This is a genomic window from Agromyces ramosus, from assembly GCF_004216665.1.
GTDB lineage: Bacteria > Actinomycetota > Actinomycetes > Actinomycetales > Microbacteriaceae > Agromyces > Agromyces ramosus.
On sequence record NZ_SGWY01000003.1, the window covers coordinates 226128 to 338115 of the forward strand.

Here is a 111988-nt window from a genome sequence, read left to right on the forward strand (position 1 = left end):
GGCCTCGGTCACGACGGCCTCGGGCGTCTCCTCGACGACGGTCTCGTCGGCGGGGGCCTCGTCGGCGACGGGAGCGGCGGCCGGCTTGGCGGCGCGCTTCTTCGGGGTCACGGGCTCGAGCACGAGCTCGATGACCGCCATGGGCGCGTTGTCGCCCTTGCGGTTGCCGATCTTGGTGATGCGGGTGTAGCCGCCCTCACGGTCGGCGACCTGCGGCGCGATGATCGCGAACAGCTCGTGCACGACGGCCTTGTCGCCGATGACGGCGAGCACGCGGCGACGCGCGTGCAGGTCGCCCCGCTTCGCGAACGTCACGAGGCGCTCGGCGAGCGGACGGAGGCGCTTGGCCTTCGTCTCGGTGGTGGTGATCCGCTTGTGCGTGAAGAGCGCGGCGGCGAGGTTGGCGAGCAGGAGCCGCTCGTGCGCGGGTCCGCCTCCGAGGCGGGGGCCCTTGGTGGGCTTCGGCATGGTTCGTTATCTCCAGTGGTGGGGGGTCGGTACGGCGGGCGGTCGACTAGTTCTCGTCGTCGAAGCCCGTGTAGAAGTGGGCGCCATCGAATCCGGGCACGGAGTCCTTGAGGGAGAGGCCCATCTCGGTGAGCTTGTCCTTGACCTCATCCACCGACTTCTGGCCGAAGTTGCGGATGTTCATGAGCTGCGACTCCGACAGGGCGACCAGTTCGGAGACCGTGTTGATGCCCTCGCGCTTGAGGCAGTTGTAGCTGCGCACCGACAGGTCGAGGTCCTCGATCGGGATCGAGAGCTCGCTCGAGAGCACGGCGTCGACCGGCGCGGGGCCGATCTCGATGCCCTCGGCTGCGACGTTCAGCTCGCGGGCGAGGCCGAACAGCTCGGTGAGCGTGCGACCCGCCGAGGCGATCGCGTCGCGCGGCGTGATGGCGGGCTTCGACTCGACGTCGACCACGAGGCGGTCGAAGTCGGTGCGCTCGCCGGCACGGGTGGCCTCGACGCGGTAGGTGACCTTGAGCACCGGCGAGTAGATCGAGTCGACCGGGATCTGGCCCGCCTCGGAGTACTCGTTGCGGTTCTGGCTGGCCGAGACGTAGCCGCGGCCGCGCTCGATCGTGAGCTCGAGCTCGAACTTCGCCGAGTCGTTGAGCGTGGCGATCACGAGCTCGGGGTTGTGCACCTCGACACCGGCCGGAGCGGAGATGTCGGCGGCCGTGACCTCACCGGCGCCCTGCTTGCGGAGGTACGCGGTGATGGGCTCGTCGTGCTCGCTCGAGACGACGAGGTTCTTGATGTTGAGAATGATCTCGGTCACGTCCTCCTTCACGCCCGGGACGGTCGAGAACTCGTGGAGCACGCCGTCGATGCGGATGCTCGTCACGGCGGCGCCGGGGATCGAGGAGAGGAGGGTGCGACGGAGCGAGTTGCCCAGGGTGTAACCGAAGCCCGGCTCGAGGGGCTCGATCACGAAACGCGAACGGAACTCCGAGATGTTCTCTTCGGTGAGCGTCGGGCGCTGTGCGATCAGCACTGTGGATTCCTTTCGGCAGGGTGTCCGCTATATGACACCTGCGAGTACGAGGATCTTGAGTTGTTGAGAGAACGGATGCCGCGGGCCGGGAGCACCCGGCGGGCCCGGCGCGTCAGGGGATCCCGTGGGGATCCCGTGACGACCTGGCTCCCGGCCAGCGGGACGGGATGACTAGACGCGACGACGCTTGGGCGGGCGGCATCCGTTGTGCGCCTGCGGCGTCACGTCGTTGATGCTGCCGACCTCGAGGCCGGCGGCCTGGAGCGAGCGGATCGCGGTCTCACGGCCCGAGCCGGGGCCCTTGACGAAGACGTCGACCTTCTTCATGCCGTGCTCCTGCGCCTGGCGGGCGGCCGACTCCGCGGCCAGCTGCGCGGCGAACGGGGTGGACTTGCGCGAGCCCTTGAAGCCGACGCCGCCCGAGGACGCCCAGCTGATCACGGCACCGTTCGTGTCGGTGATCGACACGATGGTGTTGTTGAACGTCGACTTGATGTGGGCCTGGCCCACTGCGACGTTCTTCTTCTCCTTGCGGCGCGGCTTGCGAGTAGCCGCCTTGGGTGCTGCCATGTGTGAAATCTCCTGAATCTGGCGAACGAGCGGTTACTTGCGGCCGGGCTTCTTCTTGCCGGCGACGGTGCGCTTCGGGCCCTTGCGGGTGCGAGCGTTGGTCTTGGTGCGCTGGCCGCGGACCGGAAGGCCGCGACGGTGGCGGATGCCCTCGTAGGAGCCGATCTCGACCTTGCGGCGGATGTCGGCGGCGACTTCGCGTCGGAGGTCACCCTCGACCTTGAAGTTGCCCTCGATGTAATCGCGGAGGGCGACGAGCTGCTCGTCGCTGAGGTCCTTCACGCGGATGTTCCCGTCGATGCCGGTCTCGGCGAGCGTGGTGAGCGCTCGCGTGCGGCCGACGCCGTAGATGTAGGTCAGTGCGATCTCCACGCGCTTCTCGCGCGGGATGTCGACTCCTGCCAGACGTGCCATGTTGGCTTCTCCTGTTTCGAAGTGGAGGTGTGGAGCAACGCCGGTGCCCGGGCCTCCAACCCGAGGTGTCCCCGCGACATCCGTGATGCCGTGGTTCTGGCGCTGCCGATGCGGTGTTCAGTTGTGGGAATGGGGCGCACGCGTGGTGCGCCCCGAAGCCTCGCGACTAGCCCTGGCGCTGCTTGTGGCGCGGGTTCTCGCAGATCACCATGACGCGGCCGTGGCGGCGGATGACCTTGCACTTGTCGCAGATGCGCTTGACGGAGGGGTTGACCTTCACAGTTGTTTCCTTGGTTTCGCTGTCCTCGTGCCCGCGGGGTGCCGCGGGCCGTTACTTTCCAGCGGTCCTTACTTGTAGCGGTAGACGATGCGGCCGCGCGTCAGGTCGTATGGGCTCAGCTCCACGATCACGCGGTCCTCGGGGAGGATGCGGATGTAGTGCTGGCGCATCTTTCCTGAGATGTGCGCGAGGACCTTGTGCCCGTTCGTGAGCTCCACCCGGAACATCGCGTTCGGGAGAGCCTCGACGACCGAACCTTCGATCTCGATGACGCCGTCTTTCTTGGCCATAGCCTCACTATCGCTTGGAGTTTGGGATGCTGGTCGTGCGATGTGCTCAACCGACGATCGCTCGTCGGGCATGCCGAAGCAGGCGTGCAGAACACCAAGGGTCAACTATAGGCGATCCCGGGTGGTTTCGCCAGTCGAGGCAGCGGACGGCGCGGGGCGCGGGGTCAGTCGCCCCGCTGTGCGGCCGCGACCACCGAGACGAGGCCCGGCTCGAGCGGATGTCCCGCGCCGATGCCCGTGACCTCGTGCACGAGCACGGCGGGCTCCCGGCTGTCGAGCAGCTCGCGCAGCTCCACGCTCTCGGGGTCGGCGGGGACGTCGAATCGCAGCGCCGCGCCGACCGCCGCGAGGAGCCCGTCGACGGGCAGCCCCCTCGTCGCGAGCTCGGCCGCCGGCCCGATGAAGCGCTCGTGCCTGCCGAGCTTCCTGAGCGGTTGGCGCCCCACGCGCTCGACCGTGTCGGGCAGCTCGGGGTTGCGGAAGCGCTCGAGGATGGCGGCCCGGTACCGGGCCTGCTCCTCCTCCGAGAAGTCGTGCTTGGCGACGATGAGCGCCGACGTCTCGCCCAGCACGCGTTCCACTGCCGCCGCGACGGCGGGGTCGGCGAGGGCGTCGCTGATGCGCGCGTGGCCGGCGAGGATGCCGAAGTAGGCCGTCGACGCATGCCCCGTGTTCACGGTGAAGAGCTTGCGCTCGATGTAGGGCGCGAGGTCGTCGACGAAGTGCGCGCCCGGGATCGCGGGGGCGTCGTCGCCGAACGGCGAACGCTCGATGGCCCATTCGAAGAACGTCTCGACGGTCACGTCGAGGCCGGCGTCGGCGGCCTGGCCCGGCACGATCCGGTCGACGGCGGTGTTCGCGAAGATCGCCTTCGCCGCCAGCGAGGGCCACTCCTCGGGGCTCGAGAGGGACGCGATCTCATCGCGCAGCAGGTCGGTGGCGTTGATCGCGTTCTCGCACGCCATGATCGCGAGCGGCGGGGCATCCGCCGGCCGTTCACGCAGGGCCATGACGAGGTGCGGTGCGATGAACCGCAGGATCGTGGGGCCGACCGCGGTGGTGGCGAGGTCGGCGGTGCGCAGCTCGTCGAGGAGCGTCGCGGCGTGCGTCTGGCTGTTCACGGCGCGGTAGCCGTCGACGACGCGATCTCGTGCGCCGGCGCCCACCTCGTGCACGGTGTACTGGTCGGATGCCGCGAGCGCGTCGATGAGCTCGGCGTTCACGTCGGCGAACACGAGCTCGTAGTCCGCGTCGTGCAGGAGGAGGCCGACGAAGCCGCGCCCGATGTTCCCGGCGCCGAAGTGCACGGCCTTCACGACTCGTTGACCTCCGAGAGCAGGGCGTGCAGTTCGCCGGCGGTCGCCGCGTCGACGAGCCGCTGCACGGCGTCGTCGTCGGAGAAGATGACGGCGATCTTGGAGAGGATGTCGAGGTGCTCGTTCTCGATGCCGGCGATGCCGACCACGAAGCGGGCCTCCTCGCCGTTCCAGTCGACGGGCTCGTCGTAGCGCACGACCGAGAGCGCCGATCGGCGGATCTGGTCCTTCGCCTCGTTGGTGCCGTGCGGGATCGCGAGGAAGTTGCCCATGTACGTCGACACGGATCCCTCGCGTTCGAGCATCGAGTCGACGTAGGCGGGGTCGACCGCGCCGGCCTCGACGAGGATCGCGCCGGCCTCGCGGATCGCATCGTCCCGGCTCGCGGCGCGGACGGCGAGGCGCACGTTGCCCGGGGGCAGGATCTCTTCGGTCATGGGATGCTCCTTCTTCCTCAACCCGGCGGGCCGACGCCGCGGCGACCTCCGAAATGGAGACCGCCGCGGCATCGGGCTGCCGCTCTTCGTTCGACGTGACGCGTCAGCGCACGCCTTCGCTCTCGAGCAGGTTCACGATCTCGTCGTACTTCGGCGAGTTCATGAAGTTGTCCACCGAGATGTGCAGGGCGCTGGGCGACTGCAGCTTCGCGCGGTCGGTGAGGTCCTGGTGGGTGATCACCAGGTCCACGTCGTCGGTGAGGTTGGCGATCGACTTGTTCGTCACCGTCACGCTGTCGATGCCCGCCTTCTTGATCTTGTTGCGGAGCACCGTCGCGCCCATCGCGCTCGATCCCATGCCGGCGTCGCAAGCGAAGATGATCGTGTGAATCGGCTTGTGCTCGAACGCGGCCTGCTCGCCCTCGGCGATGAGCCCGCCGCCGGCCTCGACGCCCTCGGTCTGCAGGCCCGAGAGCACGTCGCTCTTCCTGCCCTTGGCCGCCTCGGTCTTCGCGACCGCGGCCGAGAGGTCGCCGCCGCCGGTCGCGAGGTCGCGCTTGCGGCCCGCTCGGAGGATGATCGAGGCGATGACGAACGAGACCGTCGCCGCGAACACCACCGAGAGGATGACGCCCACGTAGCTGTCGGACGCGGTCTGCAGCAGCACCGCGATGATGCTGCCCGGGGCGGCCGGCGCACGGAGGCCGCTGGCGAAGATGACGTTCGTCGCGACGCCGGTCATACCGCCCGCGATCGCTGCGATGATCGTCAGCGGCTTCATGAGCACGTACGGGAAGTAGATCTCGTGGATGCCGCCGAGGAACTGGATGATGATCGCGCCGGGTGCGCTCGCCTTGGCCATGCCCACACCGAAGATCGCGAACGCGAGGAGGATGCCCAGGCCGGGGCCGGGGTTCGCCTCGATGAGGAACAGGATCGACTTGCCGGACTCCTCCGACTGCTGGATGCCCAGCGGGGTGAACACGCCGTGGTTGATGGCGTTGTTCAGGAAGAGGACCTTGCCGGGCTCGACGAGGATGGACACGAGCGGCAGCAGGCCGGCCAGCACCAGCCAGTTGACCGCCGCCTCGAGCCCGTTGCTGACGAACTCCACGGCGGGAGCGAAGGCGTAGAAGCCGATCAGGGCGAGCAGCATGCCGAGGATGCCGGCGGAGAAGTTGTTGACCAGCATCTCGAAGCCGGCCTTGATCTTGCCCTCCCAGAGCCGGTCGAGCTGCTTCATGATCCAGGCCGCGAGGGGACCCATGATCATCGCGCCGATGAACATCGGGATACCCGCGCCGACGATCACGCCGACGGTGGCGATCGTGCCCACGACGCCGCCACGGGTGTCGTAGACCATCCGACCGCCCTGGTTCGCGATGAGCAGCGGCAGCAGGTAGGTGATCATCGGGCCGACGAGCCCGACGTTCTCGGTGCCGTCGGGGCTCGGGAACCCGCCGAGCTCGGGGACGGGGAACGGCCCGGCCTCGATGAACAGCGCGGTGATGAACCCCCAGGCGATGAACGCCGCGATGTTCGGCATGATCATGCCGCTGAGGAAGGTACCGAACCTCTGGACCGCGACGCGAGCTCCCCCCGGCCGCTTCGTCTCGGGTGACGTCGTTGTCATCGTCTTGCCTCTCTCGTGGTCACGACGCGGATGTGCGCGCCGTGGTGATGTCGGACGCGGCGGCCTGGGCCGCCTGCTTGGCTTCGGCCGCTCCCTCAGCGGCCAGGGCTGCCCGGGCGAGCGCCTTGGCGTCATCCGGGCTGTACCGCGCGAGGGAGGCGCGGACATCTGCGAGTGCCGATGGCGACATCGACAGGCTCGTGGCGCCGAGGCCCACGAGCACGACGGCGAGCAGGGGGTCGGCTGCGGCCTCGCCGCAGATCCCGACGGGCTTGCCGAGTTCGGCACCGGCCGCGCCGACGTCCGCGATGAGGCGGAGCACGGCGGGGTGCCAGGGGCTCTGGAGGTTCGCCACGGTGCCGAGGAGCCGGTCGGCGGCCATGGTGTACTGGGTGAGGTCGTTCGTGCCGATTGAGGCGAAGTCGCAGGCGGCGAGCACGCGGTCGGCGACGAGTGCGGCCGACGGCGTCTCCACCATGACCCCGGCCACCCGGATCCCGAGCTCCTTCGCGAGCCGCTCGAAGTACCGGGTCTCCTCGACCGTGGCGATCATCGGGGCCATCACCCACAGCTCGGCGTCGGTCGCGGCATCCGCTGCGGCCAGGGCGGTGAGCTGCTCGCGGAGGATGACCTCGGAATGGCGCAGGGCACGGATGCCGCGCAGCCCGAGTGCCGGGTTCTCCTCATGCGCGTCGTTGAGGAACGCCAGCGGCTTGTCGGCGCCCGCATCGAGCACGCGCACGACGACCTTGCGGCCCGCGAACGCCGTGAGGAGCCGCGTGTAGTGCTCCTGCTGCTCGCGCACGCTGGGCGCGGCGTCGGCGTCGAGGAAGAGGAACTCGGTGCGGAACAGGCCGACGCCCTCGGCACCGAGCTTCAGCGCCTCCGCGGCGCCGTCGGCCGAGCCGAGGTTCGCGAGCAGCGGCACGGGCGTGCCATCGGACAGCGCGCCCGGCGTGACGGGCGCCGCCTCGAGGGCGGCGCGCTCGGCGATGCGCTCGTTGGCGTGCGCCACCTGCTCGGTGGTCGGATCCGAAACGACGAGGTCGTCGGCCGCGTCGACCACGACCATGTCGCCGTCGGCGAGGGTCGCGGCATCCGCGGCTCCCACCACCGCCACGATGTTCTTCTCACGGGCCAGGATCGCGGTGTGCGAGGTCGGGCCGCCGTCGGACGTCACGAGGCCGAGCACCTGGTCGAGGTCGAGCATGGCGGTGTCGGCCGGCGCGAGGTCGCGCGCCACGAGCACGAACGGATGCCCCGGGTTGGGCACGCCGGGCGGCGGCAGCTTGAGCAGGTGCGCGATCACGCGCTGCGAGATGTCGTCGAGGTCGGCGGCGCGTTCGGCCATGTACCCGCCCATGCCGGCGAGCAGGTCGCGGTACGCGGCGAACGCCTCGTACACGGCGCGCTCGGCGGTCTTGCCGGTGGCGAGCAGCTTCGTGACCTCGTCGATCAGGCTCGGGTCCTCGGCCATCATCGACTGGGCCTCGAGCACGTCCTTCGCCGCGCCGCCGGCCTTCGCGCCGCGGTTCGCGAGCTCGGCCGCGACGACCGAGAGCGAGGCCCTGGCTCGCTCGCCCTCGCGTTCGGGATCGAGGTGGCTGGGTCGGTCCACCGGTTCGGGCAGCGCATCCGCCATCCGCACGACCGGCCCCACCGCGACACCCTGTCCGATGCCCGTGCCCCTGATCTCCATCACTCGCCCTCCCGGTTCGGTTGAATGGGCGACGGATGCCGCGCGCTATTCGTCGTGGTCGGTGCTGAGCAACTCCACGAGCTGGTCGAGCACGGCCTGCTCGTCGCCGCCGTCGACGACGATCGTGACCTCGTCACCGTGGTCGATGCCCTGCGCGATGACGGCGAGGATGCTCGCCGCGTTGACGGGCGTGCCACCGGATTTCTGGATCGTGACCGAAGCCCCCGAGGCGGCAGCGGCCTGGGTGAAGAGCTTGGCAGGCCGAGCGTGCAGGCCGTGGGTCGATCCGATTCGAACTGTGCGTTCCACCATGATTCCGGTCTCCGTCGCTGGCTTCCGTTCCCTCGCCCACCATAGCCCGGGGGCCGTCGGGTGGGAACCGCGGCGCGCGGGGCGCGCGGGCTCATGACGTGGCTCCAGCGAACTCGAGGGCCACGTCGAGGGCTTCCTCGCCGTCGGACGCGGTGGCCGCGTCCTCGGTCAGGATCGCGATCGGCACGGATGCCGCCGCCGCGCGTTCACGCAGCCGGTCGAGCCGATCGCCGAGGTGGGCGCCGACGAGGAGCACGTCCGCGTCGGCGAGCGCCTGCTCGAGCTGGGACTCGCTCGTGGCCTTCGCGCGCACCTCGATGCCCCGGGCCGCAGCGGCCCGGCGGATCCGGTGGGCGACGAAGGTGCTCGAGGCGCCGGCGCCGCAGACCACGATGATGCGCACCACCAAGCCTCCTCGCCCGGCCATCGCCCGGTCTCCGTCGATCGTTCGGCCGCGGCGTAGTGCCGCGATCGACTCGATTCTGCCCGCGGCAGGGTCGGCGGCTCCACCCGATCTCTTTCCGCACCCCCGGAAAAGCACCGCCGATCCGCCCACTCGTCGTCGGGTCGATGGTTGACTGGGCTGCACCGCACGGCGTCGCGTGGCGCCGGCGAGAGCGGGAGCTGCAGTGGCCGAGAAATGGGAGCGCCTCGTCGACGCGCTCGGCCATGCCGACGGGTGGACCACGGCGGCCGAGCTCGCCGACCGGCTGGGCGTCACCACGCGCACCATCCGCAACTACGCGGCGCAGGCGAACTCCGGTGGCGTCATCGTCGAGTCCGGGCCGGCGGGATACCGCCTCGACCGGGCCGCGTGGGCGACCCGGCGGACGATGCCGCGCCGGGGCTCGTCGCCCGCGGTGCGCACCTCCCGCGTCATCCGCTCGCTCATCGACGCCACCGACGGCCTCGACGTCCACGAGACGGCGGCCGCGAACCACGTGAGCGACTCGACGTTCGAGTCCGACCTCGGGCGCGTGCGCGCCCGGCTCGACGGCTCCGGCCTCTCCCTCGACCGGCACGGCTCGCGCATCACCCTCGTGGGGCCCGAGACGGCACGGCGGCGCCTGCTCGGCACGCTGTTCCGCGAGGAGTCGTCGCGCGGGATGCTCGAGCTCGATGCGCTGCGCGCGGCGTTCCCCGAGGTCGGCGACTTCCGCACCGCACTCGTCGCGGGGCTCGCCGACGCCGGCTACGCGCCGAACGAGTACGGGCTCAACGACGTGCTGCTGCACACGGCCATCGCGCTCGATCGCGTTGCCGCGAACCATCCGCTCGAGGAACCCGGGGAGGCGCCGGCGGCGGGCACGGAGCGCACCGACGGGGACCCGACCTCCGGGCCGTTGGCCGAGCTGCTCTCGCGCCTCCTGACGGAGACCTTCGGCACGACGGTCGGCCCCGCCGACCTGGCCCACCTCACGCGGCTGCTCGAGACGCGTGCCGCCACCCGCACGACCGAGACGGCGCAGGCGGATGCCGCGGGGCGGCCGGTCTCGCCACGCCTGCCGCTCGTTCGCCGCATCGTCGGCAGCGCCTCATCCGCCTACCTCATCGACCTCGACGACGAGGACTTCATCGAGCGGCTCGCGCTGCACGTGGACAACCTCGTGGCGCGCGCGAGCGAGTCCAGCTTCTCGCGCAACCCCCTCACGGCGTCGATCAAGGCGGCCTACCCGCTCATCTACGAGCTCGCCGTGTACATCGCGAGCGAGCTGGCGCGCACCGAGGGCATCTCCGTGAACGACGACGAGATCGCGTACATCGCGATGCACGTCGGGGCGTACCTCGACCGTCGGCGGTCGCGCGGCGAGGCCGTGCGGGTGGCCGTCTCGGCGCCCGCCTACCACGACGTGCACACCGCACTCGCCGAACGCATCCGGAGCGCCGTCGACGACGACGTCGAGGTGGTCGGACCGGGCGACGACGGGGCCGACTCCGCCGACCTGGTCGTCGCCGTGCTCGAACCCGCCGAGCCCGTGGAGCGCCTCGTGGTGGTGGCGCCGTTCCCGTCGGAGGGCGACCTCGAGCGCGTGCGCGCCGAGATCACGCGCGTGCGCCGCGCACGGCGGCGGGCCCGGCTCGCGGCCGCGCTGTCGAGCTACATCGCCCCCGAGCTGTTCGTGCGCGGGCTGCGCGGGCTCGACCGCGACGGGGCGATCCGCATGCTCGGCGACCGCATGATCGCCGTCGGCGTCATCGACCGGGCCTACGTCGAGGGCGCGCTCGAGCGCGAGCGCCTCTCCTCCACCGCGTTCACCGAGCACCTCGCCGTACCCCACGCCATGACCATGACGGCACGGCGCACCGCGATCGCGATCGCCGTCGACGACGTGCCGATCGACTGGGCCGGCGCGAACGTCAACGTGGTCGCGCTCATCGCGTTCGCCGAGAGCGGACGGGCGGAGTTCCAGGAGGTGTTCGACCAGTTCGTCGAGGCCTTCTCGGAGCGCGAGAACGTGCAGCGCCTGGTGCACGGCGCCGAGGACTACCCCGGGCTGCTCGCGGAGCTCGCCCGGCTCATGGAACCCCACGGCGCCTAGCCGCGACGCTCCTACGGAATGGGTACGGGGACGACGCCGAACGGCGCCAGTCCGGCGACGCCGCCGTCCTCGGCGGTGAGCACCCAGAGGCCGTCCGCGTGCACCGCGACGGAATGCTCCCAGTGCGCGGCGTCCGCGCCGTCGGCCGTGGTGACCGTCCACTCGTCGTCGCGGATGAACGTCTCGACCGCGCCGGCGACCACCATCGGCTCGATGGCCACGACGAGTCCCGGCTTGACCGCCGGACCCCGCCGGTCGACCCGGTAGTTGAAGACGGGCGGCTCCTCGTGCATGGTGCGCCCGATGCCGTGGCCCACGTAGTCGGTGAGGATGCCGTATTGCCCCTCGGCACGGATGCGGTCCTCGATGGCCGCGCCGACCTCGTTGAGGTGCCTCGCGCTCGCGAGGGCGGCGATGCCCTGCCAGAGGGCCGCCTCGGTCACCGCCGAGAGCGCCTCGCGGGCCGCGACCACCTCGGGCCGCGCCGGGTCGGGGATCACGACGGTGAACGCGGCGTCGCCGTTCCACCCGTCGACCTCGGCGCCGCCGTCGACGGAGACGATGTCACCCGCACGGAACGGACGTTCACCCGGGATGCCGTGCACCACGTCGTCGTCGACCGAGACGCAGAGCGTGTGCCGGTAGTCGGGCACGAGCTGGAAGTTCGGTCGCCCGCCGAGCCCGCGGATCACCCGCTCCGCGGCCGCGTCGAGCTCGAGCGGGGTCGCGCCGGGCCGCAGCAGGCGACGCGCCTCGGCGAGGGCGGCGGCGGTCGCCGCGCCCGCCGCGCGCATCGAGCGCAGCTCGGCCGGCGACTTGTAGATCGAGCGACGGAACACGCCGGCGGAGCTCAGGCGGCGCCGTGGACGGGGTGGGCGGGCACGAGCCCACGCGTGGCGAGCGCCTCGAAGATGCGAGCCGTCACGTCGGCGAGCGACCCGACGCCGTCGATGCGCAGCACGAGCCCACGGCCGCGGTACACGTCGAGGATCGGCGCCGTCTCGCGCTCGTAGATCGCGAGGCGGTTCGCGATCACCTCTTCGGTGTCGTCGGTGCGGCCCTGGTCGATCGCGCGCTGGCGGAGCCGCGCGATGCTCTCCTCGCGCGGCACGACCAGCTCGATCACGGCGTCGAGCGCCTCGCCCCGCGAGGCCAGGAAGTCCTCGAGGTCGTCGACCTGGACGCGGTTGCGCGGGAACCCGTCGAGCAGGAAGCCGCGCGCGGCATCCGGCTGCTCGAGGCGGTCGCGCACGAGTTCGCAGGTGAGCTCGTCGGGCACGAGGTCGCCCGCCTCGACGATCGCCTGGACGCGCCCGCCGAGCTCGGTGGCGCCGGAGATGTTCTCGCGGAACACGTCGCCGGTCGAGATCGACGGCACCTCGAAGGCCTCCGCGACCAGCACGCCCTGCGTCCCCTTGCCGGAGCCCTGCGGGCCGACGATCAGGAAGCGGGCCGAACTGCTTGCGGGAGCCGTCATCGGAGGAGCCCTTCGTAGTGGCGCTGCTGGAGCTGGGCGTCGATCTGCTTCACGGTCTCGAGGCCGACGCCGACGATGATCAGGATCGAGGCGCCGCCGAACGGGAAGTTCGCGTTCGCACCCACGAGGCTGAAGGCGATCAGCGGCAGCAGCGCGATGAGGCCGAGGTAGAACGAGCCGGGCAGCGTGATGCGGGTGAGCACGTAGTCGAGGTACTCGGCCGTCGGGCGGCCCGCACGGATGCCGGGGATGAACCCGCCGTACTTCTTCATGTTCTCGGCGACCTCGTCGGGGTTGAAGGTGATCGCCACGTAGAAGTACGTGAACCCGACGATGAGCAGGAAGTACAGGAGCATGTAGAGCGGGTGGTCGCCCTGGGTGAGGTAGTTCGTGATCCACACGACCCACGGCTGCGGCTCCTCGCCGGCCGCCGGCTGGTTGAACTGCGCGATCAGCGCCGGCAGGTACAGCAGCGACGAGGCGAAGATGACGGGCACGACGCCGGCCATGTTCACCTTGATCGGGATGTAGGTGTTGTTGCCGCCGTAGGTGCGCCGCCCGACCATGCGCTTGGCGTACTGCACGGGGATCCGTCGCTGCGACTGTTCGACGAACACGACGGCGACGACCACGAGCAGGCCGACCAGGAGCACGATCGTGAAGACGTCCCATCCGCGGGAGATGCCGATCGCCCAGAGCGAGACCGGGAACTGCGCCGCGATCGACGTGAAGATGAGCAGCGACATGCCGTTGCCGATGCCGCGCTCGGTGATGAGCTCGCCCATCCACATGATGAGGCCGGTGCCGGCGGTCATCGTGATGACCATGAGCAGGATCGCGTACCAGGCGTCGTTCGTGATGAGCTGCGAGCACTCGGGGGCGCCCGACGGGAACAGCGCGCCGGAGCGGGCGACGGTGATGAGGGTCGTCGACTGCAGGACGCCGAGGGCGATGGTGAGGTAGCGCGTGTACTGCGTGAGACGCGCCTGGCCCGCCTGGCCCTCCTTGTAGAGGGTCTCGAAGTGGGGGATCACCACGCGCAGCAGCTGCACGATGATCGACGCGGTGATGTACGGCATGATGCCGAGCGCGAAGATCGACAGCTGCAGCAGGGCGCCGCCCGAGAAGAGGTTGACGAGCTCGTAGAGGCCGGATGCCCCCTGGCTCGCCGCGAGACACGCCTGCACGTTCCCGAAGTCCACGAACGGAGCCGGGATGAAGGAGCCGAGCCGGAACAGGGCGACGATGCCCAGCGTGAATCCGATCTTGCGGCGAAGATCCGGCGTGCGGAAGATCCGCCCGATGGCGTTGAACACTCGTCCTCCTGGTAGCTCCGTCGTGGAGCGGGTAGCGCTGTTTCGGACTCAGTCCGTATGCGGCTCGAGCCTGTCGAGACCCCCGTGAATCATACGCGAGGTCCCGACAGGCTCGAACAAGCGGGTGATGCTTCGGCCTACTTGACCGAGCCGCCCGCGGCGACGATCTTCTGCTCGGCGGAGCCGGAGACCTTGTCGACCGCGACGTTGAGCTTCACCTGGATGTCGCCGTTGCCGAGCACCTTGACGCGCTCGTTCTTGCGGACGGCACCCTTCTCGACGAGGTCGTCGACGGTGACGTCGCCGCCCTTCGGGTAGAGCTCGGCGAGCTTCTCCAGGTTGACCACCTGGTACTCGACGCGGAACGGGTTCTTGAAGCCGCGCAGCTTCGGCGCACGCATGTGGTACGGAAGCTGGCCACCCTCGAACCCGGGGCGGATGTTGTTGCGGGCCTTGGAGCCCTTGGTGCCGCGACCGGCCGTCTTGCCCTTCGAACCCTCACCGCGTCCGACGCGGGTCTTGTCCTTCTTGGCTCCCGGCGCGGGGCGGAGGTGGTGCACCTTCAGGACCGGCTCGCGCTTGGCGTCGACGGCGTCCTTCGGAGTGGCCTTCTTCGCCGGGGCCTTCTTGGCGGGGGCCTTCTCGGCCTTCGCGTCGTCGGCCTTCGCTGCGGCGGCCTTGGCGGGCGCCTTCGCGGCGGCGGCCTTGGCCGGCGCCTTCTTCTCGGCGGCGGGCTTGTCGGCCGCCTTCTTCGCCGGAGCCTTCTTGGGCGCGGCGGCGGCGTCCTTCGTCTCGTCAGCCATTAGTCAATCTCCTCAACCTTCACGAGGTGGGCGACGGTCTTGACGTATCCGCGGTTCTGCGGGGTGTCGTCACGAACGACCGAGTCGCCGATGCGCTTCAGTCCGAGGCTGCGGAGCGTGTCGCGCTGGTACTGCTTCTCGCTCACCTTGGACTTGATCTGGGTCACCTTGAGCTGCTTGGCCATCAGGCACCTGCCTTCGCTGCTGCGGCGGCCTCGGCCGCCTGGGCCTCGGCACGCAGCAGGCGGGCGGGGGCGACCTGGTCGTAGTCGAGGCCACGACGCGCGGCGACCGCACGGGGCTCCTCGAGCTGCTTGAGGGCCTCCACCGTGGCGTGCACGATGTTGATGGTGTTCGACGAGCCGAGCGACTTGCTCAGCACGTCGTGGATGCCGGCGCACTCGAGGACGGCGCGAACGGGGCCGCCCGCGATGACACCGGTACCGGCGGACGCCGGACGCAGCAGGACGACGCCGGCCGCGGCCTCACCCTGCACGGGGTGCGGGATGGTCGCTCCGACGCGAGGGACGCGGAAGAAGTTCTTCTTCGCCTCCTCGACGCCCTTCGAGATCGCGGTCGGGACCTCGCGCGCCTTGCCGTAGCCGACGCCGACGAGTCCGTTGCCGTCGCCCACAACGACGAGCGCCGTGAAGCTGAAGCGACGGCCGCCCTTGACGACCTTCGACACGCGGTTGATGGTCACGACGCGCTCGAGGAACTGGCTCTTCTCGGCGTCACGGCCACCGCGGTCGCGGCTCGGGCCACGGTCGCGGCTGCCACGACGGGCCTCCCGCGGCTCGTTCTGGGGAGCCTCGCTCGCGGCGGCGGTCTCCACGGGTGCCTCTGCCACTGCAGCCACCTCGGTCTCCTTCTTGTTGTCGGTCACAGGCTCAGCCCCGCCTCTCGCGCACCATCGGCGATGGCGGCGACGCGACCGGCGTACTTGTTCCCACCGCGGTCGAAGACGACCGACTCGATGCCGGCCTGCTTCGCACGCTCCGCGACGAGCTCGCCGACCTTCTTGGCCTTGGCGGTCTTGTCACCGTCGAACGCACGGAGGTCGGCCTCCATGGTGGATGCGGACGCAAGCGTGCGGCCGGCGGCGTCGTCGACGACCTGCACGAAGACGTGGCGGGCCGAACGGGTGACGACGAGGCGCGGACGCAGCTCCGTGCCGACGATCTTCTTGCGAAGGCGGGTGTGGCGGCGCGAGCGCGCAGCCGTCTTGGTCTTCACGGCCATGATTACTTACCTGACTTTCCGGCCTTGCGACGCACGACCTCGCCGGCGTAGCGGATGCCCTTGCCCTTGTAGGGCTCGGGCTTCTTGATCTTGCGGATGTTTGCGGCGGTCTCGCCGACGGCCTGCTTGTCGATGCCGGCGACCGTGATCTTGTTGTTGCCCTCGACGGTCAGCGTGATGCCGGCCGGGGGCTCGACGGTCACGGGGTGCGAGAAGCCGAGCGCGAACTCGACCGCGGAACCCTTCTGGGCCACGCGGTACCCGGTGCCGACGATCTCGAGGCCCTTGGAGTAGCCCTGCGTGACGCCGATGATCTGGTTCGCGATGAGCGAGCGGGTGAGGCCGTGCAGCGAGCGCGACTCGCGCTCGTCGTCGGGGCGGGTGACGAGGACCTGGTTGTCCTCGACCTTCACCTCGATCGGCGAGGCGACGTTGAGCGCCAGCTCGCCCTTGGGGCCCTTGACGGTGACGGCTGCGCCGTCGACCTTCACGTCGACACCGGCGGGGATGTCGATGGGGAGTCGTCCGATTCGTGACATGGAACTACCACACGTAGGCGAGGACTTCCCCACCCACGCCCTTCTTCTCGGCCTGGCGGTCGGTGAGCAGACCGCTGGAGGTGGACAGGATCGCGACGCCGAGGCCGCCGAGCACCTTGGGGAGCTCCGTCGACTTCGCGTACACGCGGAGGCCGGGCTTGGAGACGCGCTTGATGCCCGCGATCGAACGCTCGCGGTTCGGGCCGAACTTGAGCTGCAGCGTGAGGGTCTTGCCGACGCGGGCGTCGGTGACCTCGAAGCCGGCGATGTAGCCCTCGTTCTTCAGGATCTCGGCGATGTGGGCCTTGAGCTTCGAGTTCGGCATCGACACGGAGTCGTGGTGCGCCGAGTTCGCGTTGCGCAGGCGGGTCAGCATGTCAGCGACCGGGTCGGTCATCGTCATGACGGGTGTTTCCTAACGTTCACCAGGTTTCAGCACCCGTTACACGAGTGATGACCTGTGGTGGGGCCCGAGCGGATGCCCGGACCGGATCGGATGCCGCGAACTCGCGCTCGCGGCATCCGCGGGGTTCAGTTGGCGGTCGTGCTCGACCGGAACGGGAAGCCGAGCTGCTTGAGCAGCGCGCGGCCCTCGTCGTCGTTCCTGGCAGTGGTCACCACGGTGATGTCCATGCCGCGGACGCGGTCGATCTTGTCCTGGTCGATCTCGTGGAACACGGACTGCTCCGTGAGACCGAAGGTGTAGTTGCCGTTGCCGTCGAACTGCGCGTCCGACAGGCCGCGGAAGTCGCGGATGCGGGGCAGCGCGAGCGACAGCAGGCGGTCGAGGAACTCCCACATGCGGTCGCCGCGGAGCGTCACGTGGGCACCGATCGGCTGGCCCTCGCGCAGCTTGAACTGCGCGATGGACTTGCGGGCCTTGGTGACCAGCGGCTTCTGCCCGGTGATCTTGGTGAGGTCCGCGATCGCGCCGTCGATGATCTTGCCATCGCGGGCCGCCTCGCCGACGCCCATGTTGACCACGATCTTCACGAGGGTGGGCACCTGGTGCACGTTGGTGTAGCCGTGCTCCTCGGTGAGGGCCTTCGCGATCTCGGTCCGGTACTTGGTCTTCAGTCGCGGCTGGATTTTGCCAGCCTGCGTCGCCGTATCGGTCATTACAGGTCCTTACCTGACTTCTTTGCGTAGCGGACGCGGACGGTCTTGGAGACGCCGTCCTTCGTCACGGTCTCGTTGCGGAAGCCGACGCGGGTCGGCTTCTTCGTCTCGGGGTCGACGAGCGCCACGTTCGACACGTGGATCGGCGCCTCGTGCGTCTCGATGCCGCCGGTCTTGGTGCCGCGCTGGGTCTGGCCGACTCGCACGTGCTTCGTGACGAAGTTCACGCCCTGCACGACGACCCGGTTCTCGGCGACGAGCACCTCGATGACCTTGCCCTGCTTGCCGCGGTCTCCGCCGCGGGCCTGGCTGCGGCCCGAGATGACCTGCACGAGGTCACCCTTCTTGATGTTTGCCATGACTTAGATAACCTCCGGTGCCAGCGAGATGATCTTCATGAACTTCTTGTCGCGGAGCTCGCGACCGACCGGTCCGAAGATGCGGGTGCCGCGGGGGTCACCGTCGTTCTTGAGGATCACCGCGGCGTTCTCGTCGAACTTGATGTACGAGCCGTCGGGACGACGGGTCTCCTTGACGGTGCGGACGATGACGGCCTTGACCACGTCGCCCTTCTTGACGTTGCCGCCGGGGATGGCGTCCTTGACGGTCGCGACGATGGTGTCACCGAGGCCGGCGTACCGGCGCTTCGAACCACCGAGGACACGGATCGTGAGCAGCTCCTTGGCGCCGGTGTTGTCGGCGACCTTGAGTCGTGATTCCTGCTGAAGCACTGTGAACTCCTTCTCTCAAGCAAGCCGGGGCTTACTTGGCCTTCTCGACGATCTCGACCAGGCGCCAGCGCTTGGTGGCGCTGAGGGGACGGGTCTCGCTGATCACGACGAGGTCGCCGATGCCGGCGGTGTTCAGCTCGTCGTGAGCCTTGACCTTGGACGTGCGGCGCAGGACCTTGCCGTACAGCGGGTGCTTCACGCGGTCCTCGACCTCGACGACGATGGTCTTGTCCATCTTGTCGCTGACCACGTAGCCGCGGCGCACCTTGCGGTATCCACGGACGAGCTCGGCCGTCTCGGCGACCTCGGCCTCGTGAGCCTTCTTGGTCTCAGCCATGATCAGGCCTCCTTCGTCTCGGCCTGGGCCGCGTCATCCGCGGGCTTGGCCTTCTTCGTCTTCTTCTCAGCCTTGGCCGGAGCCTCGACCGGTGCGGGAGTGGCACGGATGCCGAGCTCGCGCTCACGGATGACCGTGTAGATGCGGGCGATGTCGCGCTTGACCGCACGGAGGCGGCCGTGGCTCTCGAGCTGTCCGGTGGCCGACTGGAAGCGCAGGTTGAACAGCTCCTCCTTGGCCTTCTTCAGCTCGTCGACGAGTCGCTCGTCTTCAAACGTGTCGAGCTCTGCGGGGCTGAGCTCCTTGGTTCCGACGGCCATTATGCGTCGCCCTCCTCGCGCTTGATGATGCGTGCCTTGAGGGGCAGCTTGTGGATGGCACGGGTCATGGCCTCGCGAGCGAGTTCCTCGGAGACGCCCGAGACCTCGAAGAGGACGCGACCCGGCTTGACGTTGGCGACCCACCACTCGGGCGAACCCTTACCGGAACCCATGCGGGTCTCGGCCGGCTTCTTCGTGAGCGGACGGTCGGGGTAGATGTTGATCCACACCTTGCCGCCGCGCTTGATGTGACGGGTCATCGCGATACGAGCGGACTCGATCTGACGGTTGGTCACGTAGGCGGGAGTCAGGGCCTGGATGCCGAACTCGCCGAAGGTGACCTTCGTGCCGCCGGTGGCGTGGCCCGAACGGCCGGGGTGGTGCTGCTTGCGGTACTTGACTCGACGGGGAATCAACATGGTTATGCCTCAACTCCTGCTGCCACCGGCTCCTGCGCCTTGGGCGCACGGCGGGGGCGGTCATTGCGGTCACCGCGCGAGGGCTTCTGCGAAGCCTGCTCGCGGGCGAGCTCCTTGTTGGTGATGTCGCCCTTGTAGATCCAGACCTTCACGCCGATGCGGCCGAAGGTGGTCTTCGCCTCGTAGAAGCCGTAGTCGATGTTCGCGCGGAGCGTGTGCAGGGGCACCCGGCCTTCGCGGTAGAACTCCGAACGGCTCATCTCGGCGCCGCCGAGGCGGCCCGACACCTGGATCCGGACGCCCTTGGCGCCGGCGCGCTGTGCACCCTGCAGGCCCTTGCGCATCGCGCGGCGGAAGGCCACGCGGGCGGAGAGCTGCTCGGCGATGCCCTGGGCGACGAGCTGGGCGTCGGCCTCGGGGTTCTTCACCTCGAGGATGTTGAGCTGGATCTGCTTGCCGGTGAGCTTCTCGAGGTCGGCGCGGATGCGCTCGGCCTCGGCGCCGCGGCGGCCGATCACGATGCCGGGACGCGCCGTGTGGATGTCCACGCGGACGCGGTCGCGGGTGCGCTCGATCTCGATGCGCGAGACTCCCGCGCGGTCGAGCGACGTCTGGAGCAGGCGACGGATCTTGACATCCTCGGCGAGGTAGTCGGCGTAGCGCTGTCCGGGCTTCGTCGAGTCGGAGAACCACCGCGACACGTGGTCGGTGGTGATGCCGAGACGGAAGCCGTACGGGTTGACCTTCTGACCCATTACTTCGTACCCTCCTCGGGCGTGGCGAGCACGACGGTGATGTGGCTCGTTCGCTTGTTGATGCGGAAGGCACGACCCTGCGCGCGCGGCTGGAATCGCTTGAGGGTGGTGCCCTCGTCGACGAATGCGCGGCTGATGTAGAGGTCCTGCTCGTCCAGGTAGGTGTTCGAGGCGTCGGCCTTGACGCGAGCGTTCGCGATGGCCGAGGCGACGAGCTTGTACACCGGCTCGCTCGCACCCTGGGGTGCGAACTTCAGGATGGCGAGCGCCTCCTGTGCCTGCTTGCCGCGGATCATGTTGACGACGCGGCGGGCCTTCATGGGGGTGACGCGGATGTGTCGCACGCGTGCGATCGACTCCACCATTTCTTCTCCTCCTTCACGTCACCGCGTCAGCGGCGACGGCCCTTCTTGTCGTCCTTCACGTGTCCACGGAAGGTGCGGGTGGGGGCGAACTCACCGAGCTTGTGGCCCACCATGGTCTCGGTGACGAACACCGGGATGTGCTTGCGGCCGTCGTGCACGGCGATCGTGTGACCCAGCATCGCCGGGATGATCATCGAACGACGCGACCAGGTCTTGATGACGTTCTTGGAACCGGCCTCGTTCTGCGTGACGACCTTGCGAAGCAGGTGGTCGTCGACGAAGGGGCCCTTCTTGAGACTGCGCGGCATCTTCTTCTACTCCTACTTGCGCTTCTTGCCGACGGTGCGACGACGGACGATGAGCTTGTCGCTCTCCTTGTTGGGGCGACGGGTGCGTCCCTCGGACTGGCCCCACGGGCTGACCGGGTGGCGACCACCGGAGGTCTTGCCCTCACCACCACCGTGCGGGTGGTCGATCGGGTTCATGGCGACACCGCGGACGGTCGGGCGGACGCCCTTCCAGCGCTTGCGGCCGGCCTTGCCCCAGTTGATGTTCGACTGCTCGGCGTTGCCGACCTCGCCGATCGTGGCGCGGCAGCGCGCGTCGACGTTGCGGATCTCGCCCGAGGGCAGGCGCAGCTGGGCGTAGGGGCCGTCCTTCGCCACGAGGCGAACCGAGGCTCCGGCCGAGCGGGCCATCTTCGCGCCGCCGCCGGGGCGGAGCTCGATGGCGTGCACCACGGTACCCGTGGGGATGTTGCGCAGCGGCAGGTTGTTGCCCGGCTTGATGTCGGCGTTGGGGCCCGACTCGATGGGGTCGCCCTGCGACAGCTTGTTCGGCGCCAGGATGTAGCGCTTGGTGCCGTCGGCGAAGTGGAGGAGTGCGATGCGAGCCGTGCGGTTCGGGTCGTACTCGATGTGCGCGACCTTGGCGGGCACGCCGTCCTTGTCGTTGCGACGGAAGTCGATCACGCGGTACTGGCGCTTGTGGCCACCACCGATGTGACGGGTCGTGATGCGACCCTGGTTGTTGCGACCACCGGTCTTCGACAGCGGGCGGAGCAGCGACTTCTCGGGCGTCGAGCGCGTGATCTCCGCGAAGTCGGCGACCGACGAACCGCGACGACCCGGGGTCGTGGGCTTGTACTTACGAATAGCCATTCTTATTCCTCTGCTCCCTAGCCGACAGCCGTGAAGATGTCGATCGAGCCGGACTTGAGGGTGACGATCGCGCGCTTGGTGTCCTTGCGCTTGCCGATGCCGAACCGGGTGCGGCGGGTCTTGCCCTGGCGGTTCAGGGTGTTGATCGACGCCACCTGGACGTTGAAGATCTTCTCGATCGCGAACTTGATCTCGGTCTTGTTCGCGCGGGGGTCCACGGTGAACGTGTACTTGCCCTCGTCGATCAGGCCGTAGCTCTTCTCCGAGACGACGGGCGCGATGATGATGTCGCGCGGGTCCTTGTTGTGTGCGGCGCTCATGCGGAGACCTCTTCCTTCTTCGCCGTCTTCGCGGCGATGAACGCCTCGAGCGCGGCGGTGCTGAAGACGATGTCGTCGGAGACGAGCACGTCGTAGGCGTTCAGCTGGTCGACCCGCAGCACGTGCACGGTCGGGATGTTGCGCACGGCGCGCTCCGACAGCTCCTCGTCCCGCGTGAGCACGACGAGGTAGTGCTTGGCGGGCGCGATGCCCTCGAGCAGCGCGACGGCCTCGCGGGTCTTCGCGGTGTCTCCCGCGAAGGCCTCGACGGCGTGGATGCGGCCGCCGCGGGCGCGGTCGGAGAGGGCGCCGAGCAGGGCTGCGGCGATCATCTTCTTGGGGGTGCGCTGCGAGTAGTCACGCGGCTGCGGGCCGTGGACGATGCCACCGCCGGTCATCTGCGGCGCGCGGATCGAGCCCTGGCGGGCGCGGCCCGTGCCCTTCTGCTTGAAGGGCTTGCGGCCGGCGCCGGACACCTCGCCGCGGGTCTTGGTCTTGTGGGTGCCCTGACGCGCGGCGGCGAGCTGGGCGACGACGACCTGGTGGATCAGCGGCACGTTGGTCTGCACGTCGAAGAGCTCCGCGGGGAGCTCGATCGTGCCGGACTTCTTGCCGGTGACGTCGAGGGTGTCGATGGTGTTGGTCGCGGTAGCCATGGACTACGCCCCCTTCACTGCGTTGCGGACGAAAACGAGACGGCCGCGTGCGCCGGGGACGGCGCCCTTGACGAGGAGGAGGCCCTTCTCGGCGTCGACGGCGTGCACGCGGAGGTTCAGCACGGTCACGCGCTCGCCACCCATGCGACCGGCCATGCGCATGCCCTTGAAGACACGGCTGGGGGTCGACGAAGCACCGATCGAGCCGGGCTTGCGGTGGTTGCGGTGCGAACCGTGCGAGGCGGAGACGCCCTTGAAGTTGTGGCGCTTCATGACACCGGCGAAGCCCTTGCCCTTGCTCGTGCCGACGACGTCGACGAGCTGGCCGGCCTCGAAGGTGCCGTCGGCGGTGAGCTCCTGGCCGAGCTCGTAGCTCGACGCGTCGGCGGTGCGCACCTCGGCGAGGTGACGACGCGGGGTGACGCCGGCGGCCTTGAAGTGGCCGGACGCGGGCTGGTTCACCTTGCGCGGGTCGATGGCGCCTGCGGCGATCTGCACGGCCTCGTAGCCGTCCTTCTCCGCCGTGCGGAGCTGGGTGACGACGTTCGGAGCGATCTCGATGACGGTGACGGGAACCAGCTTGTTGTTCTCGTCCCACACCTGGGTCATGCCGAGCTTGGTGCCGAGCAGACCCTTCACGTTCTTGGTAGCGGAAGACATCTGTTACCTCAGAGCTTGATCTCGATGTTGACGTCGGCCGGGAGGTCGAGTCGCATGAGCGAGTCGACGGCCTTGGGCGTCGGGTCCACGATGTCGATGAGGCGCTTGTGGGTGCGCATCTCGAAGTGCTCGCGGCTGTCCTTGTACTTGTGGGGCGAGCGGATGACGCACACCACGTTCTTCTCCGTCGGAAGCGGCACGGGGCCGACGACCGTGGCACCCGCGCGGGTCACCGTGTCGACGATCTTGCGCGCCGAGGTGTCGATGACCTCGTGGTCATACGACTTCAGTCGAATGCGGATCTTCTGTCCCGCCATTGCTGACTCTCTCTCTGTCAAGGCGTCATACCCCTTCCGAGGGCATCGGACGCCGCGTAGCTACTCCGTGTGAAGCACCACTGTTCTTCTGTCAAAGGCCGTGATCGAGCCTGTCGAAACCACCCCGCTCGCGCGGTGGTCTCGGCACGCTCGACCCTTGAGCCCCAACCGGCCCCCGCGCTCGGGCGTGTCGCCCTCGCGAAACGGGCATGGAGGACCCATGCTCGAATTGGTTGTCGGTTGTGTGTTCTGCTGCCTGCGGCCTAGCCTGACCCGTGGGGCTCCGTGAGCTTTCGGTGGCTATGCACTGCCTGGCAGTGATTCGAACGGCACGCAGCGAGGCACGCCGTTCGAAATGTTGAACTCATCGAGTTTGCCACAGTCGGGGCATCCGTGCAACCCGGGCGTGTCGCGCGCCTCCCGGTTCACAGGCAGGTCGCAGCGAACGGGCTCTCCCGGGGCGAAACGTGGTGGAATCGATGACGTGACGACGACAGACGAGCCCACCGCAGAGCACGCCCACCAGGTCAGCGGGCGCATCGCGCCCGGAAGCGTCTCGGTGACGCGCGTGGGGCCACGGATGTACCAGGGGCTCAACGAACGCGGAGCCACGCTGCTCGTGGGCGGGCCCGAGCTCGAGGGCGAGCACTTCTCGCCGGGCGAGCTCCTCAAGCTCGCGCTGATCGCCTGCTCCGGCCTCAGCGCCGACCGTGTCACGGCGCGACGGCTCGGCGAGGACTTCGCACTGACGGTGTGGGCGCACGGCAAGTCCGACCACGACACGAACCGCTACACCCGGATCGAGGAGGAGTTCCTGCTCGACCTGTCGAGGCTCGAGCCCGACGAGCGCGAGCAGCTCCTCGTCGTGATGACCAAGGCCATCGAACGCGGATGCACGGTGGCCCGCACGATCGAGGAGGTCGTCGAGCTGCCGACCACGATCGACGGCACCCAGGTCTGACCCGCGCCGCCCTCACTCGCCGTCGCCGGCGTGCCGGCAGAGCGCGTACGGCTGCTCGACGGTGTAGCCGGCCACACCCGAGCTGAGCAGCACGACGGCGGCGACCGCCGCGGCGGAGGCGACCGCGATGCGTCGCGCCCGGGGCATCCGGAGCCGCTCGCGCGGGACGACGCGCCGGAACGGGTCCTCGATCCAGCGCTTGGAGGCGTCGGCGACGACGATCGACAGCACGAGCAGGAGCACCATGACCGGGGCCTGGCTCGGCTGCCCCACGATGTACGGCGTGAACATGATGATCGGCCAGTGCCAGAGGTAGAGCGAGTAGGAGATGCCGCCGAACCACTGCATGGGTCGGAGGCCGGCGACCGGCGCGAGCGACAGGGCCGCGCGCGGCATCCCCGCCCAGATCACGACCGCGGTGCCGAGCACCGGCACCAGGGCGATCGCACCGGGGAACACCTCGGGGTCGGTGAACGTGCGTGCCGCGACCGCGATCGCGGCGAGGCCGAGCCACCCGGCCAGCGCGCGCGTGCGCCGCAGCCGCTCCCCCACGACCGCGGGCACGATGGCCAGCAGGCCGCCCACGCCGAACTCCCAGGCCCGAGAGAGCGTCGAGAAGTACGCCAGGTTGTGGTCCTGCCCGGTCAGGATCACGCCGTGCACGAACGAGGCCACCGTCGCCACGGCGAGCACGGCCGCGACGAGCGCCAGGCGGCGACGTCCGAGCCGCACCGCCAGCCAGAGCGCGAGGATGATGAGCAGCGGCCACACGAGGTAGAACTGCTCCTCCACCGACAGCGACCAGAAGTGCTGGACCGGCGTCGACTCGAGGTCGGCCCGGTTCGGGATCTGCGAGTCGCGCGCCAGGTGCCAGTTCTGCACGTACAGCGAGCTCGAGAGGATCTGCTGCAGGAACGGCCGCCACTCGACCTGCGGCACGAACAGGAGGGTCGCCACCGCGCAGGCGCTCAGCACCGCGAGGGCGGCCGGCAGGATGCGCCGAGCCCGGCGCACGTAGAACTCCTTGAGCCGCACGCGCCCGTGCCGCTCGGCATCGCGGAGCAGGAGTCCCGTGATCAGGAAGCCGGAGACGACGAAGAAGACGTCCACGCCGACGAAGCCGGCCGGGAGGACCGCGGGCCAGAAGTGGTAGAGCACGACGCAGCCGATCGCCACGGCACGCAGTGCCTGGATCTCGGGCCGGACGGGTGCTCGCACCGCGGTCGCAGAAGATGAGGACATCCGTTCGAGGGTAGGCAGGCCCCCGGACGAGGTACAAAACGAGCGTGGGGGTTGACAGGAGATTGCCGGGTCCCCGAAACGTGCCGTCATCAGGGAGCGACCCCTGTCGGTTCCGCACCGTCGCGGGGACGACGAAGGGGCCGGGCCCGACGCACCGGCGCTGTCCCGACCCCTGTCGGTTCCGCACCGCCGCGGGGACGACGAAAGGGGCCGGGCCCGAAGGCCCGACCCCTGTCGGTTCCGCACCCGCGCGGGGTGCGAAGGGTGTTACTTGATGATCTTCGTGACCGTGCCGGCGCCGACGGTGCGACCACCCTCACGGATGGCGAAGCCGAGGCCCTCCTCCATGGCGATCGGCTGGATGAGCTCGACCGTCATGTCGGTGGTGTCGCCGGGCATGACCATCTCGGTGCCCTCGGGCAGCGTGATGACGCCGGTGACGTCGGTGGTGCGGAAGTAGAACTGCGGACGGTAGTTCGCGTAGAACGGGTTGTGACGCCCGCCCTCCTCCTTGGAGAGGATGTACGCGGTGCCCTCGAAGTTCGTGTGCGGGGTGACCGAACCGGGTGCGACGACGACCTGGCCGCGCTCCACGTCCTCGCGCTTGGTGCCGCGGAGGAGGAGACCGCAGTTCTCGCCGGCCCACGCCTCGTCGAGCTGCTTGTGGAACATCTCGATGCCGGTGACCGTGGTCTTCTGCGTCGGGCGGATGCCGACGATCTCGACCTCGGAGTTGATCTTCAGCGTGCCGCGCTCGGCGCGACCCGTGACGACCGTGCCACGACCGGTGATCGTGAAGACGTCCTCGATCGGCATGAGGAACGGCTTGTCCTTGTCACGCACGGGGTCGGGGATGGAGTCGTCGACGGCCTCCATGAGCTCGAGAACGGACTGCGTCCACTTCTCGTCGCCCTCGAGGGCCTTCAGGCCCGAGACGCGCACGACCGGAGCGTCGTCGCCCGGGAAGCCCTGGCTCGAGAGCAGCTCGCGGACCTCGAGCTCGACGAGCTCCAGGATCTCCTCGTCGTCGACCATGTCGGCCTTGTTCAGCGCGACCAGCAGGTACGGCACGCCGACCTGCTTGGCGAGCAGCACGTGCTCGCGGGTCTGGGCCATCGGGCCGTCGGTCGCCGCGACCACGAGGATCGCGCCGTCCATCTGCGCCGCACCGGTGATCATGTTCTTGATGTAGTCGGCGTGACCCGGGGCGTCGACGTGCGCGTAGTGGCGCTTCGGCGTCTCGTACTCGACGTGCGAGATGTTGATCGTGATGCCGCGCTGACGCTCCTCGGGAGCCGAGTCGATCGATGCGAAGTCACGCTGCACGTTGGTTGCCGACGGGTACTTGTCGGCGAGCACCTTCGAGATCGCTGCGGTGAGCGTGGTCTTGCCGTGGTCGACGTGACCGATCGTACCGATGTTGACGTGCGGCTTGGTCCGCTCGAACTTGGCCTTAGCCACTGTGGGTCCTCCTCAGGACTCGTGTAGGAACCCCGGGCGCTGGATTGCGACCGGTGTGCTACGGGATTTGTTGATATGTTACGCGAACCGGCTGGCTCGTGCGTCGGAGGGCTATTCGCCCTTGTTCTTCTGGACGATCTCGTCGGCGACAGCCTTCGGGACCTCCGCGTAGCTCTCGAACTCCATCGAGTACACCGCGCGGCCCGAGGTCTTCGACCGCAGGTCGCCGATGTATCCGAACATCTCCGAGAGCGGGACGTGCGCACGCACGACCTTCACGCCTGCGGCATCCTCCATCGACTGGATCTGACCGCGACGCGAGTTCAGGTCGCCGATGACGTCACCCATGTACTCCTCAGGGGTGCGGACCTCGACGGACATGAGCGGCTCGAGCAGAACCGGGTTCGCCTTCCGAGCGGCTTCCTTGAAGCCCATCGAGCCGGCGATCTTGAACGCCATCTCCGAGGAGTCGACGTCGTGGGCTGCGCCGTCGAGCAGGATGCCCTTGACGCCGACCATCGGGTAGCCGGCCAGGATGCCGTACTGCATGGCGTCCTGGAACCCGGCGTCGACCGAGGGGATGTACTCGCGCGGAACGCGGCCACCCGTGACCTTGTTCTCGAACTCGTACGTCTTGTCGGCCGTGATCTCGAGGGGCTCGAGCGCGAACTGGATCTTCGCGAACTGGCCCGAACCACCCGTCTGCTTCTTGTGGGTGTAGTCGTGCTTCTCGACCGCGCGCTTGATGGTCTCGCGGTACGCGACCTGGGGCTTGCCCACGTTCGCCTCGACCTTGAACTCCCGCTTCATGCGGTCGACGAGGATGTCGAGGTGCAGCTCGCCCATGCCCTTGATGACGGTCTGGCCGGTCTCCTGGTTGAGCTCGGTGCGGAAGGTGGGGTCCTCCTCGGCGAGCTTCTGGATCGCGGTGCCGAGCTTCTCCTGGTCGGCCTTCGTCTTCGGCTCGATCGCGACCTCGATGACCGGGGCCGGGAACGTCATCGACTCGAGGACGACCTGGTTGTCGGGGTCGCACAGGGTGTCACCGGTGGTGGTGTCCTTCAGGCCGATGACCGCGTAGATGTTGCCCGCGGTGACCGAGTCGACCGGGTTCTCCTTGTTGGCGTGCATCTGGAAGATCTTCCCGATGCGCTCCTTCTTGGACTTGGTCGAGTTGATGACCTGGCCGCCCGAGTCGAGGTGACCCGAGTAGACGCGGATGTAGGTGAGGCGACCGAAGAACGGGTGCACCGCGACCTTGAACGCGAGCGCCGCGAAGGGGTCGTTCGCGTCGGGGTGACGCTCGATGACCTCGTCCTCGTTGCGCGGGTTGCGACCCTCGACCGCCGGCACGTCGAGCGGCGACGGCAGGAAGTCGATGACCGCGTCGAGCATGGGCTGCACGCCGCGGTTCTTGAACGCGGAGCCGCAGAGCACGGGGTAGATCTCGGAGTTGACGGTGAGCTTGCGGATCGCGCCCTTGATCTCGGCGACCGTGAGCTCCTCGCCGCCGAAGTACTTCTCGAGCAGCGCGTCGTCGGTCTCGGCGACGGTCTCGAGCAGCGCGGCCCGGTACTCCTCGGCCTTCTCCTTGAGGTCGGCGGGGATCTCCTGCACCTCGTACTTGGCGCCCATCGTCACGTCGCCCTTCGAGTCGCCGGGCCACACGAGCGCCCGCATCTCGATGAGGTCGACGACGCCGACGAAGTCGCTCTCGGAGCCGATCGGGAGCTGGAGCACCAGCGGCTTCGCGCCGAGGCGCTTGACGATCGTGTCGACCGTGAAGTAGAAGTCGGCCCCGAGCTTGTCCATCTTGTTGACGAAGCAGATGCGCGGCACGTCGTACTTGTCGGCCTGGCGCCAGACCGTCTCGGACTGGGGCTCCACGCCCTCCTTGCCGTCGAAGACGGCGACGGCACCGTCGAGCACGCGCAGCGAACGCTCGACCTCGACCGTGAAGTCGACGTGGCCCGGAGTGTCGATGATGTTGATCTGGTTCTTGTTCCAGAAGCAGGTCACGGCGGCAGACGTGATCGTGATGCCGCGCTCCTTCTCCTGCTCCATCCAGTCGGTCGTCGAGGCGCCGTCGTGGGTCTCGCCGATCTTGTGGTTGACGCCCGTGTAGAACAGGATGCGCTCGGTGGTGGTGGTCTTGCCGGCATCGATGTGCGCCATGATGCCGATGTTGCGGACCTTGCTCAGGTCGGTGAGCACGTCTTGTGCCACGGGGGTTCCTCCGGGGAAGTCAGGAGTGGAAAAGGTGGGGTGAGCGGATGCCGCGAAGCGCCGCCTCGCGGCATCCGCCCATCGACTACCAGCGGTAGTGGGCGAAGGCGCGGTTCGACTCGGCCATCTTGTGGGTGTCCTCGCGGCGCTTGACCGCGGCACCGAGGCCGTTCGACGCGTCGAGGATCTCGTTGGTGAGACGCTCGGTCATCGTCTTCTCGCGACGGGCCTTCGCGTAGCTCGTGAGCCAGCGCAGGGCGAGGGTGTTGGCGCGGTGCGGCTTGACCTCGACGGGGACCTGGTAGGTCGAGCCACCGACGCGGCGCGAACGCACCTCGAGGGTGGGGCGCACGTTGTCGAGCGCCTTCTTGAGGGTGGCGACGGCGTCCTGGCCGGACTTGGTCGCGACGTTCTCGAGCGCCTCGTAGACGATGCGCTGCGCGAGGTCCTTCTTGCCGTCGATCAGGATCTTGTTGACGAGCTGGCTGACGACCGGCGAGCCGTAGACGGGGTCGGCGACGACGGGGCGCTTCGGAGCGGGTCCCTTGCGAGGCATTACTTCTTCTCCATCTTCGCGCCGTAGCGGCTACGAGCCTGCTTGCGGTTCTTCACGGCCTGCGTGTCGAGCGCGCCGCGGATGATCTTGTAGCGCACGCCGGGGAGGTCCTTCACACGACCGCCGCGCACGAGCACCATCGAGTGCTCCTGCAGGTTGTGGCCCTCACCGGGGATGTAGGCCGTGACCTCGGTGCCGTTCGAGAGCTTCACGCGGGCGACCTTGCGGAGCGCCGAGTTCGGCTTCTTCGGGGTGGTGGTGTACACGCGCGTGCACACGCCGCGCTGCTGGGGGTTGGCCTTCAGGGCGGGAGCCTTGGTCTTGGTGACCTTCGGCGAGCGACCCTTGCGGACCAACTGCTGAATGGTTGGCACTGCTTCTCCTTGTTATTGCTGCACGGTGACAGCGTTGATGGATTTCACATCACGACCCACCGGCACCGCAGAACTGCGGGGCCTTGGAGTGGTGGGTATGCCGTGGGGGCGACCATCGAGGTGCCCTTGGAGTGTGCGTCTGCTGCGAACCGGAGGTGTGACATGCTGGAGGCGATCTGGGATCGTTTCGGCAGGCACGGTTCAAGCGCGCGTCAACGCGCACACCCGATCAATGGTAATGCCGCGTAACCTTGCGGTCAAATGAGGGCGGATGCCGCGGGGCGCATGTTCTCCGCAGGCGGAATGCGCGGGCCTGTCAGGGGCCGCCCGGCCACCCCGGCGCGTCGAGCTCGCGGTCGAGGTCGGCGAGGAGCTCCTCGACCTGCGGCTCCACGTAGGCGACCAGGGCGAACCCGATCCGCTCGCGGTGCTGTGCCAGCTCCACGCAGATGCGGCGGCCGAGCTGCTTCGCGAACTCGTCGGCGAGTCGGACCTCCTCGCGCAGGGCCTCCTTCTCCTCGCGCGTGAACGGGCGCGGCGCCGGCTCGTTCGCCTCCGCCGCGGTGTCCGCCTCGAGTCCGGTCAGCGTGAAGAGGAAGGGTTGGTCGGGCACGGGTTCGGGGTCGAGGTCGAGGCCGAGGAACTCGGGGTCGAGCCCCTCCCCCGCGCGATACGGGCGACGCGCCTTGCGCTCCTCGGCGAGGCGGATCTCGCGGTGCAGCATCGGCAGGTTCCGCGCCGTGTAGTCGTCGACGGCGGCGTCGATGATGCCCTTCATCCGCATCGAGAACGCGTGCTGCACGGGATGCGGCACGTCGACGTCGAGGCCGGCGGCGGCGAGGATCGGCGAGCCGAAGCAGCGGGTGCAGAGCCGGACCCGGGCGCGGTGGGTGCCCGGACGCCACCGGGGCAGCCAGGCCAGCCACCGGTCGACCTCGTGGCTCACGCGCGCCTCGATCGATCCCTCCACGCGTTCACGATACTGCGCGGCCGTGCCCGCGCCGCCGACTTGCGCATCGGCTGGCGCGCCGCGCGCGGCATCCGTCACTCCTCGTCGTCGCGCTCCCAGGGCCAGCGCGGTCGCTCCATGCCCATCGACCGGCCACGCGCGACGAGCGCCGCGAGCGAACCGACGACCGCCGCGAGCGCCGGGATGAGCAGGCCGAACCAGCCGATGCCGAAGCCGACGCCGAAGAACGCGGAAGGGGTCACGAGCCCGGTGGCAAGGGCGTAGCCGACGGTGGCGACGACCACGGCCGCGAGCCAGCTCCAGAGCGCGGAGAACACCACGCTCGGCCACTGGCGGTCGGGACGGCGGAGCGTGTGCGCGAGGGTCAGCAGCACGGCCGCGACGGACGCCCCGATCGCCGCGGGACCCACGAGGAGCCCGGCGGCGGGGTCCACGATCACGTCGGCGTCGGTGAGGAGGCTCACGAAGCCGTACGCGCACACGACGAGCGCGAGGTCGAGGGCGGCGGCGAACGCGGCCACGACCCACGCGTTGCGACGTGCGGCATCCATCATCCGAGCGTACGCCGGGGGCCGGGCCGGCGTCCGGTGCGCGGCGGGGGCCGTACACGACGGAGGGGGACGAGCGGTTCGCTCGTCCCCCTCCGTCGTGTACGGCTCAGCCGCCGGCGAGCTCCTGGTCGAGGTCCTGGATCGCCTGCATCATGCCGCGGAGCGCTTCGCCCATCTCGCCGATGCCGTCGACGGCCGACTTCAGGCCGGTCGTGAGCTCGTCGTAGCCCTGGCCGAACTTGCCCGACGCGTGCTGCGTCTTGAAGTCGTTGCCGAGCAGGTTGTCGACCGCGCTCTTCAACTGGTCGAGTTGACCCTGGATGTCGTCGCGGGCGTCCGACAGCTTGTTGGACATCGCCTCCATCTCGCCGTACGAGGCGCCGAAGTCTGCCATGGTGAAACCTTCCTGGTTCGAGTGTCGAGCAACGCGCTCGGGATCGTTCGTTCCCTCACGCTATCCAGCCGCCGGGGACCGGCCAATGGGCAGCGGTCCCCATGCCCGGCGAGCCCGGGGTCAGCGAGTCGCGGCGGGCAGCGCCACCAGCACCGGCGCGCCCTTCGCCCCGATCGACGCGGCGGCGGCGGTCGCCGTGCGATCGAGGATGAGCAGTCCGGGCACGTGGGGCGCAGTGCCGGGCGCGACCATGCCCCGGCGTTCGAGCTCGCGGTACGCCGCGGCGACCTCGCCGTCGGCCCGCGCCCGGTCGGCGGCGGGGAGCTCGGCGAACAGGTCGCGCACCCGATCTGCGGCACGGTCGATGACGGCGGATGCCTCGCGCCCGAGTTCCGACCCGAACGTGCCGAGACGCTCGTCCTGCCTGCTGCGGTCGGCACCGGACATGCGCCGTCGCACGGCGAGGGACCCGACCGCGAGCGCGGCCTGCACGACCGATGCGACCGCGCCGGCGACGAACCACGGCGCGGTGCCGGGCTCCCCGCCGACGACGTTCCAGGCGCCGACGAGGCTCGCGACGCCGAGGACCACCGGCACCCACGCGACCGCGACGGCACCCGACGTGGGCGGCACGTCGGCGCGGAGCGGCAGGAGCGACCCCGCCATGCCGGCGACGGCCACCGCGAGCGCGACCACGATCCACGGGAGCGCGGTCTCGAGGTCGAACGCGGCGCGGCTGAAGACGGCGGCGAACGCGCCCGCGGCCGCGATGAGCGAGGCGAGCAGCGACACCGTGCGCCACCCGGAGCGCTGGAGCCCCGCCGCGGCGCCCGGGTCCACCCCGCGCAACTCGGCGATGCGGCGCGTGCGGATGGCCCGGATCTCCTCGACCGCGTCGGAGGCGAGCGCCTCGACGCGGCGCAGGTAGGCGGGCGTCGACGCCAGGGCGCGACGATCGAGCTCCGCCGTGCGCACCCGGACGTCGGTCGCCGAAGCCGATGCGGCCCACGCGGCGGCCGAGCGGGCGCTCACCCGACGACCCGGAGCGACCCGACGACCGGGTCGGCGTAGAGCTGCATCGCGCCGGCGACATCCGTGCGGGCGAGCTCCGAGTAGACGATGCCCAGCAGCCCGTCGACGAGGAGGCCGTACGCGATGCCCGCGAGGTGCTCGCCGTCGCGATCGGTCTCCGCCGCGACGTAGGCGATGCGGTAGCCGTGCGGCACGGTGTCCGTCTCGAACTCCGAGATGGTCGGCTCGAGGAGCAGTTCGACGCCCGGCAGCATCCAGGTGAGCGGATCGGCCTCGACGCCGGGCGGGGCGGGCTGGAGCAGCACGTGCATCACGCCCGTCATCGGCAGCTCGACCGGGCGGAAGAACAGCGAGGTGTCCACGCCGGTCCGCCGACGCCGCAGCGCCTCGCGGGCCGCGCCCTCGATCACCTCGCCGTACGGCGCCAACGAGGATCCGGCGTAAGCCGTGCGTTGCTCGGCCACCCAGAGCTCATCGGCCTGCGCCGCCGGGTCGGGCATGACCGACCAGACGTCCGCCGGGTAGGACACCTCGAACCTCACTCGCCGCTCCATCTGAAGGTCGACATGATCGCGTCGACGAGCACGCCGTACGCGCCGATCGACGACTCGTCGAGCGCCTCGCCCGCCGACGTCGGCAGCACCGCGCTGAAGAGCAGGGCCTCACGTCGACCCGTGCCGGGGACCGGTATCAGGTAGTTGAACGAGCGCGTCGTCACCCGGCCGCCCGACAGCTCCTGGCTGCCGTCGGCGACCCAGCGCATCACCACGCCGGCATCGTCGAGGGGGCGGGCGCCGTGGTCGCGGACGAGGGCGCGCACGCGACCGTCGAGCGAGGCCCCGTGCGGCTCGGTCGCCCGCACCGCGGTGATGGCGAGCGGCAGCATGAGCTCAGCAGGCACGCGCTCCTGGTAGATGAGGCGCACCGGGTCGCGGCGGAGGAACTCGTCGGCGGCGCGCTCGGTCATCGAGCGCACCTGCGCGTCGAGGTCGGGGCGGTGGACCGACCGGAACACGGCCGACGCGCGCGCCGCGAGCTCGGCGAAGGCCTCGCGGGTGGGCTCGACCGAGACCCACCCGGCCGGCAGCAGGAGCACGAACGGCGGCACCCGCCTGCGATCCGCGGCACCGAGCAGTTGATCGCGAAGGCTGGCAGTCATCGCCACGAGTCTATGGCCCGCTCCCGGCCGTGGTCCTCGACCTTGCCGTTCAGGAAGTCGAGCTGGGTGATGCCCGTCGCGTAGACCTGGAGGCCGGGCAGCAGCCGGTCCACGCCCTGTACGGCGCCCCAGGAATCGCCGACGCCGTAGAGGCGTCCGAGGAACATGTCCATCGAGTTCGTGAGCTGGGTGTTCTGCCACACGTACGGCGTGCCCGAGCCGATGCGCTGGATGAGCCGGGAGCCCGACGTGGCCAGGTCGTACGGGATCATGGTCGACACGCGGCTCCAGTCGGCTCGCGCCAGGTCGTCGATCCGGCCGAGGTGGGTGCGCACCGCCGCGAAGTCCTCACCGGCGAGCATCAGGTTGCGGAAGCCCGAGAGCTTCGGGAACCGGCTCCCGGCGCTCGCCACCGACCCGAGGTCGGCGAGCTTGCCGAGCTTGCCGAACGGGATGACGCCCACGATGGCGAGTGCCAGGTCCTTCCCGTCCTTCCTGCCCTTGGCGAACAGCACGATCGTGCCGAGCAGCGCCACGATCGCGACGATCGTCGCGAGCGCCGCGATCAGCGGCCCGCCGACCACGAGCGCGAGCACGAGCAGCGCGAGACCCGCCCACTCCATCACCTTGACGAGCGCCTCGAAGAACGGGAGCGCGTCGTCCCAGAAGCCGTCCTTCACCCCGTCCTCATTGACGTCGCGGAGGCCGTCGACCGCATCGTCGTAGGCGTCCTCCCAGGTGTCGTAGTGGCCGTCGAAGCGGCGCGCGGCCGCCTCCCACTCGGACTTGGCCGAACCCAGGTCGCCCTCCGCGCCGGCCGTCGCGTCGTCGCGAGCGGTCGTCGAGCCGTCGTCGCCCGCGGGCACGTCGGCCGCGTCGTCGACGCTCGCCGCCCGCGTCCTCACCGTCTCCCACAGCGATTCGCAGTCGCCCACGGCGGCGTTCAGCGACGCCGAGACGTCGACGAGCGCCTCGCCGTAGGCCCGCAGCACCTCCCCGCTCGGCAGGTAGCGCTCCCCCGCCTTCTTGAGGTCGGCGTGCACGTCGGCCGACTGGTCCTTGATGGCGTCGAGCGAGTCGCCCCGGCCCACCTGGCCGTCGGCGATGAGCTTCAACGTGTTGGCCGCCCGCTGCATCCGCTCGCCCAGGCTCTCGATCGCCGAGCCGCGCGCGACGATCGCGCCGCCGTCGCCCTGCAGGCGCTCGATCTCGCGCCCCTTCGGCGACTCGGGCATGAAGCGGTGGTGGTAGGCGGTGCTCCCCATGTGCGTTCTCCGTCAGCCCTTCTGCTCGAGTTCCTTCGCGAGGTCCTCGTCGAACTGCTGCCAGCTCGTCTTGACCCCCTGCACCTGCTCCTGCAGCTCGTGCAGGTGGCCCTTCAGCGTCTCGCGCTTGTCGTCCCACGCCCCCTCGAACTCGTCGGCGGCATCGCGGAGCTCGCGGCGGCCGAATGGTCGCCCGATCGCCTCGACCAGCGCACTCGTCGAACCCCCGGCATCCTCGAACTCGACGATGATGTCCTTGAGGGCCGCGTTCAGCTCCTCCATCGACGAGAGCGGGATCTCCACGCCGTCGCTCATCAGGGCCTCCTCGGTGGTGTCTGGCGGTGCTCGTTCACGATATCCACGGGGTCGCGCGGCCCGGTATGGGCAGCGGTCCCCATGCGCGGCGCGCGCCGGTGCGCGCTTCCCGGCGTGTCAGCCCGCCGCGGATGCCGCGGCGCGGGGCAGCTGCACCGTGGTGATGCGCCCGTTCTGCACGAAGATCGCCCGCCCCTCGGGCGCATCGGTGCGCTTGACCTTCGGGAACGGCGTCTTGAAGACGGAGTCGCCGTCGAACGCGTCGGGCTTCAGCGCGACGCCCTGGCGTCCGGCCTTGAAGTCGCCGATGAAGCCGAACCCGCTGGACAGCAGCGAGACGTCGGCGTCGCCGACCAGGAAGTGGTCGCTGCGGTTGATCGCCTGGAACAGCTCCTTCATCGGCCGCTCGGCGTCGGTGTCGGCGAACTGCGTGACGCCCTCGACGACGACCATGATGCGCCCGGGCACCGCGTCGTCGGCCACCACGTCGACGAGCTCCTTCGCGAGGGCCTTCACCGACTCCACCGTCGTGGCACTGCGCATCCACGGCGCGGCGTCGCCGAGGGCGGCGCGGCGACCGGCGAGGTGGAAGAGGCGCACCTCGGGGTCGAAGCGCCGGACCGACTCGGTGAGCGCGCGCAGCGCGGTGGTCTTGCCGCTCTGCGGGGGTCCGGTCACGACGAACGTGCCGACGGGTTCGAATCCGAGCGGCGCGAGCGTGTCGTCGGCGAGGCCGAGCACGGGCAGGCCCGCCGCCTCGTCGGGGAGGGCGTCCGCGACGTACGACGTCGGCAGCGCGCCGATCGCCGGCGCCTCCACGGCACCCGCCGCCCGCAGCCGGCCGGCGAGCTCGGACAGCGCCGCGGACTGCGCCGCCACGTTCGAGGTGCCGCCGAGCACCGCGAGCTGCGTCTCGAACCCCTCGACGAGCGCGCGCCCGGGCACCGAGCGCTCGCCCAGCACGTCCTTCGGCACGCCGAGCACCTGGTAGGCGGATTCCTCGGACAGCCGCAGCACGATGCGCTTCGTCACGTTGGCGCTCACCGCCGTCGGCACGGCGCCGGCGCGATCGGCCGTGGCGACGACGTGCACACCGAGCGGGCGGCCCTCGGCGAGGATCCGCATGAAGACGTTGTAGAGGGGCATCCGCACCGTCGTGGTGTCCCACTCCGCCTTGAACTGGCCGAAGCCGTCGAGCAGGAGGACGACTCGGGGCTCGCGGAGGCCGGTTATCCGGCGGTACTCGGTGAGGCTCGCCGCATTCGCCTCGCTGAACGCCCGACCTCGCCGGTCGAGAAGGTCGCCGAGGGTGCGCAGGAGCCGCTGCACGCGCTCAGCGTCGTCGCCGGCGATGACCGCGCCGACATGCGGGAGCGACTCGAGCGAACGGAGCGCCCCGGCCCCGAAGTCGAGCCCGTACACCTGCACCTCCCCGAGGTCGGGCCGCAGTCCCGCCGCGATGCCGATGGTGCGCAGCAGCGTGGACTTGCCCGACCCGCTCGTGCCGTAGACCAGCATCGCGCCGTCGCGATCGGGCGTGAACGACATGGGCTCCTGGAGCTGGCGCTCGGGGATGTCCGCGAGCCCGAACACGATCTCGCCGTCGCCCGCTGCCGGAAGCCCGGCGATGTCGACCGTGGTCGGCAGCTCGTCGAGCCACGGGCGCCGTGGCGCCGGGATCCGCGCGTCGATGGCCGCGGCCACGAACGTGCCGACCATCCGCTTCTGGTCGTTGGGGCCGGGGTCCTCGTCGTGCGAGTCCGATTCGGGGGCCGCGTCGCGCTCCCAGACCACCGGGGAGCCGAACCGCAGCTCCGCGATCCTGACCTCGGCCGGCACGACCTCGTCGGTCGTCCATCCGCCCGCGTACGCCGATTGGAATCCGACCAGCCGCCCTGGTCCCGTCTTCGCGATGCCGCGGCCGGGGATGGACGGGTCGAACGACGCCGCCACGGGATCGCCGACGACGTCGCGGGAGTCGGACTCATCCGCCATCCGCAGCGCCACCCGGAGGTTCGTGTTGGCCCGGAGGTTGTCCTTGATGACGCCGGCGGGACGCTGCGTGGCCATGATCAGGTGGATGCCCAGGGATCGGCCGCGCTGGGCGATGTCGACGACGCCGTCGACGAACTCCGGCACCTCGCTCGCCAGCGCCGCGAACTCGTCGATCACGAGCACGAGGGCGGGCGGGGTCTCCGGGTCGCGGCGCTTCTCCAGCTCGAGGAGGTCCTTCGCCTTCTTGCGGTTGAAGAGGTGCTCGCGATGGTGGAGCTCGGCGCGAAGGCTCGTCAGCGCCCGACGCACGAGGTGCGGGCTGAGATCCGTCACGAGGCCGACGCAGTGCGGGAGCTCGACGCAGTCGGCGAATGCGGACCCGCCCTTGTAGTCGACGAAGAGGAACGTGACCCGATCGGGGCTGTACTCCGCCGCCATTCCGAGCACCCAGGCCTGCAGGAACTCCGACTTGCCGGCGCCGGTCGTGCCGCCGACGAGGGCGTGCGGGCCCTGCGTGCGCAGGTCGAGCGACATCGCGTCGGGGCTGCCCTGGCCGATGAACGCCTTGAGCGTGCCGGCGCGCTTCAGCCGGGGCAGCGCCGTGCCGGAGCGGTCGAGGATGGAGTTGTTCTGGTGCCAGCGCTCGACGACGCCCGACGGGTCGGCCGCCACGTCCGGCCCGAGGAGTCCCACCATCGATACGCTGCGCGGGAGGTCGCTCGAGTCCTCCACGACGGTGCTCGCGTCGACGACCGGTGCGATCCTGCGGGCGAAGACCTCGGCATAGTTGTTCGACACCCCCTCGACGCGCACCCGCGTGTACTCGCGGCCGGCGCGGACGTAGCCGATGCGCGCGGCGTCGAGCCCGTCGGTCACGTCGACGAACGTGCGGCAGGCCGCGGGCAGCGACTCGACCGTGGGCCCCACGAAGATCGTGTGGATGCCGACGTCGGGCCCCCGCTCGATGAGCTGCGTGAGGCGAGGGCGGTCGACCGGCGCGTCGGCGGAGACGATCAGCACGAGCGCCATCTCCCCGTCGGCCGTTCGAGGCGTGCTGTCGATCGCGTCGCCCACCTGGGCGCCCAGCGCCATCGACGTGTCGGACTCCTTGAGCGGCCCTCGTCGGGTCGGGGATCCCGACAGGCGCTCGAGGATCGCCTCCTCGAGGGCGTTGAGGAGTGCCGTGCCGGCCGACTGGCTGTCGGCCAGTGCGAACTCGGCGAAGGGATTGCGCGTGCTGGTGGTGTGCGGGAGCCACTTCAGCCAATCGAGCTGCCTCGACCAGGCCGGATCCACGATCGCGGTGGCGATGAGCTCGTTGGGGGCGTGGAGTCCGAACAGCTGCACGCCGACGCCGCGGAGGACGTCGGCGGCGAGATGCACGGGACCTGCGATGCCGAGCGCGCCCGAGCTCGGCAGCAGCTCGACGATGGGCACCTCGTCGACCTGCTCGAACCGGCTGCGGAGCTTCGCGACCTGGCGGTGGTAGCGGGCGATCCCGGTCTCGACCGCCGACGACTCCTGGATCGAGTTGCGGCTCGCGGCGCGGCCGACCCCGAGCCGGAGCGCGAGGAAGTTCCAGTGCTCGGGGCGTCGCGTCCACAGCAGCGGCCCGAGCCGCATCGCCTGCTCGTAGACCTCCGCCACGGCCGGCGCCTCGGCGAGGCGCCGTTCCCGCTCGATCGTGGTCTGCTCGACGAGCGTCTCCTCGAGGTCCTCCAGCTGCGACTCGAAGGTCTCGATCTCCTGCTGGAGCTTCTTGCCCTGCTGCGTCCGCTGCCCGATGAAGTTGCCGAGCATCATGAGCGGCGACATGAACACGATCAGCAGCGCGAGCGGTCGCAGCGTGATTGCGTAGATCGCCACGCCCATGAGGACGGGCGACACGATCATCGGCCACGGGAACAGCCGTGGGTTCGCCTCGCTCGGCACCGACGGCTGCGGGTACTGCGTGCCGGGGTAGCGCACCTCGACGCGCGGCGACCGGTTGAACATCAGCGCACCGCCGCGTTCCAGCACCGGGTCGTCGGCCGGTCGCTCGGAGGCGAGGGGCGCCAGCACCACCTCGGTGTCGCCGAGGACGATCGCCTGGCCGGGCACCGTGCGCACCCGCTGCACCTGTCCGCCGTCGACGAGGACGCCATTGGCCGAGTTGAGGTCGACGACCTCGATGCCACCCGCGCCCACCTCGATGCGGGCGTGGCGCTTCGACACGAGCGGGTCGGCGAGCACGAGGTCGACGCCGGGTCCCCCGCGTCCGACGATCGTGTGACCTCGCCGGAGCTCGACGCGTCGCCCCGCCCCGGGGCCCGAGCGCACCTCGAGCAGCGCGGCGGGTGCCGTCGAGGCCGACGAGCGCGCGCGGGCGGTGTCGGCGACGACGGCGGCGTTGAAGCCGGACCCGATCGGCGCGTCCGCGATGAGGGCGTCGGCGGGCAGCACCACCGGCTCGTTGGACGTCGGCGGCGCGACCGCGAGCGTCAGCCCGCCGGTCGGCACGGGCAGCCCGGATGCCGCGGGGTCGTTCTGTGCGATGGCGGCCGCGACGTCGCCGACCGTGGCGGTGGCATCCGCCGTGATCACGATGTCGACCGGTCCGCCGCTGGCGCGGCGGAGGCCGAGCTTGAGCCTCATGCCTGCGTGCTCCGTTCCACGGTGAATCGTCGGCCGCCGAGCCGGACGGCACTGCCGACGGGGAGTTCGATGCGCTCGCCCGCGCCGAGCGATCGCTCGGCGCCACCGGGCAGCTCCACGACGGTCCCGTTCTTCGAGGCGCGATCGGCGACCCAGAACCGGCCGTCGGTCACGCCGAACTCGGCGTGCGTCTTGGAGATCCGCATGCTGTCGTCGTCGAGCGGCACGAGCACGGCGGGCGGACGTCCGGTTGCCTCGGCGGGCGGGCGGGCCGCGACATCGGCGGGCGCCCGGCCGAGGAGTCCTCTCGGCGCCGCCGCGACGGCGGTGCCGTCGTCGAAGCGGAGCACGAACGCACCGGCGGTCGCCGGTGGCGATGACGTGCCGCGATTCAGCGTCGCCGCATCGGAGGACGCAGGTGCGGCGGTCGACGGCGCCGGTGCCGCGCCGGGCGCGGCGAGCGCGGGAGGCTGCCACTCCCCGAGCCCGGACGCCACGACGGCGGAACTCGACCTCGAGGCGGGGATGAAGGTGTGCTCGTCGGGAGCGCGGTCGCTGGCGAGCGAGGGCAGCGCCCGCGTGGCCGCGGCGGGCGGGCGGGCCGCCTCCCGGCGCGCGTGCCGGAGCGCGCGTGCATCGAACGGGTCGAGGCCGACCCGCACGTCGAGCGCGTAGCATCCGCCGATCCGGTCGAGCCAGCTGCGCCCGCGGTGCTCTGGATCCCAGCCGGACGACGCGAACAGCAGTGCGGGGCCGATGAAGGGGAGCACCACCTGCGCGCCCCACAGCACCAGTGCGCGCAGCGTGATCCGCCAGAAGCCCGCCGGGCCGAACCCGGCGACGCCGACCGAGCGGATTCCGAACGCCGCCTTGCCGAGGGTGCGCCCGGTGCGGCCGTGCAGCACCAGCTGCGTGAGGCCGAACGCCGCCAGGAGCACCTGGCTGACGGCGATGAGCACGAGTGGGAGCGCGGAAGCCCCCGAGGCCGCGATGCCGATCGCGTCGCGGCCACCGCCGACCGCGGTCAGGAGCAGCACGGCGCCGATGATGCCCGGGAGCGCGAGCGCGACCCAGACGGCGGCGTCGAGCGCGAAGGCCGCGGACCGTCGGCCGGCAGGCGCCGGGACGAGACCGAGCGCAGCGGCGTACGCCGGGTCGGGTCGACCGTCGGCGTCGACGCCCGGGGTCGGCTCGTCGTCGACGTCGAGAGTGACGCTCACTACCGCTCCTCGCGTGGAAGGGACTGTCTCGCCACCCAATCCGATCGGGAGCGCGCTGTCGATGGGGAGTGGTCACCATCCCCGACACAGCAGCGTACCCGGCGCCCGATGGTCGGTCGCGCCGGGTACGTGCGACAGCTCAGGCGACGCGCTGGGGCTGCGGGCCGGCCGCGAGCTCGCGATCGTAGGCCTCGCGGGCGAGGCGGTTGCGGTCGGTCACGGTGCGTCCGCGTGCCGCGATCCACCCGCCGAACCAGATCGGGATCTCGCGCGCGATGACGCCGGCGACGATCGCGAACGGATCGAGCCAGCGCTGCTGGATGAACGCGCCCGCCTGGTCGACGTTCAGCGTCCACGCCTCGACGGTGAGCAGCGCCGCGCCGATGTACGCGAAGTACACCAGCACGCCGACGAGCAGGCCGAACACCGCGTAGTACCACCACGCGCCGCGGTTCACGATCGCGGCGAGCAGGGCGAAGCCGAGGAAGCAGGCGACGACCGGCACCCAGAACACCGGCTGCACGATGAACTGCGCGAAGACCGTGCCGGCCTCGACCGGATCGCGCTGCACCAGGAGCACCAGGTACGAGGCGCCCGCATACAGCAGGGCGAACGCGACGGCGCCGATGAGCGCGACGAGCACGCCGAAGCCGCGGTTGCCGCGGGTCTTCGGCGGCGTGGGCGCCTGCACGTAGATGGTCTGGGGCGCCGCTGGCACGGTGGGCACGACGTCGGGTTCGGGCGCGAGCGTCGCGGCGCCGGCCGCCGTTCCGGCTGCCACGGTCGCCGCGGGCACGTAGGTGTCGCGGCGCACCGAGTCGGCGGCGACGGGTGCGGGCACGTCGGCGTCGCCGACGTCATCGCGGTCGGATGCCACGGGCGCGGCGTTCGCGCGCTCCACCGCGGCGTCGAGGCGGGCGGTCGCATCGAGCTGCTCCACCGGCTCCGGCCCCGTGACCGGCGCAGCGGCGACGACGGGCTCGTACGCCGGCTCGACGGGCTCGGGCTCGTACGCCGGCTCGACGTGCTCCGGCTCGTCCATCGGCGCGGCCGTCGCCTCGGGCTCGGGGGCGGGGGGGTCGGCGGCGACCGGGTCGGGCGCGACGAACTCGGGCTCGGCCGGCACGTCGCGCTCGGATGCCGCGGGGGCCTCCGACGTCGAGGAGCCGGAAGCCTCGTCGGGCGACACGGCCTCGGTGTCGTGGGGCAGGTCGCCGTCGACGGCCTCGGCGTCGTGCGGGCGATCCGGGTCGGATCCGGGAGTCGTGCTGCTCATGATCGCGCTCCTTCCGGGCGCCCTCGCACCCGCGATGGGCTCACTGTAGCAACGTGCGTCCGCCGTTCCGCGGCGCCGCGCGGGACGACGACGGGCCCCGGATCGCTCCGGGGCCCGTCGTGCGTTCGGCGACTAGCTGTAGTTGCCGGGGGTGAAGTCGTCGCTCGAGAACGCGTCGAAATCGACGAAGCTGAGGTCGCCCTCGGCGAAGGCCGCGTCGTCGGCGAAGATGCGGTTCGGGTAACGCTCCGCCTTCGCCTCCTCGGTGGCCTCGACCGCGACGCTCCGGTACTTGTTCAGACCGGTGCCCGCGGGGATCAGCTTTCCGATGATCACGTTCTCCTTGAGGCCGACGAGCGGGTCCGACTTGCCCTCCATGGCGGCCTGCGTGAGCACGCGGGTCGTCTCCTGGAAGGACGCGGCCGACAGCCACGACTCGGTCGCGAGCGAGGCCTTGGTGATGCCCATGACCTCCTGGCGGGCCGAGGCCGTCTTCTTGCCCTCGGTGAGCGCAGCACGGTTGATCTCGTTGTACTTCGAGCGGTCGACGAGCTCACCGGGCAGCAGGTCGGTGTCGCCGTGGTCGACGACGGTGACCTTGCGCAGCATCTGGCGCACGATGACCTCGATGTGCTTGTCGTGGATCGGCACGCCCTGCGAGCGGTACACGTCCTGCACGCCGTCGACGAGGTGCTTCTGCACCTCGCGCACGCCCTTGACCCGGAGGACCTCCTTCGGGTCGACCGTGCCGACGATCAGCTGCTGGCCGAGCTCGACGTGCTGGCCGTCCTCGACGAGCAGCGTCGAACGCTTGAGCACGTTGTACGCGATCGGCTCGTCGCCGTTGTCGGGCGTGAGGATGACCTTGCGCTGACGCTCGGTCTCGTCGATGGTGATCCGGCCGGGGGCCTCGACGATGGGCGACGCACCCTTGGGGGTGCGGGCCTCGAAGAGCTCCTGCACGCGGGGAAGACCCTGCGTGATGTCGTCGGCCGAAGCCGAGCCACCGGTGTGGAACGTGCGCATCGTGAGCTGGGTGCCCGGCTCGCCGATCGACTGGGCCGCGATGATGCCGACGGCCTCGCCGATGTCCACGAGCTTGCCGGTCGCGAGCGAACGGCCGTAGCACTTCGCGCAGACGCCGACGGCCGACTCGCAGGTCAGCACGGAGCGGACCTTGATCGTCTCGACGCCGGCACCGAGGAGCTTGTCGATGAGCACGTCGCCGACGTCCTCACCGGCCTCCGCCACGACCTCGCCCTTGGCGTTCACCGCGTCGGCGGCGAGGCTGCGGGCGTAGACCGCGTTCTCGACGTTCGGGTCGCGGACGAGGCTGCCCGAGGCATCCGTCGTCGCGATCGACAGGTCGAGGCCCCTGGTCGTGCCGCAGTCGTCCTCGCGGATGATGACATCCTGCGAGACGTCCACGAGACGACGCGTGAGGTAGCCCGAGTCGGCCGTGCGGAGGGCCGTGTCGGCCAGGCCCTTGCGGGCACCGTGGGTCGCGATGAAGTACTCCGCCACCGACAGCCCCTCGCGGTACGAGGAGATGATCGGACGGGGGATGATCTCGCCCTTCGGGTTGTTCACGAGGCCTCGCATGCCGGCGATGTTGCGCACCTGCAGCCAGTTGCCACGAGCACCCGACGTCACCATGCGGTTGATGGTGTTGTCGGTCGGGAAGTTCTCCTGCATGGCCTTGGCGACCTCGTCGGTGGCCTTGGTCCAGATCTGGATGAGCTCCTGGCGACGCTCGAGGTCGGTCGTGAGGCCCTTCTCGAACTGCGACTGCACCTTGGCGGCCTGCTTCTCGTACCGCGACACGATCTCGCCCTTGGTGGGGGGCGTGATGATGTCCGAGAGCGCGACGGTCACGCCGGAGCGGGTCGCCCAGCGGAAGCCGGCGTCCTTGATGCGGTCGAGGGTCGCGGCGACCTCCGTCTTCGGGTAGCGCTCGGCGAGGTCGTTGACGATCGCCGAGATCTGGCCCTTGCCGGCCTGCTGGTTGAAGAAGGGGTAGTCGACCGGCAGCGCCTCGTTGAAGAGCGCCCGGCCGAGCGTGGTCTCCATGAGGAACGGCTTGCCCGGCACGAAGCCCTCGGGCTCGTCGCCCTCGGCGAAGTGCAGCCCCTCGAGGCGGATCCGCACCTTGGCGTTGAGGTCGAGGGCGATCTCACCCGGGCGGTTCTGGTCGAACGCGAGGATGGCCTCGGCGATCGACGAGAACGCGCGACCCTCACCCGCGGCGCCGTCCTTCTGCGTCGTCAGGTGGTGCAGGCCGATGATCATGTCCTGCGAGGGCAGGGTCACCGGACGGCCGTCCGACGGCTTCAGGATGTTGTTCGACGCCAGCATCAGGATGCGGGCCTCGGCCTGGGCCTCGACCGACAGCGGCAGGTGCACGGCCATCTGGTCGCCGTCGAAGTCCGCGTTGAACGCGGCGCAGACGAGCGGGTGCAGCTGGATGGCCTTGCCCTCGACGAGCTGGGGCTCGAAGGCCTGGATGCCGAGGCGGTGCAGCGTGGGCGCACGGTTCAGCAGCACGGGGCGCTCGCGGATGATCTCCTCGAGCACGTCCCACACCTGCGGGCGCGAACGCTCGACCATGCGCTTGGCGGCCTTGATGTTCTGCGCGTGGCTCAGGTCGATCAGGCGCTTGATGACGAACGGCTTGAAGAGCTCGAGCGCCATCTGCTTGGGCAGGCCGCACTGGTGCAGCTTCAGCTGCGGACCGACCACGATGACCGAACGGCCCGAGTAGTCGACGCGCTTGCCGAGCAGGTTCTGGCGGAAGCGACCCTGCTTTCCCTTGAGCATGTCGCTCAGGGACTTCAGGGCGCGGTTGCCCGTGCCCGTGACCGGGCGGCCACGACGACCGTTGTCGAACAGCGCGTCGACGGCCTCCTGCAGCATCCGCTTCTCGTTGTTCACGATGATCTCGGGAGCACCGAGGTCGAGCAGGCGACGCAGGCGGTTGTTGCGGTTGATCACACGACGGTAGAGGTCGTTGAGGTCGGAGGTCGCGAAGCGGCCGCCGTCGAGCTGCACCATCGGACGGAGCTCCGGCGGGATCACCGGCACGACGTCGAGCACCATCGCAGCCGGCGAGTTGCCGGTCTGCAGGAAGGAGCTGACGACGCGCAGGCGCTTGATCGCGCGGATCTTCTTCTGGCCCTTGCCCTCGGCGATCTGCAGGCGCAGGTCGTCGGCCTCGGCGGCCAGGTCGACGGCCTCGAGGCGCTTCTTGATGGCCTCGGCGCCCATGTAGGCGTCGAAGTACATGCCGAAGCGGTCCTGGAGCTCGTGGAAGTCCGCGTCCTCGGGCTTGAGGTCGCCGACCTTGAGGGTGCGGAAGGCCTCCCACACGCGCTCGAGGTGCGCGATCTGCTCGTCGCCGCTCTTGCGGACGCCGGCCATCTCCTTGTCGGCGGCGGCCTCGGCCCGCTTCTTCTGGTCGCTCTTGGCGCCCTCGGCCTCGAGCTCGGCGAGCTCGGCCTCCTTGCGCGCCATCAGCTCGGCGATGCGCGCGTCGCGCTGGTCGCCGATCGTCTTGATCTCGAGGCGGAGCTCGTTCTCGAGGCCGGGCATGTCGGCGTGACGACCCTCCTCGTCGACGTCGATCACCATGTAGGCCGCGAAGTAGATGACCTTCTCGAGGTCCTTCGGCGCCATGTCGAGCAGGTAGCCGAGGCGCGAGGGCACGCCCTTGAAGTACCAGATGTGCGTGACGGGGGCGGCGAGCTCGATGTGGCCCATCCGCTCACGGCGCACCGAGGACTTCGTGACCTCGACACCGCAGCGCTCGCAGACGATGCCCTTGAAGCGCACGCGCTTGTACTTGCCGCAGGCGCACTCCCAGTCGCGGGACGGTCCGAAGATCTGCTCGCCGAAGAGGCCGTCCTTCTCGGGCTTGAGCGTGCGGTAGTTGATGGTCTCGGGCTTCTTGACCTCGCCGTAGGACCAACGACGGATGTCGTCGGCGGTGGCCAGACCGATGCGAAGCTCGTCAAAAGTGGTTGCGTCGAGCAATTTCTCTCCTAGAAAAGTCTCTGTCGTCGTTCTGGCCGGGTTCAGATCTCGTCGATGTTCGACGACTCGAAGCGCGCGGAGATGTTGATGCCGAGCTCTTCCGCAGCGCGGAAGGCCTCGTCATCGGTGTCCCGCAGCGAGACCGCGGTGCCGTCGGCCGAGAGGACCTCGACGTTCAGGCAGAGGGACTGCATCTCCTTCATGAGCACCTTGAAGGACTCGGGGATGCCGGGCTCCTGGATGTTCTCGCCCTTGACGATCGCCTCGTACACCTTGACGCGGCCGAGGATGTCGTCGGACTTGATCGTGAGGAGCTCCTGGAGCGCGTATGCGGCGCCGTAGGCCTCGAGGGCCCACACCTCCATCTCGCCGAATCGCTGGCCGCCGAACTGCGCCTTACCACCGAGCGGCTGCTGGGTGATCATCGAGTACGGGCCCGTCGAGCGCGCGTGGATCTTGTCGTCGACGAGGTGGTGTAGCTTCAGGATGTACATGTAGCCGACCGAGACCGGGTACGGGAAGGGCTCGCCGGAGCGGCCGTCGAAGAGCTGCGTCTTGCCGCTCGAGTCGATCAGTCGCTCGCCGTCGCGGTTGGGGAGCGTCGAGTCGAGCAGACCCGCGATCTCCTCCTCGAGGGCGCCGTCGAACACCGGGGTCGCGACCTTGGTGCCGGGGGCGGCCTCGTGCGCGGCCTTCGGGAGCTTCTTGGCCCACGCCGGGTTGCCGTCGACCTTCCAGCCCTGCTTGGCGACCCACCCGAGGTGGGTCTCCAGCACCTGGCCGAAGTTCATGCGGCCCGGGATGCCGAGCGGGTTGAGGATCACGTCGACCGGAGTGCCGTCGGCGAGGAACGGCATGTCCTCGACCGGCAGGATCTTCGAGATGACGCCCTTGTTGCCGTGGCGGCCGGCGAGCTTGTCGCCCTCGGTGATCTTGCGCTTCTGGGCGATGTAGACGACCACGCGCTGGTTGACGCCCGAGCCGAGCTCGTCGTCGCCGTCCTGCGCGTCGAACACCTTGACGCCGATGATCGTGCCCTGCTCGCCGTGGGGCACCTTCAGCGACGTGTCGCGAACCTCGCGGCTCTTCTCGTTGAAGATCGCACGGAGCAGGCGCTCCTCGGCCGAGAGCTCGGTCTCGCCCTTCGGCGTGACCTTTCCGACGAGGATGTCGCCGGGGCGCACCTCGGCGCCGATGCGGATGATGCCGCGCTCGTCGAGGTCGGCGAGCAGGTCGGGGCTGACGTTGGGGAGGTCACGGGTGATCTCCTCCTTGCCGAGCTTCGTGTCGCGCGCGTCCACCTCGTACTCCTCGATGTGGATCGACGAGAGCACGTCGTCCTTCACGAGGTTCTGGCTGAGGATGATCGCGTCCTCGAAGTTGTGGCCCTCCCACGGCATGAACGCCACGAGGAGGTTCTTGCCGAGCGCGAGCTCGCCGTTGTCGGTCGCGGGACCGTCGGCGACGACCTCGCCGGCCTCGATGCGGTCGCCCGCCGAGACCACGACGCGGTTGTTGTACGACGTGCCCTGGTTCGAGCGGTCGAACTTGCGCAGGTAGTAGGTCTGCGTGCCGCCCTCGTCGAGCTGCACGGTGACCGAGTCGGCGGAGACCTCGGTGACGACGCCCGCCTTGTCGGCGGTGACCACGTCACCCGCGTCGACCGCGGCGTAGCCCTCCATGCCGGTTCCGACGAACGGCGAGTCGCTGCGCAGCAGCGGCACCGCCTGGCGCTGCATGTTCGCACCCATGAGGGCGCGGTTCGCGTCGTCGTGCTCGAGGAACGGGATGAGCGAGGTCGCGACCGACACCATCTGGCGCGGCGAGACGTCCATGTAGCCGATCTCTTCGGCGGGGAACAGGTCGACCTCGCCGCCCTTCTTGCGGGCGAGGACGCGCTCCTCCTGGAAGTGGCCGTCGGACTTCAGCGGCGCGTTGGCCTGGGCGACGATGTAGTCGTCCTCCTCCATCGCCGTGAGGTAGTCGATCTGCTCGGTGACCTTGCCCTTGACGACCTTGCGGTACGGGGTCTCGATGAAGCCGAACGAGTTGATGCGTGCGAACGACGCGAGCGAGCCGATGAGGCCGATGTTCGGGCCCTCCGGCGTCTCGATCGGGCACATGCGGCCGTAGTGCGAGGGGTGCACGTCGCGGACCTCGACGCCCGCGCGGTCGCGCGAGAGGCCGCCGGGGCCGAGCGCCGAGAGGCGACGCTTGTGCGTGAGCCCCGCGAGCGGGTTGTTCTGGTCCATGAACTGCGACAGCTGCGAGGTGCCGAAGAACTCCTTGATCGCCGCGACGACGGGTCGCACGTTGATCAGGGTCTGCGGGGTGATCGCCTCGATGTCCTGCGTCGTCATGCGCTCGCGGACGACGCGCTCCATGCGGCTGAGGCCGGTGCGCACCTGGTTCTGGATGAGCTCGCCCACCGCGCGGATGCGACGGTTGCCGAAGTTGTCGATGTCGTCGACGTCGAGGCGGATGTCGACCGCCTTGCCGCCGCGGCGACCGGCGATCGTCGTGCGCTCGTCGTGGAGGGCGACGAGGTACTTGATCGTGGCGACGATGTCCTGCACCGTGAGCACCGAGTCGGTGAGCGGCGCCTCGAGGCCGAGCTTGTTGTTGATCTTGTAGCGGCCGACCTTGGCGAGGTCGTAACGCTTCGGGTTGAAGTAGAAGTTGTCGAGGAGCGCACGCGCGGCCTCGGCGGCGACCTGCTCGCCCGGACGCAGCTTGCGGTAGATGTCCTTGAGGGCCTCTTCCTTCGTGAGGATGTTGTCCTTCTCGAGGGTGAGCGCGATCGACTCGTAGCCGGCGAACTCCTCGAGGATCTCCTCGCTCGTGAGGCCGAGGGCCTTCAGGAAGACGGTGACGGACTGCTTGCGCTTGCGGTCGATGCGGACGCCGACCTGGTCGCGCTTGTCGATCTCGAACTCGAGCCAGGCACCGCGGCTCGGGATGACGCGAGCCGAGTAGATGTCCTTGTCGGAGGTCTTCTCGGGGGTGCGCTCGAAGTAGACGCCCGGCGAGCGGACGAGCTGCGACACGACGACACGCTCGGTGCCGTTGATGACGAAGGTGCCCTTGGGGGTCATGAGCGGGAAGTCGCCCATGAAGACCGTCTGCGTCTTGATCTCACCGGTGAGGTGGTTCATGAACTCGGCGTTCACGTAGAGCGGGGCGGAGTAGGTCTTGCCCTTCTCCTTGCACTCGTCGATCGTGTACTTCGGCGGCTCGAGCTCGGGGTTCGTGAACGAGAGCTGCATGGTCTCGCCGAGGTCCTCGATCGGGGAGATCTCCTCGAAGATCTCCTCGAGGCCGGTGGTCTCGGGCAGGTCCTGTCGTCCGGCCTCCTGCGCCTCGGCGACGCGTGCCTTCCACGCGTCGTTGCCGACCAGCCAGTCGAAGCTCTCCGTCTGGAGGGCGAGGAGGTCGGGTACGGTGAGGGTGTCGGTGACCTTGGCGAACGAGAGGCGGCTTGCACCGCGTCCGTTCTTGGGGGTGGGCGTGGTTGCGTTGCGCGCAGCAGCCAAGTGAATAACCTCCATCGGCCCCGTCGGGCCGGTTCACTGTCGGTAGCGGAGAGTGGTACCCCTCAGACGTGTGCGGATGCTCGGGGTCAAGAACCCCGGCACGCGAAGCCGACCGCAATATGAAGGCATGGTGGGTCTGGGAGCGCAAAGGTTAACTATATGTCGAACGACGCGCCATGTCCAGTCGATTCTTGATTTGTTCGCGGAACTCGGGTATAACCCGCGGAGCCGTCACCGATTCGGGTTCGGCGAGGGCCCCGCGGGCGGCCTCGAGAGCGGTTCGCCGGCGTCAGGCGCCCCACTCGATGCGCACCGATTCCGGCCGTCCGGGCACGATGCTCACGTCGAGCGACGAGCCGGGAGCGACCCGGAACAGCTGCAGCGGCGCCAGCTGCTCGGTGCGGGTGACGGGCAGCGGGAACCCGCTCGGCATCGCCACGACGAGGTCCAGTTCGACGACGACGTTCATCCCGATCGCCATCGGCAGCTGGCGGGCGTCGACGACCGCGGCGGTGGTGCGCAGTCGCATCGCCTCCAGCCACTCCTCGTCGGGCCTGGGCGTGGTGGCGGCCAGCACGCGTCCCGCCTGCTCCATCGAGCGGCTCGCGGCTTCGAGGCTCGCACCGACGTCCATGCGCGCGTAGGCGGCGTTGCCCCGAGCGGTGAGCGTGGCGAGGTCCTTCAGGAAGCCCATCTCACACCGCCGAGTAGATCTCGTTGAACCGGCGGCCCACGCCGCGGTCGGCCTGGATGCGCGCGCCCCAGCCGGCCTGCGCCTCGGCCCACTCGGATGCGCCGACGCCGAACATCCCGGCCACGACGGGCAGCTTCGCCTCGTCGTACTGGTAGGCCGCGATGCCCTTCATGATCCGGGCGTACCGGTCGAGGTCGACGCCGGCGATCGGGTCGAGGTTGCCGGGCGCGGGCTGCGCCGTCATCGCGTGCACCGCCTGGGCGTCCATCCGGGCGCGATACGCCTCGGACTGGACGGCGAGGGCATCGGCCTGGTCGATGAGGCCGGGGGCGGCCTTCACCATCTTGGCCATGTCGCCGAACTGCTTGAACATGCTCATCATCTGCTCCTGAACTCCGTATGGTTTCTCCCGCGCTGCCGCGGGTCGCTGTGATCAGCATCGGGCCGACCGCTCGGGACCGGATGGGCACCACCTGCTCATTCTCCGCCGGCGGTTGCTCACGCCGGGGCATCCGTTGCTCACCGGGTCGCCGTGATTGCTCAGTGTGCCCACCCGTTCGGGGGGCATCCGGCGCCCTGCGCCGACGCCGAGCGAAGCCCTACAGTGAATCCACCGGCCTCGCCGGAGACCGGAAGGCCGAGGGGGTGGGCTTGGGACCTGGGGAACCGGCGGAGGCGCCGCGCGGACTCGACGAGGCATGGCCGCTGGTCGGACGCGACGCCGTGCTCGATCGGGCCGCGGCCGCGTTCGGCGGCCAGTCCCGGACGGTGCTGGCGTACGGCCCCTCGGGCATCGGCAAGAGCCGGGTCATGCACGCCGTCACCGAACGGCTCGCCGACGACGGCTGGCGCGTGCTCTCGGCGAGCGGCAACACCGCGCTCAGCGCGGTCCCACTCGGCGCCCTGGCGCCCGTGCTCGCCGCCGACCCCGTGGCGATGGTGACCGCGACGGGCGACCCGGTGGCGCTCTACGCCGCTGCGGCAGCCGCCGTCCGCGCCGTCTCCGGCGGCCGGCGCACGATCCTCGCGGTCGACGACGTGTCCGCGGTCGACTCGGTGTCGGTCGGCCTCATCGCCCAGCTCGTCGAGACCGGAATGCTCCGCCTCCTCGCCACGGTGCGCGAGTCGGACCCCGTGCCCGACGCCCTGCTCTCGCTGGTCTCGGCGGGCGACTCCGTGCGACTCGACATCGCACCCCTCGACGTCGAGGAGGTCGGCGAACTGCTCTCGCGCGTGCTCGGCGGACCGATCGCGCACCGCGACGCGGTCGAGTTGCACGCGGTCTCGCACGGCAATCCCCTGTTCCTTCGCGAGCTCGCGATCGGCGCCGCCGAGGCCGGCTCGTTGGTGTCGGCCGACGGGCTGTGGCAGCTGGTGGGCGAGCCCGTGGGCACGCCGGCGCTGCGCGACCTCATCCGCGCCCGCCTCCGCGTGCTCGGCGACGACGAGCGCGACACGGTCGAGCGCCTCGCGCTCTGCGAGCCGCTCGCGTTCGACGAGTTCGCGCGGCCGGGCGCTCCCGAGGCGCTCGCGAAGCTCGAGATGCGCGGCCTGATCACGGTCGACGAGACGGGTGCGCGGATGCAGGTCGGGCTCGCGCATCCGCACTACGCGTCGGCCGTCCGCGACAGCATCCCGCGGATCCGAGCCGTGTCGCTGCTACTGGAGCAGGCCGACGTCGTCGCGTCCCGGCAAATGACGCCCGGGGACGAGCTCCGGGTGGCGATCTGGCGGCTCGACGCGGGCCGGCCGTCCGACGCCGGCATCCTCGCACGATCCGCCGCCCTCGCCCGGATGGCGCACGACCGCCGCACGGCCGAGCGGCTCGCCGCGGCGGCGGTCGCCGCCGGCGCCGACGACGCCGCCTCCCACCTGCTGCACGGCGAGCTGCTGTGGTCGCTCGGCCGGGCGGAGGAGGCGCTCGCCGCGCTGGCGCGCGCCGACGAGCGGGCCCGCGCCGACGGCGCACCGGAGGAGCTCCTCGCGGCGATCGGGGCGGCACGCGCCGAGGTGTTCGGCGGCGACCCCCTCGGCAGCGCCCGCGGCCTCGAGCTGCTCGAATCCCTCGAGGACGCGCTCCCGGGCCAGTCCGCCACCATCGCGCTGAGCAAGGCCGTGCTGCTCGTCAACCTCGAGTACGCGCACGACGCGCTCGCCCACGTCGAGTCGGCCGCGGCCGTCGCCGGTGACAGCGGGTTCGAGCAGGCGGTGCTCGACCTCTCACGCGCGATGCCGCTTGCCGCGCTCGCGCGCAGCGACGAGGCCGTCGCCGCGGCCCAGCACGCCGTCGGATTCGCGACCCGCGACGACGCCGTCATCCCGCCGCGCCGTGCCGAGCTGGTGCTGGCGAACGTGCTCATCGCGGCCGACCGGCTCGAGGACGCCCGCTCGACCGTGATCGAGTCGTTGCACGACGCGATCCGGCACGACGACGAGCTCACCGCCCGCCTCGACGAGTTCCTGATGGGCCGCGTCTTCTGGCAGCTCGGCCGACTCGACACCGCGGCCCGATGGTTCCGCGACACCCACGGCGGCGCCGAGCTGCACGGGCCGAAGTCGCTCAGGGAGCTCGCGCTGTGCTTCCTCGCGATCGTGGCGGCGGAGCAGGGCGACCTCGATCGGGCCCGGCGCCACCGCGCCCGGGTGATCGACGGATTCGACGCCGACAGCTCCGTGACCGCACTCGCCGACGCCTGGATCGCGGTGCTCGAGGGCCGCCCAGATGCAGCGGCCGCGACCCTCCTCGCCCGCGTGGACGTCATCGAGCCACGCGGCGCGGTCAGCGTCGCCGCCGGGCTCCTCCACCACCTCGTGCGGTTCGGCGCACGCACGCACGCGCGCACCGCCGCCGGGCGCCTCGCGCGGCTCGCCGAGGCGACCCGGTCCCCGGCCGTCCGGCGCCGGCTCGCGCACGCCCGCGCCGAGGCCGACGGCGACGCATCCGCCCTGCGCGCGGTCGGCGCCGAGTGGGAGTCGATCGGCCACCTGCTCTACGCCGCGGAGGCCTTCGCGTCGGCGGGGCAGGCGGCGCGCGCCGACGGACGCGGACGCGAGGCCACCGCCGACCTGCAGCGGGCCGCGACCCTCGCCGCCGCCTGCGAGGGCGCGCGCACACCGCTGCTCAGGTTCTCGCAGGGAGCGGAAGCGCTCACGCCGCGCGAGCGCGAGATCGCCTCGCTCGCCGCGCAGGGCCTCAGTTCCAACGAGATCGCCGCGCGACTGTTCCTCTCGCCGCGCACCGTGAACAACCACCTGCAGTCGACGTACGCGAAGCTGGGCATCCGAGGCCGGCACGAGCTGCGGGCCTGAGCGGGGCCGACGCGCGCCGCCACGCGGAGGCCCCCGCACACCGCACGCAGGCTGCGGGCTCAGGCCGTGACGATGTCGCGGCGCGCCCCCTCGAGCCGCTCGCCCACCGCGCCGACGGCGTCCTTCGGCACGCCGAGGTCGGCGAGGCTCGTGAGCAGCGTCGCCACGATGCGGTCGAACGCGGCATCCGTGATCTCGAGGCCGGCGTGCGCGTCGCGCAGGCCGCGGCCGGAGAACAGCTGCGGGCCGCCGAACGCGGCCGCGAGGAACGCCCGCTGGTGCGCCTTGAGGCGGTCGAGGTCGACGCCGTCGAACCAGCGTCCCAGCTCCTCGTCGGCGGTGACCCGGTTGTAGAACACCGTGACGGCCGTGCGCATGCCGTCGGGCCCGCCGATCTGCTCGTAGATCTCGGTCACGTCGCCTCCTCGTCGTCGTCCTGATCCGAGGGTCGCGGATGCCGCCGGCGGCCCGCCTGAGCAACGATTGCTCACCCGGCGCGCCGACCAGGCGATCGTGGCACGATGCAGGCATGGCGCATCCCCGCATCGAGTTCGAGGCCGACGTCTTCTCGCCGTCGGGCCTCACGCTGCTGGTCGACGGGTCCGCGCAGTCGCACGTCGACCCCGTCGACCCGACCCACCTCTTCTTCGAGTACGTGCGGCGCATCGGACACGTGCTCGATTCCGTGCGCGAGGCGGGCCGCCCGATCCGGGCGCTGCACCTCGGCGGGGGCGCGATGACGCTGCCGCGGTACGTGGCCGCCACGCGGCCCGGCTCCTCGCAGGTCGTGGTCGAGGTGGACGCCGAGGTCGTCGCCACGGTGCTCGAGCGCCTGCCGGTGCCGACGGGCGCCGACCTCGCGCTCGTGCTCGCCGACGCCCGCGACGCGATCGCGGCGGACGGCGCCCTCGCCGGCGTCGCGCCGTTCGACGTGGTCGTCGTCGACCTCTACACACGGCTCGAGGCGCCGGCCTTCGTCGACGACCCGACGTTCATGGGCGGATGCCTCGCGGCCCTCGCCCCGGGCGGCCTCGTCGTGGTCAACGTGGCGGACGCGCCCGGGCTCACCCGCCTCCGCGCCCAGGCGCGCGCACTCGCCCGCGCCGACCCGGGCGCCGAGCTGCTCGTGGCCGGGGACCCGGCCACGCTCGCCGGCACGGAGGAGGGCAACGCGATCCTCGTCGCGGCGCCCGACGGCCTGCCGGGAGGCCTCGCCGACCGGATCGCCGCCGCCGGCCCGTTCCCGGCCGCCGTGCTCACCGGACACCGACTCGACGCGGCGCTCTGGGGCGCCTGCTGACCCGCACTCCAGACCGGCGGCGAGCGGGCAGCGGGTAGCGTGGCATCCGTGCCAGACCTCGAACGCCGACTCGCCGTGAGCGGCCACCTCGCCCGGCTCGAGGAGTCGCGGCACGTGCCGGGGTCGTGGACGCTCTACGTCGACGGCACGCCCCAGTCGCACGTCGAACTCGATCGTCCCGAGTGGCTGGGCTTCGAATACGTGCGCCGCATCGGCCACGCGATCGACCTCGTGCGACCCGAGGGCGAGCCCATCACGGCGGTGCACCTCGGCGGCGGTGCGCTCACGCTCCCCCGCTACGTCGCGGCGACCAGGCCCGGCTCGCGCCAGCAGGTCGTCGAGCTCGAGAGCGAGCTCGTCGACCTCGTGCGCGAGCACCTGCCGCTCCCGCGCAACGCGCAGGTGCGCGTGCGCCACGGCGACGCGCGCGAGGTGCTCGGGAAGCTGCCCGCGGGGCTCGACGGCGCCGTGGACATCGCGGTCGTCGACATCTTCTCGGGCTCGCGCACCCCCGCCCACGTGACGAGCGCCGAGTTCTACGGGCTCGTCGCCCCACGCCTCGCCCCCGGCGGCATCGTCGCGGTGAACGTCGCCGACGGCGCCGGACTCGCCTTCGCCCGTTCGCAGGCGGCGACGCTCGCGCACGTCTTCCCGCACCTCGCCATCGCGGCCGACACGTCGATGCTGAAGGGGCGGCGGTTCGGCAACGTGGTCATGTACGCCTCGCACGACGAGCTGCCCTTCGCGGGGCTGCCTCGACGCCTGGCCAGCGATCCCGCCCCGGCGAAGCTGGTCGACGGCGCCGAGCTGCGGCGCTTCATCGCGGGCGCGCCGGTCGTGACGGATGCCACGGCGGTGCCGTCGCCGCCGCCGGCACGTTCCGTCTTCCTCTCCCGCTGACCCGCGACGGCGGGCGATTCCCCCCACGGCCGATGCGCTGCGGGGTCGCCGATCGAGCCCCCGTCACGCGTGGCGGAAGCGGACCTCCTGGCCCGGCCGCAGCTGCGCCACGGCGTCGAGCGAGCCGGGCGCCACGATCGCGATCACGGGATATCCGCCCGTGACGGGGCGGTCGGCGAGCAGGATGGTGGGCTGTCCGTCGCCGGCGACCTGCATCGACCCGGGCACCGTGGCCTCGCTCGCGAGCTCACCCGTGCGTCGCCGCTCGAGCACCGGGCCGACGAGGCGCGCGCCGATCCGGTCGGCCTGCTCCGAGAGCCGCCACGGCGACTCGAACAGCGCGGCCCCCGCGGCATCCGTGAACCAGTCGGCGCGCGGGCCGGCCAGCAACGCGAGGGTCACCGCCCCGGCCGGCGGCGGGAACGCGACATCCTGGTCGACGACGGGCACGGATGCCGCGGGCTCGGCGCCGATCGCGAGGTCCTGGCCGGCGACCACGGGCTCGGGGCCGAGGCCCGCGAGCGTGTCCCGCGACCGCGAGCCGAGCACCGCGGTCGCCGCGATGCCGCCGCGGACCGCGAGGACATAGCGGATGCCGCGCACCGCCGTGCCGATCTCGAGCACGGCGCCGTCGCGTGCCCGCGCCGACGCGTAGGGCGGCACGGGATGTCCGTCGAGGCTCACCGGGCCCCACGCGCCCGTGACGGCGAACCACGCCTCGCCCTCGAACCGGGCCCGGAACCCGCCGAGGACGAGCTCGAGTCCGGCGGCGCCGTCGGGATTGCCGACGAGCCGGTTCGCCAGCGCGAGCGCGCCGCGGTCGAGCGCTCCCGACGTCGCGACGCCGAGGTGCGCGAGGCCCGGTCGACCGAGGTCCTCGACGAGCGCGGCTGCGCCCGGCTGCTCGACGTGGAGGCGGGTCATCCCGCGCCGATCGCCTCGAAGCGCACCCGCCGGCCCGGCGCGAGGAGGGCCGGCTCGGCGGAGTCGGGGTCCCACAATGCGACATCCGTGCGGCCGATCAGCCGCCACCCGCCCGGACTCTGGCGGGGGTAGACCCCGCCGAACGCCCCGGCGAGCGCCACCGCGCCCGCCGGCACCCGGGTACGCGGTGCGTCGAGGCGCGGCACCTCGAACGGCCAGTCGTCGCTGACGAGGTAGCCGAACCCGGGGGCGAAGCCGATGAACGCGACCCGCCACTCGACCGACGAGTGCCGCGCGATGAGCGCCTCGGTCGAGACGGCGAGCAGCGTCGCCGTCGCGGCGAGGTCCTCGCCGTCGTAGGCGACGGGGATCACGACCCCCTCGGCCGCGGCCCCCGCGACCCGCGAGCCCGCCTCGGCGGGGACGCGGCGCACCCACGTCGCCGCCGACTCGAGCGGGATGCGCGCCGGATCGATCGACACGAGGATCGTGCGTGCGGCCGGCACGAGCTCGACGACCCCGCGCGGCGGATCGGCGGCGAGCGCGTCGTGCAGCGCCAGCACCTCCTCGAGCGAGTCGCACTCGACGAGCAGTGCCGCGTCGCCGCTCGGCAGCAGTCGGCGGCTCATGCGAAGGCCCGGATCTCGACGCCCGCGGCCTCGAGCGCATCGCGCACGGCCCGTGCCATGGCGACCGCGCCGGGGGTGTCGCCGTGCAGGCAGAGCGAATCGGGGGCCAGCTCGACACGGCTGCCGTCGTCGGCCGCGATCCCGCCGGTCTCGGCCAACTCGAGCGCGCGCTCGGCGGCCGCGGCGGGGTCGTCGACGATCGCGCCGGGCTCGCCGCGCGGCACGAGCGAGCCGTCGGCGACGTAGCCCCGGTCGACGAAGGCCTCACGCGCGAACCGGAGGCCCGCGGCATCCGCCGCCCGCTCGAGCGCGCTCGACGGCGGGCCGAGCAGCGGGAGCGTCGGGTCGTAGCGGGCGACCGCCTCGGCGAACGCGTGCGCCGCCGCGTCGTCGGACGCGAGGCGGTGGTACAGAGCGCCGTGCGCCTTCACGTAACGCACGCGCAGGCCCGAACCGCGGGCGATCCCGTCGAGCGCCCCGAGCTGCGCGAGGAGCTCGGCGGCGACCTCGGCGGGGCTCGTGTCGAGCGCGCGGCGCCCGAAGCCCACCAGGTCGCGGTAGCCCGGATGCGCACCCAGGGCCACGCCGTGACGAGCGGCGCGGCCGACGCTCTCGGCCATCGTGAGGGGGTCGCCGGCGTGGAACCCGCAGGCGACGTTCGCGCTCGACACGACGGCGAACATCGCCTCGTCGTCGCCCACCCGCCACGCCCCGAAGGACTCGCCGAGGTCGCTGTTGAGGTCGATCACCGGCTGCATCCTCCCATTCTGCCGAAGCAACGCGCACACTGGGATGGGGAGGTCGTATGCGGGAGGCGGCACACGTCGGGAACGACGCCGCGCGCGCCCGCTGCGGCGGGGCGGCCCGCCCGGCCGTGCCGCACGCGCGACGCGACTCCTCCCGCGCGTCGGCCGTCGCGACGGCCGTCGCGCTCTGCCTCGCACTGGCTGGCTGCGTCGCCGCCCCGCCGGAGCGCAGCCCGCTCCCGTCGACCCCGCCCGGCTCGCCGTCATCGACGCCCACGCCGGCGCCGGCGGCACCGACTCCGACCGGTCCGCCGCCGGTGCTCCAGCCGAACGGGGGCGTCGGGGTGGTGGCCCAGGGGCTCCAGGCTCCGTGGTCGATCCTGCGCCTGCCGGCGGGCGGGGTCCTCGTCAGCGAGCGCGACACCGCCAACATCGTCGAGGTGCTGGGCGACGGGTCCCTGCGGGTCGCGGCGACCGTCGCGGAGGTGGCGCCCGGCGGCGAGGGCGGCCTGCTCGGCCTGGCGTTCCGCCCGACCGACGGCGACGACCCGGCATTCGTCTACGCGTACTTCACCGCGGCATCCGACAACCGGATCGTTCGGATGCCGCTCACGGGCGCTCCCGGCTCGCTCGGGCTCGGGGCACCCGAGGACGTGCTCACCGGCATCCCCAAGGCCGGCAACCACAACGGTGGTCGCATCGCGTTCGGCCCCGACGGATTCCTGTACGCCACCGCCGGCGACGCCGGCAACCGCGACGCCGCCCAGGACCCGAACTCGCTGTCGGGCAAGATCCTGCGGATGACGGCCGAGGGGCGGCCGGCGCCCGGCAACCCGTACGGCAACTTCACGTGGTCGTTCGGCCACCGCAACCCGCAGGGGCTGGCGTGGGACGCCGCGGGCGACCTCTGGGCCGCGGAGTTCGGGCAGAACACGTGGGACGAGCTCAACCGGATCACGCGCGGCGCGAACTACGGGTGGCCGGTCGTCGAGGGTCAGGCCGGCGACGCCCGCTTCGTCGACCCGGCGATGCAGTGGTCCACCGCGGAGGCGAGCCCGAGCGGGCTCGCGATCGTCGGCGACACCCTCTTCCTCGCCGCACTCCGCGGCGAGCGGTTGTGGGCGATCGCGCCGGCCACGACGGGCGCCGCGCTGGCGTCGACGCCGTGGTTCACCGGCGAGCTCGGCCGGATCCGGGATGTCACGGAAGGGCCCGACGGCGAGCTCTGGTTCATCGGCAACAACACCGACGGGCGTGGCGCGCCATCGCCCGGCGACGACCGGCTGTTCCGCGTGCGCCTCGCGCCGGCCTGACGGAGCGGCGCCTGGCGGCGCGGATCCGCGCCGCGGAACGATCCCCGTTCGGGGGCCAGCGCCTCCTCCCCCCGGCGCGTCGGCGGGTCTATTCTCATCCCATGGCGGATCTCGATCGGGTGCGGCGGTGGGCCGAGGCGCTCATCGTGCTGCACCTGGATCCCGAGACGTGGAGCTTCGGCTTCGACAACGCGAAGAAGCGCGCGGGCCTCTGCAACTACACGGCGAGGCACATCTCGGTGTCCCGCTACCTCGCCGCCCGCTACGACGACGACGAGATCCACCAGATCCTGCTGCACGAGGTCGCCCATGCCGTGGCGGGCCCCCGAGCGGGCCACGGACCCAAGTGGGCGACGATCGCGGCCGACCTCGGCTACGTCGGTCGCCGCACCCACGACGGCGAGGTCGCGCACGAGCTGGCACCCTGGGTCGGACGATGCCCCGCGGGCCACGAGCATTTCCGCTACCGTGAACCCCAGCGCCCACTGAGCTGCGGACTCTGCCGTCGCGGATTCGATCGGGCGAACCTCATCGTCTGGCGTCATCGCGAGATCACGACGGCGGTGCGGCGGCGGGCCGCGAGCGCGTCCGCCGGCTGATCCGCCGCGAGCGGCCGGGCGGCCGAGCGCATGCCGTCCGACGCATGCGCCGAACGGGTCGTGCGGAGGCGGCATCCGTAACCGCCTAGGATGGTGTCATGCCCGTCTCCACCGTGTCCATCCCCGTCGGGCAGTGGCTCGTCTCAGCCGAGGGCACGCGCTGGTGGTTCGACTCGGGCTCGTTCGCCCTCGACTTCGCCTACACCGGCACGCTCGGCGGCGACGCCGCCCGCGAGGGGTTCCACGCCCCCGACGACCTCACCGCATGGCTCCACGAGCGGTTCCCCGTCGCGGTCGGCGCCGCCCGCTCGCGCGACCTCTTCGACGCGATCGCCCTGCGCGACGCGATCTGGCGCATGGCCGTGGCCTCGGCCCACGGTGAGCCCGCGCGCTCGGCCGACATCGACCTCGTCAACCTCTATGCCGCCACGCCCGACATCCCCCCGGCGCTCATCGGCGGTTCGCGGCAGGCCGGCCGCTCGGTGCAGACCGTCGGACAGGCACTGTCGACGATCGCGCGAGACGCCGTCGACCTCTTCGATCCGGCGAACACCGGCCGCATCCGCGAATGCAACGGCGCCGACTGCGCCATGGTCTACCTCGACACCTCGCGCGCGGCCACGCGCCGGTGGTGCTCGATGCAGCGCTGCGGCAACCGCGCCAAGGTGCGTGCGCACCGCGCCCGGAAGGCGGAGCGGGCGGCCTGACCGACCGCAGCCCCCGCGCCCCCGCGGGTCAGGCCCGGAAGACGCCGTCGCGCAGCTCCGGCACCACGCGCGACGCGTCGCGCTCGCTCGCGAACCGCACGTCGCCGCGGAAGCCTCCCTCGACGAGCTCGACCGCGCTGCCCGAGGCCCCGATGAGGTGCGTGGTCGCGTGGCGCAGCCCCTCGAAGGCGGCGCACGCGACGGCAGCCTCGGGCGACGTGTGGTCGATGCCGAGTCCGACCAGGGCATCGACGATCGCACCGGCGGCCAGCTGGTCCTCGATCGCGAACCGGATCGCCTCCGAGGCGGATGTCACGCGCTCGCCCGCCGCGACGATCGCCACGATGGTGCGCTCGCCGCGCTCCGACTGCAGGGCGAGGATCCACTCCGCGACCGCGGTGCGGTTGCGCAGCGCTCCCGCGAGCACGACGAGGCCGCGCTCGGCCAGTCCCGCGGCGATCGCGCCGCCGTTCGGCGACGGGATCACCACCGGCCCGTCGAGCTCATCGAACGCCTCCGCGCCGGCGAAGCTCGTCGGTGACAGCGAGGGCCCCGGTTCGCCCCGGCGTCCGGCCACGACACCGCCGAGCCGTCGGGCGAGGGCCGCCGCGCCGGCCGCATCGCCGGCCGGCCACGGCGCCACGGGCACGCCTCGCTCGGCCGCGGCCACGACCGCGGTGGTGAACGACAGCACGTCGACGACCACCGCCACGTGGGCGCCCGGCAGGATGCGCTCTGCGCCGGCGGCACCCCAGTCGAACCGGACCTGGTACTTCGCCTGGCCGAAGGGCGCACTCGAATCGCTCACCGCGACAGGCTAACGCCGGCGGCCGGCACCGTGGATCGCGGGCCCGGGAACATGACGAAGCGCGACGACTACCGTGGTCCGCCCATCGTGTCGAACGCGGCGAGGGCCTCGGCATCGCTGGCGCGGGACGTCGCGCGCCGTGCGGCGTCGAGCGCCGCCACCGGGTCGGGCTCCTGCCGCGCGATCACGAGCTGCCGTTCCGCCTCGGCCAGGCGCGTGCGCGCGTCGGCGCCGACCCTGGGTCCGCCGCGCTCGATCGCCGCGCGGGCGACCCGCGCCTGTCTCTCGGCGATCGCGATGGCGCCGCCCAGCGCCCCGCGTGCTCCGTCGAGCCGTCCCTGCGCGTTGCGGGCGGCCGCCCGCGCCACCTCCAGGCGGTCGCGCGCGGCCCTCAGGCGGTCGCGCTCGGCGAACGGGTCGCCGGCGACCTCCGCCCTGGCGGCGATCACGGCCGACGCGGCGCCGATCGCGGCGCCGAGGGCCGCCGCCGAGTCGGCGTCGTCCTGCTCATCCCGCTCGGCGCGGGCGGCGGCGAGCTCGGCGTCGAGCGAGGCGGCCTCCCCGACGGCATCCGACTGCGCCGCGGCGAGCTCGAGCTCCACGCCCTCGAGGTCGGCGAGGTCGCGCGAGGCCCGGTCGAGGCGGTCGGCGACGACCGCGACCACGTCGGCCGCGGGCTCCGAACGCGCCAGTCGGCGCTCGGCGTCGTCGAGGGCGGCGGTCGCCTCGGCCAGTGCCGAGTCCACCCGTGCGGATGCCGCGTGCGCGGTGCCGAGTGCCGAGGTCGCGAACCGCGTGCCGAGCCGGTCGAGGGCCGCCGAGGCGCCGGCACGCCGGCTGGCGAGTCGCTCGGCGTCCTCCCGGAGCGCGGGGAGGTCGGCCCCGGCACCGCGTTCGGCCCGTCGGCGGGCGGCGAGCGCGGCATCCGCTTCGCCGATCGCGTGCAGCGCGGACTCGCAGAGGTCCACGATGCGCGAGCTCCAGTTGCGTCGCTCCGCCGCGGTGGCGACGTGCGCGTCGTCGAGCCGCTGCTGCAGGAGGAACGCCTCCCGCAGCCGGGCCCGCGCGGTCGCGAGCGCATCGCGCACGTCACGGGCCGTGGCCGCGCCGAACTGCGCCTCGGCGAACGCCACCTCGCGGTCGGCCTCGCGCACGGCGGTGTCGGCCTGCACGATCAGGCCCTTGGCCCGCACCTCGAGCGCCCGTCCGTCGTCGAGGGCGGCGCGTTCGCGCTTGGTGCCGAGCCGGCGGAACCCGAGCACTCCGCCGACGAGGGCCGCGGCCGCGGCGCCGAAGACGAGGAGGGAGGGCAACCACCAGAGTCCGTCGGGCATGAGCGGAGTCTAGGACCTGCCGGTGCGACCCGGCTGGGGGTGTCCTCGGCTCCCGGCGGGCGTCCCGGGCGGCGCCGCGGGCGCCGTGCCGTCCCCGTGAATCCGCCGGGGTTCGTTGGCAAGCGGCATCCGTGCGTCCTACTCTCGGCTCATGCGAGTGCTGCTGAAACTCACGCTCGAGTGCACGCCGGATGCCGCGTGGCGCGCGCTGCGCAGCCCCGCCGTGCTGCGCGAGGTGGTGGCGCCGTGGCTCGACTTCTCCTCCCTGGAGGACGGGGGCCTGCCCACCACGTGGCCCGAGGGACGCCACCGCGTGCGGGCACTGGCGTTCCGGCGGTTCCCCGCGGGCGAGGAGCTCGTCGACGTGAGCTATCCGGGCGGCCTGCCCACGGGCGTTCGCATGCTCCGCGACGGCGGCGGCGCGCTCACCGGGCCGCTCGCCGTCTTCGATCGCTGGGACCATCGCATGGCGGTCTCGGCGCTGCCCGACGGGCGCACGCTCTACCGCGACCAGCTGATCGCGAGCGCCGGGGCGCTCGACCTCGTGGCGTGGTACCCGACGTGGGCCTTCTGGCAGTGGCGCGGCATGCGACTGCGCCAGCTCGCGCCGGGGTGGTCGTACGACCCGCCCGGCACCGCGGACGCGGACGCGACCGCCGGAATCGCGGGCGCCGGAGCCGCCGCATGAGCGACTCCATCGGCTCCCTTCAGCTCGCGGACTGGCGCCGTCGCGTGTTCGGGCTCTACGCGGGCGTCCGCCAGCTGAGCGTGCGGGACCCCGCGTCGGGCCACGAGCTGTGGAAGTCGGGGCGCGACGAGCTCTTCGCGGGGCATCCGCAGTCGCCGCTGCTGCCCGACGACCGGGCCGGCTTCACGGGGCTCACGGTGCCGCGGTACGACCCCGACTGGCGATTCGAGCTCGAGGTCCGACGTGCCGAGGAGCCGCATCGGATCGTCGTCGACAGCGCCACCGACGGGGCCATCCCGTTCTCGCTCGTCGGCTCGGTGCGCGTCCCCTACCTCGGCACGCTCGACGTGTGGCGGCTCACGTCCTACGGCGGCGGGCTGTTCGTGCCCGTGAAGGACGGGCTCGCGGGAGTGCCCGGCGGCACGTACGGCGGCGGGCGCTACCTGCTCGACACCGTGAAGGGCGCCGACCTCGGTCCAGGGTCCGACGGCGACAGCCTCGTCATCGACTTCAACTTCGCCTACAACCCCTCGTGCGCCTACGACCCGTCGTGGTCGTGCCCGCTCGCGCAGCCGGGGAACACCCTGCCCGAGGAGATCCCCGTCGGCGAGCGCATGCCGCGCTGAGCGGGTGCGTACAGGGTGCACGCAGCGGCATCCGCTAGAGTGGCACACGGCGAGCGCGATGAACGCGCCGCCTGCGTCGTAGAAACGCTTCCGGGCAGGGCCTCTTCCAGAGGGCGCCCGATGAATCTCATACGGCGAACGGATGCGCCGACCGGCGCCTTCGCCATTCCCATCGCCGGGTCCCGATCCCCGCCGCTCAGCGGCGCCTCGACCAGCGGTGGTCCTCTGCCCGAAAGGCACCAGTGACCGACACCACCTTCAGCACGCTCGGCGTGCCCGCCCCGCTCGTCGCGGCCCTCGCCGCCGACGGCAAGACCTCCCCGTTCCCGATCCAGGTCGACACCCTCCCCGACACGCTCGCGGGCCGCGACGTGCTCGGCCGCGGCAAGACCGGCTCGGGCAAGACCCTCGCCTTCTCGATCCCCATGGCCGCGCGCCTCGGCGGGTCGCTCGCCGGCGGCACGCGTCGCCCCGGCCGTCCGCTCGGACTCGTGCTCGCGCCGACGCGCGAACTCGCCACCCAGATCGACGCGGTGCTCGCACCGCTCGCCGCCGCCTACGGCATGACGACCACCACGATCTTCGGCGGCATCAACCAGAAGCGCCAGGTCGACGCGCTCCGCGCCGGCGTCGACATCGTCGTCGCCTGCCCCGGCCGCCTCGAGGACCTCATGAAGCAGGGCCACGTGACCCTCGACGCGATCGAGATCACCGTGCTCGACGAGGCCGACCACATGGCCGACCTCGGGTTCCTCCCCGTCGTCACGCGCATCATGGACAAGACCCCGCAGGGCGGCCAGCGCCTCCTGTTCTCCGCCACGCTCGACAACGGCGTGGACAAGCTCGTCCGGCGCTTCCTGCAGAACGAGGTGCTGCACTCGGTCGACGAGGCCACCTCGCACGTCGCCGCGATGACCCACCACGTGTTCGAGGTCGACGACGTCGACGCGAAGAACGACCTGGTGAAGGCGCTCGCGTCGGGCACCGGCCGCCGCATCCTCTTCATGCGCACCAAGCACCACGCGAAGAAGCTTGCGAAGAAGCTCACCGAGCAGGGCATCCCCTCGGTCGACCTGCACGGCAACCTGTCGCAGCCGCAGCGCGACCGCAACCTCGCTGCGTTCGGCGACGGCTCGGTCAAGGTCCTCGTCGCCACGGATGTCGCGGCGCGCGGCGTGCACGTCGACGACGTCGAGCTCGTGATCCACGTCGATCCGCCCATGGAGCACAAGGCGTACCTGCACCGCTCGGGCCGCACCGCCCGCGCCGGCAGCGAGGGCGACGTCGTCACCGTGTGCCTGCCCGCCCAGAAGCAGGACCTGAAGACGCTCCTGCGCAAGGCCGCGATCACGGTGACGCCGCAGCGCGTGACGGCCTCGTCGCCCGCCGTGACCACGCTCGTCGGCGATGTCGCGCCGTTCGTCAGGCCCGCCCCGCGCGAGCAGCAGGCGCAGGGCGGCGGCCGCTCGCAGGGCGCGAACGCACAGCGCAAGCGCGCGGCCCGCGACGGCCAGCAGGTCGGCGGCCGCGGCGGCGAGGCCCGCCAGGGTCAGGGTCGTGGCCGCGGCCGCAGCGCCGGCCAGGCGGATGTCGCCCCCGCGACGCCGCGCCGCGACCGGTCGGGCCGCGCCGCCGAGACGAAGGCGCACGCCCCGAAGCAGGGCGCGGGCCACAGCCGCGGCGCCCAGACGACGGGCGCGCAGCGCGGGGCATCCGCCCACGGCGCGAAGCAGCCGCTCCGCGTCGGGAGCCTCGTGTCCCCGTCGCGCAGCAACCGCACGAACCGGCGCGCCCAGGGCTGACGCCCGCGCCGCATCCCGAAGGCCCCGCCGACCGATGGTCGACGGGGCCTTCGGCCTCCCCGTGGCGTGTTCGACGGCGGCCGGGCCCGATGCCGGCGGGCGCCGACGCCGGGTGTCCCCCGATTTCGCGTCGCGTCGCGGCTGGCTTAGTCTCTGGGCATGAGCACCGATGTTGTTGCCGAGGTCGTCGTCCGTCCCATCCGTGATTCCGACGTGGAGGCGCTGGGCCGTGTCCACGCCACCTGCTGGCACGAGACCTACGACCACCTGATCAGCGCAGCCGCATTCGAGCACCTCTCCCCGCGCCGCATGGCCGAGCTGTGGAACCACTACGCCGAACGGGGCGAGGAGTACCAGCAGTTCGCCGCACTCGTCGACGGCGAGATCGTCGGCTTCGTCGGCTCGGGCCCCGCGCGCGACGAGAACCCGCCCCGCGAGCGCGAGCTCTACTTCATCTACCTCCTCGACGCGTACCACGGCACCGGCATCGGGCAGAAGCTCTTCGACGCCGCGGTCGGCGAGGAGCCCGTGTACCTCTGGGTCGCGTCCGACAACCCGCGCGCGCACCGCTTCTACGCCCGCAACGGCTTCATCGCCGACGGCGCCGACCAGCACGTGCCGTTCCTCGGCGAGGAGATCCACGAGGTCCGCCTGGTGCGCTGAGTCGCGGTCGGGCACGGGGGTTCCGGTCGTCGGACGTCGTCGCTAGCGTGATGCGGGTCGGCGAGCTTCGCCGACGGATGCCACGGGAGGACCTCCGATGACCGACGCCGCCGCGCACCCCGCCCTCGAGGCGCTCGCCACCGACTTCGGCGAGCGGCTCGTGCTTCCGGGCGACCCCCGCTGGGACGAGGTGCGGTCGCCGTGGAACCTCGCGATCGACCAGCATCCGGCGGCCGTCGCGGCGCCGGCCGACGTGGAGGAGCTGCGGGCGCTGCTCCTCGCGGCACGCGCCGACGGGCTGCAGCTCGCCGTGCAGCCGAGCGGCCACGGGGCATCCGGCAACGTCGACGGCACGGTGCTCGTGCGCACGGCGGCCTTCGACACGGTGGAGATCGACGAGGGGGCCCGGGTCGCGCGCGTCGGCGCGGGTGTGCGGTGGGGTCGGGTGCTCGACGCGCTCGCGGGCACCGGGCTCGTGGCGATGCCCGGATCGAGCGTGGTCGTGAACGCCACGGCGTTCACGCTCGGCGGCGGCAACTCCTGGTTCTCGCGAGCGCACGGCCTCGCGTCGAGCTCGCTGCGGGCGGTCGAGCTCCTCACGGCCGACGGACGCCACCGCTGGCTCCGCGATGCCGACGAACCCGAGCTGCTGTGGGCGTCGCGCGGCGCGGGCGGCGCGTTCGGCGTCGTCACGGCGATCGAGATCGACCTGCATCCTGCTCCGGTGATCACGGGTGGTCGCCTCGTCTTCGCGCCGACGGATGCCGCGGCGGTCTTCCGTGCGGTCATCGACGCGGGTCGCGACGCCCCCGAGGCGCTCGCCCTGCACGCGGGCGCCCTGCGCATCCCCGACGTGCCGCAGGCGCCACCCGAGCTGCGCGGGCAGACCATCGTGACCGCCGAGTTCGCCGAGCTCGGCGCCTCCGACGAGGCACGCGCCGCGATCGATCGGGTGCGGGCGGCCGGTACGGTGCTCGCCGACACGATCGGACCGGTGCGGGTCGAGGATCTCGGCGCCATCGCGGAGGAACCCACCGATCCCTCTCCGGGCTTCGGCTGGTCGGTGCTCGCCGACCTCGACGGCGATGCCGTCGACCGGCTGGTCGCCGCCTGGCAGTCGCCCGAGGGGCAGCCGGTGATGGGATTCGGGTTCCGCGTGCTCGGCGGCGCGCTCGCCGCACCGCCCGCCCGCCCGGGCATCGCGGGCGCCGTCCGCGAGGCGCACGTGGTGAGCGGGCACGCGATGGGGGTCGCCGGCGGCGAGGAGGCGGCGCGGCAGGGGTTCGCCGCACTGCAGGCCGCGCTCGGCATCCGCGCATCGGATCGCACGTTCTGCACCTTCCTCGCGCCCGGGGCGGGCTACAGCGGCGCGTACGCCGAGTCCGACGTGGCTCGCGCCGCGAACGTGAAGGCCACCGTCGACCCCGAGGGCCGGTTCCGCGGCAATCGCGACTTCTCGTGAAGCGCCTGAGCGCTCGCGCTACGGTGATCCGATGAGCGTTCCCGTCATCCTCGACGTCGACACGGGTGTCGACGACGCCCTCGCCATCCTGTTCGCGGTGCGGCATCCCGGGATCGACGTGCTCGGCATCTCGTGCGTGGCGGGCAATGCCGCGCTCGCCCAGGTCGTCGAGAACACGCTGCGCATCCTCGACGTCGCCGATGCCCCGGGGATCCCCGTCGCCGCAGGCGCCGTGCGACCCCTGCTCGAGCCGGCACGCGCGGCCCGGCACGTGCACGGCGCCGACGGGCTCGGCGGGATCGCCCTCCCGCCGACGTCACGACGCCCCGAGCCGGTCGGGGCCGTGGAGCTGATGCGCCGCCTGATCCTCGAGCACGAGACGCCGGTGACGCTGGTCGCCCTCGCGCCCCAGACGAACCTCGCACTGCTGCTGCGCACCTACCCCGAGGTCGCCGGCCGCCTCGAGCGCATCGTGTTCATGGGCGGTTCGGCGAGCGTGGGCAATGCCACCGCCGTCGCCGAGTTCAACGTCTGGCACGACCCCGAGGCCGCGGCGATCGTGCTCGACGCGAACGTGCCGACCTACATGTACGGCCTCGACGTGTTCAACCGCGTCGCCGTCCCGCATGACGTCGCGGTGGCGCTCGGGCGCGGCGACAATCCGGTCGGGCGCGTCGTCGGGGCCCTCCTCGGTCATCGCGTCGCGCTCTCCGAGGACGAGCGAGCCGAGTACACCGGCCTGATCGGCGATGCCGGTGCGGTCTGCTCGATCGTGGACCCGAACGCGCTCCGCGCCGAGGTGCGGCCGGTGCGCGTCGAGCTCGCGGGCTACGGCCGCGGGCAGACGCTCGTCGACCTGCGCACGTTCGCCGGGGAGGACATGGTGCACGGCATCGCCGACGAGTGGGCGAACGTCGAGGTCGCCCTCGAGGTCGACGCCGAGCGCCTCGCGCGACTGTTCCTCGACACGCTCGGGCTCGGGGACGTGGTCGAGCTGCCGCCCGCGACGAGCGACTAGCGGAGCGCGCCCACCGACGCCAGCGCCTGCCGCAGCAGCACGCCGCGTCCGCCCTCCATCTCGGCGGCGACCCCCTCGGAGACCGCCTCGACGGGGGTCATCCACGTCACCTCGAGGGCGTCCTGACGAGGCTCGCACGTTCCGGTGACCGGCACGACGTAGGCGAGCGAGACCGCGTGCTGACGTTCGTCGCTGAACGGCGAGATGCCCGGCATGGGGAAGTACTCGGCCACCGTGAACGGCACCGGGCTGGCGGGCAGCAGCGGGAACGCCATCGGGCCGAGGTCCTTCTCGAGGTGCCGGAACAGTGCGTCGCGGAGGGTCTCGCCGTACATCACCCGACCCGAGACGAGCGTGCGGGTCATCTCGCCGACGGCGTTCGCGCGCAGGAGCACGCCGACCTCGGTGACCTGGCCCAGCCCGTCGACGCGCACGGGCACGGCCTCCACGTAGAGCAGCGGCAGGCGGCCGCGCACCTCGGCGAGCTCGAGATCGGTGAGCCAGCCCGGGTTCGCCGGAGGTCGCACGGCGGGCTCGTCGTCGGGATTCCAGTCCGGGTCCGGGGTTCGCACGCTCATGCCTCGATTCTGCCCCACCGGCTCCCGTGCGCCCATGGCCGGGCGGGAACCGGCGCGGACCCGGCGGGTACGCTCGAACACGGGCGTGCGGCATCCGGCCGACCTGCGGCATCCATCGCCCGGAGCGGAGGACCCATGCCCGAGGTGCACGTCGACGACGAGGCGGTGCTCTGGTCGGCCTCAGCCGCCGACCGCGAGGGGCGACCGCTGCTGCTGCTCCTGCACGGGTACAACTCGAACGAGGGCGACCTGTTCGGACTGGCGCCGTACCTCCCGCTGGAGCCGGCGATCGCGTCGCTGCGCGCGCCGCTCGACACCGGCTACGGCCATGCATGGTTCCCGCTGCTCGCAGAGGGTGCCGACCTGTCGGTCGCGGCGGCGGATGCGGCCACCGACGCCATCCTCGCCTGGCTCGACCGCGCGGCCCCCGACGCGGGGCCGATCGGTCTCCTCGGATTCTCGCAGGGCGGGGCGATGGCCCTGGAGCTGCTGCGCCGGGCCCCCGACCGGTTCGCCTTCGCCGTGAGCCTCGCCGGGTTCGCACTGCCCGGCGAACGAGCGGGCGACGATCGGATGTCGCAGCTCGCGCCGCATGTGTTCTGGGGCCGTGGCACCGCCGACGGCGTCATCCCCACGTCATCCGTCGCCCGCACCCAGGCGTGGCTCCCCGCGCACGCCACCCTGGACGAGCGGATCTACGAGGGCGTCGGGCACTCGGTGTCCGACCGGGAGCTCGCCGACGTCGCCGCGTACATCCGCGCCAGGTTCGCTCCGGCGGCCTGACCGCGCCGGGCGAACGTCGCGCCGGTCGTGGCCCTGCGCGGTGTCGCGTCGTGTCGCCTGTCGATCCGCGCCGCGGTGCTAGACGCCCGCGCCGCCCCCGCCGCCGCCGGCCTGGCGCGCGGTCCGTTCCGCATCGCGCTCCGCGACCCGGATCTTCTCGGCGCGCACGGCCGCCTGGGTGGCCCGCTCCTGCACGAGCCACTGGGGCGGCGCCACGAGCAGGGCCTTGATCTCGGCGGTGGTGAGGGGCTCGGTGATCCCGCCGCGCGCGAGGCCGGAGTTCGAGATGCCGAGCTTCGCGGCCACGACGGTGCGCGGGTGCGGGCCCTCGCGGCGCAGCACCTGCAGCCACTCGGGCGGGTCGGCCAGCAGCGCGTTCAGCTCGTCGCGCGTGACGACGCCCTCGCGAAAGTCCTCGGGCGCGGACTCGAGCAGGATCCCGAGCTTCTTCGCGGCGGTCTCGGGTTTCATCGACTGGGACTGGCTCACCCTCACACCGTAGCCCGTCGCGCGACATCCGCCCACCGGTCGCGGCGGTGCTCGTCGCTAGGCTGTGGGAAGGCCGGGAGCGGCCGCACATGGAACGGGGGCGCTGTGACGCTGAGGCTCCGCTATGTCGCCGGGGTGAGCCCCGCGAAGTGGCTGCGCGTCTGGGCGGACCGCAGGCCCGACCTGCCCCTCGAGTCGAGCCGCGTCGAGCAGGACGACCAGCTCGTCGACCTGCTCGCCGGCGACGCGGATGTCGCGTTCGTGCGCCTTCCGGTGGAGGCGGAGGGGCTGCACGCGATCGAGCTCTGGGAGGAAGCCGCGGTGGCCGTGCTCTCGAAGGACCATCCGTTCGCCGACGCGGAGGCGCTGACGCTCGACGACCTCGCGGCGGACCCGCTCGCGCCGCCGCAGCACGACGCGGCCATGACCATCGAGCTCGTCGCCGCGGGCACGGGCCACGCGATCGTGCCGCAGGGCGTCGCACGGCTGCACCACCGACGCGACGTGGTCGCCGTGCCGGTGACGGATGCCGCCCCGACGCGCATCGCGCTCGTCTGGCGCGTCGAGCGCGACGACGCGGACATCCAGGAGTTCGTCGGTGTCGTGCGCGGGCGAACCGCTCGCAGCTCGCGCGGCGAGCTCGACGAGGCGGACGAGACGTCGCCGACGACGAAGGGCGCCGCGGGCGCGAAGGCCGCGAAGGGCAGCGGCTCGTCGGCGAAGGGCAGCAAGGGGGGAACGGGCGGAAAGGGCGGCATGGGCGGCGCCTCGAAGTCGGGCGGCGCGTCGAAGGGCCGCCGCGGGGCATCCGCTCGTACCGGTCGCGCGGTTCGCAAGCGCGGGGGACGCGGGCGATGAGGCCGTACCTCTTCCTCTCGGCCAGGCCCGAGGTCGAGGCGGTCGGACCCGAGTACGAGTCGGTGCGTCGCGCCATGGGGATCGACGCCGGCCGGCTCGAGCACGCACGGCTCGACGTCGAAGCGCTCCCCCGCGACTTCAGTATCGAGTCGTACGCGGGCGTCGTGGTCGGCGGCAGCCCTTACAACGTGACGACGCCCGAGGCCTCGAAGCACCGGGTGCAGCGACGCGTCGAGGCCGACCTCGCCCGGCTCGCGGTGGCCGCACTCGAGCGCGACCATCCGCTCCTCTTCACGTGCTACGGCATCGGGGTGCTCACGCGCGTCATCGGCGGTGTCGTCGGCACCCGGCACGGCGAGGCGGCGTCGGCCGTGCAGATCACGCTGACGCCCGACGGGGCCGCCGACCCGCTCATGGGTGTGCTCCCGCCGCGGTTCGAGGCGCTCGTCGGGCACAAGGAGGCCACCGAGCGGCTGCCCGACGACGCGGTGCTGCTCGCGTCGTCGAGCGGATGCCCCGTGCAGGTGTACCGGGTCGGTCGTCGCGTGTACGCCACGCAGTTCCATCCCGAGGTGTCGGCCGCCGACTTCGTGGCGCGCGCGCAGGTGTACCGGAACCACGGGTACTTCCCCGCCGGCGAGCTCCGCGCGGTGAGCGACCGGCTCGCCGCGGCGTCCGTCACCGAGCCGCAGGGGATCCTGCGCCGCTTCGTCGAGCTCGCCGACGCCTGACGCAGGTCGCCCGGCCGGTCAGGCGGGCAGCGGCGGCGCGATCGGCGGATACGCCCGTCGCAGCACCAGGCGCTGGCCCAGCGTCCACGCGACGGTGACGAGGAGGTAGAGCGCTGCGGCGAGCGGCACGAAGACGGCGATCACGGCCGTGAGGAACTGCAGGACCCCGATGGCGCGCAGCATGCCCGCGGAGCCGAGCACGGCGGCGGGTGCTGCGGGATCGGTGGGCTCGGATGCCGCGCCCGCGACCGGCTGCCGACGGAAGGCGCGGCGCGTCAGCTCGCCGACCAGCGCGATCGACCCGATGACGATCGCGAAGACGACGAGAGCTCCCGGTTCGAGGCTGCCCGAGGCGATCGACCCGGCGAGGCTCGAACCCAGCGGCACGCCCGCGAGCTGCTGCTCCAGCAGCGCGTTCGGGTGGCCGGCGATGGTCGGCAGGATGAAGAGGGCGTAGATCGCCCCGACGATCGGCGCCTGGATGAGCAGTGGCAGGCACCCGGCCATCGGCGACGTGCCCTCGGCGGAGTACAGGCCGAGCAGCTCGCGCTGGAGTCGCTCGGGGTCGTTCGCATGGCGCCGGCGGAGGTCGGCGATCCTCGGGGCGAGTCGCGCACGGGTGCGTTCGGCCTTCGCCTGCGAGACGCCGACCGGGATGAGCGCGGCGCGCACGAGCAGCGTGACGAGCACGACGGCGGCCGCGGCGCTCCCGGCGCCGACGAGTGGCTCGAGCAGGGCGGCGACGCCCATGAGCAGGGCATGGGCGCCGTCGAGGAGTGCGGCGATGGGCGGGAAGGCGGAGAGGTCCATGGGGGTGTCCTTGCGGTCGAGGGATGCGGGATCCGTCTGGCCGCGCGGGCGAACCGTCGGTCGGCGCGCGCTCGTCGCATGGAGCGGTGGGGCGGGCTCGAAGGCGTCGGGTCGCTATGCGGCCGGGATGCCGCGCCCCGGCGCCCTCGGACGCGGGCGCCCGGCCGCGTCGGGGTCGCTCTGCGCGAGGAGCCGACCGGGGTCGGCGGTCTGCCGGAGCCGGGTGGCGGCGCCGCTCGGATCGGCGGCGACGAGCGCGGGGACCGCGCGCCACGCCGTGACGACGAGCGTGAGGGCGGCGGCCCCGATCGCGCCGATGAGCAGCACGCCGAGCAGCGCGTCGGAGGCGACCGCGAGCTCGAGGGCGGCCTGCGCGTGGCGGAGGAGGGCGATCAACGGTTCGAACACCGGCGACTCCCTCCGCTCGCGGGCCCGAGCCCCACGCTAGCACCGCCCGGAACGCGAACGAGCGGATGACGCGAGTTCGCGTCATCCGCTCGTTCGAGCATTTCGGATCAGGTCGTGCGGCTGCGGTTCCGCGTGATGAGGCCCCAGATCAGCAGCACGATGATCGACCCGCCGATCGCGAGCAGCCACGTGCCGAGATCCCAGAACTCGGTCAGCGGTCGGCCGAGGATCAGGCTGCCGAGCCAGCCGCCGAGCAGCGCTCCGACGACGCCGAGCAGCAGCGTCACGAACCAGCCGCCGCCCTGCTTGCCGGGGAGGATCAGCTTGGCGATGGCGCCGGCGATCAGGCCGAGGATGAGAAATGCGAGGAAACTCATACGTGCTCCTTCGTGTTGGGGGTGCCCAAGAAAACCATGAGCGGGGAGTTCGCCGCAACCCCTTGTCGAGGGGGCCGAATCCGCGCTAGACGTGCGATCGACGGAGAGTCCAGGAGGTCGAGATGATGACGAGCGACGACGAGGTGCGGCTGGCGATCTATCGCGAGCTCGCGGAGGTCGGGCGACCACCGTCGACCGACGACCTGGCGACGGCGTTCGGCGTGGATCGCGACGTGATCGACGCGAGCGTCGAACGCCTCGTCGCCGCTCGCCACCTGGTGCCCGACGCCGACGGCGCGCTCGTGCTGGCCCACCCGTTCGCGACGCGCAACTTCGGCTTCTCCGTGATGGGCGACCGCACCCTGTGGTGGGGCGGGTGCGCATGGGACGCCTTCGCCATCCCGCACCTGGTGGCGACGCAACCCGAGGTGCTCGTCGCCACGACGTGCCCCGCGTGCGGCACCCCGCACGCGTGGACCGTGACGACGGCCGGGCCGCCCGCCGGAGACCAGGTCGCCCACTTCCTCACGCCGATGGCGCATGTCTGGGACGACGTCGTGCATGCCTGCGAGCACCAGCGCATCTTCTGCAGCACGGTGTGCGTCGACCAGTGGCTCGACCGCACCGGCCACGAGCGCGGCGCCGTCTTCGACCTCGCGACCCTCTGGCGGCTCGCCTCGGACTGGTACGCCGGACGCCTCGATCCCGGCTACCGCCGCCGCGAGCCGCGCGAGGCGGCGGCCTACTTCGCGAGCGTCGGGCTGGTCGGCGAGTTCTGGGGCACGCCGGGCTCGTGAGCGGGGCGCCGTCCGCTGACGGCAGACTGGGTGGCATGAGCGAACGCGGCGGTTCGTGGGTGCTGCACGTCGACCTCGACCAGTTCGTCGCGGCCGTCGAGGTGCTGCGGCATCCGGAGCTCGCGGGCAAGCCGGTGATCGTGGGGGGCCGCGGCGACCCGACCGAACGGGCGGTCGTGTCGACCGCGTCCTACGAGGCACGCGAGTTCGGCGTCGGCTCGGGGATGCCGCTGCGGATCGCCGCGCGCAAGGCGCCCGACGCGGTGATCCTGCCGGTCGACGCCGAGGCGTACACCGCGGCATCCGAGCGGGTCATGGCCACGCTCCGCGCGCAGCCCGGAGCCACCGTGCAGGTGCTCGGCTGGGACGAGGCGTTCGTCGGCGTGCAGACCGATGACCCCGAGGCGTATGCCGCACGCCTGCAGGCGGCCGTGCTCGACCGGACCCGGCTGCACTGCAGCGTCGGCATCGGCGACACGCTGGTGCGCGCGAAGGTCGCCACCGGGTTCGGGAAGCCCCGCGGGATGTACCGGCTCACCGCCGAGAACTGGTTCGCGGTGATGGGCGACCGGCCGACCATCGACCTGTGGGGCGTCGGCACGAAGATCTCACGTCGCCTGGCGGCCCTGGGCATCACCACCGTCGCCGAGCTGGCCACCGCCGCGCCCGAGGGACTGATGGCGGAGTTCGGCCCGCGGATGGGTCCGTGGTACATCCTGCTCGGTCGCGGCGAGGGCGCGCGTGTCGTCGACGACACGCCCTGGGTCGCCCGCGGCCACAGCCGCGAGACGACGTACCAGCAGGACCTCACCGAGGCGGCTCAGGTGGAGGAGGCCGTGCGGGAGCTCGCCGTCCAGGTGCTCGACGACGTCGCGGCCGAGGGTCGGCCGGTCGTCGGTCTCGCGCTGAAGGTGCGCTACGCGCCGTTCATCACGAAGACCTTCACGAAGAAGGTGGCCGAGACGTTCGACCGCGAGCTCGTCATGGCGCGCATCTTCGAGCTGGTCGGGCGGATCGAGCCCGAGCGGCCGATCCGGCTGCTCGGCCTGCGGGCGGAGATGGCCATGCCGGATGACGCCCGCGAGGGCCACACGCCGACCCGCAGCGGCTGGTGACGGCAGGCGTCAGAGGTCCTCGACCCAATCGGGAACGTCGCCCGACATGGCCGACTGAACGCTCGGGCCGGGCCTGAGTTCGGTGGTGAGCGCCGTGAGGTGCTCCACCACTCGGGGATCACGGAGCTCTTCGAAGGAGGACTCCACGGGCCTCGCCACGATCTGGCTGGCAGGCCCGACCAGCACGGTCGCCGTCGAACGCGTTCCATCGTCGCTCAGGGTGGGGATCTCGACCGTCGAGGCGGAGCCCCGCTCAGCGAGCGCCGCACTGTACTTGAGCAGCGCCTGGGCAATCTCATCGCCGGTCGTCATCTCCTCACCGGCATACACGATCGTCATCACCCGTCAAGGATCACCCCGCGGCACCCTGCTCGGCAGCCTCTTGATCTCGACGAAGCGGGAGGGTATACGCGCGGGCGACATCGAGCGGATGCCGAGGGGCCGGCGCCTGCGCGCAGCGCTCATCGACGAGCCGAGCGCTCATCCGAGCTTCGCTCGTCGGTAGGGTCCTCCTCACCACGATCGTCCCCGTGGTCGTCGTCCTGGTGCTCGAGGCGGATGCGGCGACCGAGTTCGACATCCTTGCGTTCCTGCTCCTCGGCCTTCTCGGCCTTGCGCGTGTCGCGAGGCGGCAGCTTGATGTCCTCCTCGGCTTCGATGCCGGCCTGGAGCTGACGACCGCGCTCCAGCTCGGCGTCGAACTCCGCGCCCAGCAGCAGCGCGCAGTTCGCGAGCCACAACCACAGGAGGAACACGATGACGCCCGCGAACGACCCGTACGTGCGGTCGTAGTTGGAGAAGTTCGCAACGTAGAGCGCGAAGCCCGCCGAGAGGATGACCAGCACGACGATGGCGAGGACCGCGCCGAGGCTGATCCACCGGAACTTCGGCTGCTTGGCGTTCGGTGTGGCGTAGTAGAGCACGGCGATGATGAGCACGACCGCCACGGCGAGCACGGGCCACTTCACGATCGACCAGACGATCTGAACCGCCTCTCCGAGCCCCAGCGCTGCGCCGACGGCATCCGTCACCGGACCCGAGACCACGAGGATGACCGCGATGAGCACGATCAACACCAGCGCGACGACCGTGACCAGCAGCTGCATCGGGCGGAGCTTCCAGAACGGTCGCCCCTCGGGGATCTCGTAGATGCGGTTCATCGCACGGCTGAAGGCGCCGACGTACCCGGAGGCGGACCAGATCGCGATCACGAGCCCCGTGACGAAGCCCAAGCCGGCCGCCGGAGACGAGCTGAACTGCTCGAGCGGCTCCCGCACCGTGTCCAGCACGTCGGCCGGGGCCAGCGGCTCGAGCACCCGGAACACGGCGTCGATCGCTCGCTCGCCCTGTCCGACGATCGCAAGCAGCGAGGCCAGGGCGAGCAGGCCCGGGAACAACGCCAGGATGCCGTAGTAGGTGAGGGAGCCTGCCCGGTCGGGGCACTCGTCCGCGATGAACTCGCGCATGGTCTTGCGTGCGACGTACCCCCACGAACGCTTCGTCACCTCGCGCGGAGTGTCGGGCTTGCGCTCGTCTTCCGGATCGGGTGCGCTGGTGTCGAGCTCGGCTTCGTCGTTCATGGCGGCTGCTTCCTCTCAAAGAGGCCACCAGTCTTCGCGCGCACGATGCCGAGCGGGAGGGACTTGGTATCCGCGGCCGATCGTCGTATCCTGCCCGCCGTACCGGACCGCGCCGGATACCGATCGGAAGGGCGCAATCGAGTGGCCATTCACATCGGCACGTCAGGCTGGAGCTACGACCACTGGGAGCACGTGCTCTACCGGCCAGGACTCCCACCACGCGACCGCCTGGGACGCTACGTCACCGCATTCCCGACCGTCGAGCTCAACGCGTCGTTCTATCGATGGCCGAGCGATCGGTCGTTCCAATCCTGGCGCCAGCGGCTCCCCGACGGATTCGCCATGTCGGTGAAGGCACCTCGCGGGCTCAGCCACGGATGCAGGCTGTACGGCCCCGAGGCTTGGCTCGACCGCATCGCGGGAGGCTGGCACGCACTCGGCGATCGTCGCGCGGTCCTCCTGCTGCAGTTGCCGCCGTCGCTGGCACGCGACGACGTGCGACTCGCCTACTTCCTCGACCGCGTACCGGCTTGGATGCAGGTCGCCGTGGAGTTCCGTCATCCCAGCTGGCACGTCGACGAGGTCTTCCGGATGCTCGAGCACAGCGGAACCGCCTACTGCATCATGAGCGGCGCTGGACTCCCCTGCATCCTCCGGGCCACCTCGCAGGTCGTCTACGTTCGCATGCACGGACCCGATCACCGGCACCTCTACGGCGGCTCCTACTCCGACCGGGACCTCGGTTGGTGGGCCGACCGGATTCGGGAGTGGGAGCGCAGCGGACCCGACGTATTCGTCTACTTCAACAACGACGGCGGCGGCAACGCCCTCCGCAACGGATGGCGCCTCCGGGAGTTGCTGGCCGCCTGACGCCGACCCCACCTGCGGTGAAGCCACGGCAGGTGGGCAAGTCGGAATCAGTTCACCAGTTCGGCTTCGGCCATCGGTTGGGCAACAGGGGCGATGACCTCGCTCAGCACCTCGACCGGTTCCGGTAGGACCTCGAGCGTTCCCCTCAGGCTCGCCTCACCGGCGAGGAGCTCGACCCATGGCCAGTTGATCCTGGGCTGACGATTCCCCTCGTAGATGAACTGCAGCGCCGAGAAGCTGGTCAGCCACATCGTCACGACCGCGCCGTCGCTTCTCAGGTTGAGCGCGAACGCCTCACGTCGTCGCAGCTTGTCGATGATGACGATCTGCAGGTGCGCCAGCACGCGATCGTCCACATGGATCGCACGCGACTCGTCGTACACGAAGACACCCATGGGAATCTCCCGTCCAAGTAGCCTGGAACGTAGGCGCTCGGAGCGGGCACGACGAAGAATCCAAGTGGTCTCAGCAGGGTCCAGGCCAAGCACTTGCCAGTATTTTACGACGCCATCAGCGGCAAGTCGAGATATATCGTGATGCAACTCATGCCGGTCGAACGAGCTCCCGAGATGCACGGGGTCGGTGGTGGCGCGGGCCACGTCAAGGGTGTTTCCACACGGGTGTTCAGCGGGCTCCAGCGGGCGAGCCGACCTTTCGCGGTACCGTTCTTCGCGGTCACGCTGGAGCTCGAGCTGCGCTTCGCACCGACCGTCTCCTCCCGACGTCGTCAAGCCCCTCGCCCGACGGAGTCGCACCGACATAGCGTGACGGTATGAAGCACGTGACTTTTGCCGACAAGTCGTTGCTGATGGGTGACGACGCCGCGGACGTCCTGCTCGAGTACGCCAGGATCATTGCCGACTCGGGTCGAGCAGACCGAGTGACGCTGCGTGCCATTGCAGGCGATGGGAATGAAGTGGACGTGGACATGCTCCTCGACTCGGGAACGATCATCGCTGCCGAATCGACCAACACCTCCGTGAATGCTCCAGACAACCGCGAGCACATCGCTGAGATCCGGAAGCGACTCGAGCAGGCGACGGCTCCCGTGAGCCCGAGCCCTGAGACGTCGACGGGCGACTACCACTGGGTGGACGAGTTCTGAGCCGAGGAGCGCTGCCATGTCGGTGCAGAGAGAAGCGGCAGCCGCTCATCCGACCGGTTCGGCTTCAGGAGTCGCCACGGCAGCCACGTCGCTCAGCACCTCGACGGGTTCGGGGAGGAGTTCGAGAGTCCCCCACAGACTCGCCTCACCCGCGAGCAACTGCACCCACGCCCCGTTGATCCTGGGCTGGCGATTGCCTGCGTAGATGAACTGGATCGGCGTCGACACCGTCACCCACATCGTCACCGTGGCGCCGTCGTCCCTCAGATTGATGGCGAACGACTCACGTCGCCGAAGCTTGTCGACGATGACGACCTGCAGGTGCGCGAGCACACGATCATCCACCTCGATCTCACGCGACTTGTCGTACAACAGGTACCCCACCAGGAAACCTCCCTGCCCCGCGCAGCCCAGCCGGAAATGCGGGCGCTTGGGAGCAGGCACCACGTGAGTTCGGTGACTCAGCAGGGTCTGGGCCAAGCACACGTGACTGAAATGCTACGCCCCCTTTCGGATGAGCGTCGAGCCACGGATGCGGCACGCATCGAGCTATCCGGCACTTCACGACTGCCCGAGCCCTCGTTGGCCTTGGGGGCCGGATGGACTGGCGCTGTCCCTCCGGCAGTGTTCACATCACAGATCGCTGGCATGAATACCCGTCAGGTGTGACCACGTATCTGGGATCGGAAGCTCACGTCGAGGAGCAGTAGGCACCGGAACTCGCAGTAGGACGCTGGACGGTCGTCGCCTTTTTCCTCCGGGATGGAAGCAGCAGTTGTAGACATGACCGGACAGTGAAGGAGGGCGGCCATGGTCACACCGCCAGCGGAAACGGCTCCGAACACGATCGTGCTGATCCACGGATTCTGGGTCACGCCACGCAGCTGGGAGCACTGGAAGCAGCACTACGAGGCCAAGGGATACACGGTGTTGACGCCGGCGTACCCGGGGTTCGAGGTCGAGGTCGAGGCCTTGCGTGCGGATCCGACCCCGATCGAGCAACTCGAGGTGTCGGAGATCATCGGCATGCTCGAGAAGCTGATCGGAGGACTCGACGGCCGGCCGATCATCATGGGCCATTCGGCCGGCGGGGCGTTCACCCAGATCCTGCTCGATCACGGGTACGGCGCGGCTGGTGTGGTGATCAACTCGGCGCCGACCGAGGGCGTGAAGGTGATCCCGCTCTCAGAGATCAAGTCCTCGTTTCCGGTCCTGAAGAATCCCGCGAACCGGCACAAAGCGGTCGGCTTGACCCCAGAGCAGTGGTACGACATCTTCGCGAACACGTTCGGCGAGGAGCGATCGCTGGAACTCTACGAGCGGTACCATATCCCGGCCTCCGGCAAGATCTTCTGGGGAAGCGCACTCGCGAACATCCACCCTGGCAAGGACGACACCTATGTCGACTACCACAACGACGCACGAGCGCCACTGCTCTTCATCTCAGGGAAGCAAGACCCCCTCTTTCCACCGAAGGTCGGACATTCGAACGTCAAGCACTACAAGTCGAAGACAACTACCGAGATCGTGGAGCACGACGGACCACATCTCCTGCCCGCGATCCCCGAGTGGGAGTCCCTTGCCGACTTCGCACTCGACTGGGCGCTGAAGCATGCAGAAGGAGCCCGGGAAGGCGGGATGCGGCTCGACTGACGGCCTTCAAGACCTCCCGATCAGGGCCACCACAGCGGGCAGACGAGCAGCGAACTCGCGGTCGCGACGGCACGCCTCCGTATTGAGGCTTCGCCGTCGGCGGGGATGATGCGCTGAGTAACTCAGCGACGTACCGATAGAGGTGAGCTTCTCGTAGTAGACCGCAGGGCACAAGAGCGCGGCGATGACGTTGGACATCCACGCCGACCTGGTTGACGACGACCTCGACGCCGAGTGCACCGCCCTTGACCGCGCGTGGGCGGGGGCCAACGGGGGGCACACGGGGAGCCCAGCCATGTTGACGGTACGACGAAGGCCCCAACTTCCGCGAGATTACGCGGGAGTTGGGGCCTTACGCATGGCGGTACCGGTGGGATTTGAACCCACGGTGCGCTTTCACGCACACAACTTTTCGAGAGTTGCACCTTCGGCCGCTCGGACACGGTACCGAGGACGATATTAGACGACTCCCGCGCAAGGGCCAAAACGAGCGGATGCCCCGGCTCGCGTTCAGCGGCCGTTCAGCCGCCTCCCATACCGTCGGCGGCGTGGTGCAGTCGAGTCGATGGGTTCGGGCGCTGCTCGTGACCGGCGGCGTGGTCGCCGCGAGCGCGCTGGTTGCGGGGTGGTGGCGCCGCTTCCGCACGCGGCTCGCCGCCAACTCGCTCGTGCTGAACGAGACGCTGCCGGTGCACTCGAAGTGGTGGCGCGACCACGCGGAGCTCGAGGGCGAGCTGCTCTACGTCGCGATCGGCGACAGCGCGGCCCAGGGCATCGGCGCCAGCAGCCCCGATCGCAGCTACGTCGGCGTGCTCGCCGACGAGATCCGCGCCGTGACCGGCCGCACCGTGCGCGTGGTGAACCTCAGCGTGTCGGGCGCGACCGTCGAGCTCGCGGTGCAGGACCAGCTTCCCCGGTTCGCGAAGCTCCGACCCGACATCGTGACGGTCGCGATCGGTGCGAACGACATCGCGCACTGGGATCCCGCGGCATTCGAGCGCGGCATCCGCACCATCTTCGGGGCCCTCCCCCGGCACGCGCTGGTCGCGAACCTGCCGTTCTTCTACTTCCCGCGCAACGAGCGCAAGGTCGCCGTGGCGAACCGCATCGTGCGCCAGGTCGCCGCGGAGCACGGCCTCACCGTGGTGCCGCTGCACCGGACCACGCGCCATCAGGGCATCCCCGGGATGATGACGCAATTCGCGATCGACATGTTCCATCCGAACGACCACGGCTACCGGGTGTGGGCGAACGCGTTCGCGCCGTCGCTCGCCGCCCTGCTCGTCGAGCGGTTCCCGACGCCTGCCGGCGCGATTCACTGAGCCGCGAGGCGTCCGACGACGACCTCGGCGTCCTCCCCCACGCCGAGGAGGAGGGGCGACTTGCGCGTCCGCATCCATGGAACGCCGACGAAGTGGAGGCCGCGGATGCGGGCGCTCGCGCCGTCCTCCTGCACGGGGAAGCCCATGTCGTCGACGAGGCCGGGGATCTCGATCCACTCGTACGCGGGACGGAATCCGCAGGCGACGATGGCGACCCCGAGGTCGGCGAGGCGCGGGGCGGGCGCGGCGACGGGGTTCGACGCCGGGGGCGGCGGAAGCTCGGGCTCGGGGCGTCCGAGTGCGGCTGCGGTGCGCTCGATCGCCGTGCAGATGTCCCGGATCGCCTGGTCGCCGACCGCGACGCAGTCATCGAGGTCATCGGCGGCGATGACGTCGGTTCCATCGGTCCCGAGCACGTGCCCGATGAGCTGCACGCCCCGGGCGTCGAGCGTGCGCAGGTCGAGGTCGTGCCCACCGTCGGCGCCCGTGGCGAGCGGATTCGACACGAACCGCACGGCCGGCGAGGGCATGTCCGAGAGGGTGTGCTCGAAGAAGCCGGCGTCCTCCAGCCAGTCGACTGTGTCTCGCCCGTCGACGCGACGCGGCATCGCCGGTGCCCGGCTGGCGGCGAGCACGACCTCCCGGCCCGCGCGCACGAGCTCCTCCGCGAGCTGGCACCCGGTCTGTCCGCCCCCGATCACGAGCACCCGACCGTCGGGAATCGAGGCGGGTGAGCGGTACTCGGTCGCGGCCACGACCGGAAGCTCGCGCTCGAGGTCGGCGACGAAGGCCGGTCGATGCGCGCGCTGGTACGCACCCGTGCAGACGACGACCCGCCGGGCGCGAAGGCGGCCAGCGGCGGTCTCGGCCGTGAAGCCGCCGTCGTCGGCCCTGAGGGCGTCGACTCGCGTCCCCTCGACGACCGGTGCTCCGAACGACGCGGCGTATCGCCGAAGGTGCTCGGCGATCTCATCGCGGGCGAGGAAGCCGTCGGGCTCGTCGCCGCGATACTCGCCGCCGGGCAGGCGGATCGTGTGGTTCGGGGTGACGAGCCGGAAGCTGTCCCACCGCCCGTCCCACGCGGAGCCCAGGCGGTCGCGTTCGAGCACCACATGGTCGACACCGGATGCCGCGAGGCCGTGACTGACCGCCAGGCCGGCCTGGCCGCCCCCGACGACCAGGACGTCGACGTCCGCTCGCATGCGTTCAGGGTACGCCCGTCGGCCACGCCGAGGCACGGCCACCGGATGTCTGAAGCCGCCGCTAGTCTCAGGGCATGGCCCGCCCGACCTCCACGTTCCGATGCACGGAATGCGGTTGGAGCACCGCGAAGTGGGCGGGGCGCTGCGCCGAATGCCAGCAGTGGGGCACCGTGGTCGATGTCGCGGAGCAGACGGGTATCGTGCGCTCGCTCCAGGCGGTAGCGCCGAGCGCGACGCGGGCGGCTCGCCCGATCAACGAGGTCGAGACCGAGGATGCCGCGCACCGGCCGAGCGGCATCGGCGAGTTCGACCGGGTGCTCGGCGGCGGCATCGTCGCCGGCGCGGCCATCCTGCTCTCGGGCGAGCCGGGCGTCGGCAAGTCCACGCTGCTCCTCGAGGTCGCCGCGCGGGTCGCCGCCGCGGGCCGCCGAGTGCTCTACGTGAGCGCCGAGGAGTCCACCGCCCAGGTCCGGCTCCGCGCCGGCCGCACGGGCGCGCTCCACGACGAGCTCTACCTCGCCGCCGAGACCGACCTCGCCACCATCCTGGGCCAGGTCGACCAGGTCGCCCCCGAGCTCCTCATCGTCGACTCCGTGCAGACCGTGTCGAGCTCGCTGTCCGACGGGCTGCCCGGGCAGCCGAGCCAGGTGCGCGAGGTCGCCTCCACGCTCATCCGCGTCGCGAAGGAGCGGCACCTGCCCGTGCTCCTCGTCGGCCACGTCACGAAAGACGGCAGCATCGCCGGCCCGCGGCTCCTCGAGCACCTCGTCGACGTCGTCTGCCAGTTCGAGGGCGACCGGCAGACGGCGCTGCGTTTCGTGCGAGCGCTCAAGAACCGTTTCGGGCCCACCGACGAGGTGGGGTGCTTCGAGATGACGGGCGACGGCATCGCCGAGGTGCCCGACCCCTCCGGCCTGTTCCTCAGCCGCTCGCGCAACGCCGTCAGCGGCACCTGCGTCACCGTCGCCCTCGAGGGACGGCGTGCGCTTCCCGTCGAGGTGCAGGCCCTCGTGGTGGCCACCAAGGCGCCGCAGCCGCGTCGTGTCGTCAACGGCGTCGATCCGTCGCGGGTCGCCATGATCATCGCCGTGCTCGAGCGACGCGCCGGGTTGCGCCAGCTCGGCGAGCACGACGTCTACGTGTCGACCGTCGGCGGTGTGCGGCTGGCCGAGCCCGGCGCCGACCTGGCGATCGCCGTCGCCATCGCGTCGGCCATGCGTGATCGCGCGGTTCCGCACGAGCTCGCCGCGTTCGGCGAGATCAGCCTCGCAGGCGAGGTCCGTCCCGTGACGTCGGCGAGGCAGCGCGGCGGCGAGGCGCGTCGGCTCGGCTACACGACGATCCTCGACGTCGAGGCGGGCAGCGTGCGCGCTGCCGTCGAGCGGGCGATGATGGCCTCCGCGTCGAGCCGCGAGCGCGAGCTCGACGCCGCGTTCTGATTCGGCGTCGCTACGCCTCGAGCGCGCGGAGCAGCTCGTCGGGCGGCGCCTGCATGGGATGCGGCCCGGCGATGTCGAGGAACACGGTCGTGATCGTCGACTCGTGCCGCTTCAGGAACGTGCGAAGCCACGCCGGGCTCTGCAGCCCCACCGCCGGCGGCAGGTTGGCGGGCTTGTTCGCGGCGTCGCTGAACAGCAGCAGTGCCACCTCGCCGCTGTTCGGGTCGCGGTAGGTCCACACCTCGCCGCCGTCGAGCGGCTTGTCGCGCGGGCCGGGCTTCACGAGCGGCACGACGGTGTTGCCATGCCGCAGCGCGAGCGCGACGGCCGCGATGTCCTGCCGCTCCAGCGCCTCGGCGAGCGCCTGCGAACGGAACTCCACGGGCTCGCCGGGCCGACCCGACTTCTTGCGCTGCGCCATGCCTCCAGCGTAGCCAGCGGATGCCGCACGCCCGCGCGCGTCCGCGACCGGCGAACTCCGCGGGACACGGCACCGGGCCACTCGGCACCTGGGCACTCGACCGGAAGACGAATCGGGAACCGAGCGGGCTCAGCCCTGCGGCGGACTCCCACCGGGGTCGCCGTTCAGCATCCCGACGGACGCACCGAACGTCGACTCGGCGGACACCTCGCCCGCCCGCGGACCGAGGCCTGCGCCGGCTTCGTCGGCGGCCTCCACGATGGGTGCGGGCGTCGCCCCCTCGCCACGCAGGCGGTCGCGCGCCTCGTGCTCGACCAGGACGGGAACGAAGTCGCGGATCGGGTTCCCCTCGAGCTCGATGTGCTCCTCGCTCACGATGACCGCGACATGGTCGCGGGACACGTCGGGGAATCGTGCAGCGAGTCGGTCGACGACCTGGTCGACGGCCCGCGCTTCCTCTTCGGCGTTCATGGGATGAGTCTCCGCCGCGCCCGGCCGCTGGGCAAGACCCCCTCCGGGTGATTCCCGGCGAGATGTCAGGTTCCGTCGCGGCCACTCAGTTCAGCTGGAACTGCCTGGTCGGCGATGAGGACCGTGGGCGAATCTCCCTCTCCGCCGACGCACAGCACGATTGGAAGCGCGGTCCCGGGACATCGTAGTTGCGCAATCCGTGATCGCGCGTCCTGACCCCGCGCTCGACGGTCGACACCGACTGGAGGCGTCATTCGTCGAATGTCAATGGGTCGCGGGTGGTCCGCAACCCAGCGTAGACATGAACCGTCGGGCGTTGGGGAACCCGCCCGACCGCTGGCTGACCCGGGGCTGCAGCGCGAACCACCCATTCGCGGCTGACTCCAAGAGCCTCCGGGACAGCCCAGTCCCCGCACGCCCGATGTCTGACCCGAAACGCGAAACGGAGACGACCATGAGCAACCTCTCGGAGGGCCCGAATACCCCCGGCCTCTCGACTGATCGACAGGCCGGAGGGCTGCTTCTGGCCTTCTTCGCAGCTGTGATCCTGGTGCTGGCGGTAGCGACCTCGCTCCCTGCCGCGACGGGAACTGCGAGCACCGGCGCGCAAACGCAACAGCAGGATGGAGCAGGGACACTCGCTCACAGGGTCGGGTCGCGCTAGCCGCCGGTAGCCGGACCGCGAGCAGATTCCGCTCAGTACAGCTGGAACTGCTTGGTCGCGGCTGAGGCGAACCCGTCGACCGAGACCGACAGGTGGTAGGAGGCGCCCCCTGCCGGGACCGACTCCCTCGGGGTGTCGCACGTCTCGGTGCTCGACCTGGTGCGATCCCAGACGATCGGCACGCTCGAGCTGATCGGCGTTCCCGGCGTGAGCGACACTTCGGCGTCGATGGGGTCGACCTGGCAGTCGGTGGAGACCCAGTACTGCTCCTCGCCGCTGATGATCGTGAAGACCTGCGCCTTCGTGCCGGCGTTCAGCACGCAGACGTTCTTGCCCGTGTTCGTGATCGTCACCGAAAGCTGGGGCTGCTCGCCGCCCTCGTACACGGTCTTGTCGGTGACGGGTTCGACCACGATGTCGCGTTCCTTGCAGCGGTCGCCGTCGACGGCAGTCGGCTCGGTGGGGATCGCGGTCGGCGGCTGGGTGGATTCGGTGGGCTCGTCGGACGCCGCCGCGTCGGGCGACGGCGAGGCCGTGCCCGCGGCATCCGGCTCACCGCCCTGGCTCGAGCCGGGCCGCACGATCACGAGCACGATCGCGACGATCACCGCGAGGAGCCCGAGCAGCACCATGATCCGACGACGCCGGTACACCTGCGGCGGCTGCCGCCGTGCCGGTGCGGAATTCGTCGACATGCCCTCAGGGTACGACCGGCATGCCGATCGTCCCGGCAGCGGCGCGGCGCGCCGGGCGGGCCCGTCAGAGGTGCTTCAGCATGCGGGTGTTGCCGAGCGTGTTCTGCTTCACGCGTGCGAGGTCGAGGAACTCCGCGACACCCTCGTCGTGCGAGCGCACGAGCTCGGCATACAGCTCGGGGTCGACCGTCTCCGAGCCCATGTCCTCGAAGCCGTGGCGGCTGAAGAAGTCCACCTCGAACGTGAGGCAGAACAGCCGGCTCAGGCCGAGCTCGCGCGCCTCGATCTCGAGCGCCTCGAGCAGCGCGTGGCCGACTCCGTGTCCGAGCCACCCGTCGTCGACCGCGAGCGTGCGCACCTCACCGAGGTCCTCCCACATCACGTGCAGCGCGCCCGCCCCGATGAGGCCGCCGTCGCTCGTCTCGGCGACGCGGAACTCCTGCACCGAACCGTAGAGATCCACCCGCTCCTTGCCGAGGAGGATGCGTCGCGAGACGAGCGGCTCCACGAGCGAGACGATCTTCGGCACATCGCTCGTGCGCGCCCGGCGCACCGAGAAGTCGGTCATCCGAACATCGTACGACCCGATGGCAGGTCCACCCGACGGCTGCGACACCGCTCGGCCGCCGCGGCCTCAGACGACGAAGAGCGGATGCCCGGGGGGCATCCGCTCTTCGTTCGTCTCGCGCCTAGTCGCCCGCAGCGGCCGCGAGGTCGGGGCTCACCGGACCGGTGCCGATCGCCGCGCCCGTGTTGATACCGACGCCCACCGGCAGCGCACGCTGCGACGTGGTGAACACGAACTCGCCGTCTCGGAAGTCGACGTGCACGTGGTCGCCCGAGTTGAGCTCGCCGTGGAGGATCCGCTCCGACAGCCGGTCCTCGATCTCGTGCTGCACCGCGCGGCGCAACGGCCGGGCACCGAGCGCCGGGTCGAAGCCGACCTCGATGAGGCGCTCCTTGGCCGGAACGGTGAGCTCGACGGTCATGTCGCGGTCGAGCATGCGCTCGCTCAGCCGCTTGATGAACAGGTCGACGATCTGGAGGAGCTCGGGCTTCGAGAGCTGCGGGAAGACGATGATCTCGTCGACGCGGTTCAGGAACTCGGGCTTGAAGTGCTTCTTCAGCTCCTCATTCACCTTGCCTCGCATGAGGTCGTACCCGGTGCGCGGGTCGCCCTCGACCTGGAAGCCGACCGGGCCCGCCGAGATGTCCTTCGTGCCGAGGTTCGTGGTCATGATGATCACGGTGTTCTTGAAGTCCACGACGCGACCCTGGCCGTCGGTGAGGCGGCCCTCCTCGAGGATCTGGAGGAGCGAGTTGAAGATGTCGGGGTGGGCCTTCTCGATCTCGTCGAAGAGCACGACGCTGAACGGCTTGCGCCGCACCTTCTCGGTGAGCTGGCCGCCCTCCTCGAACCCGACGAACCCGGGAGGGGCGCCGAAGAGCCGCGAGACGGTGTGCTTCTCGCCGTACTCCGACATGTCGAGCGAGATCATCGCCGCCTCGTCGTCGAACAGGAACTCGGCGAGCGCCTTGGCGAGCTCGGTCTTGCCCACCCCCGTGGGGCCGGCGAAGATGAACGAGCCCGAGGGGCGCTTCGGGTCCTTGAGGCCGGCGCGGGTGCGGCGGATCGTCTTGGCGAGGGCCGAGATGGCCTCCTCCTGGCCGATGACGCGCTCGTGCAGCGCCTTCTCCATGAAGACGAGCCGGCTCGACTCCTCCTCGGTGAGCTTGAACACGGGGATGCCGGTGGCCTGTGCGAGCACCTCGGCGATCAGGCCCTCGTCGACGACCGCGGTGGTCTTGACGTCGCCCGACTTCCACTGCTTCTCGAGGCGGAGCCGCTCGCCGAGCAGGTTCTTCTCCTCGTCGCGCAACGACGCGGCCTTCTCGAAGTCCTGCTCCTCGATGGCGGTCTCCTTGGCGGCGCGCACCACGGCGATCTTCTCGTCGAACTCGCGCAGCTCGGGGGGCGACGAGAGGATCGAGAGGCGCAGGCGCGCGCCGGCCTCGTCGATCAGGTCGATCGCCTTGTCGGGGAGGAAGCGGTCGCTGATGTAGCGGTCGGCGAGGTTCGCCGCGGCCACGATCGCGCCGTCGGTGATGGACACCTTGTGGTGCGCCTCGTAGCGATCGCGGAGTCCCTTGAGGATGTTGATCGCGTGGGGCAGCGACGGCTCCTGCACCTGGATGGGCTGGAAGCGGCGCTCGAGCGCGGCGTCCTTCTCGAAGTGCTTGCGGTACTCGTCGAGCGTCGTGGCGCCGATGGTCTGCAGCTCGCCGCGCGCGAGGAGCGGCTTGAGGATGCTGGCCGCGTCGATCGCGCCCTCAGCGGCGCCCGCACCCACCAGGGTGTGGATCTCGTCGATGAAGACGATGATGTCGCCGCGCGTGCGGATCTCCTTGGTGACCTTCTTCAGGCGCTCCTCGAAGTCGCCGCGGTAGCGGGAACCGGCGATGAGCGAGCCGAGGTCGAGCGAGTAGAGCTGCTTGTCCTTCAGCGTCTCGGGCACCTCGTTCTTGACAATCGCCTGCGCGAGGCCCTCGACGACGGCGGTCTTGCCGACGCCGGGCTCGCCGATCAGCACGGGGTTGTTCTTTGAGCGGCGGGAGAGGATCTGCATGACCCGCTCGATCTCCTTCTCGCGCCCGATCACCGGGTCGAGCTTCGACTCGCGTGCGGCCTGCGTGAGGTTGCGACCGAACTGGTCGAGGATCTGCGAGCCGCCCTGCGGCTGCTGCTGGTCGTTCGCCCCGACCTGCACCTGCTCCTTGCCCTGGTAGCCGGAGAGGAGCTGGATGACCTGCTGGCGCACTCGGTTGAGGTCGGCGCCCAGCTTCACGAGCACCTGGGCGGCGACGCCCTCGCCCTCGCGGATGAGGCCGAGCAGGATGTGCTCGGTGCCGATGTAGTTGTGGCCGAGCTGCAGGGCCTCGCGCAGCGACAGCTCGAGCACCTTCTTGGCGCGCGGCGTGAACGGGATGTGGCCGGTGGGCTGCTGCTGGCCCTGCCCGATGATGTCCTGCACCTGCTCGCGCACCGCGTCGAGTGAGATGCCGAGCGACTCGAGCGCCTTGGCGGCGACGCCCTCACCCTCGTGGATGAGGCCGAGCAGGATGTGCTCGGTGCCGATGTAGTTGTGGTTCAGCATCTTGGCCTCTTCTTGGGCCAGGACGACGACACGGCGGGCTCGGTCGGTGAATCTCTCGAACATCCTCAACTCCTCACGGCGCCGGCTTGGGAAGGGGCTCCGATACAACGAGCGTAGACAACCCGGATGCCGCGTGGGCGCCTGTTCGCCGTGGGCGCAGCGCTCCCGGCGCCGCGAGCGAGGGGGGATTACTTGATCGGGACCTCGACCTCGGCGCCGGCGACCTCGACGATGAGCGGCTCGGTGGTGGTGACCTCGACCGGGGTCCAGAACACGGTCGTGTGCGGCACGAAGTCCATCGTGCAGATCTCGTCCTCGGGGCGCTGCACGAGGTCGATCGCGACGCGGTTGCCCTCGCCGGCCTCCTCGAGGACCCTGATCTCCCTGCCCACGGTGGGGCACGATGAGCTGCCGTACATGACGAGGGCGATCTGGCCGCCCTCCTCCCACCACACGACCTGGGGCTGGTCGGTCTCCTCGAACGCCGCGCCCTCCGTCTCCTCCTCGGCCGTATCGTCCACCTCGCCGCCCGACTCGGGATCGACGTCGATGGGCTCGGCCTCCTCCGCGACGGGGAGCCCGGGGAAGTCCTCGGCGGCGTTGCCCGACGGGTTGCATGCGGAGAGCAGGAACACCGAGGAGAGCGCCACGGCGATGAGGCCGACACGGCGAAGACGCACGGAGTGAGACATGTCGCCATGCTAGCGGGCGGCGGCCGGAAACGGGGGTATCCGACGGCACCGCCCGCGTCCCGCGCCGCCCCCCGGTGCGGCGGGTAGCATGCCGACATGAGCAACCTGGAACGGGATCCGATCGAGCTGATGTGCCCGCCCGACGAGCCGTCGGGTCCGGTCGTCCAGGTGCTGTCTCCACGCGACGTCCCCCTCGGCGGTCCACGCGCGATGAACGTGCGGCGGACGCTCCCGCAACGCGGCCGCACCACGATCGGCGCGTGGTGCTTCGCCGACCACTACGGGCCCGACGACATCGCGGCATCCGGTGGCATGGTCGTGCCGCCGCATCCGCACACGGGCCTCCAGACCGTGAGCTGGCTCTTCGAGGGCGAGATCGAGCACCGCGACAGCGCCGGCAGCCACGAGCTCGTGCGGCCGGGCGCCGTGAACCTCATGACGGCGGGTCGCGGCATCTCGCACTCGGAGGTGTCGACGCCCGGCACCACCCGCCTCCACGGCGTGCAGCTGTGGGTGGCGCTGCCCGACGCGACCCGCCACATCGGCCCGTTCTTCGAGCACGCCGAGACCGTGCCCGTGACGATCGGCGATGCGACCGTGCGGCTGTTCGTCGGCACGCTGCCCGGCGTGGATGCCGGCGCGGACGTCACGGTCTTCTCGCCGCTGATGGGCGCGCAGGTCGACCTGCCGGCGGCCGGGCGAGTCGAGCTCGAGCTGGATCCGGCGTTCGAGCACGGCGTGCTCGTCGACGTCGGCCCGGTCGTGATCGAGACGGATGGCGTCGCGACGCCGACCGCGGTCGCGTGGTCGGAGCTGGCCTACCTCGAACCCGGGCGCCGGCGGCTCACCCTCGCCGCCGGCGATGCGCCCGCGCGCGTCGTGCTGCTGGGCGGCGTGCCGTTCGGCGAGGAGCTCGTGATGTGGTGGAACTTCATCGGTCGCAGCCATGACGAGATCGTGGACTTCCGCCGTCAGTGGCAGGCCGACGTGATCGGCCGCGACAATCCCGACGGCCGCTTCGGCACGGTCGAGGGCTACGACGGCGATCCGCTGCCCGCGCCCGACCTGCCGACCGTGCGGTTGAAGCCCCGGAAGTGAGCGCCGGCGGCTGAACGACGAACGGCGCCGGCCCGGAGCTTCCGGGACGGCGCCGCTCGCGGCATCCGCTCGCTACGGTGCGGGCACCTCCGCCCCCGCCGTGCCGGCCCAGAACAGCCCGCGCGCGAGCTGGCTGAACGCGCCGACCGGGTGGGTGCGGAAGTTCAGCGAGGTGCCGAACATGAGCACGTTCGAGCCGGCGGCCGTCTCGGCCGACACGACCGACGGCTTGCCGGCGGCATCCGCGATGGTGCGGCCGGGCTGCGTCGACGCCCAGTGACCCGAGATGAACGGGTCGCCGGTCGCGTACGTCTGCTCGACGACGGCATTCGCGCCGAGGCCGGAGTACCAGGTTGCGGGGTAGACGAAGGCGGTGTCCTGCGGGTACGTCGACAACAGGCCGCCGTCGACGTCGGCGACGGACACGATGCCGTTCGAGCCGCTGGTGCCCTGCGTCGCCGTCGAGGTGACGAGCCCGAACGCGTTCGCGAAGCTCGCGATGGCCGTGCCCTTGCCGGCGACCCCGCGCCCGCTCGCCAGGTAGGCCGCGACCGCATCGCGGCCCGCCGCCTGCGAGGCGTTGAACGAGAGGTTCGCGCCGATCCACAGCACGTCCACATCGGACAGACCGACCTGCCCGCTCGTGAGGTTCGCCGACGTGACCTGCACGATGTCGTCGAATCCGAGCCTGCCCAGCGTCACGCGCTCGTCCTGGCTGCCCGAGTAGGCGACCGTCAGGTCGTCGAGCCCCGTGCTCTCCTCGGCCGCGAGGCGCGAGCCGTCGGACGCCGTGAAGGACACGCCGAACTCGTCGGCCACGGCCGTCGCGGCTTCGTACGACGCGGCATCCGGACCGAGGATCACCGAGCCGTCGTCGAATGCGGAGACCGCGACGCCGGCGGCGAGCAGCGCGTTGATCGCCTGGTACTCGGCGACCCCGGCGGTCGCGAGCTCGAGGTACGAGCCCTCGGCCGGGACCGAGCCCGTGGGCGCCGTCTCGGCGACCTCGTCGAGTTCGACGTCGAGGGCGGCATCCGTGGTCGACCCGACGGCGTCGACGTCGGCGCCCCAGAGGAGCGCGAGGCTCCACGCGGAGATGTCGTACATGTCGGGTACGCGATCGGAGATGTCCGAGCCGTCGGCGAGCAGGACGTTGGCCATGCCGCGCAGGGGCTGGTGCATGTCCACCACGTACGAGCCCTCGGCGTACTCGACGCCGTCGGCGGTGAAGGCGGTCTGGGCTTCCGACACCTCGACGCCGTTCGCGATGAGCTGGTCGACGAGGGTCGCGGCATCCGTCGCCGAACGCTGCGTCTCGTCCATCGGGATAACGTACGCGCGAGGGAACTCGGCCGTGTAGACGTCGGTCTCGTCCCAGATCTCCGCCCACTGGTTCGGCTCGGGCACGCTCGTCGGGTCGACATCGGCCGGCGTGACGACGAGCGGCTCGCCCGCGGTGCCGCGACGGAAGATCTCGATCTGGTTCTGGAGCAGCGTGCCGGCATTGTCGGCCACGTAGTCGACCGCGGTCTCGATGACCACGCCGGCGACCTCGATGTTGACCTTCGAGTTGGCCTGGTTCGTGGCCGGGTTGTTCGTGCGTCCGAGCGGCAGCTCGACCGTGTTCGTGATGGCGCCCTGGTACGCCACGTACTGCGGCGTGAAGATCGGGGGCCAGTCGTCCCAGCCCGAGCGGATGTCGCGGTAGGGGATCCGGATGTTGCCGGTGTTGGTCTGCGTGACCTGCCCCGTCGCGCGGTCGAGGTACGTGTTGCCCGGGATGTTCGCGTCGACCACGGCCTGCTCGATCTCGAGCGCCGCAGCGTAGGCGTGCGGGAGGAACAGGTCGTACTCGTAGTTCTCACCATGCGGCGGGCCGCACGGTTCGATCTGCAGCACGTTCGTGTAGCCGTGCAGGTCGATGAAGAACGTCGGCTGGATCACGCTCGACAGGTCGCGCACGATGCGCGACTCGGGCGTCGCGCCCGTGATCATGTCGCGGTTGATGTCGAAGCCGTCGGCATTCGCGCGCTGCCCGAGGGCACGGCCGTCGGGGTTGTTCGTCACCGTGAAGTAGATCCGGTAGTCCTGCAGGAGGTCACGCACCTCGGGCCACGGGGCGGTGGCCAGGTACTCGATGTAGTCGAGGATCCCGTCGGTGCCCTCCCACTCGTTGCCGTGGATGTTGCCGTTGAACCAGATCGGCACCTTGTACTGGTTCTGCAGCGGCTGGTTCTTCGCCGCCGCGTCGGGGTCCGCCTTGATGAGCTCGCGCCAGGCCTTCTGCTTCGCGGTCTGGTCGGGCGACTCCTTGGCGGTCAGGGTGACGAGGTGGATGTCGCGGCCGAGCGTGGACTGCCCCACGACCTGTGCCGAGATGCGGTCGCTCTGCGCCATCAGCGTGTTGAGGAACGGCGCGATCTCGTCGTACGGCGTGACGCCGCGGGCGATCGACGCGTCGGTGGGGTCGTCGGGCACCGTCGGCAGCAGCGGCTGCGACGGGTAGCTCGTCGGCGGTGCGACGAGCGAGGAGATCGGCGTGACGATCGGCGAGGCGGTGAGACGCTCGAGCGCGGTCGCCGGCGCCGAGCCGACGACGAGCGTCGCGGCGGTGACCGCGGCGATGCCCGCTCCTGCGATGAGGCGATGGAACGACATGGTGCTCCGTTTCTGGAGTGGTCGGATGGTGGCCGGACGTGCGCGCCGCCACGGGTGTGCGGTGGCGCGCTGGGCCGACGGGTGGTCCGGTTGGTGCGGGAATCCTGCGTCGTTGGCGGTAGTCATCACTCTGGCATGCATCGTGAAGCGCATTCCAGTGCGATCCCTTGCGCGCTCATCAAGATTCTTGCGAGTTTCGTGCATGGCAGGTCGCCGGGGGCAGCACGGATTGGCGCCGGGAGCGCGGCGACTCCGCCCGCTCGACCTGCGCCGTGACGTTGAGACTACGTGGGCCCGGGTTACGGGCGTGTGACGCTGCGCGCCGGTCGCGGCATCCGCTCGGCTACTGCAGTGCGGAGGTGAGCCGAGCGAGGTTGTCGAGCACCGTCGACCGCAGCGGCTGGGTCATCCACTCGTCGAGCGTGAGCTCGCGGCTGTCGCGGCGGTAGCCGTCTTCGACCGCCCGCATCTCACGCACGAACGACGCGCCGCGCACGAGGAGCGACACCTCCATGTTGAGCTCGAAGGAGCGGATGTCCATGTTGCTCGACCCGATCACGGCGACGTCGTCGTCGATCGTGAAGTGCTTCGAGTGCAGGATGTAGGGCGCCTGGTAGAGCCAGATCCTCACCCCCGCGCGCAGCAGCGCCTCGTAGTAGGAGCGCTGCGCGTGGTAGACGAGCGCCTGGTCGCCGATCTCCGAGACGAAGAGCTCGACGTGCACGCCGCGCTGGGTCGCGCCGCTGATCGCGCGGAGCATGGCCTCGTCGGGCACGAAGTACGGGCTGGTGAGGATGATGCGCTCCTCGGCCGCGTAGAGCAGGGCGAGGAAGAGCTTGAGGTTGTTCTCGTTCGTGTAGCCCGGTCCGCTCGGCACCACCTGGCAGTCGAGGTTCTGCGCCTCGCTCTCCTGCCCGAGCGGCACGATCTCGCGCATAGGCGGCTCGCCCGTCTCGAGGTACCAGTCCGTCGCGAAGATCGCCTCGAGGCCTGACACGATCGGCCCTTCGACGCGGGCGACGAGTTCCTTCCACTTCAGGCCGCGGCGGATGTTGCTGCGCTTGTTGTACGAACGGTCGATGATGTTCTGCGAACCCATGAATCCGATCTCGCCGTCGACCACGAGGATCTTGCGATGGTTGCGCAGGTCGGGCCGCTGGTACCTGCCCCGGAACGGCTGCACCGGCAGCATCAGCTGCCAGCGCACACCCATCCTGCTCAGGCGCTTCAGCGTCTTGCGGTAGCCCTTCACCCGGAGGGAGGCGATGTGATCCATCATCACGCGCACCTCGACGCCACGGGACACGGCGTCGCCGAGTGCATCGAAGAGGGGCGCAGTCGTGCGATCGTAGGCGAGGATGTAGAACTCCGCGTGCACGTATCGCTGGGCGGAGCGGATCGCGTCGGTCATGTCGCGCAGCGAGCCCTCGTAATCGCCGATGAGGCTCGCGCTGTTGGAGCCGATGAGCGGCATGGCACCGAGGTTGCGGTTCAGCCGGACCACGCCGGCGAACCACTCCGGCCAGGTACTGCTCTCGCTCGCCCGTTCGATGCCATGGGTCGACTCGCGGATGTACTCGTCGACCTCGGCCTGCTTCGCCTGCCGAGCCTTGGACAGCTTCGGGTTGCCGATGAGGAGGAAGATCAGGGCGCCGACCACCGGGAAGAAGAAGATGGCGAGCAACCACGCCATGCCCGCCGTCGGGCGGCGGTTGCGCGGCACGACGATGATCGCGATGACGCGGATGATGATGTCGATGAGGATGATCGCAGCAGCGACGAGCGCAGTGACCTGCGTCGTCGTGATGTCGATCGTCATCCGGCGGGGCGTTCGCGCGCGAGCTTGGCTCGCTCTTCGGCCTCGATCCGGGCGTAGGCCTTGCGCTCGCTGCGGTCGGCGCGGATGATCGCGCGCATCACGAACCAGAAGATCAGCCCGATGAGCACCGTCGGCGCGAGCGACCAGATCGCGTTCGCCCAGAATTCGTTCATAGGACTACAAGGATACGGGGGTTCCTCGGGTTCGGCGAATGGGCGAGCGGATGCCGCCCCCGCACGTCGAGGGCGCGACGGGTGGGTCCACCCGTCGCGCCCTCGTGGGCGTGCCGTTCGCGTCAGGCCGTGGCCACGGCGGCACCTGCGGGCACCGCGGCGCCCTCCTCCACCGCGACGGGCGCCCGGCGCGCCCAGCGCTTGAGCCCGACGACCATGAATCCCATCACGAGGGTGCCGACGAGGATCGCGACGAGGAACATCCCGAAGTTGCCGATCGCGAAGAACACGAAGATGCCGCCGTGCGGAGCCTGCGAGGTGACCCCCGCGGCCATGCAGATGGCGCCCGCCGTCGCGCCGCCGACCATCGACGAGGCGATGACGCGGAGCGGGTCGGCAGCCGCGAACGGGATCGCGCCCTCGGAGATGAACGACAGGCCGAGCAGCCACGCCGCCACGCCGTTCTCGCGCTCGGGCTCGGTGAACAGCCTGCGTGCGAGCACCGTCGAGGCGAAGGCCATGCCGAGCGGCGGCACCATGCCCGCCGCCATCACGGCGGCCATGATCTGCCACGGCGCCTGGTTCTCGACCGAGCCGGCGGCGAGACCGGTGACCGCGAAGGCATAGGCGACCTTGTTGACCGGGCCGCCGAGGTCGAAGCCCATCATGAGCCCGAGGATCGCGCCGAGCGCGATCGCGCTGACTCCGGTGAGCGAGTTCAGCCAGTCGGTGAGCCCGGCCATCAGCGTCGCGATCGGAGCGCCGAGGATCAGCAGCAGCAGGCCCGAGGAGAACAGCGAGGCGAGCAGCGGGATGATGACGACCGGCATGAGGCCCCGGAGCCAGCGCGGCGGCCGGAGCCGACCGAGCCACATGGCCGCGGCGCCGGCGAGCAGGCCGCCGACGAGGCCGCCGAGGAAGCCGGCGTTCAGGACCAGCGCCACCGAGCCGGCCACGAAGCCCGGTGCGATGCCCGGCCGGTCCGCCATGGCGTAGGCGATGTACCCGGCGAGGGCGGGTACGAGGAACGCCATCGACGCCGAGCCGATGACGATCAGCACTGACCCGATGTACTCGGAGAGACCACCAGGCGGAAGGTTCCACAGTGCATTGTTGAGCACGATCTCGGCGGCATTGTCCCCGATCTCGTAGCCGCCGATGAGGAAGGCGAGCGCGATGATCAGACCGCCCGCGGCCACGAACGGGATCATGTAGCTGACGCCGGTGAGGAGCCACCGCTTGAGGTTGGCGCCGAACGACTGGCCGCCGCCCGACGCAGCCCCTGCGGTGGCCGCCGCGCCGTCGCCGCCGGACGGCACGCGCGCGGCGTTCGCGTCGGATGCCGCGGCGAGCGCCTGCGCCACGAGCGCGTCGGGCTCGTCGATGCCGCGCTTGACCGGCACCTGCACCATCGGCTTGCCCGCGAAGCGGCCCTTGTCGCGCACGTCCACGTCGACCGCGAAGATCACCGCATCGGCCGCGGCGATCACCGCGGGGTCGAGCGGCTTCGCGCCCGACGAGCCCTGCGTCTCGACGTGGTAGTCGACGCCGGCACGCCCTGCCGCCGCCGCGAGCGCGTCGGCGGCCATGTAGGTGTGGGCGATGCCGGTGGGGCACGCGGTGACGGCGACGATGGAGCGTCGGTCGGACGCCGCGGCGGCATCCGCCGGCGGGGCGTCCGCCGTCGCCGCAGCGGGTGCGGCCGCGGCGGCGGCGACCGGAACGGCCTCCTCGTCGCCCGTGAGTGCGCCCTGCACGATCCCGACCACCTCGTCGGGGGTCGCGGCGCTGCGCAGCGAGGCGACGAAGTCCTCGCGCATGAGCGAGCGGGCGAGGGTGGAGAGGAGTGCGAGGTGGTCCTGCGCGGCGGTGTCGGGCGCGGCGATGAGGAAGACGAGATCGGCCTCCTCGCCCTCGTCGAACTCGACGGGTCGCGCGAGCCTGGCGACGGCGAGGCTCGGGGTCGTCACCGCGGGCGACTTCGCGTGCGGGATGGCCATCCCGCCGGGGAGGCCCGTGGGCGCCTGCTCCTCGCGCTTCCACGCGTCGGCGAAGAGCGCCTCGGCGTCGGTGGCACGGCCGCTCGCGGCGACACGGTCGGCGAGCGCCCGGATCACGCCGGACTTCTCTGGACCGAGGTCGGCGTCGAGCACGACCAGGCCCGGTTCGATGATGTCGGACATGGGGTTCTCCTTACTGGCGGTCGCCGGCGGGCAGGCCGGCGACCTCGGTGACGACGACCCGGGCCGGGTCGATCTGGTCTCGGGTGGGCACCGCACTGCCCGGAAGGGCGACGGCGGCGGCGCCCGACGCCACGGCGCGAGCGAGCGCGCCGGCCGGCGCCTCCCCCTCGACGGCGGCGACGAGGTAACCCGCGAGCGAGCAGTCGCCCGCTCCGACGGTGCTGCGGGGCACCACGCGCGGAGCCCGCGCGAACCACGCGGCCTCCTCGGTGACGAGCGCGGCGCCCACGGCGCCGAGCGTGACGAGGCTCGCGCGGACGCGATCCGTCGGGATGGAGCGTGCGAGCGCGATGGCGTCGTCGGGGCCCGCCTCGAGGGCGGCCTCGTCGGATGCGCCCGTGAGCTCGGCGAGCTCCTCGGCGTTGGGCTTGATGAGGTCGATGCCGACGCCGTCGGCGACGAGCGCGGCGAGCGCGGCGCCCGAGGTGTCGGCGGCGATGCGGGGGGCGGTCGCACCCGCACGCCGCGCCGCGGCGCGCACCGCGTCGACGACTCGGACGTAGAAGTCGTCGGCGACGCCGGGCGGCAGGGATCCCGCGAGCACGAGCCAGTCGGCGCCGATCGCCGCCTCGGCGGTGACCTCGATGAGTCGCGCCTGGGCCTCGGCATCGAGCACGGGACCCGGCTCGTTCACCTTCGTCGTCACGCCCGCGGCGTCGACGATCGTGAGGTTCGTGCGTACGGCGCCGCTGATGGGCACCGCGCGGCAGGGCACTCCCTCGGCGACGAGCGCCGCGAGGAACGGATCGCCCGGCTCGGCGGGGAGGACGGCGACCGACTCGACGCCCGAGGCGCGCAGCGCGCGGGTGACGTTGACGCCCTTGCCGCCCGGGTCCTGGCGGGTGCTGACGGCGCGCTGCACGGCGCCCGGCTCGAGGGCGCCCTCGAGCTCCACCGTGCGGTCGAGCGACGGGTTGGCCGTGAGCGTGACGATCATGCGAGCACCACCTGAACGTCGGCGTCGGCGAGGGCCTCGCGGAGCTCGGGGCCAGGCGGGGCATCCGTGATCAGCGTGTCGACCTCGTCGAGGCAGGCGAAACGCACGAGGGACTCGGCGTCGAGCTTGGAGGAGTCGGCGAGCACGACCACCCGGCGCGCGGCGTGCACCATGGCCGCCTTCGCGGAGGCTTCGGTCTCGTCGGGCGTCGAGAAGCCGAACTCGGCGCTCACCCCGTTGGCGCCCACGAACGCGAGGTCGGGGCGGATGTCGCTGAGCTGGGCGATCGTCGTCGGACCGACCGCGGCGCCCGTGATGCCGCGCACCGCGCCGCCGAGGCTGCGCAGCTGCAGGTGCGGATTGGCGGCGGCGTGCAGGCGCGCCGCGAGCGGGATCGAGTTGGTGGCGACGTCGACGCCGGCGCCGGGCTGGTCGGGCGACCACGTGATGAGGAGCTCCGCGAGGCGGCCGGTGGTGCTGCCGGAGTCGAGCAGCAGCGAGCCGCGGAACGTCGGCGGGATCAATGCGAACGCCGCGCGTGCGATCGCCTCCTTCTGGGCGGCGTTGCGGTCGAGTCGCTCGTCGAGCGAGGACTCGGCCGCGGTCGACTGCCCGGCCGGAACCGCTCCGCCGTGCACGCGGCGCAGCCGCCCCACCTGCTCGAGCGCGTCGAGGTCGCGGCGGATGGTCTCGGTGGTGACGCCGAAGTCGCGCGCGAGGCCCGCCACGGAGACCCGGCCGACGCGATCGATGGTGTCGGCGATGTGCTGGTGTCGCTCCGTCGCGTACATGCGGCCCTTCCTCCCGGTCGGCGAATCCCCTCCGCCGCCGGTGGGTCGCCGTCGACGTGTGAGCAATATTCACACATAATCCAACAGAAAGCAACACATTCACAGATTCCCAACCACGAAGAAGGCCCGATCGCGGGGATCGGGCCTTCGAGAAGGGGAGACGGGCGGGAGGATCAGCCCGCGGTGACGATCCCCCAGATGCCGGAGCCGACCAGGTAGAGTCCGATCGCACCCACGATGATCCACAGCGCGACGCGCGCGTTCGACGGGCGCTTCGGGTCGGGATCGGGTTCGAGTTCCTTCTTGGGCAGGTAGTCGTTCATGCGATGCATCCGCTCACTTGACGAGGGGGAAGAGGATGGTCTCACGGATGCCGAGGCCCGTGAGTGCCATGAGCAGTCGATCGATGCCCATGCCCATGCCGCCCGACGGGGGCATGCCGAATTCGAGGGCGCGCAGGAACTCCTCGTCGAGGCGCATCGCCTCGAGGTCGCCGCCCGCGGCGAGCTTCGCCTGCTCGACGAACCGCTCGCGCTGCACGACCGGGTCGACCAGCTCGGAGTATCCGGTGGCGAGCTCGAACCCGCGCACGTACAGGTCCCACTTCTCGACCACGCCCGGGACCGAGCGGTGCCCGCGCACGAGCGGCGAGGTGTCGAGCGGGAAATCCATCACGAAGGTCGGGCGCTCGAGGCCGCCCTTCACGTGATGCTCCCAGAGCTCCTCCACGTACTTGCCGGGCAGCGGGTGATCGATCTCGATGCCCTCGGCGTCGGCGAGCTGCCTGAGACGCGACATCGGCGTCTCGGCGGTGATCTGCTCCCCCACGGCGTCGGAGAGCGTCTCGTACATCGAGATGCGCGCCCACTCGCCGCCGAGGTCGAACTCGGTGCCGTCGGCCCAGGTCACCACGTGCGAGCCGCTGGTGGCCGTCGCGGCATCCTGGATGAGCCGCTGGGTGAGGTCGGCCATGGTCGTGTAGTCGCCGTAGGCCTCATAGGCCTCGAGCATCGCGAACTCGGGGCTGTGGGTGGAGTCGGCGCCCTCGTTGCGGAAGTTGCGGTTGATCTCGAACACCCGCTCGATGCCGCCCACGACGGCGCGCTTCAGGTAGAGCTCGGGCGCGATGCGCAGGTAGAGCTCGGTGTCGAACGCGTTCGAGTGCGTCACGAACGGTCGAGCGGATGCCCCGCCGTGCATGACCTGGAGCATCGGGGTCTCGACCTCGAGGAAGCCGAGGCCCTCGAACGTGCGCCGGAGGCTCGCGTTGACCTTCGCGCGGTCGACCACGTTGCGCCGCGACTGCTCGCGTGCGATCAGGTCGAGGTACCGGCTGCGAACGCGCGTCTCCTCGGAGAGCTCGTTGTGCAGGTTCGGCAGCGGCAGGATCGCCTTCGAGGCGATGCGCCACTCCTTCACCATGATCGACAGTTCGCCGCGGCGGCTCGTGATCACCTCGCCGGCCACGAACACGTGGTCACCCAGGTCGACGAGCTCCTTCCACTCGGCGAGGGACTCCTCGCCCACCTCGGCGAGCGAGACCATCGCCTGGATGCGACTGCCGTCGCCCGACTGCAGGGTCGCGAAGCACAGCTTGCCGGTGTTGCGCGAGTACACCACGCGACCGGCGAGGCCGACATGCTCGCCGCTCGCCTCGTCGACGCCGAGACTCACGAACCGGTCGCGCACCTCGGGGATCGTCGCCGTGATCGGAAGGCGCACCGGGTACGCACCGAGGCCGAGGTCGTCGGATGCCGCGATCAGGCGTTCGCGCTTGGCGAGCCGCACGGCCTTCTGCTCCGAGATCTCCTCGGCGGTCGGCTCGGCTGCGGCATCCGTCTGGGGTTCGGCCATCGTTCACTCTCGGTTCGCGGAAACGTGCGTGCACCAGCCTACTTGTGCGCGGCTGCGCGGTTCACGAGCGCGGATGCCGCCGGCGGAAGCCCGCGGTCAGGCGCCGCCGACCTCGACGAAGGCGTTGTCGATGAGCCGCGTGGAGCCCACGATCCCGGCGACGAGCACGAGCGCGCGGCCGCGGAAGTCCTCGGTGATCGGGAGGAACGTGCCGGGGTCGACGACCACGAAGTAGTCGAGGCTCACCCCCTCGTGGTCGCCGAACGCGGCGACGCCCTCGGCGAGCAGCTCCGACGCGCCGTCGGACGCGGCGGCCTCCGCCGCCCGCAGCGATTCGGCGAGCACGAGCGCGGCCTGGCGCTGGGCCGCGCCCAGGTAGCGGTTGCGACTGGAGAGGGCGAGGCCGTCGGGCTCGCGCACCGTGGGCACCGTCTCGATGCGCAGGGGCAGGTCGAGGTCGGCCACCATCCGCGAAACGAGGAAGACCTGCTGCGCGTCCTTCTGCCCGAACAGGGCGACATCGGGCCGCACGATGCCGAAGAGCTTGGCCACGACCGTGAGCATGCCGTTGAAGTGACCGGGGCGCGACGCGCCCTCGTACCGCTCGCCGATCGGTCCGGCGTGCACGGTCGTGCCGCCCACGCCGCCGCTCGGGTACATCTCGTCGACCGAGGGGGCGAACACCGCGTCGACGCCGAGGCCGGCCAGCGCCGCGACATCCGCCTCGAGCGTGCGGGGGTACCGGTCGAGGTCCTCGCCCGGGCCGAATTGGAGCGGGTTCACGAAGATCGAGACGACCACCATGTCGGCGATCTCGCGAGCCCGACGCACGAGGGCGAGGTGGCCGTCGTGGAGTGCGCCCATGGTGGGGACGAGGGCGACGGATGCTCCGGCCGCACGCCGCTCGGCGACGAGGCGCCTGAGCTCCGCGATGGTCGGCACGACGTGCGTGCCCGCGGCGACCTCGGTCACGCGTCACCTCCCAGCGGCCGATCGGTGCCGGCCTCGTCGATCGTACCCGCCCCGTCGAGGAGGGGTCCGGAGTCGTGCCGCGACAGGGCGTTCTCGACGGCGCTGCGCACGAGCGGCGCGAGCACCGCGCCGGGGCGTGCGACGCCGATGCCGCCGAGCAGGCCGCTCGCCTGGTCGACGATCGCGCTCGAGAACGACACGGCGGTGTCGATCGCCTCGCCGTAGGCCGCGCGGTCGGCCTCGGCGACCACGAACGGCTCGCCGCCCATCTCGACGACCAGGGCCTGCCCGATGGGCAGCACCGGCGCGGGGGCGGTGACCGCGAACCAGGTGCCGGGCAGGCGCGCGAGGTCGATGCTCGTGCCCGTGAACGTCATGGCCGGGTGCACGGCGAGGGGGATCGCCCCGGCGCGCCACGCCGGCTCCAGCACGTCGGTGCCGAATCGGGCGGCGGTGTGCAGCACGAGCTGGCCGGGCTGCCATACGCCCGCCTCGGCGAGGCCCGTGACGAGCGGTGCGAGCTCGTGCTCGGGCACCGCGAGCAGCACGAGCTCGCTGCGCTCCACGATGTCGGGCACCGGCAGCACGGGCACCGTGGGAAGCATGGCCGCGGCGCGTTCGCGGCTCGATGCCGACACGGCGGCGATGCCGGTGAGGGCGTGGCCCGCCCCGGCGAGGGCGGCGGCGAGCACGGCGCCGACCCGGCCCGCGCCGATCGTGCCGACGCCGAGCCGTCCGGCGCGCTCAGCGGGCATCGACGGCCTCCGGCCCCACGCCGCCGCCGACGACGCCCCAATGATGCGAGGTATCGGATGCGGCGCGCTCGACGGCCTCGTCGGCGAGGCGCTCGAAGAGCTCGCCCGCCTCGGCGCGGTCGGCGACCGGGAGGGTCGCGACGACCGGGCCGGCGACCGTGTGGATGCGCACGGAGGCGAGGTCGAGCAGGCGCTGCAGCGGGCCGACCGTGACCGCGACGGACTGCATGCGCGCCAGCGGCACGAACGTCAGGCTGCGCAGGAGCCAGCCGCGACGGAGGAGCGCGATGCCGTCGACGCCCGCCCACCCGATGCGGCGCCACGAGAACGGCCGGAGCCACGCGGCACGGCGCGGCGTGCGCGAGAACCCGCCCGCGCCGTCGCGGCCCGTGAGGCCGGCGTCGACGAACGGCTCGACGGCGGTCGCGGCATCGGGGAGCAGCAGCGCGAGCACCCGATGCACGTCGGCCACGGTGCCGACCGGCAGCACGAGCGTGCGCTGCGCGGCCTCGTTGGAGGAGGTCACCGACTGGCCGGCCACGTCGATGCGGATCGACCACCAGCCGAACGGGCGCCACAGGATCCACTGGTTCGCCTCGATCGCGTGGATGCGACCCGGCGGGATGGTCTGGTTGCCCGTCGAGAGCAGACCGTGCCCGATCCGCACGCCGTCGGGCGTGCCCGCGATCGAGTACCGGAGCGACTTGGTTATGCGAGACCAGAGGTAGCTCACGAGGCCGATCGCGGCGGGCACGAACGAGAACAGGATCCAGAGCTGGCCGGTCGAGACCCCGACGGCGATGATCGCCACCAGCACGATCGCCCAGACCGTCGATCCGCCCAGCAGCGTCGACCCGATGACGCGGCCGAGCGGCAGGTGCACCACCGACTCGGGCGGGGCGAGCGACGGGTCGAGCTCGGGCGCGAGGAACTCGTCGACGCGATGCCCTATGACCGCCGTGACGGGGGCCCGGCCGGCGGCGGGCGCGCCACCCGCGGTGTCGGCCGCCACGGCCGCCTTCTCGGCGCGCGCGCCCGACGCCAGGCGCAGGATGTCGGCGCGCAGTCCGTCGGCGAGCGCGGATCCGAGGTACGAGAGCTGCACGTTCGCCGACTGCCCGGCGACCGAGACCTCGAGCTTCGCGGTGCCGAACAGCCGCGCGAAGAGCGGCCGCGTGACGTTGATGCCCTGGATCCGGTCGAGGCGGGCGCTGCGATGCGACCGGAACAGGATGCCGCTGCGCACCTCGACGGCCTCGTGCGTGATCCGGAACGTGTGCATGCGCCACGACAGCCAGAAGCCGATCACGAGCGCCACGATCAGCAGCGCCACGCCGGCGATCGCCCACCCGACGAGGCCCTGCGTGACGATGCCGCCGATGGGGTCGTTGCCCCAGTCGCCCCGCCACGTCTCGAACTCGACGTCGATGTCGTCGCCGACGTCGGGCGCGAAGAGCACGAGGAACGTGTCGACGAGGCGCTCGCGGAGGTTCGCGATGATGAAGCCCAGTACGGCGAGCAGCACGAGGCCGCCGCGGAGCAACGGGCTCGCCGGGTGCAGCCGGTGCCACTCGCCGTCGGCGAGGTTCGTGACCCGCGGAGGGCTCACGGATGCGCTCACAGCCCCGCCCTGCGGGTCTCGGCGAGGGCGACGAGCTCGTCGCGCAGTCGGTCGGCCTCCTCCATCGGGAGGCCGGGAACCGTCACGGCGGTGGAGGCCGCCGCGGTCACGAACTTGAGGTCGGCGAGGCCGAGCGCGCGCGCCACCGGGCCGCGGGTGATGTCCACGAGCTGCATGCGGCCGTACGGCACGGCCACCTGGCGCTGGAACATGATGCCGCGGCGGAAGAGCAGGTCGTCCTCCCGGAGGCGGTAGCCGATCGATCGCACGCGGCGCGGTTCGAACGCGATGCCGACGAGCGACACGACGCCGATCGCGATGGCTCCCCAGAGCGCCCACCATTGCCCCCACAGGGCGTAGGCCACGAGGAACGCGCCGACGAAGACGACCATGCCGATGAGGGAGCCGACCACCTCGACCACGATGTACTTCGGGGATACGCGCAGCCAGCCGGTGTCGGCGGGCGCCGTCGCCGCGGGCTCGGCGACGAGTGGCGTCGCCGCGAGTGGCGTCGCCGCGGGCCTCTCCGCGCCGAGAGCAGCAGGAGGAGCGGGGGCGGGAGCGGTAGGAGCGGGAGGAGCGGGGGCGGGAGCGGCAGGAGCGGGAGGAGCGGGGACGACCGGAGCGGATGCGTCGCCGACGTGGGCGGCGGGCTCCACCGGCGTGCCGTGCTCGGTGCCGTGCGCGTCGTCACGGAGTTCAGGCATGCGCGTGGGTTTCCTTCTCGGCTTCGGGGTCGTCGGGGGGGAGGGTGCAGAACGCCTCGGCGACGAGGCCGCCTGCCAGCAGCAGCGCGGCTCCGATCGCGGTGGCGAGCGCGAGCCACACGGTGTCGGCCGCCGGCACGACGCTCCGCGTGAGGAGGAACAGCGTGATGCCGATGCCGAACCCGAACACGAGCGCCCCGCTCAGGCTGCACGCCTTGGCGAGCACCGCGGTGCGCATGGCCCGGAACGGGTCGAGGTGCTTGGTGGCCTTGCCCTTCACGGCGCGGCGGATCGGCCAGGCCAGCGCCACCACGATGACGGCGACTCCCGTGAGGGTGACCGGCAGCGACAGCGGCGGCACGATCGCCTTGCCGCCGCCCGACACCACCGCGAGGTCGGTGAGGTAGCCCAGCACGATGCCGGCGAGCACGAATGCGATGACCGACGACGTGTGCGTGCGCTTCATCGGCGCACCACCTCGTCGTGCGCGGCGCGGCGCAGCTCGGCGACGGAGCCACGGCCGGGCAGCACCGCATCGGGATCGACGTCGAGCCACGGCTGCAGCACGAACGCGCGCTGCCAGGCCCGCGGATGCGGCAGCTCGAGTCGCCCGTCGGCCGAGCTGCGTCCGCCGAAGTCGATGAGGTCGAGGTCGAGGGTGCGCGGACCCCAGTGCGTCGCGCGGACCCGGCCGTGCCCGGCCTCGATGGCCTGCAGCGCGTCGAGCAGCGCGAGCGGCTCGAGGGTCGTCTCGACCACGAGCACGCCGTTGAGGTATCCGGGGGCGTCGGGGTCGACGCCGGCATCCGTGATCGCCGCGCTCTCGTAGACCGGGGAGACCGCGACGAGCTCGACGCCGGGCGTCTCGGCGAGGGCGCGCGTCGCCGAGGCGATCGTCGCCTCGCGGTCGCCGAGGTTCGCGCCGAACGCGACGACGGCGCGGGTCATGCCCGCCCTCGCACGATCGTGACGGCGACGTCGGCGAACGGCACTTCGATGGGCGCCTCCGGCTTGTGCACCGTGACCTCGACCTCCTCGACCGCGGGGTGGGCGAGGGCGACGGCCGCGACCCGCTCGGCCACCGTCTCGATGAGATCGACGGGATCGCGTTCGACCGCGGCGACCACCGCCTCGGCGAGCTCGCCGTAGTGCACGGTGCGGCCGAGGTCGTCGCCGGATGCCGCGGCGGACAGGTCGATCGCCACCGACACGTCGATGACGAACTCCTGCCCCTGCTCGCGCTCGACGTCGAAGACCCCGTGGTGCGCGCGCACGCGCACACCGGTCAGGGTGATGCGGTCGCGCGTCCTAGCCACGTCGTCCACTCTGCCACGCCCCGAGGACGTCGAGCGCCCGTCGCGTGCCGCGCACGTCGTGCACCCGCACGCCCCACGCTCCGGCCTGGGCGGAGAGCGCGCTGACGACCGCCGTCGGGAGGTCGCGCTCCTCGACGTCGGCGTCGTCGGGCAGCAGTGCGCCCAGGAATCGCTTGCGTGAGGCGCCCACCAGGATCGGCAGCCCGAGTCCTGCGAGCACGTCGAGGCGGCCGAGCAGCTCCCAGTTCTGCGCACCGCGCTTCGCGAACCCGAGGCCGGGGTCGAGGATGAGCCGCTCGGGTGCGACGCCGGACGCAACCAGCGCATCGACGCGGGCCGCGAGCTCGTCGCGCACCTCGGTCGCGACGTCGTGATACTCGGCGAGTGCGTCCATCCGGTCGGAGTGCCCGCGCCAGTGCATGGCCACGTACTGCACGCCGGTCTCGGCGACGATCGGCGCCATCGCGGCATCCGCGAGCCCGGCCGAAACGTCGTTGATGATCTCGGCGCCCGCCTCGACGGAGGCCGCGGCGGTCGCCGCGCGCATGGTGTCGACGCTCACCCGGATGCCGCGCCCGGCGAGTTCCCGCACGACGGGGACCACGCGGCGCAGCTCCTCCTCTGGCTCGACGCGCGCCGCGCCGGGTCGCGTGGACTCCCCGCCGACGTCGAGCACGTCGGCGCCGTCGGCGACGAGGTCGAGGCCGTGCGCGATCGCGGCGTCGGCGTCGAACCACCTGCCGCCGTCGCTGAACGAATCGGGCGTGACGTTGACGACGCCCATGACCAGCGTTGGCACCGGCTCAGCCACGTTCGGCGGCTCCGATCAGCGCGATGATCTCGGCGCGAGCCGCGGGCTCGGCGAGCGCCCCCCGGCTCGCGATCGTGACGGTGGAGCTGCGCTCCTGTCGCGATCCGCGCGTGGTCACGCAGCGATGCTGGGCATCGAGCACCACGAGCACGCCCTTCGGCTCGAGTCCGGCCTCGAGGGCATCGGCGATCTCCTCCGCGAGGCGCTCCTGCAGCTGCGGCCGCGCCGCGAGCGTGTCGATGACGGCGGGGATGCGGCCGAGGCCGACGACCCGCTCGGCCGGCAGGTAGGCGACGTGCGCGGTGCCGACGAACGGCAGCAGGTGGTGCTCGCAGACCGAGCGGAAGGCGAGGTCGCGCAGCACCACTGCGTCGGACGTGGCGGGCACGCCCGCCTCGGTGGCCCCGAGCGGCACGGTGTCGGCGAGGTGGCTCAGCGGGTCGACGTCGAGGCCGCCGAAGAACTCGGCGTAGGCCTCGGCGACCCGCTGCGGCGTGCGCTCGAGCCCGGGTCGGGTCGGGTCCTCGCCGATCGCGAGCAGGATCTCGTGTACGGCGCGCTCGATGCGCGCGGTGTCGACACCGGCCATGACACCCCCTCTTCGGGTCGTCGGACGACTAGGCCGTCGCGGGCCGCGGGTTGGTGCGCTGCGGACGGGAGGCCGCCGGCTCCTCGATGGGCGTGTCGTCGGAGTCGACGCCACCGTCGACGGCGCCCTGGTCGATCGGCATCTTGTCGTCGGGGAACGAGATCGGCGGGCGGTCGGAGACGGGCCGGCGGTCGCTCGAGAGCCACTGCGGGCGCTCGGGGAGCTTGCGGATGTCCGTGAAGATCGCGGCGATCTGCTTGTGGTCGAGCGTCTCGTGCTCGAGCAGCTCGGCCGCCAGCTTGTCGAGGATGTCGCGGTTGTCGTTGAGCACCTGCCAGGCCTCGTCGTGCGCTTGCTCGATGAGGCCGCGCACCTCGGCGTCGACCTTCTCGGCGATCTCCTCGGAGTAGTCGCGCTGGTGGCCCATGTCGCGACCGAGGAACACCTCGCCCTGCGACTGCCCGAGCTTCACGGCGCCGACGTTCGCGCTCATGCCGTACTCGGTGACCATCTTGCGCGCCGTGGAGGTGGCCTTCTCGATGTCGTTCGACGCGCCCGTGGACGGGTCGTGGAACACGATCTCCTCGGCCACCCGGCCGCCCATCGCGTAGGTGAGCTGGTCGAGCAGCTCGTTGCGCGTCACGGAGTACTTGTCTTCGAGCGGCAGCACCATGGTGTAGCCGAGCGCCCGGCCGCGCGGGAGGATCGTGATCTTCGTCACGGGGTCGGTGTAGTTCATCGCCGCCGCCGCGAGCGCGTGTCCGCCCTCGTGGTAGGCCGTGATGAGCTTCTCCTTGTCCTTCATCACGCGCGAGCGCCGCTGCGGGCCGGCGATCACGCGGTCGACGGCCTCGTCGAGGGCGCGGTTGTCGATGAGCTGCGCGTTGGATCGCGCGGTGAGCAGCGCGGCCTCGTTCAGCACGTTCGCGAGGTCGGCGCCCGTGAAGCCCGGGGTCTTGCGCGCGAGCACCTCGAGGTCGACGCCCTTCGCGAGCGGCTTGCCCTTGGAGTGCACCTCGAGGATGCGCTGGCGGCCCTTGAGGTCGGGCGCGTCGACGCCGATCTGGCGGTCGAAGCGGCCGGGGCGCAGGAGCGCGGGGTCGAGGATGTCGGGACGGTTGGTCGCCGCGATGAGGATGACGTTGGTCTTCGGGTCGAAGCCGTCCATCTCGACGAGGAGCTGGTT

120 protein-coding genes and 1 tRNA gene (2 of these 121 only partly in view) are annotated in these 111988 nt (G+C 71.1%); 25 read left to right on the forward strand and 96 right to left on the reverse strand.

The annotated features are described in order from the left end of the window. The 12 genes from rplQ to EV187_RS13015 all read right to left on the reverse strand — a co-directional run. On the reverse strand, window positions 1-468 hold the 5' portion of the coding sequence (gene rplQ / locus EV187_RS12960) for a 50S ribosomal protein L17 (RefSeq protein ID WP_130353494.1). It extends 75 nt beyond the left edge of the window; the window shows 468 of its 543 coding nt (coding positions 1-468); its start codon is at window positions 466-468; the stop codon falls past the left edge of the window. Window positions 469-514: 46 nt separating this feature from the next. Continuing rightward, the gene (locus EV187_RS12965; protein ID WP_130353495.1) at window positions 515-1501 is read right to left on the reverse strand and encodes a DNA-directed RNA polymerase subunit alpha; all 987 of its coding nucleotides are present in this window, start codon (window positions 1499-1501) and stop codon (window positions 515-517) included. 171 nt (window positions 1502-1672) lie between these two features. Then, window positions 1673-2071, reverse strand: a complete 399-nt coding sequence (rpsK, locus tag EV187_RS12970; protein WP_056734980.1) for a 30S ribosomal protein S11 — start codon at window positions 2069-2071, stop codon at window positions 1673-1675. Between the two features lie 33 nt (window positions 2072-2104). Continuing rightward, window positions 2105-2485, reverse strand: a complete 381-nt coding sequence (rpsM, locus tag EV187_RS12975) for a 30S ribosomal protein S13 (protein WP_056010826.1) — start codon at window positions 2483-2485, stop codon at window positions 2105-2107. Between the two features lie 166 nt (window positions 2486-2651). Beyond that, window positions 2652-2765: a 50S ribosomal protein L36 gene (gene rpmJ, locus EV187_RS12980; RefSeq protein WP_056734976.1), complete on the reverse strand. Its 114-nt coding sequence runs from the start codon at window positions 2763-2765 to the stop codon at window positions 2652-2654. Between the two features lie 68 nt (window positions 2766-2833). Next, window positions 2834-3055, reverse strand: a complete 222-nt coding sequence (gene infA / locus EV187_RS12985) for a translation initiation factor IF-1 (protein ID WP_021759551.1) — start codon at window positions 3053-3055, stop codon at window positions 2834-2836. Between the two features lie 164 nt (window positions 3056-3219). Then, window positions 3220-4371: a mannitol-1-phosphate 5-dehydrogenase gene (locus tag EV187_RS12990; RefSeq protein WP_130353496.1), complete on the reverse strand. Its 1152-nt coding sequence runs from the start codon at window positions 4369-4371 to the stop codon at window positions 3220-3222. Further along, entirely contained in the window at window positions 4368-4808 is a 441-nt protein-coding gene (locus EV187_RS12995; protein WP_130353497.1) for a PTS mannitol transporter subunit IIA, read from the reverse strand. The genes EV187_RS12990 and EV187_RS12995 overlap by 4 nt, the downstream gene beginning before the upstream one ends. 103 nt (window positions 4809-4911) lie before the next feature. Continuing rightward, entirely contained in the window at window positions 4912-6441 is a 1530-nt protein-coding gene (locus tag EV187_RS13000) for a PTS mannitol transporter subunit IIBC (RefSeq protein WP_130353498.1), read from the reverse strand. A 19-nt stretch (window positions 6442-6460) separates the two neighbouring features. Continuing rightward, on the reverse strand, window positions 6461-8140 hold the full coding sequence (gene ptsP / locus EV187_RS13005) for a phosphoenolpyruvate--protein phosphotransferase (RefSeq protein WP_130353499.1): 1680 nt from the start codon (window positions 8138-8140) through the stop codon (window positions 6461-6463). A 45-nt stretch (window positions 8141-8185) separates the two neighbouring features. Then, window positions 8186-8452, reverse strand: coding sequence for an HPr family phosphocarrier protein (locus EV187_RS13010; RefSeq protein WP_130353500.1), 267 nt, complete (start codon window positions 8450-8452; stop codon window positions 8186-8188). Window positions 8453-8543: 91 nt separating this feature from the next. Continuing rightward, complete coding sequence (locus tag EV187_RS13015; protein ID WP_242609599.1) at window positions 8544-8858, reverse strand: PTS sugar transporter subunit IIB; 315 nt, start codon at window positions 8856-8858, stop codon at window positions 8544-8546. A 223-nt stretch (window positions 8859-9081) separates the two neighbouring features. Between EV187_RS13015 and EV187_RS13020 the strand changes: the two genes are divergently transcribed. After that, complete coding sequence (locus EV187_RS13020; RefSeq protein ID WP_130353501.1) at window positions 9082-10992, forward strand: BglG family transcription antiterminator; 1911 nt, start codon at window positions 9082-9084, stop codon at window positions 10990-10992. An 11-nt stretch (window positions 10993-11003) separates the two neighbouring features. Here EV187_RS13020 and map read toward each other — a convergent pair whose 3' ends face one another. The 23 genes from map to rpsJ form a co-directional block, all read right to left on the reverse strand. Next, window positions 11004-11831, reverse strand: coding sequence for a type I methionyl aminopeptidase (map, locus tag EV187_RS13025; protein ID WP_130353502.1), 828 nt, complete (start codon window positions 11829-11831; stop codon window positions 11004-11006). 11 nt (window positions 11832-11842) lie between these two features. After that, window positions 11843-12469 (reverse strand): adenylate kinase, encoded by a 627-nt coding sequence (locus EV187_RS13030; protein WP_130353503.1) that lies wholly within the window; start codon window positions 12467-12469, stop codon window positions 11843-11845. Next, window positions 12466-13785, reverse strand: coding sequence for a preprotein translocase subunit SecY (gene secY / locus EV187_RS13035; RefSeq protein WP_130353504.1), 1320 nt, complete (start codon window positions 13783-13785; stop codon window positions 12466-12468). Before secY ends, EV187_RS13030 begins: the two co-directional genes overlap by 4 nt. Before the next feature lie 137 nt (window positions 13786-13922). Next, window positions 13923-14588, reverse strand: a complete 666-nt coding sequence (gene rplO, locus EV187_RS18765) for a 50S ribosomal protein L15 (RefSeq protein WP_130353505.1) — start codon at window positions 14586-14588, stop codon at window positions 13923-13925. After that, window positions 14588-14773 carry a 50S ribosomal protein L30 gene (gene rpmD / locus EV187_RS13045; RefSeq protein ID WP_130353506.1) on the reverse strand — a complete coding sequence of 62 codons (186 nt, stop codon included), beginning with the start codon at window positions 14771-14773 and terminating at the stop codon, window positions 14588-14590. The genes rplO and rpmD overlap by 1 nt, the downstream gene beginning before the upstream one ends. Then, the gene (gene rpsE, locus EV187_RS13050; RefSeq protein ID WP_423190897.1) at window positions 14773-15438 is read right to left on the reverse strand and encodes a 30S ribosomal protein S5; all 666 of its coding nucleotides are present in this window, start codon (window positions 15436-15438) and stop codon (window positions 14773-14775) included. Before rpsE ends, rpmD begins: the two co-directional genes overlap by 1 nt. Before the next feature lie 32 nt (window positions 15439-15470). Then, the gene (gene rplR / locus EV187_RS13055; protein ID WP_130353508.1) at window positions 15471-15830 is read right to left on the reverse strand and encodes a 50S ribosomal protein L18; all 360 of its coding nucleotides are present in this window, start codon (window positions 15828-15830) and stop codon (window positions 15471-15473) included. A 2-nt stretch (window positions 15831-15832) separates the two neighbouring features. Beyond that, window positions 15833-16369, reverse strand: a complete 537-nt coding sequence (gene rplF / locus EV187_RS13060; protein WP_130353509.1) for a 50S ribosomal protein L6 — start codon at window positions 16367-16369, stop codon at window positions 15833-15835. A 4-nt stretch (window positions 16370-16373) separates the two neighbouring features. Next, entirely contained in the window at window positions 16374-16772 is a 399-nt protein-coding gene (gene rpsH / locus EV187_RS13065) for a 30S ribosomal protein S8 (protein WP_130353510.1), read from the reverse strand. Between the two features lie 128 nt (window positions 16773-16900). Next, a complete protein-coding gene (gene rplE, locus EV187_RS13070; protein WP_130353511.1) occupies window positions 16901-17488 on the reverse strand; it encodes a 50S ribosomal protein L5 in 588 nt (195 codons plus the stop codon). Beyond that, window positions 17488-17847, reverse strand: coding sequence for a 50S ribosomal protein L24 (gene rplX / locus EV187_RS13075; protein WP_130353512.1), 360 nt, complete (start codon window positions 17845-17847; stop codon window positions 17488-17490). Before rplX ends, rplE begins: the two co-directional genes overlap by 1 nt. Window positions 17848-17850: 3 nt before the next feature. Beyond that, window positions 17851-18219: a 50S ribosomal protein L14 gene (gene rplN / locus EV187_RS13080; protein ID WP_122937450.1), complete on the reverse strand. Its 369-nt coding sequence runs from the start codon at window positions 18217-18219 to the stop codon at window positions 17851-17853. A gap of 31 nt (window positions 18220-18250) precedes the next feature. After that, window positions 18251-18556: a 30S ribosomal protein S17 gene (gene rpsQ, locus EV187_RS13085; RefSeq protein ID WP_130353513.1), complete on the reverse strand. Its 306-nt coding sequence runs from the start codon at window positions 18554-18556 to the stop codon at window positions 18251-18253. A 2-nt stretch (window positions 18557-18558) separates the two neighbouring features. Continuing rightward, window positions 18559-18876 (reverse strand): 50S ribosomal protein L29, encoded by a 318-nt coding sequence (rpmC, locus tag EV187_RS13090; RefSeq protein WP_130353514.1) that lies wholly within the window; start codon window positions 18874-18876, stop codon window positions 18559-18561. Continuing rightward, window positions 18876-19295, reverse strand: a complete 420-nt coding sequence (gene rplP / locus EV187_RS13095) for a 50S ribosomal protein L16 (RefSeq protein ID WP_056010870.1) — start codon at window positions 19293-19295, stop codon at window positions 18876-18878. The genes rpmC and rplP overlap by 1 nt, the downstream gene beginning before the upstream one ends. A 2-nt stretch (window positions 19296-19297) precedes the next feature. After that, window positions 19298-20050 (reverse strand): 30S ribosomal protein S3, encoded by a 753-nt coding sequence (gene rpsC, locus EV187_RS13100; protein ID WP_130353515.1) that lies wholly within the window; start codon window positions 20048-20050, stop codon window positions 19298-19300. Further along, window positions 20050-20415: a 50S ribosomal protein L22 gene (gene rplV, locus EV187_RS13105; RefSeq protein ID WP_130353516.1), complete on the reverse strand. Its 366-nt coding sequence runs from the start codon at window positions 20413-20415 to the stop codon at window positions 20050-20052. The genes rpsC and rplV overlap by 1 nt, the downstream gene beginning before the upstream one ends. A gap of 26 nt (window positions 20416-20441) precedes the next feature. Next, complete coding sequence (gene rpsS / locus EV187_RS13110; RefSeq protein ID WP_056734934.1) at window positions 20442-20723, reverse strand: 30S ribosomal protein S19; 282 nt, start codon at window positions 20721-20723, stop codon at window positions 20442-20444. Between the two features lie 12 nt (window positions 20724-20735). After that, window positions 20736-21575, reverse strand: coding sequence for a 50S ribosomal protein L2 (gene rplB, locus EV187_RS13115; protein WP_130353517.1), 840 nt, complete (start codon window positions 21573-21575; stop codon window positions 20736-20738). A gap of 17 nt (window positions 21576-21592) precedes the next feature. Then, complete coding sequence (rplW, locus tag EV187_RS13120) at window positions 21593-21895, reverse strand: 50S ribosomal protein L23 (RefSeq protein ID WP_130353518.1); 303 nt, start codon at window positions 21893-21895, stop codon at window positions 21593-21595. Further along, the gene (gene rplD / locus EV187_RS13125; protein ID WP_130353519.1) at window positions 21892-22551 is read right to left on the reverse strand and encodes a 50S ribosomal protein L4; all 660 of its coding nucleotides are present in this window, start codon (window positions 22549-22551) and stop codon (window positions 21892-21894) included. Before rplD ends, rplW begins: the two co-directional genes overlap by 4 nt. A 3-nt stretch (window positions 22552-22554) precedes the next feature. Beyond that, window positions 22555-23211, reverse strand: a complete 657-nt coding sequence (rplC, locus tag EV187_RS13130; RefSeq protein WP_056734926.1) for a 50S ribosomal protein L3 — start codon at window positions 23209-23211, stop codon at window positions 22555-22557. Between the two features lie 8 nt (window positions 23212-23219). Further along, a complete protein-coding gene (gene rpsJ, locus EV187_RS13135; protein ID WP_017201594.1) occupies window positions 23220-23528 on the reverse strand; it encodes a 30S ribosomal protein S10 in 309 nt (102 codons plus the stop codon). Window positions 23529-24012: 484 nt separating this feature from the next. Between rpsJ and EV187_RS13140 the strand changes: the two genes are divergently transcribed. Then, the gene (locus EV187_RS13140) at window positions 24013-24489 is read left to right on the forward strand and encodes an OsmC family protein (protein ID WP_165391183.1); all 477 of its coding nucleotides are present in this window, start codon (window positions 24013-24015) and stop codon (window positions 24487-24489) included. A gap of 12 nt (window positions 24490-24501) precedes the next feature. Here the strand turns inward: EV187_RS13140 and EV187_RS13145 are convergent, their stop codons facing one another. The 20 genes from EV187_RS13145 to EV187_RS13240 form a co-directional block, all read right to left on the reverse strand. Beyond that, window positions 24502-25731 carry an acyltransferase family protein gene (locus EV187_RS13145; protein WP_165391184.1) on the reverse strand — a complete coding sequence of 410 codons (1230 nt, stop codon included), beginning with the start codon at window positions 25729-25731 and terminating at the stop codon, window positions 24502-24504. A 267-nt stretch (window positions 25732-25998) separates the two neighbouring features. Continuing rightward, a complete protein-coding gene (tuf, locus tag EV187_RS13150; protein WP_130353522.1) occupies window positions 25999-27192 on the reverse strand; it encodes an elongation factor Tu in 1194 nt (397 codons plus the stop codon). Window positions 27193-27303: 111 nt separating this feature from the next. Beyond that, window positions 27304-29418 (reverse strand): elongation factor G, encoded by a 2115-nt coding sequence (gene fusA / locus EV187_RS13155; protein ID WP_130353523.1) that lies wholly within the window; start codon window positions 29416-29418, stop codon window positions 27304-27306. An 85-nt stretch (window positions 29419-29503) separates the two neighbouring features. After that, window positions 29504-29974, reverse strand: a complete 471-nt coding sequence (rpsG, locus tag EV187_RS13160) for a 30S ribosomal protein S7 (RefSeq protein WP_056734916.1) — start codon at window positions 29972-29974, stop codon at window positions 29504-29506. Further along, window positions 29974-30348, reverse strand: a complete 375-nt coding sequence (gene rpsL, locus EV187_RS13165; protein ID WP_022889720.1) for a 30S ribosomal protein S12 — start codon at window positions 30346-30348, stop codon at window positions 29974-29976. The genes rpsG and rpsL overlap by 1 nt, the downstream gene beginning before the upstream one ends. A gap of 316 nt (window positions 30349-30664) precedes the next feature. Beyond that, the gene (locus EV187_RS13170; RefSeq protein ID WP_130353524.1) at window positions 30665-31318 is read right to left on the reverse strand and encodes a spermidine/putrescine ABC transporter substrate-binding protein; all 654 of its coding nucleotides are present in this window, start codon (window positions 31316-31318) and stop codon (window positions 30665-30667) included. A 74-nt stretch (window positions 31319-31392) separates the two neighbouring features. Then, a complete protein-coding gene (locus tag EV187_RS13175) occupies window positions 31393-31869 on the reverse strand; it encodes a DUF6121 family protein (RefSeq protein WP_130353525.1) in 477 nt (158 codons plus the stop codon). A gap of 106 nt (window positions 31870-31975) precedes the next feature. Continuing rightward, the gene (locus EV187_RS13180; RefSeq protein WP_130353526.1) at window positions 31976-32263 is read right to left on the reverse strand and encodes a WXG100 family type VII secretion target; all 288 of its coding nucleotides are present in this window, start codon (window positions 32261-32263) and stop codon (window positions 31976-31978) included. 120 nt (window positions 32264-32383) lie between these two features. Further along, the gene (locus EV187_RS13185) at window positions 32384-33295 is read right to left on the reverse strand and encodes a hypothetical protein (RefSeq protein ID WP_130353527.1); all 912 of its coding nucleotides are present in this window, start codon (window positions 33293-33295) and stop codon (window positions 32384-32386) included. Continuing rightward, on the reverse strand, window positions 33292-33837 hold the full coding sequence (locus EV187_RS13190; RefSeq protein ID WP_130353528.1) for a hypothetical protein: 546 nt from the start codon (window positions 33835-33837) through the stop codon (window positions 33292-33294). Before EV187_RS13190 ends, EV187_RS13185 begins: the two co-directional genes overlap by 4 nt. Beyond that, window positions 33834-34454 carry a hypothetical protein gene (locus EV187_RS13195; RefSeq protein WP_130353529.1) on the reverse strand — a complete coding sequence of 207 codons (621 nt, stop codon included), beginning with the start codon at window positions 34452-34454 and terminating at the stop codon, window positions 33834-33836. Before EV187_RS13195 ends, EV187_RS13190 begins: the two co-directional genes overlap by 4 nt. Beyond that, window positions 34451-35719: a hypothetical protein gene (locus EV187_RS13200; RefSeq protein WP_130353530.1), complete on the reverse strand. Its 1269-nt coding sequence runs from the start codon at window positions 35717-35719 to the stop codon at window positions 34451-34453. The genes EV187_RS13195 and EV187_RS13200 overlap by 4 nt, the downstream gene beginning before the upstream one ends. Window positions 35720-35731: 12 nt before the next feature. After that, window positions 35732-36034 carry a flagellar protein FlgN gene (locus tag EV187_RS13205; protein ID WP_130353531.1) on the reverse strand — a complete coding sequence of 101 codons (303 nt, stop codon included), beginning with the start codon at window positions 36032-36034 and terminating at the stop codon, window positions 35732-35734. A 117-nt stretch (window positions 36035-36151) separates the two neighbouring features. Beyond that, the gene (locus EV187_RS13210) at window positions 36152-40663 is read right to left on the reverse strand and encodes an FtsK/SpoIIIE domain-containing protein (RefSeq protein ID WP_130353532.1); all 4512 of its coding nucleotides are present in this window, start codon (window positions 40661-40663) and stop codon (window positions 36152-36154) included. Next, the gene (locus tag EV187_RS13215) at window positions 40660-41883 is read right to left on the reverse strand and encodes an RDD family protein (RefSeq protein ID WP_130353533.1); all 1224 of its coding nucleotides are present in this window, start codon (window positions 41881-41883) and stop codon (window positions 40660-40662) included. The genes EV187_RS13210 and EV187_RS13215 overlap by 4 nt, the downstream gene beginning before the upstream one ends. 139 nt (window positions 41884-42022) lie before the next feature. Next, window positions 42023-43159: a hypothetical protein gene (locus EV187_RS13220; protein WP_130353534.1), complete on the reverse strand. Its 1137-nt coding sequence runs from the start codon at window positions 43157-43159 to the stop codon at window positions 42023-42025. A 132-nt stretch (window positions 43160-43291) separates the two neighbouring features. After that, the gene (rpoC, locus tag EV187_RS13225) at window positions 43292-47188 is read right to left on the reverse strand and encodes a DNA-directed RNA polymerase subunit beta' (protein ID WP_130353535.1); all 3897 of its coding nucleotides are present in this window, start codon (window positions 47186-47188) and stop codon (window positions 43292-43294) included. Window positions 47189-47229: 41 nt separating this feature from the next. Next, on the reverse strand, window positions 47230-50721 hold the full coding sequence (gene rpoB, locus EV187_RS13230) for a DNA-directed RNA polymerase subunit beta (protein WP_130353536.1): 3492 nt from the start codon (window positions 50719-50721) through the stop codon (window positions 47230-47232). A 289-nt stretch (window positions 50722-51010) separates the two neighbouring features. Beyond that, the gene (locus tag EV187_RS13235) at window positions 51011-51415 is read right to left on the reverse strand and encodes a hypothetical protein (RefSeq protein ID WP_130353537.1); all 405 of its coding nucleotides are present in this window, start codon (window positions 51413-51415) and stop codon (window positions 51011-51013) included. A gap of 1 nt (window position 51416) precedes the next feature. Continuing rightward, complete coding sequence (locus tag EV187_RS13240) at window positions 51417-51794, reverse strand: hypothetical protein (protein ID WP_130353538.1); 378 nt, start codon at window positions 51792-51794, stop codon at window positions 51417-51419. 272 nt (window positions 51795-52066) lie between these two features. Here EV187_RS13240 and EV187_RS13245 point away from each other — a divergent pair, with 272 nt between their 5' ends. Further along, on the forward strand, window positions 52067-54724 hold the full coding sequence (locus EV187_RS13245) for a LuxR C-terminal-related transcriptional regulator (protein ID WP_165391185.1): 2658 nt from the start codon (window positions 52067-52069) through the stop codon (window positions 54722-54724). Between the two features lie 59 nt (window positions 54725-54783). On the opposite strand, the gene EV187_RS13250 is transcribed toward EV187_RS13245, so the two are convergent. Continuing rightward, window positions 54784-55140, reverse strand: coding sequence for a group I truncated hemoglobin (locus EV187_RS13250; protein WP_207221838.1), 357 nt, complete (start codon window positions 55138-55140; stop codon window positions 54784-54786). A 113-nt stretch (window positions 55141-55253) separates the two neighbouring features. Between EV187_RS13250 and EV187_RS13255 the strand changes: the two genes are divergently transcribed. Together EV187_RS13255 and EV187_RS13260 are read left to right on the forward strand one after the other, a co-directional pair. After that, window positions 55254-56024, forward strand: coding sequence for a spermidine synthase (locus EV187_RS13255; RefSeq protein WP_130353540.1), 771 nt, complete (start codon window positions 55254-55256; stop codon window positions 56022-56024). 48 nt (window positions 56025-56072) lie between these two features. After that, window positions 56073-56924 (forward strand): spermidine synthase, encoded by an 852-nt coding sequence (locus tag EV187_RS13260; RefSeq protein WP_130353541.1) that lies wholly within the window; start codon window positions 56073-56075, stop codon window positions 56922-56924. 63 nt (window positions 56925-56987) lie between these two features. On the opposite strand, the gene EV187_RS18770 is transcribed toward EV187_RS13260, so the two are convergent. The 3 genes from EV187_RS18770 to EV187_RS13270 are packed head-to-tail and all read right to left on the reverse strand — an operon-like array spanning window position 56988 to window position 59235. After that, on the reverse strand, window positions 56988-57848 hold the full coding sequence (locus EV187_RS18770) for a 5-oxoprolinase subunit C family protein (RefSeq protein WP_165391186.1): 861 nt from the start codon (window positions 57846-57848) through the stop codon (window positions 56988-56990). Continuing rightward, the gene (locus tag EV187_RS18775) at window positions 57845-58477 is read right to left on the reverse strand and encodes a 5-oxoprolinase subunit B family protein (protein WP_165391187.1); all 633 of its coding nucleotides are present in this window, start codon (window positions 58475-58477) and stop codon (window positions 57845-57847) included. Before EV187_RS18775 ends, EV187_RS18770 begins: the two co-directional genes overlap by 4 nt. Then, window positions 58474-59235: a LamB/YcsF family protein gene (locus EV187_RS13270; RefSeq protein WP_130353542.1), complete on the reverse strand. Its 762-nt coding sequence runs from the start codon at window positions 59233-59235 to the stop codon at window positions 58474-58476. Before EV187_RS13270 ends, EV187_RS18775 begins: the two co-directional genes overlap by 4 nt. Before the next feature lie 47 nt (window positions 59236-59282). Between EV187_RS13270 and EV187_RS13275 the strand changes: the two genes are divergently transcribed. The 3 genes from EV187_RS13275 to EV187_RS13285 all read left to right on the forward strand — a co-directional run bounded on the left by EV187_RS13275 (window position 59283) and on the right by EV187_RS13285 (window position 61842). Continuing rightward, window positions 59283-60536, forward strand: coding sequence for a PQQ-dependent sugar dehydrogenase (locus EV187_RS13275; protein ID WP_130353543.1), 1254 nt, complete (start codon window positions 59283-59285; stop codon window positions 60534-60536). 101 nt (window positions 60537-60637) lie between these two features. After that, window positions 60638-61135 (forward strand): SprT-like domain-containing protein, encoded by a 498-nt coding sequence (locus tag EV187_RS13280; RefSeq protein ID WP_130353544.1) that lies wholly within the window; start codon window positions 60638-60640, stop codon window positions 61133-61135. Between the two features lie 98 nt (window positions 61136-61233). Then, the gene (locus EV187_RS13285; protein WP_130353545.1) at window positions 61234-61842 is read left to right on the forward strand and encodes a CGNR zinc finger domain-containing protein; all 609 of its coding nucleotides are present in this window, start codon (window positions 61234-61236) and stop codon (window positions 61840-61842) included. Between the two features lie 28 nt (window positions 61843-61870). Here EV187_RS13285 and EV187_RS13290 read toward each other — a convergent pair whose 3' ends face one another. Further along, window positions 61871-62650: a 2-phosphosulfolactate phosphatase gene (locus EV187_RS13290; RefSeq protein ID WP_130353546.1), complete on the reverse strand. Its 780-nt coding sequence runs from the start codon at window positions 62648-62650 to the stop codon at window positions 61871-61873. Between the two features lie 68 nt (window positions 62651-62718). After that, a complete protein-coding gene (locus tag EV187_RS13295) occupies window positions 62719-63984 on the reverse strand; it encodes a hypothetical protein (protein WP_130353547.1) in 1266 nt (421 codons plus the stop codon). 151 nt (window positions 63985-64135) lie between these two features. Here EV187_RS13295 and EV187_RS13300 point away from each other — a divergent pair, with 151 nt between their 5' ends. From EV187_RS13300 to EV187_RS13325, 6 genes are all read left to right on the forward strand, one after another. Further along, the gene (locus tag EV187_RS13300; RefSeq protein ID WP_130353548.1) at window positions 64136-64672 is read left to right on the forward strand and encodes a hypothetical protein; all 537 of its coding nucleotides are present in this window, start codon (window positions 64136-64138) and stop codon (window positions 64670-64672) included. Continuing rightward, complete coding sequence (locus EV187_RS13305) at window positions 64669-65298, forward strand: DUF1684 domain-containing protein (RefSeq protein ID WP_130353549.1); 630 nt, start codon at window positions 64669-64671, stop codon at window positions 65296-65298. The genes EV187_RS13300 and EV187_RS13305 overlap by 4 nt, the downstream gene beginning before the upstream one ends. 242 nt (window positions 65299-65540) lie before the next feature. Next, complete coding sequence (locus EV187_RS13310) at window positions 65541-67100, forward strand: DEAD/DEAH box helicase (RefSeq protein ID WP_130353550.1); 1560 nt, start codon at window positions 65541-65543, stop codon at window positions 67098-67100. A gap of 159 nt (window positions 67101-67259) precedes the next feature. Further along, the gene (locus EV187_RS13315; RefSeq protein WP_130353551.1) at window positions 67260-67763 is read left to right on the forward strand and encodes a GNAT family N-acetyltransferase; all 504 of its coding nucleotides are present in this window, start codon (window positions 67260-67262) and stop codon (window positions 67761-67763) included. Window positions 67764-67860: 97 nt separating this feature from the next. Continuing rightward, window positions 67861-69225 (forward strand): FAD-binding oxidoreductase, encoded by a 1365-nt coding sequence (locus tag EV187_RS13320; RefSeq protein WP_130353552.1) that lies wholly within the window; start codon window positions 67861-67863, stop codon window positions 69223-69225. 31 nt (window positions 69226-69256) lie between these two features. Continuing rightward, complete coding sequence (locus EV187_RS13325) at window positions 69257-70243, forward strand: nucleoside hydrolase (protein ID WP_130353553.1); 987 nt, start codon at window positions 69257-69259, stop codon at window positions 70241-70243. Here EV187_RS13325 and EV187_RS13330 read toward each other — a convergent pair. After that, a complete protein-coding gene (locus EV187_RS13330) occupies window positions 70240-70821 on the reverse strand; it encodes an NUDIX hydrolase family protein (protein WP_130353554.1) in 582 nt (193 codons plus the stop codon). The two genes, EV187_RS13325 and EV187_RS13330, sit on opposite strands and share 4 nt — an antisense overlap. A 135-nt stretch (window positions 70822-70956) precedes the next feature. Between EV187_RS13330 and EV187_RS13335 the strand changes: the two genes are divergently transcribed. Further along, window positions 70957-71604, forward strand: coding sequence for an alpha/beta hydrolase (locus tag EV187_RS13335; RefSeq protein ID WP_130353555.1), 648 nt, complete (start codon window positions 70957-70959; stop codon window positions 71602-71604). 78 nt (window positions 71605-71682) lie between these two features. On the opposite strand, the gene EV187_RS13340 is transcribed toward EV187_RS13335, so the two are convergent. Next, a complete protein-coding gene (locus EV187_RS13340; protein WP_130353556.1) occupies window positions 71683-72075 on the reverse strand; it encodes a DUF5997 family protein in 393 nt (130 codons plus the stop codon). A 123-nt stretch (window positions 72076-72198) separates the two neighbouring features. On the opposite strand from EV187_RS13340, the gene EV187_RS13345 reads away from it, so the two are divergent. Together EV187_RS13345 and EV187_RS13350 are read left to right on the forward strand one after the other, a co-directional pair. Continuing rightward, entirely contained in the window at window positions 72199-72951 is a 753-nt protein-coding gene (locus EV187_RS13345; RefSeq protein WP_165391188.1) for a LysR family substrate-binding domain-containing protein, read from the forward strand. Further along, on the forward strand, window positions 72948-73682 hold the full coding sequence (locus EV187_RS13350; protein ID WP_130353558.1) for a glutamine amidotransferase: 735 nt from the start codon (window positions 72948-72950) through the stop codon (window positions 73680-73682). The genes EV187_RS13345 and EV187_RS13350 overlap by 4 nt, the downstream gene beginning before the upstream one ends. Window positions 73683-73700: 18 nt before the next feature. Here the strand turns inward: EV187_RS13350 and EV187_RS13355 are convergent, their stop codons facing one another. From EV187_RS13355 to EV187_RS13365, 3 genes are all read right to left on the reverse strand, one after another. Continuing rightward, window positions 73701-74492 (reverse strand): YidC/Oxa1 family membrane protein insertase, encoded by a 792-nt coding sequence (locus EV187_RS13355; protein WP_130353559.1) that lies wholly within the window; start codon window positions 74490-74492, stop codon window positions 73701-73703. Window positions 74493-74606: 114 nt separating this feature from the next. Beyond that, a complete protein-coding gene (locus tag EV187_RS13360; RefSeq protein WP_207221839.1) occupies window positions 74607-74900 on the reverse strand; it encodes a DUF6412 domain-containing protein in 294 nt (97 codons plus the stop codon). A 107-nt stretch (window positions 74901-75007) separates the two neighbouring features. Continuing rightward, window positions 75008-75277 (reverse strand): GlsB/YeaQ/YmgE family stress response membrane protein, encoded by a 270-nt coding sequence (locus EV187_RS13365; protein WP_130353560.1) that lies wholly within the window; start codon window positions 75275-75277, stop codon window positions 75008-75010. Window positions 75278-75399: 122 nt separating this feature from the next. Between EV187_RS13365 and merB the strand changes: the two genes are divergently transcribed. Beyond that, entirely contained in the window at window positions 75400-76074 is a 675-nt protein-coding gene (gene merB, locus EV187_RS13370; protein ID WP_130353561.1) for an organomercurial lyase, read from the forward strand. 35 nt (window positions 76075-76109) lie between these two features. Beyond that, window positions 76110-77189: a DNA polymerase IV gene (locus EV187_RS13375; RefSeq protein WP_207221840.1), complete on the forward strand. Its 1080-nt coding sequence runs from the start codon at window positions 76110-76112 to the stop codon at window positions 77187-77189. A gap of 9 nt (window positions 77190-77198) precedes the next feature. Here the strand turns inward: EV187_RS13375 and EV187_RS13380 are convergent, their stop codons facing one another. Both EV187_RS13380 and EV187_RS13385 read right to left on the reverse strand, forming a co-directional pair. Further along, window positions 77199-77531: a hypothetical protein gene (locus EV187_RS13380; RefSeq protein WP_130353562.1), complete on the reverse strand. Its 333-nt coding sequence runs from the start codon at window positions 77529-77531 to the stop codon at window positions 77199-77201. 119 nt (window positions 77532-77650) lie between these two features. After that, the gene (locus EV187_RS13385; protein ID WP_130353563.1) at window positions 77651-78769 is read right to left on the reverse strand and encodes a YihY/virulence factor BrkB family protein; all 1119 of its coding nucleotides are present in this window, start codon (window positions 78767-78769) and stop codon (window positions 77651-77653) included. A 141-nt stretch (window positions 78770-78910) separates the two neighbouring features. Between EV187_RS13385 and EV187_RS13390 the strand changes: the two genes are divergently transcribed. Next, window positions 78911-79639, forward strand: a complete 729-nt coding sequence (locus EV187_RS13390; protein ID WP_130353564.1) for a DUF72 domain-containing protein — start codon at window positions 78911-78913, stop codon at window positions 79637-79639. A 47-nt stretch (window positions 79640-79686) separates the two neighbouring features. Here EV187_RS13390 and EV187_RS18385 read toward each other — a convergent pair whose 3' ends face one another. Beyond that, the gene (locus EV187_RS18385; RefSeq protein WP_165391189.1) at window positions 79687-80022 is read right to left on the reverse strand and encodes a DUF7882 family protein; all 336 of its coding nucleotides are present in this window, start codon (window positions 80020-80022) and stop codon (window positions 79687-79689) included. Window positions 80023-80411: 389 nt separating this feature from the next. On the opposite strand from EV187_RS18385, the gene EV187_RS13400 reads away from it, so the two are divergent. Continuing rightward, window positions 80412-80744 carry a hypothetical protein gene (locus EV187_RS13400; protein ID WP_130353566.1) on the forward strand — a complete coding sequence of 111 codons (333 nt, stop codon included), beginning with the start codon at window positions 80412-80414 and terminating at the stop codon, window positions 80742-80744. A 45-nt stretch (window positions 80745-80789) separates the two neighbouring features. Here EV187_RS13400 and EV187_RS13405 read toward each other — a convergent pair whose 3' ends face one another. After that, on the reverse strand, window positions 80790-81224 hold the full coding sequence (locus EV187_RS13405) for a DUF7882 family protein (protein ID WP_130353567.1): 435 nt from the start codon (window positions 81222-81224) through the stop codon (window positions 80790-80792). A gap of 330 nt (window positions 81225-81554) precedes the next feature. Here EV187_RS13405 and EV187_RS13410 point away from each other — a divergent pair, with 330 nt between their 5' ends. Further along, the gene (locus tag EV187_RS13410) at window positions 81555-82397 is read left to right on the forward strand and encodes an alpha/beta hydrolase (protein WP_130353568.1); all 843 of its coding nucleotides are present in this window, start codon (window positions 81555-81557) and stop codon (window positions 82395-82397) included. 359 nt (window positions 82398-82756) lie between these two features. On the opposite strand, the gene EV187_RS13420 is transcribed toward EV187_RS13410, so the two are convergent. Then, a tRNA-Ser gene (locus EV187_RS13420) sits at window positions 82757-82846 on the reverse strand. A 99-nt stretch (window positions 82847-82945) separates the two neighbouring features. Between EV187_RS13420 and EV187_RS13425 the strand changes: the two genes are divergently transcribed. Beyond that, entirely contained in the window at window positions 82946-83719 is a 774-nt protein-coding gene (locus EV187_RS13425) for an SGNH/GDSL hydrolase family protein (RefSeq protein WP_242609600.1), read from the forward strand. Here the strand turns inward: EV187_RS13425 and EV187_RS13430 are convergent. Next, entirely contained in the window at window positions 83713-84921 is a 1209-nt protein-coding gene (locus EV187_RS13430) for a flavin-containing monooxygenase (protein WP_130353570.1), read from the reverse strand. The two genes, EV187_RS13425 and EV187_RS13430, sit on opposite strands and share 7 nt — an antisense overlap. 74 nt (window positions 84922-84995) lie before the next feature. On the opposite strand from EV187_RS13430, the gene radA reads away from it, so the two are divergent. Further along, window positions 84996-86360 carry a DNA repair protein RadA gene (radA, locus tag EV187_RS13435; RefSeq protein WP_130353571.1) on the forward strand — a complete coding sequence of 455 codons (1365 nt, stop codon included), beginning with the start codon at window positions 84996-84998 and terminating at the stop codon, window positions 86358-86360. A 10-nt stretch (window positions 86361-86370) separates the two neighbouring features. Here the strand turns inward: radA and EV187_RS13440 are convergent, their stop codons facing one another. The 6 genes from EV187_RS13440 to EV187_RS13465 all read right to left on the reverse strand — a co-directional run bounded on the left by EV187_RS13440 (window position 86371) and on the right by EV187_RS13465 (window position 92458). Next, the gene (locus tag EV187_RS13440) at window positions 86371-86781 is read right to left on the reverse strand and encodes an SseB family protein (RefSeq protein WP_130353572.1); all 411 of its coding nucleotides are present in this window, start codon (window positions 86779-86781) and stop codon (window positions 86371-86373) included. 129 nt (window positions 86782-86910) lie between these two features. After that, on the reverse strand, window positions 86911-87252 hold the full coding sequence (locus EV187_RS18575) for a three-helix bundle dimerization domain-containing protein (RefSeq protein ID WP_207221841.1): 342 nt from the start codon (window positions 87250-87252) through the stop codon (window positions 86911-86913). Window positions 87253-87948: 696 nt separating this feature from the next. After that, window positions 87949-88611: a hypothetical protein gene (locus EV187_RS13450; protein ID WP_130353573.1), complete on the reverse strand. Its 663-nt coding sequence runs from the start codon at window positions 88609-88611 to the stop codon at window positions 87949-87951. Window positions 88612-88675: 64 nt separating this feature from the next. After that, window positions 88676-89179 carry an amino-acid N-acetyltransferase gene (locus tag EV187_RS13455; protein ID WP_130353574.1) on the reverse strand — a complete coding sequence of 168 codons (504 nt, stop codon included), beginning with the start codon at window positions 89177-89179 and terminating at the stop codon, window positions 88676-88678. Between the two features lie 121 nt (window positions 89180-89300). After that, window positions 89301-91829 (reverse strand): ATP-dependent Clp protease ATP-binding subunit, encoded by a 2529-nt coding sequence (locus EV187_RS13460; protein ID WP_130353575.1) that lies wholly within the window; start codon window positions 91827-91829, stop codon window positions 89301-89303. 125 nt (window positions 91830-91954) lie between these two features. Then, a complete protein-coding gene (locus tag EV187_RS13465) occupies window positions 91955-92458 on the reverse strand; it encodes a hypothetical protein (protein WP_130353576.1) in 504 nt (167 codons plus the stop codon). Between the two features lie 96 nt (window positions 92459-92554). On the opposite strand from EV187_RS13465, the gene EV187_RS13470 reads away from it, so the two are divergent. Continuing rightward, window positions 92555-93556, forward strand: a complete 1002-nt coding sequence (locus EV187_RS13470; protein ID WP_130353577.1) for a pirin family protein — start codon at window positions 92555-92557, stop codon at window positions 93554-93556. Window positions 93557-93628: 72 nt separating this feature from the next. Here the strand turns inward: EV187_RS13470 and EV187_RS13475 are convergent, their stop codons facing one another. The 18 genes from EV187_RS13475 to ftsH form a co-directional block, all read right to left on the reverse strand. Beyond that, window positions 93629-96214, reverse strand: a complete 2586-nt coding sequence (locus tag EV187_RS13475) for a M14 family zinc carboxypeptidase (protein WP_165391190.1) — start codon at window positions 96212-96214, stop codon at window positions 93629-93631. Window positions 96215-96557: 343 nt separating this feature from the next. After that, window positions 96558-98033, reverse strand: a complete 1476-nt coding sequence (gene cls / locus EV187_RS13485; RefSeq protein ID WP_130353579.1) for a cardiolipin synthase — start codon at window positions 98031-98033, stop codon at window positions 96558-96560. Beyond that, entirely contained in the window at window positions 98030-98206 is a 177-nt protein-coding gene (locus tag EV187_RS18390) for a hypothetical protein (protein ID WP_165391191.1), read from the reverse strand. Before EV187_RS18390 ends, cls begins: the two co-directional genes overlap by 4 nt. 122 nt (window positions 98207-98328) lie before the next feature. Then, window positions 98329-100389: a PTS fructose transporter subunit IIABC gene (locus EV187_RS13490; RefSeq protein WP_130353580.1), complete on the reverse strand. Its 2061-nt coding sequence runs from the start codon at window positions 100387-100389 to the stop codon at window positions 98329-98331. Between the two features lie 10 nt (window positions 100390-100399). Next, window positions 100400-101386, reverse strand: a complete 987-nt coding sequence (locus tag EV187_RS13495; RefSeq protein WP_130353581.1) for a 1-phosphofructokinase family hexose kinase — start codon at window positions 101384-101386, stop codon at window positions 100400-100402. Next, window positions 101383-102177, reverse strand: coding sequence for a DeoR/GlpR family DNA-binding transcription regulator (locus EV187_RS13500; RefSeq protein WP_130353582.1), 795 nt, complete (start codon window positions 102175-102177; stop codon window positions 101383-101385). Before EV187_RS13500 ends, EV187_RS13495 begins: the two co-directional genes overlap by 4 nt. A 173-nt stretch (window positions 102178-102350) precedes the next feature. Further along, window positions 102351-102500: a hypothetical protein gene (locus tag EV187_RS18395; protein WP_165391192.1), complete on the reverse strand. Its 150-nt coding sequence runs from the start codon at window positions 102498-102500 to the stop codon at window positions 102351-102353. A 13-nt stretch (window positions 102501-102513) separates the two neighbouring features. Continuing rightward, complete coding sequence (gene lysS / locus EV187_RS13505) at window positions 102514-104031, reverse strand: lysine--tRNA ligase (protein WP_130353583.1); 1518 nt, start codon at window positions 104029-104031, stop codon at window positions 102514-102516. Between the two features lie 96 nt (window positions 104032-104127). Further along, the gene (panC, locus tag EV187_RS13510; protein ID WP_130353584.1) at window positions 104128-105003 is read right to left on the reverse strand and encodes a pantoate--beta-alanine ligase; all 876 of its coding nucleotides are present in this window, start codon (window positions 105001-105003) and stop codon (window positions 104128-104130) included. Further along, complete coding sequence (locus EV187_RS13515) at window positions 105000-105758, reverse strand: Rossmann-like and DUF2520 domain-containing protein (RefSeq protein ID WP_130353585.1); 759 nt, start codon at window positions 105756-105758, stop codon at window positions 105000-105002. The genes panC and EV187_RS13515 overlap by 4 nt, the downstream gene beginning before the upstream one ends. Beyond that, window positions 105748-107379 carry a PH domain-containing protein gene (locus EV187_RS13520; RefSeq protein WP_130353586.1) on the reverse strand — a complete coding sequence of 544 codons (1632 nt, stop codon included), beginning with the start codon at window positions 107377-107379 and terminating at the stop codon, window positions 105748-105750. The genes EV187_RS13515 and EV187_RS13520 overlap by 11 nt, the downstream gene beginning before the upstream one ends. Beyond that, on the reverse strand, window positions 107376-107825 hold the full coding sequence (locus tag EV187_RS18945) for a PH domain-containing protein (protein WP_423190898.1): 450 nt from the start codon (window positions 107823-107825) through the stop codon (window positions 107376-107378). Before EV187_RS18945 ends, EV187_RS13520 begins: the two co-directional genes overlap by 4 nt. 253 nt (window positions 107826-108078) lie before the next feature. Beyond that, window positions 108079-108552: a DUF3180 domain-containing protein gene (locus EV187_RS13530; RefSeq protein ID WP_130353588.1), complete on the reverse strand. Its 474-nt coding sequence runs from the start codon at window positions 108550-108552 to the stop codon at window positions 108079-108081. Further along, on the reverse strand, window positions 108549-109034 hold the full coding sequence (gene folK / locus EV187_RS13535) for a 2-amino-4-hydroxy-6-hydroxymethyldihydropteridine diphosphokinase (protein ID WP_130353589.1): 486 nt from the start codon (window positions 109032-109034) through the stop codon (window positions 108549-108551). The genes EV187_RS13530 and folK overlap by 4 nt, the downstream gene beginning before the upstream one ends. Continuing rightward, window positions 109031-109402 carry a dihydroneopterin aldolase gene (folB, locus tag EV187_RS18780; RefSeq protein WP_242609601.1) on the reverse strand — a complete coding sequence of 124 codons (372 nt, stop codon included), beginning with the start codon at window positions 109400-109402 and terminating at the stop codon, window positions 109031-109033. The genes folK and folB overlap by 4 nt, the downstream gene beginning before the upstream one ends. After that, window positions 109395-110186, reverse strand: a complete 792-nt coding sequence (folP, locus tag EV187_RS18785; RefSeq protein ID WP_242609648.1) for a dihydropteroate synthase — start codon at window positions 110184-110186, stop codon at window positions 109395-109397. Before folP ends, folB begins: the two co-directional genes overlap by 8 nt. 19 nt (window positions 110187-110205) lie before the next feature. After that, a complete protein-coding gene (folE, locus tag EV187_RS13545) occupies window positions 110206-110802 on the reverse strand; it encodes a GTP cyclohydrolase I (RefSeq protein WP_130353591.1) in 597 nt (198 codons plus the stop codon). A 28-nt stretch (window positions 110803-110830) separates the two neighbouring features. After that, window positions 110831-111988, reverse strand: partial view of an ATP-dependent zinc metalloprotease FtsH gene (ftsH, locus tag EV187_RS13550; protein WP_130353592.1) — the 3' portion only. The gene runs 861 nt beyond the window's last position; the window shows 1158 of its 2019 coding nt (coding positions 862-2019); the start codon falls outside the window, past its right edge; the stop codon is at window positions 110831-110833.

Excerpts from the sequence above, each read along its gene's own strand:
- EV187_RS13010 (WP_130353500.1), bottom strand. The coding sequence starts at position 8,452 with ATGGTGGAACGCACAGTTCGAATCGGATCGACCCACGGCCTGCACGCT.
- folE (WP_130353591.1), bottom strand. The coding sequence starts at position 110,802 with ATGGCCGGTGTCGACACCGCGCGCATCGAGCGCGCCGTACACGAGATC.
- rpmD (WP_130353506.1), bottom strand. The coding sequence starts at position 14,773 with ATGGCCAAGCAGCTCAAGGTGACCCAGATCAAGTCCAAGGTGAGCGAG.
- EV187_RS13000 (WP_130353498.1), bottom strand. The coding sequence starts at position 6,441 with ATGACAACGACGTCACCCGAGACGAAGCGGCCGGGGGGAGCTCGCGTC.
- EV187_RS13270 (WP_130353542.1), bottom strand. The coding sequence starts at position 59,235 with ATGCAGCCGGTGATCGACCTCAACAGCGACCTCGGCGAGTCCTTCGGG.
- EV187_RS13530 (WP_130353588.1), bottom strand. The coding sequence starts at position 108,552 with ATGAAGCGCACGCACACGTCGTCGGTCATCGCATTCGTGCTCGCCGGC.
- ptsP (WP_130353499.1), bottom strand. The coding sequence starts at position 8,140 with ATGGAGATCAGGGGCACGGGCATCGGACAGGGTGTCGCGGTGGGGCCG.
- rpsS (WP_056734934.1), bottom strand. The coding sequence starts at position 20,723 with ATGCCGCGCAGTCTCAAGAAGGGCCCCTTCGTCGACGACCACCTGCTT.
- rplX (WP_130353512.1), bottom strand. The coding sequence starts at position 17,847 with ATGGCAAACATCAAGAAGGGTGACCTCGTGCAGGTCATCTCGGGCCGC.
- rplO (WP_130353505.1), bottom strand. The coding sequence starts at position 14,588 with ATGGCTGACGAGACGAAGGACGCCGCCGCCGCGCCCAAGAAGGCTCCG.
- rplF (WP_130353509.1), bottom strand. The coding sequence starts at position 16,369 with ATGTCACGAATCGGACGACTCCCCATCGACATCCCCGCCGGTGTCGAC.
- EV187_RS13285 (WP_130353545.1), top strand. The coding sequence starts at position 61,234 with ATGCCCGTCTCCACCGTGTCCATCCCCGTCGGGCAGTGGCTCGTCTCA.
- EV187_RS13440 (WP_130353572.1), bottom strand. The coding sequence starts at position 86,781 with ATGGCGCAGCGCAAGAAGTCGGGTCGGCCCGGCGAGCCCGTGGAGTTC.
- EV187_RS13495 (WP_130353581.1), bottom strand. The coding sequence starts at position 101,386 with ATGATCGTCACGCTCACGGCCAACCCGTCGCTCGACCGCACGGTGGAG.
- EV187_RS18395 (WP_165391192.1), bottom strand. The coding sequence starts at position 102,500 with ATGAACGACTACCTGCCCAAGAAGGAACTCGAACCCGATCCCGACCCG.
- EV187_RS13175 (WP_130353525.1), bottom strand. The coding sequence starts at position 31,869 with ATGGATGCCGCACGTCGCAACGCGTGGGTCGTGGCCGCGTTCGCCGCC.
- EV187_RS13385 (WP_130353563.1), bottom strand. The coding sequence starts at position 78,769 with ATGAACGACGAAGCCGAGCTCGACACCAGCGCACCCGATCCGGAAGAC.
- rplR (WP_130353508.1), bottom strand. The coding sequence starts at position 15,830 with ATGGCCGTGAAGACCAAGACGGCTGCGCGCTCGCGCCGCCACACCCGC.
- merB (WP_130353561.1), top strand. The coding sequence starts at position 75,400 with ATGATGACGAGCGACGACGAGGTGCGGCTGGCGATCTATCGCGAGCTC.
- EV187_RS13515 (WP_130353585.1), bottom strand. The coding sequence starts at position 105,758 with ATGCCCGCTGAGCGCGCCGGACGGCTCGGCGTCGGCACGATCGGCGCG.
- EV187_RS13320 (WP_130353552.1), top strand. The coding sequence starts at position 67,861 with ATGACCGACGCCGCCGCGCACCCCGCCCTCGAGGCGCTCGCCACCGAC.
- EV187_RS13325 (WP_130353553.1), top strand. The coding sequence starts at position 69,257 with ATGAGCGTTCCCGTCATCCTCGACGTCGACACGGGTGTCGACGACGCC.
- EV187_RS13490 (WP_130353580.1), bottom strand. The coding sequence starts at position 100,389 with ATGTCCGACATCATCGAACCGGGCCTGGTCGTGCTCGACGCCGACCTC.
- EV187_RS13295 (WP_130353547.1), bottom strand. The coding sequence starts at position 63,984 with ATGCCCGACGGACTCTGGTGGTTGCCCTCCCTCCTCGTCTTCGGCGCC.
- cls (WP_130353579.1), bottom strand. The coding sequence starts at position 98,033 with ATGACGATCGACATCACGACGACGCAGGTCACTGCGCTCGTCGCTGCT.
- EV187_RS13365 (WP_130353560.1), bottom strand. The coding sequence starts at position 75,277 with ATGAGTTTCCTCGCATTTCTCATCCTCGGCCTGATCGCCGGCGCCATC.
- EV187_RS13255 (WP_130353540.1), top strand. The coding sequence starts at position 55,254 with ATGGCGCATCCCCGCATCGAGTTCGAGGCCGACGTCTTCTCGCCGTCG.
- EV187_RS13335 (WP_130353555.1), top strand. The coding sequence starts at position 70,957 with ATGCCCGAGGTGCACGTCGACGACGAGGCGGTGCTCTGGTCGGCCTCA.
- EV187_RS18770 (WP_165391186.1), bottom strand. The coding sequence starts at position 57,848 with ATGACCCGCCTCCACGTCGAGCAGCCGGGCGCAGCCGCGCTCGTCGAG.
- rplV (WP_130353516.1), bottom strand. The coding sequence starts at position 20,415 with ATGGTGGAGTCGATCGCACGCGTGCGACACATCCGCGTCACCCCCATG.
- EV187_RS13455 (WP_130353574.1), bottom strand. The coding sequence starts at position 89,179 with ATGACCGACTTCTCGGTGCGCCGGGCGCGCACGAGCGATGTGCCGAAG.
- rpsM (WP_056010826.1), bottom strand. The coding sequence starts at position 2,485 with ATGGCACGTCTGGCAGGAGTCGACATCCCGCGCGAGAAGCGCGTGGAG.
- EV187_RS13195 (WP_130353529.1), bottom strand. The coding sequence starts at position 34,454 with ATGACTGCCAGCCTTCGCGATCAACTGCTCGGTGCCGCGGATCGCAGG.
- EV187_RS13400 (WP_130353566.1), top strand. The coding sequence starts at position 80,412 with ATGAAGCACGTGACTTTTGCCGACAAGTCGTTGCTGATGGGTGACGAC.
- rplD (WP_130353519.1), bottom strand. The coding sequence starts at position 22,551 with ATGGCTACCGCGACCAACACCATCGACACCCTCGACGTCACCGGCAAG.
- EV187_RS13460 (WP_130353575.1), bottom strand. The coding sequence starts at position 91,829 with ATGTTCGAGAGATTCACCGACCGAGCCCGCCGTGTCGTCGTCCTGGCC.
- rpsJ (WP_017201594.1), bottom strand. The coding sequence starts at position 23,528 with ATGGCGGGACAGAAGATCCGCATTCGACTGAAGTCGTATGACCACGAG.
- rpsG (WP_056734916.1), bottom strand. The coding sequence starts at position 29,974 with ATGCCTCGCAAGGGACCCGCTCCGAAGCGCCCCGTCGTCGCCGACCCC.
- EV187_RS13235 (WP_130353537.1), bottom strand. The coding sequence starts at position 51,415 with ATGGGCTTCCTGAAGGACCTCGCCACGCTCACCGCTCGGGGCAACGCC.
- rpsH (WP_130353510.1), bottom strand. The coding sequence starts at position 16,772 with ATGACGATGACCGACCCGGTCGCTGACATGCTGACCCGCCTGCGCAAC.
- EV187_RS13465 (WP_130353576.1), bottom strand. The coding sequence starts at position 92,458 with ATGTCTCACTCCGTGCGTCTTCGCCGTGTCGGCCTCATCGCCGTGGCG.
- EV187_RS13475 (WP_165391190.1), bottom strand. The coding sequence starts at position 96,214 with ATGTCGTTCCATCGCCTCATCGCAGGAGCGGGCATCGCCGCGGTCACC.
- EV187_RS18390 (WP_165391191.1), bottom strand. The coding sequence starts at position 98,206 with ATGAACGAATTCTGGGCGAACGCGATCTGGTCGCTCGCGCCGACGGTG.
- EV187_RS13500 (WP_130353582.1), bottom strand. The coding sequence starts at position 102,177 with ATGTACGCGACGGAGCGACACCAGCACATCGCCGACACCATCGATCGC.
- rpsK (WP_056734980.1), bottom strand. The coding sequence starts at position 2,071 with ATGGCAGCACCCAAGGCGGCTACTCGCAAGCCGCGCCGCAAGGAGAAG.
- EV187_RS13355 (WP_130353559.1), bottom strand. The coding sequence starts at position 74,492 with ATGGACCTCTCCGCCTTCCCGCCCATCGCCGCACTCCTCGACGGCGCC.
- EV187_RS13180 (WP_130353526.1), bottom strand. The coding sequence starts at position 32,263 with ATGGCAGACTTCGGCGCCTCGTACGGCGAGATGGAGGCGATGTCCAAC.
- folP (WP_242609648.1), bottom strand. The coding sequence starts at position 110,186 with ATGGGCGTCGTCAACGTCACGCCCGATTCGTTCAGCGACGGCGGCAGG.
- EV187_RS18775 (WP_165391187.1), bottom strand. The coding sequence starts at position 58,477 with ATGAGCCGCCGACTGCTGCCGAGCGGCGACGCGGCACTGCTCGTCGAG.
- rplC (WP_056734926.1), bottom strand. The coding sequence starts at position 23,211 with ATGTCTTCCGCTACCAAGAACGTGAAGGGTCTGCTCGGCACCAAGCTC.
- rplW (WP_130353518.1), bottom strand. The coding sequence starts at position 21,895 with ATGAGCGCCGCACACAACAAGGACCCGCGCGACATCATCATCGCGCCC.
- lysS (WP_130353583.1), bottom strand. The coding sequence starts at position 104,031 with ATGGCCGAACCCCAGACGGATGCCGCAGCCGAGCCGACCGCCGAGGAG.
- rpmC (WP_130353514.1), bottom strand. The coding sequence starts at position 18,876 with ATGGCCGTCGGAACCAAGGAGCTCAGCCCCGCAGAGCTCGACACGTTT.
- EV187_RS13315 (WP_130353551.1), top strand. The coding sequence starts at position 67,260 with ATGAGCACCGATGTTGTTGCCGAGGTCGTCGTCCGTCCCATCCGTGAT.
- EV187_RS13330 (WP_130353554.1), bottom strand. The coding sequence starts at position 70,821 with ATGAGCGTGCGAACCCCGGACCCGGACTGGAATCCCGACGACGAGCCC.
- EV187_RS13410 (WP_130353568.1), top strand. The coding sequence starts at position 81,555 with ATGGTCACACCGCCAGCGGAAACGGCTCCGAACACGATCGTGCTGATC.
- EV187_RS13240 (WP_130353538.1), bottom strand. The coding sequence starts at position 51,794 with ATGAGCATGTTCAAGCAGTTCGGCGACATGGCCAAGATGGTGAAGGCC.
- EV187_RS13305 (WP_130353549.1), top strand. The coding sequence starts at position 64,669 with ATGAGCGACTCCATCGGCTCCCTTCAGCTCGCGGACTGGCGCCGTCGC.
- rplB (WP_130353517.1), bottom strand. The coding sequence starts at position 21,575 with ATGGCTATTCGTAAGTACAAGCCCACGACCCCGGGTCGTCGCGGTTCG.
- EV187_RS13030 (WP_130353503.1), bottom strand. The coding sequence starts at position 12,469 with ATGACGGCTCCCGCAAGCAGTTCGGCCCGCTTCCTGATCGTCGGCCCG.
- EV187_RS12995 (WP_130353497.1), bottom strand. The coding sequence starts at position 4,808 with ATGACCGAAGAGATCCTGCCCCCGGGCAACGTGCGCCTCGCCGTCCGC.
- rpsC (WP_130353515.1), bottom strand. The coding sequence starts at position 20,050 with ATGGGTCAGAAGGTCAACCCGTACGGCTTCCGTCTCGGCATCACCACC.
- EV187_RS18575 (WP_207221841.1), bottom strand. The coding sequence starts at position 87,252 with ATGAACGCCGAAGAGGAAGCGCGGGCCGTCGACCAGGTCGTCGACCGA.
- EV187_RS13350 (WP_130353558.1), top strand. The coding sequence starts at position 72,948 with ATGAGGCCGTACCTCTTCCTCTCGGCCAGGCCCGAGGTCGAGGCGGTC.
- rplP (WP_056010870.1), bottom strand. The coding sequence starts at position 19,295 with ATGTTGATTCCCCGTCGAGTCAAGTACCGCAAGCAGCACCACCCCGGC.
- EV187_RS13450 (WP_130353573.1), bottom strand. The coding sequence starts at position 88,611 with ATGTCGACGAATTCCGCACCGGCACGGCGGCAGCCGCCGCAGGTGTAC.
- EV187_RS13145 (WP_165391184.1), bottom strand. The coding sequence starts at position 25,731 with ATGTCCTCATCTTCTGCGACCGCGGTGCGAGCACCCGTCCGGCCCGAG.
- EV187_RS13470 (WP_130353577.1), top strand. The coding sequence starts at position 92,555 with ATGAGCAACCTGGAACGGGATCCGATCGAGCTGATGTGCCCGCCCGAC.
- rplE (WP_130353511.1), bottom strand. The coding sequence starts at position 17,488 with ATGACCGATACGGCGACGCAGGCTGGCAAAATCCAGCCGCGACTGAAG.
- EV187_RS13210 (WP_130353532.1), bottom strand. The coding sequence starts at position 40,663 with ATGAGGCTCAAGCTCGGCCTCCGCCGCGCCAGCGGCGGACCGGTCGAC.
- EV187_RS13220 (WP_130353534.1), bottom strand. The coding sequence starts at position 43,159 with ATGAGCAGCACGACTCCCGGATCCGACCCGGATCGCCCGCACGACGCC.
- folK (WP_130353589.1), bottom strand. The coding sequence starts at position 109,034 with ATGACCCGCGCCGTCGTCGCGTTCGGCGCGAACCTCGGCGACCGCGAG.
- radA (WP_130353571.1), top strand. The coding sequence starts at position 84,996 with ATGGCCCGCCCGACCTCCACGTTCCGATGCACGGAATGCGGTTGGAGC.
- EV187_RS13375 (WP_207221840.1), top strand. The coding sequence starts at position 76,110 with ATGAGCGAACGCGGCGGTTCGTGGGTGCTGCACGTCGACCTCGACCAG.
- EV187_RS13300 (WP_130353548.1), top strand. The coding sequence starts at position 64,136 with ATGCGAGTGCTGCTGAAACTCACGCTCGAGTGCACGCCGGATGCCGCG.
- EV187_RS13200 (WP_130353530.1), bottom strand. The coding sequence starts at position 35,719 with ATGGGGAGCACCGCCTACCACCACCGCTTCATGCCCGAGTCGCCGAAG.
- infA (WP_021759551.1), bottom strand. The coding sequence starts at position 3,055 with ATGGCCAAGAAAGACGGCGTCATCGAGATCGAAGGTTCGGTCGTCGAG.
- EV187_RS13275 (WP_130353543.1), top strand. The coding sequence starts at position 59,283 with ATGCGGGAGGCGGCACACGTCGGGAACGACGCCGCGCGCGCCCGCTGC.
- EV187_RS13205 (WP_130353531.1), bottom strand. The coding sequence starts at position 36,034 with ATGAGCGACGGCGTGGAGATCCCGCTCTCGTCGATGGAGGAGCTGAAC.
- rpsQ (WP_130353513.1), bottom strand. The coding sequence starts at position 18,556 with ATGGCTGAGACCAAGAAGGCTCACGAGGCCGAGGTCGCCGAGACGGCC.
- EV187_RS13340 (WP_130353556.1), bottom strand. The coding sequence starts at position 72,075 with ATGAAACCCGAGACCGCCGCGAAGAAGCTCGGGATCCTGCTCGAGTCC.
- EV187_RS13280 (WP_130353544.1), top strand. The coding sequence starts at position 60,638 with ATGGCGGATCTCGATCGGGTGCGGCGGTGGGCCGAGGCGCTCATCGTG.
- EV187_RS13430 (WP_130353570.1), bottom strand. The coding sequence starts at position 84,921 with ATGCGAGCGGACGTCGACGTCCTGGTCGTCGGGGGCGGCCAGGCCGGC.